Here is a 113,684-nt window from a genome sequence, read left to right as displayed (position 1 = left end):
CTCCTGTCGACCGGTCATCCGGGCGGCGGCAGGACTCGGCGTCCGCCCCGATCGCCCCGCCGCTGCGGCGGGGGCTTGTCGTCAGTCAGGGATCTTGGCGCACGGAAGAACGAAAATCCCAACGGAACCGGGGATTTGTGGTGTTACTCACCACTCACCCGTTCGGGTGGACGCTACTGCGTTCGAGGAAGTGGCCAGGTGCCCGACGAGCCCCGGACCAGCGGCGGAAGGCTCAAATCCGGCTGTGTGTCCCGCCCGTGACGCAAGCCGTACGAGCGCACGGAAGGAGTACGGAATACGCCGACGGGGGGTACGCCATTCGGTCCGTTTCGGCGTGGCGGCAGACGCGCGGCGGCGGGCCGCGGGTCCGGATCGCGGCTGTGGCGCCGTCAACTGTCGGAGCGCGGCGGCAGCGTGACGCGAGCCGTGCGGCGCTCCCCGTCCAGGACGCGCAGCGCACGCTCCAGCGTGCGGGCGTGCCGCTCCGTCTCGCCCCGACGGCGCGTCGGCGCCGGCGCGTCCCGGAGCGCGACCGCCTTGCCGACGAGCGCCCGGGCGGCGCGCAGGCCCCGGTAGATGTCGCCGTCCTTCGCCGGGTCGATACGGCCCAGCAGGTCCACGACCTCCAGGTGACGGTCGATCGGCTCCGCCTCCGCGCGCGTCGGCGCGGGAGGGGGCGGCAACTCGGGGTGGGCATCCTCCGGTCACCGCCCCTCGTCCGGGCGGTCGCGGCCGCGCGGTCCACCGGCCGGTACCACAGCGCCTCCTGGGCGTCGAAACACGGCCTCGCGCTCGGGATCGGCGGCCACCTGGGGGCGCGGCCGCGCAGGTCCGCGAGGTCGCGTCCGCTCCCCGCACACCAACGCTTCGGCCGCACGGCGGAGCACCGGGGGCCGAAGCCCACCTGAGGCCCCGGGTGGCCCCCCGGCGTGAAGGTCGGGCTGGGTCGCCCCCTGCCGCCTGTCGCGTCTCGGACGCGTCGAGGCCGTGCACCCCCGTCCGCTGCAGCGGGGGCGCACGGCCGGTTCGGTGGTTCCGCCGGCGCGGGCGGGGTCAGCCGGCGGGGGCGGGCCGGCGGGCCGGGGCAGGGCTCCTCGTGGTCGCGTTCGCCTTGAGGCGGGCGCCCAGCAGGACCGCGCCGAGGCCCAGTGCGGCCCACCAGGTCAGGGTGAGGGCGGGGCCGGCCGACGCGGCACCGTCGAAGAAGGACACCGAACGCAGCAGGGTCGTGCCCGCGCCCGGCGGCAGCCACTGGCCGATCGTCCCGACCGGCTCCGGCAGCATCCGCGGTGCCGACGACGCCCCGGAGAACGGGTTGCCGATGAGCATGACGGTGGCGGCCATCAGACCTGTGCCGGCCGGTCCGAGGAGGGCGCCGAGCCCGGCGACGGCGGCGCTGACGGCAAGGGTCATCAGGGTGAGCACCCCGCTCTCCGCCCACCAGTCACCCGTGAGGACACCCAGCCAGCTGTGCGCCAGCGTGGCCGCGAGCAGGCCGGTCAGGGCGGCCGTGCCCACGAGGGCGCCCGCGGCGCCCAGGCCGCGCAGCCCCAGCAGGGTGACCGCGGCACCCGCCGCGATGCCCGCGAGGGCGAGCGGCAGCACGCTGGAGCCCAGCGCCGCCCCGCGCGGGTCCTGATCGGGCGCCGGTACCACGTCGACGGTCTCCACCCGCGTCCCCTCGGCGGCCGCCTGCCCGGCCACCGCCTGCTGCAGCAGCTGGGCCACGGCCGGGCTCGCGGCGGACGCGGTCAGCAGTCGGGGGCCCTGGGGTGTCACGACGACCGCGCCGTACACGTCCCGGTCCTCGATGGCGTCGCGGGCGGCCGGCTCGTCGGCGTAGCGGTGCACCTCGAACGCGCCGTCGCGGGCGGACAGCTGCCGCTCCACCTGCGTCACGGCCGATGCGGGCCCTGCCACCCCGAGCGGGAGGTCGCGCGGCGCGGTGCGGGCGGCCGGCCAGGCGAACGCCCACAGGGCGAGGGCGGCCAGCACGGGGACGAGCACGACCACCGCGACCAGGCGCCGGGATGCGGCCTTCCTGGGCGGTGTGGCGGACGGCGAGGACATGGGATCTCCCGTGAATCTAAAAAGAAGGATCGTTCGTTTTTGGAGTTCCACCGTGCTCGCGGCGACCGGTGCTTGTCAAGAAGGAATGTTCGTTTTACGTTGAGGGCATGGCCCGCGTATCCCAGGAACACCTCGACGCGCGCCGCCGCCAGATCCTCGACGGCGCCGCGCTCTGCTTCGCCCGCAACGGCTTCCACGCCACCTCGATGCAGGACGTGCTCAAGGAGGTCGACCTCTCGGCGGGGGCCGTCTACCGCTACTTCACGGGCAAGGAGGAGCTGATCGGCGCGATCGTCGCCGAGGTGCTCGGCTCGGTCCGCGCGGCGTTCGAGGAGGCCGCGCGGCAGAGCCCGCCCCCACCGCCGGACGAGCTCCTCGCCCACGTCCTCGGCCGCACCCTCGCCGAGCGCGCGTCCCTGGTCGTCGACGGCAGGCCCGCCTTCCCCCGGCTCGTCATCCAGGTGTGGACGGAGACCCTGCGCAACGACGAGCTGGCCGCCGTCCTGCGGGAGGGCTACGGCTCGGTGCGCGGCGCCTGGGCGCGGATCGTCGAGGGCTACCAGGACGCCGGGATGATGCGGACGGACGTGGACCCGGACCACGTAGCCCGCACGATGATCGCCTCCGTGCTCGGCTTCATCGCCCAGCAGTCCCTGTTCGGACCCGCGCCCGTCGAGGTCCTGCAGCAGGGGCTGCGCGCCCTGATGAGCATGCGGGACGACGGCCCGGCCCCGGCCGGCCCCGCGCGGGGTTAACGCGCCCGAAACGCGGCCCAACTAGCCTGCCCACCCACGCCACCGGGCCCTCGCCCGACGGCGTCGGCAACCGGACCCCGCACGGTCCGGAGCGAGGACTGTGAGGTGGGACGCCGTGCAACTGACCCCGCACGAGCAGGAGAGGCTGCTCATCCACGTGGCGGCCGACGTCGCCGAGAGGCGCCGGGCCCGCGGGCTCCGGCTGAACCACCCCGAGGCCGTCGCCCTCATCACGGCGCACATCCTCGAGGGCGCCCGCGACGGCCGTACGGTCGCGGAGCTGATGTCCTCCGGCCGGACCCTGCTCACCAGGGACGACGTCATGGAGGGCATCGCCGAGATGATCCACGACGTCCAGGTCGAGGCGACCTTCCCCGACGGCACCAAGCTCGTCACCGTCCACGACCCGATCGTCTGAGGGCGGCCATGATTCCCGGAGAAGTCCTGTTCGCCGAGGGCCCGATCGCATACAACGAGGGCCGTGAGGTCACCCGGCTGACCGTCCTCAACGCCGCCGACCGGCCCGTCCAGGTCGGCTCCCACTACCACTTCGCCGAGGCCAATCCCGGCCTGCGCTTCGACCGTGCCGCGGCCCGCGGCAAGCGGCTGAACGTCGCGGCCGGCACCGCGGTGCGCTTCGAGCCCGGCATCCCCGTCGACGTCGAACTCGTCCCCCTCGCCGGCGCCCGTGTGGTGCCCGGCCTGCGGGGCGAGACCGGAGGTGCCCTCGATGCCTGAGATCTCCCGCGCCGCCTACGCCGACCTGTTCGGGCCGACCACCGGTGACCGCATCCGGCTCGCCGACACCGATCTGCTCGTCGAGATCGAGGAGGATCGTTCCGGCGGACCCGGACGCGCCGGTGACGAGGCCGTGTTCGGCGGCGGCAAGGTCATCCGCGAGTCCATGGGCCAGTCCCGGGCCACCCGTGCCGACGGCACCCCGGACACCGTCGTCACCGGGGTCGTGATCGTCGACCACTGGGGGATAGTCAAGGCCGACCTCGGCATCCGCGACGGCCGGATCACCGGCATCGGCAAGGCCGGCAACCCGGACACCATGGACGGGGTGCACCCGGACCTGGTCATCGGCCCGGAGACCGAGATCATCGCGGGCAACGGACGGATCCTCACCGCCGGAGCCATCGACGCCCATGTCCACTTCATCTGCCCCCAGATCGCCGACGAGGCGCTCGCCTCGGGCATCACCACGCTCGTCGGCGGCGGCACCGGCCCGGCCGAGGGCTCCAAGGCCACCACCGTCACCCCGGGCCCCTGGCATCTGGCCCGGATGCTGGAGGCGATGGAGGGACACCCCGTCAACTTCGGTCTGCTGGGCAAGGGCAACACCGTCTCGCAGGAGGCGATGCTCTCCCAGATCCGCGGCGGCGCGCTCGGTCTCAAACTGCACGAGGACTGGGGCTCCACCCCGGCCGTCATCGACGCCGCGCTGACCGTCGCCGACCGGACCGGCGTGCAGATCGCCATCCACACGGACACCCTGAACGAGGCCGGCTTCGTCGGGGACACCCTCGCGGCGATCGCGGGCCGCGGCATTCACGCGTACCACACCGAGGGCGCGGGCGGCGGGCACGCGCCGGACATCATGACCGTGGTCTCCGAACCGCACGTGCTGCCCAGCTCCACCAACCCGACCCGGCCGTTCACCGTCAACACCGCCGAGGAACACCTCGACATGCTGATGGTGTGCCACCACCTCAACGCGGCCGTGCCGGAGGACCTGGCCTTCGCCGAGTCCCGGATCCGGCCGTCCACCATCGGCGCCGAGGACATCCTCCACGACCTCGGCGCCATCTCCATCATCTCCTCGGACTCCCAGGCCATGGGCCGCGTCGGCGAGGTCGTCCTGCGCACCTGGCAGACCGCCCACGTGATGAAGCGGCGCCGCGGCCCGCTGCCCGGCGACGGACGCGCCGACAACCACCGGGTGCGCCGCTACGTGGCCAAGTACACGATCAACCCGGCGCTCGCGCAGGGCCTCGGCCGCGAGATCGGCTCCGTGGAGACCGGCAAACTCGCCGACCTGGTGCTGTGGGAGCCGGCCTTCTTCGGCGTCAAGCCGCACCTCGTCATCAAGGGCGGGCAGATCGCCTACGCGCAGATGGGCGACGCCAACGCGTCGATCCCGACACCCCAGCCGATCCTGCCCCGCCCGATGTTCGGCGCGATCGGCCGGGCGCCGGCCGCGAACTCGGTCAACTTCGTGGCGCAGCCGGCCATCGAGGACGGGCTGCCGGAACGGCTCGGGCTGGGCAAGCGGTTCGTGGCCATCGAGTCGACACGCGGGGTCACCAAGGCCGACATGCGGGAGAACGACGCGCGGCCCGAGGTGCGCGTCGACCCCGACAGCTTCGCCGTGCACATCGACGGGGAGCTGGTGGAGGCCACGCCCGCCGCCGAACTGCCCATGGCCCAGCGTTACTTCCTCTTCTGAGGGCGGCCGGAGATGACACGGGCCACGCTGCTCGTCCTGGCCGACGGCCGTTTCCCCGCCGGGGGACACGCCCACTCCGGCGGGGCCGAGGCGGCCGTCCGGGCCGGGCGGATCACCGACGCCCCGAGCCTGGAGGACTTCTGCCGGGGCCGGCTGCACACGGCCGGCCTCGTGTCCGCCGCGCTCGCGGCGGCGGCCGCGGCCGGCCTCGACCCGGCCGTCCTGGACGCCGCGGCCGACGCCCGGACGCCGTCGCCGGCGCTGCGGACGACCGCGCGCAAGCTGGGCCGGCAACTGCTGCGGGCGGCCCGCGGGACCTGGCCGTCCCCCGAACTCGACGTCCTCGCCGCCAGGTTCCCCAAGGGCGCGCACCAGCCCGTGGTCCTCGGAGCCGTCGCCCGGGTCGCCGGACTCGGACCGCTCGACGCGGCGCACTGCGCGGCGTACGAGTCGGTCAGCGGGCCCGCGACGGCGGTGGTGCGGCTGCTCGGCCTCGACCCCTTCGAGGCCACCGCCGTACTGGCACGGCTGGCCCCGGAGCTCGACCGCGTCGCCGACGGGGCGGTGGAAGCGGCCCGGCGCGCGGCCCGCGAGGGGACCGAGGCGCTGCCCGCCGCCTCCGCGCCCCTGCTGGAGATCTCGGCGCAGGCGCACGCGGGCTGGCCGGTGCGCCTCTTCGCATCCTGACCCCGTCCCTCACCGTCCACCCACAGGAGCCGTGTCCGATGCACCTCGACCACACCCACGACGGCCCCGCCGCCCTCAGCGCGGACGCCCGCCGTCCCGACGGTTCACGCCGGGCCCTGCGCATCGGTCTCGGCGGCCCTGTCGGCTCGGGCAAGACCGCCACGGTCGCCGCCCTGTGCCGCGCGCTGCGGGAGGAGCTGTCCCTCGCGGTCGTCACCAACGACATCTACACGCGCGAGGACGCCGAGTTCCTGCTGCGCGAGGCCGTGCTGCCCCCGGAGCGGATCGCGGCCGTGGAGACGGGCGCCTGCCCGCACACCGCGATCCGGGACGACATCTCCGCGAACCTCGAGGCGGTCGAGGACCTGGAGGACGGGGTCGGACCGCTCGACCTGATCCTCGTGGAGTCCGGCGGGGACAACCTCACCGCGATCTTCTCCAAGGGGCTCGTGGACGCCCAGATCTTCGTGATCGACGTGGCGGGCGGGGACGACATCCCCCGCAAGGGCGGCCCCGGGGTCACCACCGCCGACCTCCTCGTCGTCAACAAGACCGACCTCGCCCCGTACGTCGGCGCCGACCTGGCACGGATGGCGGCCGACGCCAAGGCGCAGCGGGCCGAACTGCCCGTCGTCCTGCAGTCGCTCAGGAGCGAGCCGGGCGTGGGCGACGTCGCCGACTGGGTACGGGCGCGGCTGGCCGCGTGGACGGCGTGACCTCCGGGGTCCGGGCCCGCGCCCGGATCGTCGCCCGGCCGGACGGGCGGGGCGGCACCGCGCTGCCGGTCCTCGACGGCGACGGGCCGCTCGCGCCACGGCGGACCCGCGGCACCGCGGGCGAGGCGAACGTCCTCCTCGTAGGAGCGATGAGCGGGCCGCTCGGCGGCGACCACTTCACCGTCGAGGCGGAGGTGCTCCGCGGCGCCCGGCTGCGCGCCGGATCGGCGGCGGCCACCCTCGCGCTGCCGGGGCAGGACAAGAGCCCGGCCCGCTACGACGTCCGTCTCTCGGTGGCCGACGACGCCGAACTGCACTGGCTGCCGGAGCCGTTGATCTCGGCGTGCGGCAGCGACCTGACCGTGACCACCGAGGTCGAGGCCGGCGCCGCGGGACGGCTCGTGCTGCGCGAGGAGCAGGTGCTCGGACGGGTGGGGGAGGAGCCGGGGCGGCTGGCGAGCCGGCTGCGCGTGAGGATCGCGGGGCGGCTCGTCCTCGATCAGGAACTGGTCTGCGGGCCGGGTGCGCCGGGCGGCTGGGACGGTTCCGCCGGGCTCGGCGGCCACCGTGCCGTCGGGCAGCTCCTCGTCGTGCGTCCCGAGTTCGCGAGCGCTCCGGTCGCGCCCCGGGCTCTGGGGGAGAGCGCCGCAGTGCTGCCCCTGGCGGGGCCGGCGGTGCTCGTGAGCGCGGTCGCGCCGGACGCGCGGCGGCTGCGCGCGACGCTCGACGAGGCGCTGGCGCTGCTCGGTGCGGCGGCCCCGGTCACCTGAGGGGCAGCCGGGGGAACCGGCGGCCCTGCTCCGCCTCGGCGGCGGCCTCCTCGGCCTTCGCGACGGCCGCGTACTGGTCGACGTACTCCTGCTCGGACAGCGACAGGATGGCGTACATGATCTCGTCGGTCACGGCCCGCAGGATCGTCTTCTCGTTCTCCATCCCGGCGTAGCGGGAGAAGTCCAGCGGCTCGCCGAAGCGGATGGTCACCGGGCGGATGTTCGGGATGACCTTGCCCGGCGGCTGGGCCTCGAAGGTGCCGATCATCGCGCACGGGACCACGGGCACCCCGGCCTTGAGCGCCATCACGGCGACCCCGACCTTGCCCTTGTAGAGGCGGCCGTCGTGCGAGCGGGTGCCCTCCGGGTAGATGCCGAGGAGCTCGTCCTTGCGCAGCACCCCGAGGCCCTCGCGGATCGCGGCCTGGCCGGCCTCCTTGCCCGTGCGGTCGACCGGGATCTGCCCGGCGCTGCGGAAGAACGCCGCGGTCAGCCGGCCCTTGATGCCGGGGCCGGTGAAGTACTCCTTCTTGGCGAGGAAGGTGATGCGTCGCTTGAGGATCGCGGGCATCAGGAAGTGGTCGGAGAACGACAGGTGGTTGCCGGCGACGATGGCCGCGCCCGTGGCCGGCACATGCTCCAGACCTTCGATACGGGGCCGGAAGACCAGCCTCAGGAGAGGACCCAACAACACGTATTTGAGGACGTAGTAGAACAAAGGGGGCGCTCCTCACTCGGGCGGATCAGCTCGGGCCGCCAAGTTCTGGCAGGTCAGCCAGTGTGCCGTGGGGGGGTCAGTGTAGGCGCAGGGCCCGATCGCCGGAACCGGCGCGGACCGCTGACCTCCCCCTGCCTGACGGTATGTCAGACGACGGGCGGCTGGCGGGTGTTGCGGGTGGGGAGGGCCGCCGGACCAGCCTCGTCCCCGGGGCCGGTACGCGGCAAGCCGGTCTCCGGGTTTGGCGTGATCACGGCGGCTCGGGCGGGGAGCCCGCCCGTACCGGAGCCGCACCGCCCGCATCACAGCCGCACGATGACCAGGGCCGTGTCGTCCGTCGCGCCGCCGGGAGGCAGCAGCTGCAGCAGGACGGCGTCGGCCAGCTCCTCCGGGGTGGCGGTGAGGTGCTCGACCAGCGCGTGCGCGAGCCGGCCGAGACCGACGTCGATGTCCTCCCGCCGGCGCTCGACCAGACCGTCCGTGTACAGCGCGAGCGTCGCGCCCTCCTCGTAGGCCGTGGCGGCCTGCGGCCGGCGCATCGGGTCGGGACGGGCGTCCAGCGGTGTGTCGGTGGCCTGGTCGAGGAACTCCACCCGGCCGTCGGCGTGCACCAGGACCGGCGGGGGATGGCCGGCGCTGCTGTAGGTGATCGTCCGGGCGTCGAAGTCTATGAACGTGGTGACCGCGGTGGCCGATTCGGCCCCGTCGACGACGTGCGCGTACCGCCCGAGCACGTCCAGCGCCTGCGCCGGGCCCGCGGCCACCCGCGACGAGGCGCTCAGCGCGCTGCGCAGCTGCCCCATGACGCCGGCCGCCCGCAGGCCGTGCCCGACGACGTCGCCCACGGACACCCCGATGCGGTTCCCGCCGACCAGGTCGACCAGGTCGTACCAGTCCCCGCACACGTTGAGCGCGCCGACCGCCGGCCGGTAGCGCACCGCCGTGCGGTGGTCGCCCACCTGCCGGCTCGCGGGCAGCATCGCCTCCTGCAGGGCCAGCGCCACCTCGCGCTCGCGGGCGTGGGCCAGCCGCAGCCGCTCGTTGAGCTCCTGGAGCTCCCGGGCCCGCGTGTACAGCTCCGCCTCCAGGATGTGCGCCCGGCTGTCGTGGCCCGCGCCGCCCCGTACCCGGATGAGCTCGGTGACCTCCTCCACCCGGTGCAGCACGAACGCGACCTTCCCGTCCGGACCGGTCACGGGGGCGTTGATCGGACTCCAGAAGCGCTCCTCCCAGTGACCGGGATTGCCCGTGTCCTCCACGTCGTAGCGCTGGAGCGCCATGGCGTCGCGCTCGCCGGTGGCCGCCACGCGCCGCATGGACGCGCGCACGTTGCGCGTCCCGGTGGCTGCGGGGTTGTTCGGGTTGTCCGGGAACACCTCGAAGATGTAGTGGCCGACGAGCTGTTCCCGGCTGCGCCCGGACAGCCGCTGGAAGTCCTCGTTGGCGTCGACGTAGACCAGATCGGTGTCCAGCAAGGCCACCATGCCGGGCAGCGCCTGGAAGACCGCCTCGTAGTCGACCTCGCCCATGGCACCTGCCTCACGCCGTGATCTGACCAGTTTCGCACGCTATGGGTCATCTGTACCGCTGTTCTGCGGAGAGGATGATCCGGCAGGTCAGGGCGGTGCGTCCGTCAGCGACTGCTCGGCCCAGATGATCTTCCCTTCGGGGACGAACCGGGTCCCCCACTGCTGGGTGAACTGCGACACCAGCAGCAGTCCGCGCCCCCCTTCGTCGGTGGTGCGGGGATGGCGCAGATGCGGAGCGGTCGCACCCCCGTCGTAGACCTCGCAGAACAGCGCGCGCTCCTTGATCAGACGCAGTCTGATCGGGCCCGTGGCGTACCGGATCGCATTGGTGACCAGCTCGCTGACCACGAGTTCCGTCGTGAACGCCAGCTCGTCGAGCCCCCACTCCGCCAGCTGCCGGCACGCCGTCCGGCGTGCCTCGGCCACCCCGGCCGGGTCGGCGGCCAGGTCCCACTCGGCGACCTGCGCGTCCCCGAGCACCCGGGTACGCGCGAGCAGCAGGGCCACATCGTCGTACGGCCGGTCCGGCACCAGCGCGTCCACCACCGCCCGGCACTGCGGCTCCAGGGACTCCGCCCGCTTCTCCAGGGCCTGCCGCAGCCGCTGCCGGTCGGCGTCCGCGGCCCACCGCGCCCCGGCCGTCAGCCCGTCGGTGTACAGGGCCAGCGTGCTTCCCGCCGCCAGCGCCATCTCCACCGACTCGAAGGGCGGGCCGCCCACCCCCAGCGGCGGTCCCTGCGGCAGGTCGACGAAGGCGACGTGCCCGTCCGGCATCACCACCGCGGGCGCCGGATGCCCCGCGGCCGCCATCGTGCACGTCCCGTCCACCGGGTCGTACACCACGTACACGCAGCCCGCCCCCACCCCCAGCGTGTTGTCGGCCCCCGCCGCGCCCGGGTCGACGCCCTCCTCCCGCACCGACCGCGCCACCAGGTCGTCGAGATGCGCCAGCACCTCGTCGGGCGGCAGATCCAGCACCGCCAGCGTCCGTACGGCGGTCCGCAGCCGCCCCATCGCGGCCGCCGCGTCGATGCCGTGACCCGTGGCCTCGCCCACCACCAGGGCCACCCGCGCCCCCGACAGCGGGATGACGTCGTACCAGTCGCCGCCCAGCCCGGTCAGCTCGTCGGCCGGGCGGTAGCACGCGGCCACCTCCAGGGCCTCCTGCTCGGGCAGCCGGTGCGGCAGCAGGCTGCGCTGGAGGACCAGCGCCGCGTCGCGTTCCCGGTTGTAGCGCCGGGCGTTGTCGATGCAGACCGCCGCCCGGGACACGAGGTCCTCGGCGAGACTGAGGTCCTCCGCCTCGAAGGGCTCCTGACGGTGCCGCCGGAAGAAGGTGGCCAGGCCCAGGGTGACGCCCCGCGCGCGGATCGGCACGATCATCGCGCTCTGCAGCCCCAGCTCCAGGAAGATGGCGGCCCCTCCGCCGCGCACGTGCTCCGCCCACGCCTCGCCCAGCGGGTCCAGGCGCGGCTCCCGCCAGGACCGCTCCGTCCTGAGCGTCCGGATCGGGGGCGACCCGGCCGGGTAGGTGACCACCTCGCCGATGCCGACGACCGCCTCCGGCGCCCGCCGGCTGACCGACCCGTACCCGGCGCGCCGCAGCGGCACCCGCTCCGTGCCGCTCAGCGGCTCGTCGGACGGCTCACCGCCGCTCAGCACCGACTCCAGCAGATCCACGGCGACGACGTCGGCGAGCCCCGGCACGGCCACGTCGACCAGCTCCTGCGCGGTGCGGGTGACGTCCAGCGTGCGGCCGATGTGCCCGCCGGCCCGGTCGAGCAGGGCCAGGCGCCGGCGGGTGCGGTGCCGGTCGGTGACGTCCTCGACCGTGTAGTACACCCCCATGGGGTTGCCGTGCCCGTCGTCGAGCCGGGTGAACGACATCATGTGCGCGGTCTCCCGCAGCGGAGCGGACCGGACCTGCCCGACGTGCTCGTAGCCGACGACGGGATCACCGGTCAGCAGCACCTGGCGGATCTGCGCCTCGATGTTCTCGGCGTCCAGACCGGGCTGGATGTCCGCGAGCCGCAGCCCCAGCCTGCTGCTCGGCGGTCCCCCGCCGAACTGCGTGAGCGCCGGATTGGACCAGACGAACCGCAGCTCGGTGTCGACGACGGCTATGCCGACGGGGGAGCGGGTGACCATCTGCTCCAGCACCTGCCGGCTCATGTCCCAGCCCGGCGCCCCCGCGAGCTCCGACAGGAGCAGCAGCCGCCGCGCGGGGCCGCCGTCGTCCAGGGCCGGCGTGATCCGGGCCATCAGCCGCAGCCGGGTGTCGTCGTCGCGCACCGCCGTCAGCAGCCCCGCCCAGCCGCCCTCCCCGCGGCACCGGTCCATCAGCTCCGGCACCCGGCCCGCGTCGTCCGCGGCCAGCACCTGCGCGACACCGTGCCCCACGACCCGGGCGGCGGGGTACCCCAGCAGGCGCTCGGCCTCCCGGGTCCAGCCGGTGACCACGCCTTGGGCGTCGAGCAGCACGGGCACGGCGTCCGCCACGTCGAGCCCCTGCCGGGCCACGCTCCGCTCGTCCTGTGAGCCCACGGCCGACCTCTCTGTCGCTGAGAGCGGTCTACCACCACTTGTCCCCATCTTCGCCCTTCCGGGCCCCCTTGCCTCTCCGCGGGGGCCGGGAGTGTGGGGACGACGCCGTACGGCCGCCCGGGGCGGACTCCCCGGGCGGCCGGTGCGGATCGCGGACCGAGCCGATCAGGCCAGGACCTTCTCCAGGGCGGCGAGCGCGCCCGTCAGCTCGTCCGCCGTGATCGTCAGCGGCGGCGCCAGCCGGATCGTGGAGCCGTGGGTGTCCTTGACCAGCACGCCCTCGGCCAGCAGCCGCTCGCTGATCTCCCGGCCGGTGCCGAACGCCGGGTCGATGTCGACACCCGCCCACAGCCCGCGCGCGCGGAACCCGACGACGCCCTTGCCGACGAGGGCCGCCAGACCGCCCCGCAGGACCACGCCGAGCTCGGTGGCCCGGCGCTGGAACTCACCCGTCTCCAGCAGCTCGACCACCGCCGTGCCGACGGCGGCCGCCAGCGGGTTGCCGCCGAACGTCGAGCCGTGCTCGCCCGGCCGCAGCACCCCCAGCACGTCCCGGCGCCCGACCACCGCCGAGACCGGCACGATGCCGCCGCCGAGCGCCTTGCCCAGCAGCAGCACGTCCGGTACGACCGGCTCGTGCTCCACGGCCAGTGTGCGCCCGGTTCGGCCGAGGCCCGACTGGATCTCGTCCGCGATGAACAGGCAGCCCGCCCGGCGGGTCAGCTCCCGCACCCCGGCCAGATAGCCCTGGTCCGGGATGACGACACCGGCCTCGCCCTGGATCGGCTCCAGCAGCACCGCCGCGGTCGTCTCGTCCACCGCCGCCTCCAGCGCCGGCAGGTCGTTGTAGGGCACGATCCGGAAGCCCGGCGTGAACGGCCCGAAGCCCGCCCGCGCGGACTCGTCGGTGGAGAACGACACGATCGTCGTCGTCCGGCCGTGGAAGTTGTCCGCCGCGACCACGATCGTCGCCCGGTCGGCCGGGACGCCCTTCACGTCGTACGCCCACTTGCGGGCCACCTTGATGCCGCTCTCCACGGCCTCGGCGCCCGTGTTCATCGGCAGCACCATGTCCTGGCCGGTCAGGGCCGCCAGGCGTTCGGCGAAACCGGCGAGCCGGTCGTTGTGGAAGGCGCGGGAGGTCAGCGTCAGCCGGTCCAGCTGGCGGTGCGCGGCCTCGATCAGCGCCGGGTGGCGGTGGCCGAAGTTCAGGGCCGAGTAGCCGGCCAGCATGTCGAGGTAGCGGCGGCCCTCCACGTCCTCGACCCAGCTTCCCTCGGCACGGGCGACGACCACGGGCAGCGGATGGTAGTTGTGCGCCAGGACCGGCTCCTCGGCGCGGATCAGATCGGCGGACGAACGGGTCTGCGCGGGCGCGGTCATGAGCGGATCTCCTGGGTGCAGCACTTGATGCCACCGCCGGCCTTGCGGAACTCCGACAGGTCGACGGGGACGGGGACATAGCCGCGGTCGTCCAGCCGGGCCGCCAGGGCCTCGGCCTGCGGCGCGATGAAGACGTGACGGCCGTCGGACACCGAGTTCAGCCCGAACGCGGACGCGTCCTCCCGGGAGGCGAGCACCGCGTCCGGGTAGAGCCGCGCGAGCACCTCGCGGCTGCCGGCCGAGAACGCCTCCGGGTAGTAGACGATGTTGTCGTCGTCCAGCACGAACAGCGCGGTGTCCAGGTGGTAGAAGTACGGGTCCACCAGCGTCAGGCTGATCACCGGGTGGCCGAAGAACTCCTGGACCTCGCGGTGCGCCTCCCGGGTCGTGCGGAACCCGGTCCCGGCGAGCACGTAGCGGCCCGTCCAGACCAGGTCGCCCTCGCCCTCGCACACCGACTCCGGGCGGTGGACGTCGAAGCCCGCCGCCTGGAACCACTGGGCGTAGTGGGTGGACTCCGGGCGCCGCTCGGGCGCGTGGAAGAGGGATCCGAAGACACGGCCGCCGACGACGACCGCCGAGTTCGCGGCGAAGACCATGTCGGGGAGACCGGCGACCGGCTCCACCACGTCGACCGCGTGGCCGTGCGAACGGTAGGCGCTGATCAGCGCCTGCCACTGCTCGTGCGCCAGATCGACGTCGACCCGGACGTCCGGTCGCATCCACGGGTTGATCGCGTACTGCACGGCGAAGTGTCTGGGTTCGCAGACGAGGAAGCGCCGCCGGCGCGGCACACGGGTTTCGGGCACGAAGGGGTTCCTCCGCTTCCTACTACGGTGTCGATGAGGATTGACTCAACGGTAGAAACCGACCCTGACGAGCGACAAGAAACGGGAATTGCGTGTCCATGCAGCAATGCTGCGTCTTCAGGCCGGTCCACGCAGTACTCCTGCGTCGGTCGGCGCCGGCTGGGTGGCGCCCGCCTCCGGACTCTCCGGGATGAGGTGGGACAGCACCATGACGCTGATCGTCTTGCGGATGAACGGCTCCACACGGATGCGTTCCAGGACCTCCTCGAAGTGCTCCACGTCCCGCGCCCGGACGTGCAGCAGCGCGTCCGCGCCCCCCGTCACCGTCATCGCCGCGGTGATCTCCGGATGGTTGCGGACCACCTCCGCGAGGCGCCGCGGGGGTGCCGCGCCCTCGCAGTACACCTCGACGTACGCCTCCGTGCGCCAGCCCAGCGCCGACGGCCGGACCGTGGCCGTGAACCCGGTGATCACTCCCGTCTCCCGCAGCCGGTCCACCCGCCGCTTGACGGCCGTCGCCGAGAGCCCGACGCCCAGGCCGATCTCCGCGAAACTGGTCCGGGCGTTCGCCATCAGAGCGGTGATGATCTTCCGGTCGAGTTCGTCGAAAGAAGCCGCGCCGCTGTTCATGAGGGCACTGTAAGCGCCCGGGCACCCAGCGCGAACGTCCCCTCCCGGCACGTGTACCAGCGGCGCCCGTTGCTCCTACACTCCGGTGCATGTTGCGCGCCCTGGCTGTCGACGACGAACGCCCCTCGCTGGAGGAACTGCTGTACCTCCTGAACGCGGACCCGCGGATCGGCAGCGCGGAGGGCGCCGGCGACGCCACCGAGGCGCTGCGCCGCATCAACCGCGCGCTGGAGTCCGGCCCCGGCGGAGCGGAGGCCATCGACGTCGTCTTCCTGGACATCAACATGCCCGGCCTCGACGGCCTCGACCTGGCCCGGCTGCTCACCGGCTTCGCCGAACCGCCGCTCGTCGTGTTCGTCACCGCGCACGAGGACTTCGCCGTCCAGGCCTTCGACCTCAAGGCCGTCGACTACGTGCTCAAACCCGTCCGCAAGGAACGCCTCGCGGAAGCCGTCCGCCGGGCCGCCGAGCAGCGCGGCGCCACCCCGCGGATACCGGTCAGCGAACCCGACCCCGACCACCTCCCCGTCGAACTCGGCGGCGTCACCCGCTTCGTCCCCGTCGACGACATCACCCACGTCGAGGCCCAGGGCGACTACGCCCGTCTGCACACCGGCAAGGGCAGCCACCTCGTCCGCATCCCGCTGTCCACGCTGGAGGAGCGCTGGCGCTCCCGCGGTTTCGTGCGCATCCACCGTCGCCACCTCGTCGCCCTGCGCCACATCGGCGAACTCCGCCTCGACGCGGGCAGCGTGAGCGTCGTCGTCGGCTCCGAGGAACTCCAGGTCAGCCGCCGCCACGCGCGCGAGCTGCGGGACCTGCTGATGCGGAGGCCATGACGATGCCCAGCAGCCCCGCCGACCGCCGTGTCGTCGTCACCGGCCCGCCCCGGCGCACCCGGACCCGCCGCGTCTCCGGCTACTACCGGCCCCGCACCGAGATCGACGAGCAGACCACCCTCGGCCACACCTACGTCCGCTCCCTGATGCGCACCCAACTGCGCACCGCACTCGCCGTCCTCGCCGTCCTCGGCCTGCTCGTCGGCCCGCTGCCCCTGCTCTTCGCGGCGATGCCGAACGCCCGCCAGCTGGTCTGGGCGGTCCTCGGCTTCGGCCTGTACGCGCCCCTGGTGCTGCTGGCCCGCTGGTTCGTCCGCCGCGCCGAACGCAACGAAAGGGACTTCGTCCGCCTCGTCGAGGACCGCTGAGCCGCCCCACCAGCCCGTCGCCCCCGCAGACCGAGACCAGGAACCGATCCGGCCGTGAACTCCAGCTACGCCGTCCCCGCCGTCGCCCTCGTGGCCCTGGCGACCGTGCTCGTCGGCGCGTTCGGCCTGCGCATCTCCCGCACCACCTCCGACTTCTACGTGGCCTCCCGCACCGTCGGCCCCCGCCTCAACGCCGCCGCCATCAGCGGCGAGTACCTGTCCGCCGCCTCCTTCCTCGGGATCGCCGGGCTGGTCCTCGTCCAGGGCCCCGACATGCTCTGGTACCCGGTCGGCTACACCGCCGGATACCTCGTCCTGCTGCTGTTCGTCGCCGCCCCGCTGCGCCGCTCCGGCGCCTACACGCTGCCCGACTTCGCCGAGGCACGGCTCTCCTCGCAGGCGGTGCGGCGGCTCGCCGGCGCCTTCGTCGTCGGCACCGGCTGGCTGTATCTGCTGCCCCAGCTCCAGGGCGCCGGACTCACCCTGACCGTGTTCACCGGGGCGCCCGACTGGCTCGGCGGCCTCGTCGTCGCCGTCGTGGTCGTCGCCATCGTCGCCGCCGGCGGCATGCGCAGCATCACCTTCGTGCAGGCGTTCCAGTACTGGCTCAAGCTCACCGCGCTCCTCGTCCCCGCGTTCTTCCTCGTCCTCGCCTGGCAGGGCGACGGTGCCCCCCGCCACGCCTTCGACGAGCCCGCGGCCTTCCGCGAGCAGCGCGTCGTCCGCGTCGACGACACCATCACGATCAAGCTGCGCAGCCCCCTGACGGTCACCGTGGACGGCACGGTCGACGGCCGCGCCCACGAGGACAGCCGGGTACGGCTCGACGCCGGGGCGCACCACATCGACAACGGCACCCGGCTGACCTTCGCCCGCGGCGACGAGGTCCCCGCCCGGGACCACGGCACCGGCGGCGGACTGTCCCCCTCGCAGGCCGAGAGCCGCGGCGAACGCCCGCTGTACGCCACGTACGGGCTGATCCTCGCCACCTTCCTCGGCACCATGGGGCTGCCGCACGTCGTCGTCCGCTTCTACACCAGCCCCCACGGCGTCGCCGCCCGCCGCACCACGGTCGCCGTGCTCGGCCTGATCGGCGCCTTCTACCTGCTGCCCCCCGTCTACGGCGCCCTGGGCCGGCTCTACGCCCCCGAGCTCACTCTCACCGGGGACGCGGACGCCGCCGCGCTGCTGCTGCCCGGCCGCATGATCGGCGGCGTCGGCGGGGAACTGCTGGGCGCGCTCGTCGCGGGCGGTGCCTTCGCCGCGTTCCTGTCCACCGCGTCCGGCCTGACCATGGCCGTCGCGGGCGTCCTCACCCAGGACGTCCTGCCCTCGCGGGGCGTGCGGCACTTCCGGCTCGGCACCGTGTTCGCCATGCTGGTCCCGCTGGCCGCGAGCGTCCTGGTCGGCGGTCTGCCCGTCGCCGACGCGGTGGGCCTCGCCTTCGCCGTCTCGGCGTCCTCGTTCTGCCCGCTGCTCGTCCTCGGCATCTGGTGGCACCGGCTCACCCCGCCCGGCGCGGCCGCCGGGATGCTCGTCGGCGGCGGGTCCGCCCTGCTCGCCGTCGCCGCCACCATGGCGGGCTTCCCCAAGGCCGGCGCGCTGCACGCGCTGCTCGCCTGGCCCGCTCTCTGGTCGGTGCCGCTCGGCTTCCTCACCATGATCCTGGTGTCCCTGGCCACCCCGGGCCGGGTGCCCCCCGGCACCGCGGCGGTCCTCGCCCGCTTCCATCTGCCCGAGGAACTCAGAGCGGAGGTCAAGGCATGAGCGGCTTCGTCGCGGGCCTGTGCGTGGCCATCCTGCCCCTGCTCGCCGCCGGCTTCTGGCTCGGCCGGCGCACCGTCCGCCCGCAGAGCCTCGGCGACCTCGGCACACCCGTCGAGCACGCCACCTTCGAGACCCTGCACACCGCGACCCTCGCCGCGCCCCCGCTGCGCGCCGGACTCACCGAGGAGGCCGCCCGCAAGTCCGCCCGCCGGCTGCGCTCCCTGCTCGGCACCGACGCGCTCTGCCTGACCGACCGCACCGACGTCCTGGTCTGGGACGGCGTCGGCCAGCACCACCGCACCCAGATCATGGAGCTCCTCGCCGGGTCCCTGGAGTCCGGCCGCGGCGAGGCGCTGCCGCTCAGCTGCGACAGCCCCGACTGCCCGGTGCGCTGGGCGGTCGTCGCCCCGCTCACCGTCGACGACCGGGTGCACGGCGCCCTCGTCGCCTGCGCGCCCCGCGAGTCCGCGGTGCTGGTACGGGCGGCCGGCGAGGTCGCCCGCTGGGTGTCGGTGCAACTGGAGCTGGCCGACCTCGACCGGTCCCGCACCCGGCTCATCGAGGCCGAGATCAAGGCGCTGCGCGCCCAGATATCCCCGCACTTCATCTTCAACTCGCTCGCGGTGATCGCCAGCTTCGTGCGCACCGACCCCGAGCGCGCCCGTGAGCTGCTGCTGGAGTTCGCCGATTTCACCCGGTACTCGTTCCGCCGGCACGGCGACTTCACCACCCTCGCCGACGAGCTGCACGCCATCGACCACTACCTGGCGCTGGTGCGGGCACGCTTCGGCGACCGCCTCGACGTCACCCTCCAGATCGCCCCGGAGGTCCTGCCGGTGGCCCTGCCCTTCCTGTGCCTCCAGCCGCTCGTGGAGAACGCCGTCAAGCACGGCCTGGAGGGCAAGGGGGCGTCGTCGGCGGCCGCGAAGTGCCATATCGGCATCACCGCCCAGGACGCCGGCGCCGAGGCCCTCGTCGTGATCGAGGACGACGGCGCCGGAATGGACCCCGACGCGCTGCGCCGCATCCTCGCCGGCGAGGGCAGCCCGTCCGGGGGCATCGGCCTGTCCAACGTCGACGACCGGTTGCGGCAGGTGTACGGCGACGACTACGGACTCGTCATCGAGACCGCCCCGGGCGCGGGCATGAAGATCACCGCACGGCTCCCGAAGTACCAGCCGGGGGTGCACTCCGCCGGGCGGCTCACCGCCCCCTGAGGCTCACGTGCTGCGGCTGACGACCATCGCCAGCGTGATCAGGCCCAGCACCACCCACCCGAACCACAGCCAGCCGTTGCTCCCCAGCGCCACCGTGTACGCGGTCACCATCACCAGACCGCCGACCGTGAGCGCCCCCATCGCCTTGGTGGAACCGTCCGCAGAACCGGGCATCGCGACACCCTCCTAAGGTTCGGTTCCCTCCATGGTGCCCCGACTTCAGTTCCCGCGTGCGTTCAATGACGCGAGATAGGCGTTGTACGCCTCCAGCTCCTTGTCGCCGTCCCGGTCCGCGGCGCGGTCCTTGCGGCGGGCCTGGCGCTGCTCCGAGCCGTACCACTGGAACAGCAGCGCGATCAGCACGAGCACGGACGGGATCTCGCTGAAGGCCCAGGCGATGCCGCCGGCCGCGCCCTGGTCCGAGAGCGCGTCGATGCCGAGGGAGGCGGGCGGGTCCCTGAACGTCTCCACCAGGGGAACGGACCCCATCATCAGCGCGATGCCGAAGAACGCGTGGAACGGCATGCCGGCGAACAGCTCCAGCATCCGCATCAGGTGGCCCGGCCGGTGCGGCCCGGGGTCCACGCCGATGATCGGCCAGAAGAACACCACGCCGACCGCGAGGAAGTGCACCATCATCGCGATGTGCCCGGTCTTCGAGCCCATCAGGAAGTCGAAGAGCGGCGTGAAGTACAGGGCGTAGAGACTGGCGACGAACATCGGGATGGTGAACGCCGGGTGCGTCACGATCCGCATGTACCGGCTGTGCAGCAGCGCCAGCAGCAGCTCGCGGGGCCCCTTGCGGCCCCGTGCCGCGGGCGGCAGCGCGCGCAGCGCCAGGGTGACGGGCGCCCCGAGCAGGATCAGGATGGGCGACAGCATGCTGATCACCATGTGCTGCACCATGTGCACGCTGAACATGACCATGCCGTAGTCGTTCAGCCCGGTGCACATCACCAGCAGCACGGTCAGCACGCCGGCGACGTACGACACCGTACGGGCCACGGGCCAGGCGTCGCCGCGCCGCCGCAGCCGCACGACCCCCCACGCGTACAGTCCGAGCCCCACGAGGCAGGCGATGAGGAAGAACGGGTCAGTGGACCACGCGAGCCCTCGCCCCAGCGTGAACGGCGGCAGATCCGTCATCGTGCCGTGCCCGCTGTGATCCATCCGACGGCTCCTGTTTCGTGGGGGTTGTGCATTTCTGTCCGCACACAGACTAGAACTGCCCCCGGCCGCGCTCGCGGCCGGGGGCAGACTCGTCAGATCCGCGCGGTGTCCTCTACAGGACGCACTCGGCTTCCTCGTAGCGGTCCCCGGGGACCGTCTTGAGCGTCTCCACGGCCCGCGCCAGCGGCACCATCTCGATGTCCGTGCCGCGCAGCGCCGTCATGTGCCCGAACTCGCCGCGGTGCACGGCCTCCACCGCGTGCCACCCGAACCGCGTCGCCAGCACCCGGTCGTACGCGGTGGGCGTGCCGCCGCGCTGCACATGCCCGAGGATCACCGGCCGCGCCTCCTTGCCCAGCCGGTGCTCCAGCTCGATGGACAGCTGGCGGGCGATCCCCGCGAAGCGCTCATGGCCGTAGACGTCCTTGCCGCCCTCGTCGAAGGCCATCGTGCCGGGCGCCGGCTTGGCCCCCTCCGCGGCGACGACGATCGCGAAGCGCTTGCCCGCCTCGAAGCGGGCCCCGACCCGCCGGGTCAGCTCGTCGATGTCGAAGGGCCGCTCGGGGACGACGATGGCGTGCGCGCCGGCCGCCATGCCCGAGTGCAGCGCGATCCAGCCGGTGTGGCGGCCCATGACCTCGACGACCAGGACGCGCTGGTGGGACTCGGCGGTGGTCTTCAGCCGGTCCAGAGCCTCGGTGGCCACGGTCACGGCGGTGTCGAAACCGAAGGTGACGTCGGTGACCGCGATGTCGTTGTCGATGGTCTTCGGCACCCCGACGACCGGCAGGCCGCTGTCCGACATCAGCCGGGCCGCCTTGAGCGTGCCCTCGCCGCCGATCGGGATGATCGCGTCCAGGCCCAGCTCCTCGACGTGGCCCTTGGCCCGCTCCACGCCGTCCCGCAGATGGGAGGGCTGGACACGGGAGGAACCGAGGATCGTGCCGCCGCGGGCGAGGATGCCGCCCACCGCGTCGAGGTCGAGCTTGAGGTAGTCGCACTCCAGGAGGCCCTTCCACCCGTCCCGGAAGCCGATGACCTCGTCGCCGTGGTCGACGACGGCGCGGTGCACGACGGACCGGATGACGGCGTTCAGGCCCGGGCAGTCGCCGCCGGACGTGAGGACACCAATGCGCATAGCCCGAAAACCTTCTCCACGTGGGCCGGGACCGGACCACGTTGTCCGGCTCGAATCCCCGCCACCCTAGCGGCATCGGGGGGCGGGGCCGAACCGTGCGTCCGCCTGCTGGACGGCCCCGCTCACCTGTGCGGAGACGCCGTCAGACGGGCCTTCGCGACCCGGTTCAGGCGGGCTGCTGCGCGGCCGCGATGCGCTCGTTGCGCAGAGACTCGTACCAGCGGTCGTCGGTCGGCGGCAGCGCGTTGACGTCGAGCGCCAGCTTCAGCAGCAGGTCGGCGATCTGCGGGTTGCGCGCGAGGACCGGGCCGTGCATGTACGTGCCGAAGACGGTGTCGTTGTACGCGCCCTCCGTGCCGTCGCCCGTGCCGTTGCCGTTGCCGAAGCGGACCTGGGCCAGCGGGCGGGCGGTCGGGCCGAGGTGCGTGACGCCCTGGTGGTTCTCGAAGCCGGTCAGCGGGGGCAGGCCGAGCCGCGGGTCGATGTCCGCGAGCACGTCGCCGACGCACCGCGCGCCCTCACCGCGCACGGACACCACGTCGATCAGACCGAGACCGGGCTCGCGCTGGCCGAGGTCGTTGATGAACTCGTGGCCGAGGATCTGGTAGCCCGCGCACACCGAGAACACGATGGCGCCGTTCTCCACGGCCCGCAGCAGCCCGCCGTCCCGGCGCAGCCGCTCGGCCGCGAGCCGCTGCGGCCGGTCCTCGCCGCCGCCGATGAGGTAGATGTCCCCGGAGGTCGGGATCGGCTGGTCGCTGCGCACGTCGAGGCGGGCCACGTCGAGGCCGCGCTGGCGCGCCCGGCGCTCCACCACGAGGACGTTGCCCTGGTCGCCGTAGGTGCTGAGGAGGTCCGGGTAGATCCAGACGACCCGCAGTTGGTTGTCGCTCACTTGAAGTCCCCTGAAGTCTCTTGGCTCAGTTGCCGACGCGGCGGCGCAGGTCCTGGAACGCGGTGTAGTTGGCGATGACCTCGATCCGCCCCGGAGGGCAGGCCCGCACGGCCTCGTCGAGGGTGTCGAACACCTGGAACTGCTGGTTCGCCACCTCCAGGCGCACCGCGAGGTCGAGCCGGCGGTCACCCACGACGCAGATCGGGTGGCCGGTCAGCCGCGTGTAGTCGACGTCCCACAGCCAGGAGGTGTCGGTGCCGTCGGCGCTGCGCGCGTTCACCGAGAGGATCACCGGGGTCGGCGGCGGGTCGATCAGCGAGAACGTCTCCAGCCAGCCCGCCGGGTTCTTCGCGAGCAGCAGGCGCAGGTCCCGCTCCATGAACTGCACGACGTCGTACCGGCCGGCCACGGCCTGCACGGAGTACATCCGCTCCAGGGCGACCTGCGGGGGCACGCCGAACACGGCGGCGACGGCGGCCGACGAGGCGGCGTTGGCCTTGTTGGCCCGCCCGGGCAGCTGCAGCCGGATGGGCCACGCCGACCCGTGCGGGTCGAGCACGTGGTCACCGGAGAGCGCCCAGCTCGGCGTCGGCCGGCGGAAGCCGCACTCGCCGCAGAACCAGTCCTCGCCGGGCCGCTGCATGACACCGCCGCAGGACGGGCAGGACCAGGCGTCGTCCTTCCACATCTGCCCGGCCGCGACCCAGATCACGTTCGGGGAGGAGGACGCGGCCCACACGACCAGCGGGTCGTCGGCGTTGGCCACGACCACGGCCTTGGAACCGGCCAGGCCCTCCCGCCAGTTCTCGGCGAGCATCCGGGTCTCGGCGGCCCGGTCCAGCTGGTCGCGCGAGAGGTTGAGCAGCGCGATGCACTTCGGGTCGGTGTCCCGGGCGACGCCGGCGAGGTACTTCTCGTCGACCTCGATGACGCCGTAGCGGGATTCCGTGCCGCCGGCGAGCGCCGAGGTGATGCCGGCCGGCATGTTGGCGCCGAGCGCGTTGGAGACGACCGGACCCGCGGCCCGCAGCGCCTCCGCGATCAGCCGGGTCGTCGTCGTCTTGCCGTTGGTGGCCGACACCAGGACCACGTCCAGGTTCTGCGCCAGCCGGGCGAGGAGGTCGGGGTCGAGTTTGAGCGCCACCCGGCCGCCGATCACCGAACCGCTGCCACGCCCTGCGGCGCGTGATGCAGCCGCGACCGCCTTGCCCGCGGTCACGGCGAGCTTGGCCCGCGGCGTCAGCGGGTCCGAGTTGCCTGCCATCAGATCTCGATCCTCCTTGCGTACGCGCCGCGCCTGAAGCCCTACGGCAACGTGGTGGTGGTCAGCCTATTCGAGATCCAATCGCACTCCCGAATCGCCGTACCCTTGCGGCCATGCGCAACAGCTCCATTCCGGGCACCCGAGGGCGAGTCCGGCCCCTCACCCTGCTCGGCGACCCCGTCCTGCACACCCCCTGCGCGGAGGTCACCGGCTTCGGCCCGGAACTCGCGGCCCTCGTGGAGGACTTGTTCGCCACGATGTACGCGGCGCGCGGCGTGGGCCTGGCGGCGAACCAGGTGGGGGAGTCCCTGCGGGTGTTCGTCTACGACTGCCCGGACGACGAGGACGTCCGCCATCTCGGGCACGTGGTGAACCCGCGGCTGGTCGAGGCGGACGGCGTGGTGGTCCGGGGTCCGGAGGGCTGTCTGTCGCTGCCGGGGCTGGAGGCGGGCACGGAGCGGTACGACCACGCGGTGGTCGAGGGGTTCACGATGACGGGTGAGCCGGTCACCGTGCACGGCACCGGGTTCTTCGCCCGCTGCCTCCAGCACGAGTACGACCATCTTCAGGGCCGGGTGTACGCGGACCGGCTCGGCGGCCTGCGCCGCCGGCGGCTGATGCGCCAGGTGGCACGGGCCCCCTGGCGCCGGTCCGGCTGACCGCCCGCGGAAGGCGGCCGTCAGAAGCCGGGGCCGCCCACCTTGTCGCCCGCCGCGGCGAGCCGGCCCCACAGCAGATCCGCGAGGCTGCGCACCAACTCCGCCCGCGAGCACGGCCGCTCGCCGAGCCACCAGTCCCCGGCCGCGTGCATCATGCCGACGATGCCGTGGCCCCAGACCCGGGCCAGCTGCTGGCTGCCGGGACCGAGGTCGAGGCGCTCCTCGATGACGGTGGCCAGTTCCTCGCCCATCCGCCGCAGCAGCGGGGCGGAGTGCTTGCCGACGTCGAACCCCTGGTCACCGGCGTGACCGCCCTCCGCCGGATGCATCAGGAACCGGTACACCTGGGGGCGTGCCTCGATGGCGGCCAGATAGGTGTCGAGGGTGGACTCGACGCGCTCGCGCCGGTCGGCGGGCGCGTCCAGGGCGGCCCGCAGCGAGTCCAGCAGGGCGTCCGTGTGCCGCTTGGCCAGCGCCGCGTACAGCCCGCCCTTGTCGCCGAAGTGCCGGTACAGGATGGGCTTGGTGATGCCGGCCTCGGCCGCGATGGCGTTCATCGAGGCCTGCGGGCCGTCCCGCAGCACCACTCTGTCGGCGGCCTCCAGCAGCTCGCGCCGACGGCGATCGGCGGACCGCTGCTGATCCGTCCGCTGCGTGGTGTCCATGAGCTCTCCCCACCCGTACTGGTTCGGTGACGCCTGCGCAAAGTAACACTCAACCAGGCGTGACCATCGAACGGGCTGCCGAGCGGGCATCGCGGGTTGACTTTACCTACCGACGAGTAACAAACTAGGGTTACCGCTAGTAACAAGCATGCAGCGGGCATGCGCGTACGCCGCTGGAGGGGTCATGGCCGAGTTCACCATGGAGCTCAACGACGAACAGAAGGAGGTCCGGGACTGGCTGCACGGCTTCGCGGCCGACGTGATCCGCCCCGCGGCCGCCGAATGGGACGAGCGTGAGGAGACTCCCTGGCCGGTCATCCAGGAGGCCGCGAAGGTCGGCATCTACTCGCTGGACTTCTACGCCCAGCAGTACTTCGACCAGACCGGCCTCGGCATCCCCATGACGATGGAGGAGCTGTTCTGGGGTGACGCCGGCATCGCCCTGTCCATCGTCGGCACCGGCCTCGCGGCCGTCGGCGTCCTCGCCAACGGCACCGAGGAGCAGATCGGCACCTGGGTGCCCCAGATGTACGGCGACGCCAACGACGTCAAGCTCGCGGCGTTCTGCTCCTCCGAGCCCGACGCCGGCTCGGACGTCGCCTCGATGCGCACGCGCGCGGTCTACGACGAGGCCAAGGACGAGTGGGTGATCAACGGCACCAAGACCTGGGCGACCAACGGCGGCATCGCCAACGTCCACGTCGTCGTCGCCGTCGTCGACCCCGAGCTCGGCTCCAAGGGCCACGCCTCCTTCATCGTCCCGCCGAACACGCCGGGCCTGTCCCAGGGGCAGAAGTTCAAGAAGCACGGCATCCGCGCCTCGCACACCGCCGAGGTCGTCCTGGACGACGTGCGCGTCCCCGGCTCCTGCCTGCTCGGCGGCAAGGAGAAGCTGGACGAGCGCCTCGCGCGGGCGCGTGAGCGGGCCAGGAAGGGCGGCGAGCGCGTGAAGAACGCCGCGATGGCCACCTTCGAGGCGTCCCGGCCGGCGGTCGGCGCGATGGCGGTCGGCACCGCCCGCGCCGCCTACGAGGTCGCCCTGGAGTACGCGACGACGCGTGAGCAGTTCGGGCGCCCGATCATCGACAACCAGGGCGTCGCCTTCCAGCTCGCCGACATGCGCACCCAGGTCGACGCCGCGCGGCTGCTGGTGTGGCGGGCCTCCTGGATGGCGATCAACGGCAAGCCGTTCACGGCGGCCGAGGGGTCGATGTCGAAGCTGTTCGCGAGCGAGACGGCGAAGAAGGTCACGGCGCAGGCCATCCAGATCCTGGGCGGCAACGGCTACACCCGGGAGTACCCGGTGGAGCGCATGCACCGGGACTCGGCCATCTACACGATCTTCGAAGGGACGAGCGAGATCCAGCGGCTGGTGATCGCCCGCACGCTGTCGGGCATGTCGATCCGCTAGGAGGTGTCTTGTCGATCAGGCCGGACGCCGGGAGCCCGGCGTGATCGACGAGACGACCCGTGGAGCGGTGGACGGGGCCCGCGCGGCGCGCGGGCCCCTACGGCGTGGTGCCGCTGCTGTGGGCGATGCAGGCCACGTCGATCCGGTCCGCGAGCTTGGCCAGCTCGATGGTCAGCGCCGCGACCGTGTCCTCGTCCAGTCCGTCCGCGCCTGCCTCCACCAGGTGCAGCCACCGGCCGCCCAGCGTGCGCAGCAGCTTGCTCACGTCGGCGGCGGCCACCTGCAAGGTCCCCCGGTCGTCGACGATCAGCGGCAGAGTAACTTCGCGGTTCACACCCGGGATCGTAGTCGCGCTCCGCTCACGCGCCCTGCCAAACGGTAGTGATGTTGCAGAACTCGCGGATTCCGTGCCCGGACAGCTCACGCCCGTACCCGGACCGCTTCACGCCGCCGAACGGGAACGCCGGATGCGACGCCGTCATGCCGTTGACGTACACGCTCCCGGCCTCCAGATCCCGTTCGAATCGGTCCACGTCGGCGTCGTCGCGCGTCCACACGTTCGAACTCAGCCCGAAGGGCGTGTCGTTGGCGATCAGCACCGCCTCGTCCAGGTCCGCCGCCCGGTACAGCGTGGCGACCGGCCCGAACGCCTCCTCCCGGTGGATGCGCATCTCGCGGGTGATGCCGGTCAGCACGGTCGGCGGGTAGTACCAACCCGGCAGTTCGGGCCGGCGCAGCGGGTGCCCGCCGCACAGCGCCGTCGCCCCGCTGCGGAGGGCGTCGTCGACCAGTTCCTCCAGGTCCGTGCGGCCCTGTTCGCTGGCGAGCGGGCCGACGTCGGTGCCCTCCTGCATCGGATCGCCGACCACCAGCGCCTTCATGCCCGCCACGAACCGCTCCGCGAAGGCGTCGTAGACGTCCGTGTGCACGATGAACCGCTTCGCGGCGATGCACGACTGCCCGTTGTTCTGCACCCGCGCCGTCACCGCGACCTTCGCGGCCCGGTCCAGGTCGGCCGACGGCATGACGACAAAGGGGTCGCTGCCACCCAGCTCCAGCACCGTCTTCTTGATCATCTCGCCGGCGGTGGAGGCGACCGCGCGGCCCGCGGGCTCGCTGCCGGTCAGGGTGGCCGCCCTGACCCGGCCGTCGCGCAGGATGTCGTCGACCTGCGCGGAGCCGATCAGCAGGGTCTGGAAACAGCCCTCCGGGTAGCCCGCCCGATGGAACAGGTCCTCCAGGTACAGGGCGGTCTGGGGGACGTTGGAGGCGTGCTTGAGCAGGCCCACGTTGCCCGCCATCAGCGCGGGAGCGGCGAACCGGATCACCTGCCACAGCGGGAAGTTCCACGGCATCACGGCGAGCACGGGACCCAGCGGGCGGTAGCGGACCCGCACCCGGGAGGCGCCCGAGTCCTTCACGTCGTCGTCGGAGGGCTCCTCGTCGGCCAGCAGCCCCTCGGCGCGCTCGGCGAACCAGCGCATCGCCTTGGCGCACTTGGCGGCCTCCGCGCGGGCCTGGGCGAGGGGCTTGCCCATCTCGGTGGTCATCATCCGGGCGACGTCACCCTGGTCCTCGTCGAGGAGGTCCGCGGCGCGGTTCAGCAGCCGCGCGCGGTCGGCGAAGCTTGTGGTCCGGTACGTGCGGAACGTGGCCTCGGCGAGCTGGAGCCGGCGCTCGACCTCCTCCTCGCCCATGGCCTCGAAAATCCTGAGCGTCTCGCCGTTCGCCGGGTTGACCGTCGCGATGGGCATGACCGACCTCCTGGGGAGCGACCTGTTGCTTCGACCTTCCCGCGCCGCGGTGGGTCCCGCAACGCGTGCTGCTGCTCAGGACGAGTGCTCCGCCAGCCGATCGAGAAACGCGGCCTGCGCCTTGACGATCAGCTCGCGCGCCCGGTCGAGGGAGAGCCAGGCCACCCGGTCCAGCTCCGGGAACTCCCGCGTACGACCCGAGCGCGGCGGCCACTCCATCGTGAACGTGCCGGGCACGACGGCCGCCGGGTCCAGGTCGGCCTCGACCGCCCAGACGGTGACGGTCTTGCCGCCCGCCTGCCGGACCTCGCCCAGCGCGACGGCCTCCCCGTCCGGCGGCGGCAGCCCCAGCTCCTCCTGGAACTCGCGGCGGGCCGCGTCCCACGCGGGCTCGTCCGGCGGGTACTCGCCCTTCGGGACCGTCCAGGCCCCGGCGTCCCGCCGCGCGAAGTACGGGCCACCCATGTGGCCGAGCAGCACCTCCGGGCCGGCCCCGGTACGGCGGAACAGCAGCAGGCCGGCGCTGCGCAGCTCGCGGGCCGCGCTCACGGCCGCACTCCGGGGTGCGCGGCCAGCAGCGACTCGACGGTGTCCGCCTCCTCCGGGCGCTTGTCCTCGCGGTAGCGCAGCACCCGCGCGAAGCGGAGCGTCACCCCGGCCGGGTAGCGGGAGGAGCGCTGCAGACCGTCGTACGCGATCTCGACGACCAGGTCGGGGCGCACGGTCACCCCCCAGGGGTGGTCGCGCACGGCGAGCTCCTGGAGCCGTTCGGTCTGCCAGGTCAGCAGCGCGTCCGTCATGCCCTTGAACGTCTTGCCCAGCATGGCGAACCCGCCGTCCGCGGTGCGCGCGCCCAGGTGCAGGTTGGAGAGCTTGCCGGTCCTGCGGCCGTGGCCCCACTCGGCGGCCAGGACCACCAGGTCCAGGGTGTGCACCGGTTTGACCTTCAGCCAGGACGCGCCGCGCCGGCCCGCGCTGTAGGGCGCGTCGAGCGCCTTGACGACGACGCCCTCGTGGCCCCGCTCCAGGGTCTCCGCGAGGAACTCCTCGGCGCGCGGCAGGTCGTCGGGGCCGGACACCAGGGCGCGGCGCACCCGCATCGGCTCCGGGACCAGCCGGGCCAGCTCCGCGTGCCGCTCGGTGAACGGCAGGTCGAGCAGGTCGCGGCCGTCGACGGACAGGGCGTCGAAGAAGACGGGGGAGACGGGGACCTCCCGGGCGGCCGTCGCGACGTCCACCCGGGAGCCGACGCGGCCCGCGGTCTCCTGGAAGGAGCGGGGCCGCCCGGTGGCGTCGAACGCGATGACCTCGCCGTCGAGGATGAACCGCTCACCCCGCAACTCCCGTGCCGCCGCGACGACTTCGGGGAGCCGGTCGGTGATGTCGTCCAGGGTGCGGGTGTACGCCCGCACGGTGTCGCCGTCGCGGTGGAGCTGGACGCGGATGCCGTCCAGCTTCTCCTCCACCGCGCAGGCGCCCAGCTTGCCGACCGCCTCGGACACCGAGGACGCGGTGTGCGCCAGCATCGGCAGCACCGGGCGGCCGACGGTGAGCCGGAAGCGGTCCAGCGACTCCGGGCCGTCCGCGAGCAGGGCCTGCGCGACGCTCTGGAGGGAGCCGGCGAGCATGACCGCCCGCCGTACGTCCGCGGACGGTGCGCCGGTGGCCTGCGCCAGCCCTTCCACCGCCACCGCGTCGAGCGCGCCCTGGCGTACCTCGCCGGTGATCAGACCCAGCAGGAAACGCTGCTCGTCCTCGGTCGCCGCGCCCATCAACTCGCCGACGAGGCGGGTGCGTTCGGTCTGCGAGCCGGAGCCGGACACCTTGCCGAGCGCGGTGAGCCGGGCGTCCACCTCATGGACGGTCAGGGTCGGCTCGGCGGCCGGGGGAACCGGACGGCTCAGCACCTTCCAGCCGACGCCGAGCCGTCCCTGGGGCAGCCGGCCCGCCAGGTACGGGATGACGATGGGCACGTCGTCCGCCTCGGCGTCCCGGAAGAGCTCCGCGAGCAGAGCGATCTTCCGGGACCGCGCCGACGTCGCGGCGACCTCCTGGGACACGCGGGCCAGACGGGTCAGCAGCATGCAGACCATCCTGCGACGCGCTCCGCGGGTTTACACCTGGACGTCGCGGGTGTGTGGTCCGCCGCGCCCCCGGGGGGGCGCGTGCGGTCGCGGCGTTCGACGTGACCGCTACCGCCTCGCGTCCAGGTCGGCGAAGAGGAGTTCTCCGTTGAGGGTGGCCGCTGCCCGGTAGCCGGCTGAGGCGGCGTTGACCACCTGTTCGGAGAAGCCCATCGCGTTGCCGGCCGCCCAGACGCCCGGTACCGAGGTCAGGCCGGTGGCGTCCACCACCGGGTAGGAGCCGAACGGGGTCGCGTGGAGTTCGGCGCCCAGCCTCTCCAGCAGGCCGGTCCGCGGCACCGCGCGCGGGGCGACGAACAGCACCTCGCGCGTGTGAAGGCTGCCGTCGGCCAGCCGGACGCCGGTGAGCCGGTCGTCCTCGACCACCAGCCCGGCCACCTCGCCCGGGACCACCTTCACCCCGGCCGCCGCCAGCCTGCGCACATCGTCGTCCGTGAGGTCGGACTCGGCGACCTCGTGCAGGAAGAAGGTCACGTCCTTCGACCACTGCGACACCATGATCGCCTGGTGGGCGCCGAGCGGGGTGGTCGCCAGGACGCCGAAGGCCCGGTCGCGGACCTCCCAGCCGTGGCAGTACGGGCAGTGCAGCACGTCCGCGCCGAAGCGCTCGGCGACGCCGGGGACCGCCGGCATCTCGTCCGCGAGGCCGGTGGCGACGATCAGGCGCCGGGCGCGCACGGTCCGGCCGCCCGCCAGCTCGACCGCGAAGTCGCCGGCCTCCCCGTCGCGGGAGACGTCCACCGCCCGGTCCCGGACCAGCTCCACCCCGTATCGCGCGATCTCCTCCCGGCCCACGGCCAGGAACTCGGCGGGCGGCATGCCGTCGCGGGTCAGATAGCCCTGCACATGGGCGGCGGGCGCGTTGCGCGGCTCCCCGGCGTCCACGACCAGGGTGCGGCGGCGGGCGCGGCCCAGGACGAGCGCGGCGGACAGCCCGGCCGCGCCGCCGCCGACCACGATCACTTCGTACGTTTCGGTCACGATGACCACCTCCACCTGAACCCTGCGGCGCGCCCTGCGGGATTGACAAACATGGTTGCCGAAACTGCAATGACCGCATGGCGGACGAAAGCATGAGTGACGACGACGTCCTTGCCGGTGTGGGCCCCAGGCTGCGCCGGATGCGCAAGGAGCGCGAGGTGACGCTCTCCGCGCTGTCCGAGGCCACCGGCATCTCGGTGAGCACGCTCTCCCGGCTCGAGTCCGGCCTGCGCCGGCCCAGCCTGGAACTGCTGCTGCCGATCGCCCGCGCCCACCAGGTGCCGCTGGACGAGCTGGTCGGCAACCCGGCCGTCGGCGACCCGAGGGTGCGCGCGACCGAGCCGATCGAGCGCTACGGCCGCAAGCACTGGCCGCTCACGCGCCAGCCCGGCGGCCTGCAGGCGTTCAAGGTGCTCGAACCGCAGCGCCGCTGCCCTCCGGAGCCGCGCACCCACGAGGGCTACGAGTGGCTGTACGTCCTGTCCGGCCGGCTGCGGCTCGTGCTGGGGGAGCACGACGTGGTGCTCACCGCGGGGGAGGCCGCCGAGTTCGACACGCGGGTCCCGCACTGGTTCGGCTCGACGGGGGAGGGGCCCGTGGAGTTCCTGAGCCTGTTCGGGCCGCAGGGCGAGCGGATGCACGTACGGGCACGGCCTCGGCATACGTGACGCGTTCGACGGTTCCCTGATCGGCAAGCGACCGCTTAGTATGCGAACCGACCCGGACAGACGACGCAGTCCCCCGTGGAGGCTCCGCATGCAGGCATGGCAAGTGCACAGCAACGGCGAACCGGGCGAGGTGATGCGACTCGACGAGATCGAACCGCCCACGCCCGGCGACGGCCAGGTCCTGCTGAAGGTGCGTGCCGCGAACGTCAACTTCCCCGACGCGCTGCTGTGCCGGGGCCAGTACCAGGTCCGGCCCCCGCTGCCGTTCACGCCCGGTGTGGAGATCTGCGGCGAGACCGAGGACGGCCGCCGCGTCCTGGCCACCCCCGCGCTGCCGCACGGTGGATTCGCCGAGTACACCGTCGCGGACGCCGCCGCCCTGCTGCCCGCGCCCGACGCCCTCGACGACGCCGAGGCCGCCGCCCTGCACATCGGATACCAGACCGGCTGGTTCGGCCTGCACCGCCGCGCGGGGCTCGAAGCCGGCGAGACCCTGCTGGTCCACGCGGCCGCGGGCGGGGTCGGCAGCGCCGCCGTCCAGCTCGGCAAGGCGGCCGGCGCCCGGGTCATCGGAGTGGTGGGCGGCGCCGCCAAGGCGGCCGTGGCCCGCGAGCTCGGCTGCGACGTGGTGATCGACCGGCACGCCGAGGACGTCATCGGCGCCGTCAAGGAGGCGACCGGCGGCCGGGGCGCCGACGTCGTGTACGACCCCGTCGGCGGTGCGGCCTACACCCAGTCCGCCAAGACCGTCGCCTTCGAGGGCCGGATCGTCGTCGTCGGCTTCGCGAGCGGCACCATCCCGAGCCCCGCCCTCAACCACGCCCTGGTGAAGAACTACTCGATCCTGGGCCTGCACTGGGGCCTGTACAACACCAAGAACCCCAAGCTGGTCCGGCACTGCCACGAACGGCTCACCGAGCTGGCCGCGCAGGGCGCCGTCAAACCGCTCGTCAGCGAGCGCGTCCCGCTGACCGGGGCGGCGGCCGCCGTCCAGCGGGTCGCCGACGGCGTCACCACCGGCCGTGTCGCCGTGCTCCCGGGACTCACCGAAGGAGGAGCGGCATGACCGACGCCGCCGAACTGCGCCGCCGGACCCAGGAGTTGCTGGCCGCGCACCCACCGGCCACGACCGGCCGCCTGGACTTCCTGCGCGCCCGCTTCGACGCGGGCCTGGCCTGGGTCCACTACCCCGAGGGCCTCGGCGGCCTCGGCGCGCCGCGCTCCCTCCAGGCCGTCGTGGACGCCGAACTGGACGCCGCCGAAGCCCCCGACAACGAGCCGCGGCGCATCGGCATCGGCCTCGGCATGGCCGCGCCGACCATCCTCAAGTACGGCACCGAGGAGCAGAAGCAGCGCTTCCTGCGGCCCCTGTGGACCGGCGAGGAGGTCTGGTGCCAGCTCTTCAGCGAGCCCGGCGCCGGCTCCGACCTGGCGGCGCTCGGCACCCGTGCCGTCCGGGAGGACGGGGGCACCTCCCGCCCGGGCGAAGCCGGGAGCGGGGGGGACTGGGTGGTCAACGGGCAGAAGGTGTGGACGTCCAGCGCCCACCTCGCCCGCTGGGCCATCCTCATCGCGCGCACCGACCCGGACGTGCCCAAGCACGCGGGGATCACGTACTTCCTGTGCGACATGACCGACCCCGGCGTCGAGGTCCGCCCGCTGCGCCAGATCACCGGCGAGGCCGAGTTCAACGAGGTCTTCCTGACCGACGTCCGCATCCCGGACTCCCGTCGGCTCGGCGCCGTCGGCGACGGCTGGCGGGTCGCCCAGACCACCCTGAACAACGAGCGCGTCGCCATCGGCGGCATGCGGTTGCCCCGTGAGGGCGGCATGATCGGCCCGGTCGCGAAGACCTGGCGCGAACGCCCCGAACTGCGCACCCACGACCTGCACCAGCGGCTGCTGAAACTGTGGGTGGACGCCGAGGTGTCCCGCCTCACCGCCGAGCGGCTGCGCCAGCAGCTCGTCGCCGGGCAGCCCGGCCCCGAGGGCGCCGGCATGAAGCTCGCCTTCGCCCGCCTCAACCAGGAGATCAGCGGCCTGGAGGTCGAACTCCGCGGCGAGGAGGGCCTGCTGTACGACGACTGGACCATGCGCCGGCCGGAGCTGGTGGACTTCACCGGCCGTGACGCCGGGTACCGCTACCTGCGCTCCAAGGGCAACAGCATCGAGGGCGGGACCAGCGAGGTCCTGCTGAACATCGTCGCCGAGCGCGTCCTGGGCCTGCCCCCCGAGCCGCGCACCGACAAGGACGTCGCCTGGAAGGACCTCGCCCGATGAGCACACAGCCCGATCTGCTGTACTCCGAGGAGGAAGACGCGCTGCGGGCCGCCGTACGGGACCTGCTCGCCGACCACTGCGACGCCCCCGGTGTCATCGCCCGCACCGAGTCCGGCTCGCCGCACGACATGGCGGCCTGGAAGGCGCTCGCCGGCGGCATGGGGCTCGCCGGCCTGCTCATCCCCGAGGAGCTGGGCGGACAGGGCGCCACGCACCGCGAAGCCGCCGTCGTCCTGGAGGAGCTGGGGCGGGCCGTCGCCCCGGTGCCGTATCTGACCAGCGCGGTCGTGGCCACCGAGGCCCTGCTGGAGTGCGGGGACGACGACCTGCTCGGCCGGCTGGCGTCCGCGACGACCGTGGCCGTGCTCGCGCTCCCCCTGAACACCGCCGCGGGCGGCGCCCGCCAGGTCGTCCGCCGTGAAGGCGGCGCCCTGCACGGCGAGTCGACCGGCGTCGCGGACGCCGTGATCGCCGACGTCCTGCTCGTCCCGGCCGACGACGGCGGGCTGTACGCGGTCGACGCCGACGCCGTGACCGTCACGCCGCGCCCGTCCCTGGATCTGACCCGGCCCCTCGCCACGGTCAGCCTGGACGGCGCTCCCGGCCGCCTGCTGGGCGACGCCGGGCCCGCCGTACGACGCGCGCTGCGCGCCGGCGCCGGGCTGCTCGCCTCCGAGCAACTCGGGCTCGCCGAGTGGACGCTGACCGAGACGGTGCGCTACCTGAAGGACCGCAAGCAGTTCAACCGCCCCGTCGGCGGCTTCCAGGCCCTCAAGCACCGGCTCGCCCAGCTGTGGCTGGAGGTCGTCAACCTGCGCGCCGCCGCCCGCGCGGCCGCCGACGCGCTGGCGACCGGCGAGGACACGGACGTGACGGTCGCCGTCGCGCAGTCCTACGGGTCCCCGGTGGCCGTCCACGCCGCCGAGGAGGCCCTGCAGTTGCACGGCGGGATCGGCATGACCTGGGAGCACCCGGTCCATCTCTACCTGAAGCGGGCCAAGGCCGACTCGCTCGCCTACGGCACGGCGGGCGCCCATCGCGCGGCGCTGGCCGAACTCGTCGACCTCCGCGCTCCCTGAGGCAACCGGGCAAAGCGCGGGAGAAGCCCGCCCCAGCAGGGGCGGGCTTCTCCGTGCGTCGTGCGCGGATGAGGTGAACGAGGGGCGGCGGTTCGGCCAATTCCCTTCCGGGCCCCTGCTGTTCGGGTCCGCCGGGATCGCATACTCGCTGCGGTCCCGTCCGGCACGACACGGAGGCGAAGCATGGCACCCACCACCCGTCGCAGAGCCCTCACCACCCTCGGCGCCGCCCTCGCCGGCGCGGCCGCCCTCCCCGCGGCCCGTGCCCAGGCGGGTGAACACCCGCACCGCGGCCGCCCGTTGTGGCGGGCCCACGCCCACAACGACTACGCGCACCCGCGGCCCCTCCTCGACGCCCTCGACCACCGCTTCGGCAGCGTCGAAGCGGACATCCACCTCGTCGACGGCCGGCTCCTGGTGGCGCACGACACCGAGGGCCTCGACCCCTCACGCACGCTGGAGGCCCTGTACCTCGACCCGCTCGCCGCCCGCGTCCGGGCCCATCACGGCCGGGTGCATCCCGGTGGTCACCGGTCGTTCCAGCTGCTGGTCGACATCAAGACCGAGGGCGCCTCGACCTACCTCGCACTCGACCGGCGTCTCGCCCGCTACCGGCATCTGTTCACGACCTCGGCCCACGGCCGGGTGCACCCCGGTCCGGTCACCGCCGTGGTGTCCGGCGACCGTGCGGCCCGCGCCCCGATGGAGGCCCAGCAGGTCCGCCACGCCTTCTACGACGGCCGTCTCACCGACCTCGGCAGCGCAGCGCCCGCCTCCCTCATCCCGCTGATCAGCGACAACTGGACGCTGAACTTCACCTGGCTGGGTTCAGGCCCCTTCCCGGACGCCGAGCGGAGCAGGCTGCGCACGCTCACCGGCGCGGCCCACTCGCGCGGTCAGCGGGTCCGGTTCTGGGCCACACCGGACACGCCGGGGCCCGCCCGCGACGCCCTCTGGGCCGAACTGCTCGCCGCCGGGGTCGACCACCTCAACACCGACGACCTCGCCGGCCTGGAGGCGTTCCTGGACGGCCATCGCCGCGGGTAGGGCCTTTCGTTCGGATCAGCCCGCGACGCCGGGATGATCCAAACGAAAGGCCCTGGCCGTACGACCCCGAACATCACACGTTCGGGGGACAGGTCAGCCGCCCGGACGAACCCTCCGCTACGCCACACTTGCGGCCGAACGCCGTGAACCGGGCGATGCGGCGTGGCGGAGGAGGTTGACGATGGCCATTTCCATCTCGGTGGTACTGCTGCTGTTCATTCTGGCGGTGATCTTCATCCGCAGCGGCGGACTGAAGATCACCCACGCCCTGGTCTGTCTGCTGCTCGGCTTCTACCTGGCCAGCACCAGCATGGCGCCGACCATCAGCAGCGGCCTGACCGCCACGGCGGACATCGTCAGCAGTCTGAGGCCGTGAGGCTCAGGGCGTCGAGAACACCCCGATGCCGTTGGCGACGGGCCGCTCCGTCCCGTCGGACGGATGGTTGCGCACGGAGACGGCCGGCGCGCCCGGCTCACGGGCGACCAGGGTCGAGGAGCCGCCGCCGTCCAGGCTTAAGGCATGCACCGACCCCAACTCCCGCATGACCGCCGCCACTTCCGCGACGGTCAGGCCCGTGCGGTACGCGGGTGCGCCGTCCAGCGCGAGCAGCACCACGCGCCGGCCGCCGTCCGCGACGCCGACGGCGGTGCGCACCGCCGACGTCCGGTCGTCCAGGCCGGGCAACGGCCGTCCGCCGGCCAGCACCGGATAGCCGCCGAGCGCGAAGCGGTACGGGACCCGTGACGCCGCCGCCACCAGCCGGTGCCGTACCGTCACCCGCTCGCCCACGAAGAACTTCCGCAGCCGCCGCGCGCCCTCCTCCCGGCCGACGAGGACCGTGGTGCCCGCGGCCACCGGACCGCCGCCGGGGGTGTCCGAGGCCGCCACGACCCGGCCGCGGCGGACGGTCACCTCGTAGGTGTCCGTGCTGCACGGGGCCGCCCGGTCGGTGTCGGTGCCGCAGGTGGCGCGCACCCGGGACGCGCTGCCCCAGGCAGCCGTGAACGCCCCGACCGAGCCGACCGGCAGCGCGTACTGGTTCAGGCCGCGCAGCGGCAGCACACCCCCGGGGGTGCGGACGGAGCCGGTCAAGCGCAGCCGGTCCAGCCGGGCCCGGCGGTCGGTCCCCACCCCGAAGACGTTTTCGGTGCTCGTGCCGGGCGGCAGCGGCGGGCCGAAGCGCTGGCCGTCCGGCACCGCGCCCTTCAGCACCCGGCCCCGCGCGATCGCCGGGCCCACGCTCGCACCGGTCGCCTGGACACCGGGGTGCTGGGTCTCGCTGATGTTGAAGAAGTCGCCGTTCACCCCGGCGACGGCCCCCAGCGCGGCCGCCTGCCGGGAGACCGGCGCCCGCGCGGCCACCGCCCCGGGGTGCAGCAGGCCCAGGCGGACCCGCCGTTCCCGCAGGTCGACGGTGAGGACATGGGCGTGCGCGGTGCCCTTCGCCGCCGCGATGTCGAACTCGTCGTAGACCACACCGGGCGCGACCCGGGTGCCCCGCTGCACGGCGCCGGCCGGTGCCGCCCCCGTCAGGGCCGCACCGGCCAGCGCGCCGAACGCCGTGAGCAGCGCGAGCGCCGCCCGGGCCGTGCCGAATCTCCTCCGACGAAGCGTCACGATCCCCCCTGAGGTCACGTCAAATGTGGCAGGACTCAGGGGAAGTGCACCAGACGACGGCGACCTGCGACGTCACTGAGCGCCGACGACGCGGGAACGGATGAGGAAACGCACTCCCTCGGGTGCCTCCAGGGAGAATCCGCTGCCCCGCCCCTCGACCACGTCGACGATCAGACGGGTGTGCTGCCACGCCTCGTACTGGGGGCGTGACATCCAGAACGTCACCGGCTCCGCCACCCCCTCGACCTCCAGCTCGGCGAGCAGCACGTCGGAACCGCCCGTGCGGAACTCGCCCTCCGGGTAGCACATGGGCGCGCTGCCGTCGCAGCAGCCGCCGGACTGGTGGAACATCAGCGGCCCGTGGGCGGCGTGCAGCCGCCGGAGCAGATCGGCGGCCGCGGGGGTGAGTTCGACGCGCGGGGTCTCCTCATACATGTGTCCAGCGCACCACACGCAAGGTTGCGAGGGGGTTGCAGCGCGTTCGGCCGCGCTCAGCGGTCGCGGCGCTCGCGGCGGGCCCGGGCGAGGACCGGCAGGGCGGGCAGCAGGGAGATCACCACGACGACGGCGACCAGGGGGAGCAGATAGGCGTCGATGTCGGGGACGGAGTGCCCGAGCGCGTACCCGGCCAGGACGAGGCTCTGGGACCAGAGCAGTCCGCCGACGATCTGCCAGAGCGTGAACGTCCGCGCGGGCACGCCGAGCGCGCCGGCCGCCGGGTGCAGGACCGTGCGGACCAGCGGCACGAAGCGGCCGATCACCAGCGCCTTGCCGTAGCCGTAGCGGGCGAGCAGGGTCTCCGCGCGGGCCGCCGCCTCGCGCACGCGCGGCCGGGAGGTGCGGGCGAGCAGCGCCCGGCCGCCGTGGCGCCCGATCAGATAGCCGACCTGGCCGCCGAGCAGGGCTCCGGCGGCCGCGCACAGCAGTACCTGCCAGAGGACCAGCCTCGGCCCCTGGTCGGTACCGGCGGCGCACAGCACTCCGGCCGGCAGGAGCAGGGTGTCGCCGGGCAGGAAGAGACCGAACACGAGCAGACCGGACTCGGCGAAGATCACCACCAGGACGCCGAGGGCGCCGAAGGCGGCCAGGACCGCGTCACCGTCCATCGGGTTCACGGTGAGCAACGCCCTCACCTCCCGCCCGCCCGGCGCCGCGCTCGCGGGGGTCACGCGCGGCCGTGGGCCTCCTGCGAACGGCGGGACAGCGCGTCGATGACCACCGCCGCGAACAGCACTCCTCCGGTGATCATGAACTGGACGGCCGCCGGGGTGTCCGTGATGGCCATGCCCGAGGCGATCGACTGGATGACGAGCATCCCGAGCACCGCCGACCAGGTCGAACCCCGCCCGCCGAACAGGCTGGCCCCGCCGATCACGGCCGCCGCGATCGCGTTGAGCAGCAGCACGCCCGAGCCCGAACTCTGGCTCACCGAGGTGATGCGCGAGGCCAGGAACAGCCCGCCGACGGCGGCCATGGTGCCCGATACCGCGAGCACCGCCGTCTGCACCCGGGTCACGCCGAGACTGGCCCGGCGGGCGGCCTCCACCCCGCCGCCGAGGGCGTACACCTGCCGTCCGTAGCGCGTGCGCCGGAGCACGATGTCGAGGCCGGCCACCACCACGAGGAAGATCAGCAACGCGAGCGGCAGCCCCTGGAACCGGTTGAGCAGGTACGCGGTCGTGAACGCGATGACCGCGAGCGCGCCGGCGCGCCCGACGATCACCTGCATCGACCGGTGCGGCATTCCGGCGGCCACCCGGCGCCGTCTGTCCAGCCAGGACGCCAGCAGGACGAGTCCGACCGCCAGCGTGGCCACGGCGTAGGCGACGGCGTCCTGGCCGAAGTAGTAGCTGGTCAGCTGGGCCACCAGCCCGTTCTCGTCGAGGTTGATGGTGCCGCTGGCCCCGAGGACGTACAGCATGAGGCCGTTCCAGGTGAGCAGTCCGGCGAGGGTGACGACGAACGCCGGCACCCGGGTTCTCGCGAAGGAGTAGCCCTGCACGGCGCCCGCGACGGTGCCGGCCAGGACGGCGATGACGAGGGACAGCCATTCGGGCACGCCGTTCTGCACGTTCAGTACGGCGAAGACGGCCGCCGCCAGCCCGCTGATCGAACCGGCGGACAGATCGAGTTCCCCGAGCAGCAGGACGAAGACGATACCGACGGCGATCAGGCCGGTGCCCACGATGTCCACGCTCAGGTTGGACAGGTTCCGGGGCGAGAGGAAGTTGTCGTTCAGGAACTGGAAGGTGATCCAGACGACGGCGAGCACGACCACGACGGGCAGCGAGCCGACCTCACCGGCCCGCAGCCTGCGGCGGACGACGGCCGTCCAGCGTTCCACGACGTCGGCCACGGTCCGCCCGCGGGGGCCGCGGCCGTCCCCGGCCGGGGACCCCGCGGTCCCGGTGCGCCGGTCGTCCTCCACGGTGCGGGTCCCTTTCACCACGCCGCCTCCCGGTGCGCCGGCCGGCGGGGCGTGTTCTCGGCCGCGCCGGTGACGGCCGAGATGACCTGTTCCTGGGTGACGGTGTTCACGTCGAAGAAGCCGTTGTTGCGGCCCAGCCGCAGGACGGCGGCACGGTCCGCCAGGGCCTTGACGTCACCCATGTTGTGGCTGATGAGCAGCACCCCCATGCCCCGGTCGCGCAGTTCGTCGACGAGGTCCATGACCTCGGTGCTCTGCCGGAACCCCAGCGACGCGGTGGGCTCGTCCAGCAGGATCAGCCGCGGGTCGCCGAGGAGCGACCGGGCGAGGGCGACCGTCTGGCGCTGGCCGCTGGACAGCGAGACGACGGGGGCCCGCAGATCGGGGACGCCCCGGGTCAGGCGCTCCAGCAGGTGCAGGGTGCGGCGTTCCATCTCCATCTCGTCGAGGAAGCCGTACCGGCTGATCTCGCGGCCGAGGAACAGATTGCCGACGACGTCGAGGTTTCCGCACAGGGCGAGGTCCTGGTAGACGGTCGTGATCCCCAGCGCGCGGGCGTCGGCGGGGCGCCGGATCTGGACGGCGCGCCCCTCCCACTCGATCACGCCCCGGTCGGCCGGGGACACCCCGGAGATCACCTTGACCAGCGTGGACTTGCCGGCGCCGTTGTCGCCGAGGAGCGCGACGACCTGGCCGGCCCGGATCTCCAGGTCGATGTCGGTCAGGACCTCCACGGCGCCGTAGCGTTTGCTCACGCCGTGCAGGGCCAGCAGTGGGGGAGAGGACACGGAGACGATCTCCTTCCCGTGGCGTCCGGCCGGGCCGGAGCGGTGGTCAGGTCAGTCGGGCCGTACGGCACGCGGCGGCGAGGTCGGGGACGCAGATCTGGCGGACCGTGTACACGCCGTCCTGCACCAAGGTCTCCTTGACGTTGTCGACGGTCACGGACACGGGGGCGAGCGTCACCGTCGGCACCTCGTGCCCGTCACGGGTCGTCACCTCGTCGCCGGCCACCCGGTCCAGGTTCTCGCCGCGGGCCGCCGCCACGGCCATCTCGGCGCCCGCGGTCGCCTCCGGGGGAAACGGCTTGTAGACGGTCATGTACTGCATGCCCTGCACGATGCGCCGCACGGCGCCGAGTTCGGCGTCCTGTCCGGTGACCGGGGGGAGCGGACGGACCTGGTTCGCCCGGAGCGCGGAGATGCTGCCGGCGGCCAGTCCGTCGTTGGCGGCGTACACCCCGTCGATGGCCTCGGCGCCGAGGGCCGCGATGGCGGCGGACATGTTCTGGTTGGCCGCCTCGGGCCGCCACTGCAGGGTGTCGTACGCCTTGCCGATCTTCACCTTGCCCCGCAGCACCGACAGGGCGCCGCGTTTGAACAGCACGGCGTTGGGGTCGCTGAGGTCGCCGTTCATCATGACGATCCGGCCGCCCGGCACCTCGTCGCCCATCGCCTTGAGCAGGGCCGTGCCCTGGAGCCTGCCCACCTCCTCGGCGTCGAAGGAGACGTGCCCGGCGATCGGGCCGTCGGCGAGCCGGTCGTAGGCGATGACGGGGACGCCGTCCTCCTGCGCCTTGCGGACCGCGGCGGTCATCGCCCGGGCGTCCACCGCCACCAGCACCAGGGCGTCGGCCCCGTTGGCGATCATCGAGTCCATCTGCTGCTGCTGCGCGGCCACGTCCGCCTTGGCGTTGGCGGACACCACCGTGCAGTCGCCGCAGCGCCTGTCGATCTCCTTCTCCAGCAGCGGTCTGTCCTGGGTCTCCCAGCGGGTCGTGGTGTTGTCCGGCAGCAGGATCCCGATCTTCGGTCCGCTCCCGTCGCCGGCACCGCCCCCGCCGTCCGACCCGCAGGCCCCGAGGGCGACGGCCGAGGAGGCCGCCACCAGGGCGACGGCGGTGTCCCGTACGCGAGCTCTCATACGGAAGACCTCCCGAGCGTGCCGGGGCGGCACCGCCGGGCCGGTGGTGCCGTGGCGCGTCGGCTGAGCCGGTGCGGGGCGGCGGTCGCGCCCATCCGCCGGGCGGCTCGGGCGCCACCGCCCGGCCGGGCCGTGGAAGGCCTTCCGACCGTGCGGCCGCGCGCCGGCACCCGGCTCCCGGCCGGTGCGTGCTCCGTTGGCGGCGGCCGGACGACCACCCGGTCAGTCTGACACCGGCCCGGTGGATCGGCGAGCGCAGTGACAGCGCTGCCACCAGCGGACGGGGTCGGGCGATGAAACAAATATGTCCGGGTCATCCGGATATGCGATTCTGGTGTCCCGGGTTCCCGTGCGCCTCCCGCGTGAGGGTGCCCCCGATCTCCCCCAGCACCTCCGGCAGGGACGGGAGGAAGGTTGCGGACATGCCTCATGACGGCCGTGCCCGGACCGGAGTTCCGGAGCCGGACACACCGGAGGCCGGAATCACGGGCACGGGTGCTGCGCTCACGGCGGGACAGGCCGCCTCGGGCGGCCGGGCGCTGATCTTCGCGGGGACGGCGCTGGCCGCCGTCTACGCGGCCGACCCGGACGAACCTGAGCTGCGGCTGCTCGACTCGGCCGGCCTGCACTCCGCGGAGCACCGGCTGCCGCCCGTCCTGTCCGCGACGGGCGGCTCGGCCGCCGCCCACGCCTTCCGCACCGGCCGCCCCCTGTGGCTGAACGCCGCGGCCCTGGCCTCCTATCCCGAGGGAGCGCCCACGCCGCCCCCTGCCCGGAGCAGCTCCCTCGGCGCCCTGCCCCTGCGCGGCCCGGACGGCGTGCTCGGCTGCCTCGTCGTCGTCGGCACGTCGGCGGACGGCTTCGACGCCGGACAGCAGCGCTTCCTGGAGTGTTACGCCGACAGCGTCGGTCGTCTGCTCGGCGCCGAACGGGCCGGCGCCGCGCCCCGTCATCTGCTCGCCCGCGCCCTGCAGGCCATGCGCGCCGGCTCCTTCGTCCTCGTCCCCGAGACCGGTCTGATCGACGCGGACGAGACGCTGCTCGAGCTGGTCGGCATCGCCCCGGAGGCCTTCGACGGCAAGGTGGACTCCCTGCTCGGGCACGCCGTCCCGGAGGACATGCCCGCGCTGATGCCCGTCCTCGAACCGAACTCGCAGGCCCCCGTCCGCAGGGAACTGGAGTTCCGGGTCCGCCGCCCCTCCGGCGAGCTGCGCTGGCTGAGCCTGAGCTGCCGGGTGCGGCCCGCCTCCGGCGACCGGTCCGAGGAGGTGCTGGGCGTGGTCACGGCCACCTCCTTGGAGCACGGCACCACCGACGACGTGTCCCGCATCCAGTGGCTGACCGCCGCGCTCGACGACGCCGTGACCGTCCAGGACGTCGGCCGGGTCGCCGTCACCGCGCTGCGCGAGCCGCTGGGCGCCGACCGGGTGGCACTGGCCGACATCCGTGACGACCGGCTCGTCGTGACCCTGCTCGACCCGCCCGAACCGTCGGCCTGGCCCCAGGTGTGGCGGGCGCAGTGGCGCTCGGAGTGGCCCGACGCCCCGATCGGCGCCGTGCCCACCCTGCAGCTCGCCCTGCGGGACGGCCGGATGGACCTCTGGCCCGCCGGAACCCCCCTGGAGCCCGAGCTCGCGGGCATCGGCCCCGGCGGTCTGGCCGTGCTGCCGCTGCCCGCCAAGGGCAGCGTCGCCGGGGTGTGCCTGGTCGGCTGGGAGCGGCCGCACGAGTTCACCCCCGAGGAGAGGTCCCTGCTCACCGCCACCGCCGCACTGGTGGGGCAGTCCCTCAAACGGGCGCACGCGCACGACGCCGAGCAGGAGCTGGCGACCATGCTCCAGCGCAGCCTGCTGCCGCGCCGCCTGCCCGAGCTGCCCGGCGGCACGGCCGTCGCCCGCTATCTGCCCGCCCGGCAGGGACTGCAGGTCGGCGGCGACTGGTACGACGTCATCGCGCTGTCCGACGACCGGGTCGCCCTCGTCATCGGCGATGTGCAGGGGCACAGTGCGGGAGCCGCCACGATCATGGGCCAGATGCGGACGGCGGTGCGGGCCTACGCCGTCGAGGGGCACCCTCCCGATGTCGTCGTGGCCCACGCCAACCGCCTGCTGACCGGCATGGAGACCGACCTCTTCGCCACCTGCTGCTACGTCGAACTGGACATGGAGGAGGGCAACTTCCTCTTCGTACGGGCCGGGCATCTGGCGCCCCTGCTGCGCCACCCGGACGGCACCACCGAGGAGGTGCTGGTCGAGGGCGGCCCCCCGCTCGGGGTCCTCGCGGACGCGGAGTTCCCCATGACGGCGGTCGCGCTGAGCACCGGCTCCGTGCTCGCGCTGGTCACCGACGGCCTCGTGGAGGCCGCCGACCTCCCGCTGGACGTCGGCATGGAACGCACCCGCGCCGCGCTGGCCGCCGCCGACCCGGCCGACCTGCCCCGCACCGCCGACCAGCTGCTCGGCGACGGCGGCCCGCGCGAGGACGACGTGGCGCTGCTGCTCCTGCGCTACGACGGCACGCGGACCAAGCCGATCCGGGCCGGCTGGGTGGTGTGGCGGCTGCCCGACGCCGTGATGCACGCCCGCCGGTTCACCGCGCGCACCCTGCGCCGCTGGCACGTCGAGGACGCGGCCGACGCGGTGCTGCTCGTCGTCTCCGAACTGGTCACCAACGCCCTCGTGCACACCCAGGGCTCGGTCCGGCTCGATCTGGTCCTGCGCGGCGACCGGGTGCGCGTCTGTGTCACCGACTCCTCGCCGCGCGCCCCCGCCAAACCGGTCATCGTGGACTGGGAGGCGACCGGCGGCCGGGGCCTGCTGCTGGTCGAGGCGGTGTCGGAGTCGTTCGGATCGTTCCCGGTGGCGGGCGGCAAGCAGGTGTGGAGCGAGGTCACCGTGCCGGGCCGCGCCGCCGCCGGCCGCGCGCGCTGAACGCGACGAGGGGAGCCGTGATGCGCACCCGCACGCTGCACGTCGCCGCGGCACTCGTCGCGGGACTGCTGACGCCGGCCCTGGCCGGGTGCGGCTCGGACGGCGACGCCGGCGGGGAGAGCTTCACCGTCGGCCTGCTGCTCCCGAACCGGATGACCCCGCGCTGGGAGCACGCGGACAGGCCGCTGATCGAGAAGCACGTCGAGCGGCGGTGCCCGGGCTGCCGGGTGGTGTACGCCAACGCCGAGGCCGACGCTGCCCGCCAGCGGGACCAGGTCACCTCCATGATCACCAAGGGGGTGAAGGTGCTGATCCTCGGCCCGGCCGACAGCAAGGCGCTGCGCTCCTCGATCCAGGAGGCGCGCCGCGCCGGTGTTCCCGTCGTCGCCTACGACCGCCTCGCCGAGGGACCCGTCTCGGGATTCGTCAGCTTCGACGGCGCGCGGGTCGGCAGGCTCCAGGGGGAGGCGCTGCTGAGGGCGATGAGGGCCCGCGGGGACGGCCGGACCGTCGTGATGATGAACGGCGACCCGAGCAGCGCCAACGCGGGGTGGTTCCGGCGCGGCGCGCTGTCGGTCATGGCGGGCGAGGTGACCATCGCACGCTCCTACGACACCGTGGGCTGGAGCCAGGAGAGCGCCCACGCGAACATGTCCGCCGCGATCTCGGCCCTCGGGGCGGACCGCATCAGCGGGGTCCTGGCCGCCAACGACGTCATCGCCGCCGGAGTGGTCTCCGCGTTCAAGAAGGCCGGGGTCGACAAGCCGCCGCCGGTCACCGGGCAGGACGCCGACCTGGAGGCCGTGCGCCGCGTCGTCGCCGGCGAGCAGTACATGACCGTGTACAAGCCGTTCGAGAAGGAGGCCGCCGCGGCCGCCGCCATGGCCGTGGCCCTCGGCCGGGGCGAGTCCGCCGAGAACGTGGCCACCATCACGGTGGACAGCGCCACCCGCCGGGACATCCCGGCCATCCTGCTGACCCCGGTCGAGGTGACCGCCGGGAACGTGGAGCGGACCCTGGTGCGCCCCGGCGTGTACACCGTGGGGCGGATCTGCGTCCCGGACCTGCGGGCCGCCTGCGTCCGCTTGGGGATCACCCGCTGAGCTGGTCGGCCGGCCGCACCGGGGGGAGCATGGAGACAACCGTCGAGGGAGGTCGGCCATGAAGAGCGGAGCCTCGTACTACGACCGCTGGCTGTACTCGCACACACCGTCCCAGGCCGAGGGGGAACGCGACGAACCGGCGGAGCGCACAGCGGCGGAGCAGCACCCGGACGTCCCGAGGACGGAGCCGTCCCAGGCGGAGGGCGAACGGGAGTACGTCAGGGATCCGCGGATGTTCAGGTGAATGAACATCGCCCACGTGGGTGTACAGCTCGGCACGGCTCATGCAAGGCTCGGTCAACTCCGTTCCCCCACCGAGCAGTTGGAGGAGTCCGCATGAGTGTTTCCCGGCGTACTGTGCTGGCCGCGGCGGCCGGAGCCGCGACGGCGGGTGCCTTACCGGCGCCCGCCGCGGCCGTGGAGGCGACGGCACCCGCCCCGGACCTGCGCACGCTGCGCGCGGCGGCCGACTACGCGGTCGGCAAGCTCGCCGCCGTCTCGCCCGGGGTGACCGCCTTCCCGGTCGGCACCAGATTCGAGAAGTGGGTGTTCTCGCAGGACGGCGACTGGGTCGGCGGCTTCTGGCCCGGCACGCTGTGGATGGCCTGGCTGTACAGCGGCGACGACGCGTTCCGCACCCGCGCCCTCGCCTCGGCCCGAAAGCTGGCGCCGCGTCAGGACGACACCGGCACCCACGACCTCGGCTTCCTCTTCTCCCCGTCCTGGGTCACCGCGTGGCGGCTGACCGGCGACGACGTCTGGCGGGCCGGCGCCCTGCGGGCGGCGGGCTCGCTCGTCCGCCGGTTCAACCCGCGCGGGCGCTTCATCCGGGCCTGGGGCGGCCTGAACGACCCGAACAACGCGGGCCGGGTCATCATCGACACGATGATGAACCTCGACCTGCTGGCCTTCGCGAGCGAGCAGACCGGCGACGGCCGCTACCTGGACATCGCCGTCCAGCACGCGCGGACCGCGCGGCGCGTCTTCCCCCGCCCGGACGGCTCGACCCCGCACGTGTACGACTTCGACCCGGCCGACGGCACCCCCATCGGCCCGAACACCGTGCAGGGGTACAGCCCCACCTCGTGCTGGTCGCGCGGGCAGGCGTGGGGGATCTACGGGTTCACCACCATGTACCGCAGGTCCGGCGAGGCCGATTTCCTCGCCACCGCCCGCGACCTCGCCGACTACGCGATCGGCGCCCTCACCCCGGACCACGTGCCGGTGTGGGACTTCCGCGCCCCGCAGCACCCCCACGACGTCAAGGACGCGTCCGCGGGCGCGATCATGGCCTGCGGACTGCTGGACCTGGCCGCCGTCACCGGCAGCCGGCGGTACCGCGAGGTGGCGCTGAGGATGCTCACCGCGCTGGCGCGGACGTGCCTGACGACCGGGTCGGCCCGGGCGGACGCGGTGGTGGCCCGCTGCACCCGCAACCGCCCGGCCGAGGACGGCGTCGAGATCTCCCTCCCGTACGCCGACTACTACCTGCTGGAGGGCATCCTGCGGGTGCTGCGGCCCGCCGACGTCGACCGCGCGATCGATCTCTCCACGGTCTGACGGCCGCCGGTCATCCCGCGATCGAGTCCAGTTGTTCCGCCGCCGGGCGCAGGGCCCACAGGTCGCCGCCCGGCGGCTCCTCGAGCAGGGGGACGGCCTGCCGGGCCCGGCGGTCCCCGGCGTCGGCCGCCGTGAACGCGGCCAGCGTCACCAGCAGGACACCCAGTCGGGATGTCGCTCTCATCTCCACCCTCCGCATCAGTCAACGGACAAGTATGTGAACGAAGTTCACGAGTAAGTTCATATGAGGATGGCATGCACAGACCTCCAGCGGAACGGGTCCCGCGAAGGGCGGCTCCGGAGGGGCCGCCCTCCGCCGGGCGCCGACGGCGCGTCCGACTCCGCTGTTTCCGCAGGTCGTTCGGGATCTTCAGGGAGCCGGGAGAGGGCCGGATCGGTGCCGGGTGACGCCTTGACAACGCTTCTGGGGCGCCTCCAGACTGACGTTGCGTTCGCCGCAATCCGTTTCGCTATACGCACCGAGGTGTCATGATGATTCCCGTGTGCCGTCTTGCGGACCTGCCGCGAGGCGAGGCCTTCCGGCTCGATCTCGACCCGCCGGTCTCGGTGTTCCACACCGACGACGGGGAACTCTTCGCCATCGACGACACCTGCACCCATCAGGACGCCTCGCTCGCCGACGGCTGGCTGGAGGGCCGCGCGGTCGAATGCCCGCTGCACGCCTCGTCGTTCGACCTGCGGACCGGAGCCGTCGACGCCCCGCCCGCCAAACGCCCGGTGCGGACGCACGAGATCGTCGTCGTGGAGGGCGTCATCCACGTCCGGCTCTCCACCGACACGCCCGGCCTGCCGCCCTGCGGGGCCGTCCGGACAGCCGACGGTCCCGCGTGAGGACCGTCGCCGTGATCGGCGCCCTTCTCGCCGGACCGTGGGCCGCGCGTTCTTGGCGCGGGCGCGGCTACGACGGACGGCTGGTCCTCATCGGGGACGAAGCCCACCGCCCGTACGGCAGGCCCCGGCCGCCGTGCTTCTGGTCGGACCCGTACGGCATCCGCATCCGGTTCGCGGGACACGCGGCCGGCGCCGACAGCGCGACCGTGGAGGACGGCGGCCCCGAGGCCGTGGCGTCCTCGGCGCGGACCGCCGGGCCGGACACCCCGTCGCCGTGCCCGGGATGAACCGCGCACGCCTCTCCACCCGCCGCCTGACCGCCCCGGCCGTCGCGACCCCGCGCGTGAACGCCCCCTCCCCGACGTCCCCGAGGAGCGCACCGTGACCCCGACCGGTCTGCCGGACAGCCTGATCGCCACCCTTCCCGGCTCCGCCTACACGGACCCCGGCGTCTTCGCCCAGGAGCAGGAGCGCATCTTCGAGACCATGTGGTGCTGCGTGGCACGCGCCGCCGACCTGCCGCGGCCCGGCGCCTTCCGTACCGTCGACGTGGGCCGGGAGAGCGTCCTCGTCACCCGGGCCCGGGACCACGGTGTCCGGGCCTACCTCAACGTGTGCCGGCACCGCGGGGCCCGCCTCGTCACGGAGGACCGCGGGGAGGTCAGGCGGGCCTTCCGGTGCCCGTACCACGCCTGGACGTACGGGCTCGACGGGACGCTCGTCGCGGCACCCAACCTCACCAGGATGCCCGACGTCGGGCGCACCGCGTACGGCCTGGCGGGCGTGGCCGTACGCGAGTGGCTGGGCTATGTGTGGGTGTGCCTCGCACCGGACCCGCCGTCCTTCGAGGACGACGTCGTCGGGGACGTCGTCGCGCGCCTCGGGGACCTCGATTCCCTGGAGCGCTACGGCATCGAGGACCTGTCGGTGGGCCGGCGGATCGCCTACGACGTCCGGGCTAACTGGAAGCTCCTCGTCGAGAACTTCATGGAGTGCTACCACTGCGCCACCATCCACCCCGAACTCACCGAGGTGCTGCCCGAGTTCGCGCACGGCTACGCCGCCCAGTACTACGTCGGGCACGGCGCCGAGTTCGGCGCGCACGTGGAGGGCTTCACCGTCGACGGCTCCGAGGGCCTGGACCGCCTGCCCGGCATCGCCCGGGAACAGGACCGCCGCTACTACGCGATCACGGTCAAGCCGCAGGTGTTCCTCAACCTGGTCCCCGACCATGTGATCGTCCACCGGATGTACCCGGTGGCCGTCGACCGCACCGTCGTGGAGTGCGACTGGCTGTACCTCCCGCGCGTCGTCGACGGCGGCGCGGACGTCAGCCGCTCGGTGGAGCTCTTCGACCGGGTCAACCGGCAGGACTTCGCGGCCTGTGAGCGCACCCAGCCCGGCATGAGCTCCCGTCTGTACGCCCAGGGCGGGGTGCTCGTGCCCAGCGAGCACCACATCGCCGCCTTCCACGCCTGGGTGACGGCCCGCCTGGACACCCACCAGGGGGGTGCGGTCAGCCCAGGAAACCCATCCGGTGGCTGATCTCCTCGGCGCCCTTGAGCAGCACCGGGGACATCGCGTGCATGCGCTCCTCGGTGAGCCGGTAGGCGGGGCCGGAGGCGCTGAGCGCGGCGATGACGTCGCCGTCCCGGTCGCGCACCGGCGCGGCCATGGCGTGCAGCCCGATCTCCAACTCCTCCCGGGTGGTGGAGTAACCGCGCTCCCGCACCCCGGCCAGGTCCTTCTCCAGCTTCGTCCGGGCCGTGATGGTGTGCGGGGTGACCTTCCTCAGGCCGGCCCGCGTGAGCAGCTCCGCGCGTTCCCCGGCGGGCAGATGCGCGAGCAGGACCTTGCCGCTCGACGTGGCGTGCAACGGCGTCAGCTGGCCCACCCAGTTGTGCGCGGTGATGGCACCCGGACCGCGCACCTGGTAGAGGTTGATCGCGTAATGCTCCTGCCGCACCGCGATGTTGACCGTCTCGCCCAGTTCCTCCGCGAGCCGCTCGCAGATCGGGCGGCCCTGCTGGGTGATGTCGATACGGCCCGTGACGGCGCCGGCCAGCCGGACGATGCCGAAGCCGAGCCGGTACTTGCCGCGCTCGCCGGCCTGCTCGACCAGGCCGCGGGCCTCCAGCGCGCCGAGGAGCCGGAAGGCCGTGGACTTGTGGACGTCGATCTCGGCGGCGACCTCGCTCACCCCGGCCTCGCCACGCTGCGCGAGGATCTCCATGACACTGATGGCGCGGTCCACCGACTGCACGCCGCCGGCCTGCGACGTCGGTGTCTCCGGGTCAGGGCTGTAGTTGCTCACAGTGAAACTATACGCGCGGTAAACAACACCGTTACCGGGAGGACATCCTTCCGCCGGGTCTCCAAGTTGCGCGCTTCGCAACCTGGTGCGCACTGCGCGCCAGGTCTAGCATGCCCGGCGTAGCGACGACGCGAGGAGACGAGGCAGCATGGCTCCCCAGTACGACTTCGTCATCGTCGGTGGTGGTTCGGCCGGCAGCGCGCTGGCCGACCGGCTCTCGGCCGACCCCTCCCACCGGGTCCTGGTGCTGGAGGCCGGCCGGCCCGACTACCCGTGGGACGTCCTCATCCAGATGCCCGCGGCCCTCACCTACCCGATCGGCAACCGGTTCTACGACTGGAAGTACGCCTCCGAGCCCGAACCCCACATGGGCGGCCGCCGCATCCACCACGCGCGCGGCAAGGTGCTCGGCGGCTCCAGCAGCATCAACGGCATGATCTTCCAGCGCGGCAACCCCCTCGACTACGAACGCTGGGCCGCCGATCCGGGCATGGAGACCTGGGACCACGCGCACTGCCTGCCCTACTTCAAGCGTATGGAGAACTGCCTCGCCGCCGACCTCGACGACGAGTTCCGGGGTCACGACGGCCCGCTCGTCCTCGAACGCGGACCGGCGGCCAACCCCCTGTTCGGCGCCTTCCTCGAGGCCACCCGCCAGGCCGGCCACGCCCCCACCGACGACGTCAACGGCTACCGGCAGGAGGGCTTCGCCGCCTTCGACCGCACCCTCCACCGCGGCCGCCGGCTGTCCGCCTCCAAGGCGTACCTGCGGCCCGCGATGAAACGGCCGAACCTCACCGTGCGGACCCGCGCCCTCGTCACCCGCGTCCTCTTCGAGGGCGGGCGCGCCGTCGGCGTGGAGTACCGGCGCGGCCCCGGCGCCCCGCGGCAGGTCCGCGCGGGTGAGGTCGTCCTGTGCGGCGGAGCCGTCAACTCCCCGCAACTGCTCCAGCTCTCGGGCGTGGGGAACGCCGCCGAGCTGCGGGCCCTCGGCATCGACGTGGTCCACGATCTGCCCGGCGTCGGCGAGAACCTCCAGGACCACCTGGAGGTGTACATCCAGTACGCCTGCAAGCAGCCCGTCTCCCTCCAGCCGTACCTGGCCAAGTGGCGGGCGCCCCTCATCGGGCTCCAGTGGCTGCTGCGCAGAGGGCCGGGCGCCACCAACCACTTCGAGGCCGGCGGCTTCGTACGCGGAAACGAGGACGTCGACCACCCCAACCTGATGTTCCACTTCCTGCCCGTCGCCGTCCGCTACGACGGCTCGGCGCCCGCCGGCGGCCACGGCTACCAGGTGCACGTCGGACCCATGTACTCCGACGCCCGGGGCTCGGTGAAGATCCGGAGCCGTGATCCGCGCGTCCACCCGGCCCTGCGCTTCAACTACCTCTCCACCGAACAGGACCGCCGCGAGTGGGTCGAGGCGGTCCGCGTCGCGCGCGACATCCTGGGCCGCCCGGCGCTCGACCCGTACAACGGCGGCGAGATCTCACCGGGCCCGGGGGTGGAGACCGACGAGCAGATCCTCGACTGGGTGGCCCGGGAGGGCGAGACCGCCCTGCACCCCTCCTGCACCTGCCGGATGGGCACCGACGACCTCGCCGTCGTCGACCCGGCGAGCCTGCGCGTCCACGGCCTGGACGGGCTGCGGGTCGTGGACGCCTCCGTCATGCCGTACATCACCAACGGCAACATCTACGCGCCCGTCATGATGATCGCTGAGAAGGCCGCCGACCTGATCCTCGGCAAGGAGCCCCTGGCCCCCGCGAAGGTCGCGTACCACCGTCACCGCGACGCCGGGGAGGAGGCGCGGACGTCCTGCGCGCGCCGGGCCGGCGGCGAGCGGGGGCTCGGCGAGAGTGGAGGGGCCGTGTCCGCCGACCTCCACCGGGGAGAGGAATGACCTCCGAGACCGACTGGTTGCTCGCCCGCACCTTCGCCGGCACGTCCGGCGCCGTCCGCTGGGACCGCCTCGGCCCACCCGACGGCACCCCGGTCGTGCTGCTGCACGGCACCCCGTTCTCCTCCTATGTCTGGCGGGGCGTCGCCCGCGCGCTCGCCCGGGACCACCAGGTGTTCGTCTGGGACATGCCCGGCTACGGGCGGTCCGAGAAGGCGGCCGGGCAGGACGTGTCCCTGGCCGCCCAGGGGCGCGTCCTCACCGAACTGCTCGCCCACTGGAACCTCCCCGAACCCCTGGTCGCCGCCCATGACATCGGCGGTGCCGTCGCCCTGTGCGCCCACCTCCTGCACGGCGCCCGCTACCGGGCCCTCGCCCTGGTCGACCCGGTCGCCCTTGCCCCTTGGGGCTCGCCCTTCTTCCGATTGGTCCGTGAACACGCGGAGGTGTTCGGGCAGTTGCCGCCCGCGCTGCACGGCGCGCTCGTGCGGGCGTACATCTCCTCCGCCGGCGGTCCCGGGCTGCGCCCCGACGTCCTGGAACGGCTCGTCGAGCCCTGGCTGGATGTCTCCGGGCAGGCGGCCTTCTACCGCCAGATCGCGCAGGCCGACCAGCGCCACACCGACGAGATCCAGGGCCGCTACGGCGACATCGGCATCCCCGTGCTCGTGTGCTGGGGCGAGGAGGACAGCTGGATCCCGGTCGCGAAGGGCCGTGAACTCGCCGCGCTCGTGCCCGGCGCGCGCTTCGAGCCGTTCGCGGGCGCCGGTCATCTCGTCCAGGAGGACGCCCCCGCGGAACTTGTCGGCGCCCTGCTTTCCTTTTTCGCCCAAGTCGCCTAGAGGGAAGGGGAGTTCTGGCGGCTCCAGTCCGGGGCTCGTGAGCCGCCGCGTTCGGGCGGGGCTCCTGTGGGGAAGGGATGGCATGCGCGATCGTCACCCGCCGCCCCCTTGACGCCGGTCGGCCGATTCGCAAAGGTGTTCCACCACAAGCAATCGGGTGCACATTGCGCAACGACTTCTGTCGAAAGGCTCGGCGCGTGGCAGACCTGTTCGTGGACGGCGCGTGGCGAGGCCCGGTGGCCGGAAACCACCGGGCGGTCCGGCACCCCGCCAGGCGCACCTCCGCGACGACGGTCCGGATCCCCGCGCGGCACAGCGCGAACGCCGGGGTGTGCGGCGCCTTCGCCCCGGCCGGACTCGGCGGCCGATGCCCCGGCGTGCCCCACCGTCCCCGCGTGCCGCGGGCCGAACGCCGAAACGAGGCCGACCGTGACCACTCACACCGAGGTGCCGCCCCAGCGGCCAGGCCCGTCCCCGGACCCGGACTCCACCCCGGTCGTCTCCGTGCGCGGGCTGTGGAAGGTGTTCGGGCCGAAGGCCGACCGGGTGCCGCGCTCCGAGGAACTGCGCGGCCTGACCCGCCGTGAACTCATGGACCGCACCGGCTGCACCGCCGCCGTGCGCGACGTCCACTTCGACGTCGCGCCGGGCGAGGTCTTCGTCGTCATGGGCCTGTCCGGCTCCGGCAAGTCCACCCTGGTGCGCTGTCTCACCCGGCTGATCGAACCCACGGCCGGCGAGGTCGTCCTCGAGGGCGAGGACATCAGCGGCGCCGACGCCGCCCGGCTGCGCGAACTGCGCCGCCGCAAGTTCTCCATGGTCTTCCAGCACTTCGGCCTGCTGCCCCACCGCCGTGTCGTCGACAACGTGGCGTTCGGGCTGGAGATCCGCGGCATGAGCCGCGGCGCACGCCTCCGGCGGGCCCAGGAGGTCGTCGAACTGGTCGGCCTCGCGGGCTACGAGAACTCCTACCCCGAGCAGCTCTCCGGCGGCATGCAGCAACGCGTCGGTCTGGCCCGGGCGTTGGCGGGCGACCCCGACGTCCTCTTCTTCGACGAGCCCTTCTCCGCGCTCGACCCGCTGATCCGCCGCGACATGCAGAGCGAGGTCGTCCGGCTGCACCGCGAGGTCGGCAAGACGATGGTGTTCATCACCCACGACCTGTCCGAGGCCCTCAAGCTCGGCGACCGCATCCTGATCATGCGGGACGGCGCGACGGTCCAGTGCGGCACCGGCGACGCCCTCGTGGGCGCCCCGGCGGACGACTACGTCCGCGAGTTCGTCAAGGACGTGCCGCGCGGGGACGTGCTGACCCTGCGCTGGATCATGCGCCCGTCCCGGGACGGCGACACCCTGGACGGCCCGGAACTGGGCCCGGACGTCGTGGTGCGCGAGGCCACCCGGGCGGTGCTGGCGGCCGACCGGCCCGTGAAGGTCGTCGAGGGCGGCGAACTGCTCGGCATCGTCGGCGACGAGGAGATCCTCGCCGTGGTCGCCGGACGGGACGGCGACCCGCGATGACGGTCGCCGTGGAGAGACCGGACAGGACCGGCACCGCCGCGCCCAGACCCCCGGCCCGGACCGCGCGCCGCCCCGGCCGCCCTCTCGTGGTGGCCGCGATCCTCCTCGTCTGGCTGCTGCTGTTCGCCGTCCTGCGCGGCCGGCACACGCTGCAGCTTGCGGCGGCCGACCTCACCGGTCTGCACCGGTGGTTCAACGACGTCAACGACTCGATCGGCGCCGACCGCGACTCCAACCCGGTGTTCCTGTACTTCTTCAACGAGATCCGGCTCGTCATCGACTCCCTGGTCACCTCCGTCCAGGAACTGATCTCCCAGCCGGGAGCCGGCCGGCCCCTTCCGCAGATCGGCTGGCTCGGGGTCGTCGGCATCGCCGGGTACGTCTCGTGGGCCGTGGGCAACTGGAGGGTCGCGCTGCTCGCGGTGGCCGGCTTCACCTTCCTCGGCCTCCAGGGGCTGTGGCAGGAGAGCATGGACACCCTGGCGCTGACGCTCTCCGCCGTGTTCGTCGCGCTGCTGTTCGCGATCCCGCTCGGGGTGTGGGCGGGGCTGTCGGACCGGGTCCACCGGATCACGACGCCGTTCCTGGACTTCATGCAGACGATGCCGACCTTCGTCTACCTGGCGCCGCTCACCCTGTTCTTCCTCATCGGCCCGGCCTCCGCCACCCTCGCCACCCTCGTCTACGCGGCGCCGCCCGCCATCCGCATCACCGCGCACGCCATCCGCTCCGTGCCGGCCACCACGGTCGAGGCGGCCGAATCGCTGGGCGCCACCCGGCGGCAGACCCTGACGAAGGTGCTGCTGCCGATGTCCGCGCGGACCGTGGTCATGGGCGTCAACCAGACCATCATGGCCGCCCTCGCCATGGTGACCGTCGCCGCCCTGATCGACGCGCCCGGCCTCGGCAAGACCGTCGTCCAGGCCCTCCAGTCACTGGACGTCGGCACCGCATTCAACGCGGGCCTCGCGATCGTCGTCATGGCGATCGTGCTGGACCGCGTCACGACGGCGGCCGGCGTCCGCCAGGAGACCGCCCGGCGCGCGCGGGGCCGGACGGCGGCCTGGCGCCGCCCCCTGCTAGGCGCGGGCGCGGCCGTCACCGCCGTCCTCGTGTACCTGTCCCACACCTACGTCTGGGCGGCGCAGTTCCCCGGCGAGGGCGGCGTGGGCAGTGCGGTCTCCCGCGGCGCGGACAGCGTGACCACCTGGGCACAGGACCATCTGTCCGGTCTCACCAACGCCTTCCGCGACACGCTCACCACCGGTCTGCTCAACCCGTTCCAGACGCTGCTCACGGACTCCCCGTGGTGGCTGGTCGGCGCGGCCCTGATCGCCCTCGGCGCCGTCCTCGGCGGATGGCGCGCCGGGGTCACCACCACCGTCTGCGTGGGCCTGCTCGTCGGCACCGGCCTGTGGTCCGACAGCATGACGACGCTGGCGTCGACCGTCGTCGCCACGGTCCTCGTGATGGTCCTCGGCGTCGGCTTCGGCGTGTGGATGGGCCGCAACGCCCTCGTCGACCGGCTGCTGCGGCCCACCCTCGACGCGGCCCAGGTCATGCCGCCGTTCGTCTATCTCGTGCCGTTCCTCGCGCTGTTCGGCGCGACCCGCTTCACGGCGATCGTCGCCGCCGTCGTCTACGCGGCACCCGTCGCCGTGAAGATCGTCGCGGACGGGGTGCGGAACGTGCCGCCGGCCACCGTGGAGGCGGCCGTCTCGGCCGGGTGCACCACCTGGCAGACCGTCACCAAGGTGCAGCTCCCGATGGCCAGGAGCGCCCTGACGCTCGCGACCAACCAGGGCCTGATCTACGTGCTGTCGATGGTCGTGGTGGGCGGCCTCGTCGGCGCGGGGGCCCTCGGCTACGACGTGGTGGCCGGCTTCTCCCAGGGACAGCTGTACGGAAAGGGGCTGGCGGCGGGGCTCGCCATCGTCCTGCTCGGCGTCATGTTCGACCGGATCACTCAGGCGGCGGCTCGCCGCACCAGCGCGTAAGGAGCACGACACCATGGCACGACACCGGCGGGCCGGGGCGGCCGCTACGGCCGTCCTCGCCCTCGTCCTCACCGCCTGCAGCGGCGCGAAGGTCGGCGACGACTCCGCGGGCTCCGGCGGCTCGTCCGGCTCCCGCTCCTGCGGCACCTTCGACCTCGCGGTCAACCCGTGGGTGGGCTACGAGGCGAACGCGGCCGTCGTCGCGTACGTCGCCGAGCACGACCTCGGCTGCACGGTCCGGCAGAAGGACCTCAAGGAGGAGATCGCCTGGCAGGGCTTCGGGACGGGCGAGGTCGACGCCGTCATCGAGAACTGGGGCCACGACGACCTCAAGAAGAAGTACATCACCGGCCAGAAGACCGCCGTCGACGCCGGACCCACCGGCAACAAGGGGCTCATCGGCTGGTACGTGCCGCCGTGGCTGGCGAAGGAGCACCCCGACATCACCGACTGGAGGAACCTCGACAAGTACGCCGACCGGTTCCGCACCTCCGAGTCGGGCGGCAAGGGCCAACTCCTCGACGGCGACCCGTCGTTCGTCACCAACGACGAGGCCCTGGTGAAGAACCTGAAGCTGGACTACAAAGTCGTGTACGCGGGCAGCGAGACCGCGCTCATCCAGGCCTTCCGCAAGGCGGAGAAGAAGAAGGAGTGGGTCATCGGCTACTTCTACGAGCCGCAGTGGTTCATGTCCGAGGTCCCGCTCGTCAAGGTGAAGCTGCCCGCCTACGAGGAGGGCTGCGACGCCGACGCCGAGAAGATCGCCTGCGACTACCCGGAGTACGAGCTGGACAAGATCGTCAGCGCGGAGTTCGCCGAGTCGGGCAGCCCCGCCTACGACCTGGTGAAGAACTTCACCTGGACCAACGACGACCAGAACACGGTGGCCAAGTACATCGCCGTGGACCGGATGGCCCCCGAGGCGGCGGCGAAGAAGTGGGTCGAGGCCAACCGCGACAAGGTCAAGACCTGGCTCGAGTAGACCGCTGGGCAGGCCCGGTGGCCGGAGCGCGAACCGCGCCCGGCCACCGGGCCCGCATGCTTCCCGGAGCCGTTCCACGCCGTCCCCCGGCCCCTTGACACCCCAGGACACCGCGGGCACATTGAGTTGCGCGAACCGAGGCACGTTGCGCACGAAGCAACTCGAGCGGAGGTGCGGCGCGATGGCGGGACCCCGAGTGGTCATCATCGGAGCGGGCGTCGTCGGAGCGGCCCTCGCCGACGAGATCTCCGCCCGGGGCTGGACCGAGGTCACCGTCGTCGACCAGGGCCCCGTCCCCGCCACCGGCGGCTCCTCCTCGCACGCCCCCGGCCTGGTCTTCCAGACCAACCCCTCGAAGACCATGACCCACCTGGCCCGCTACACCGTCGACAAGCTCAGCTCCCTCGACGTCGACGGCACGCCCTGCTTCCTCCAGGTCGGCGGCCTCGAAGTGGCCACCGCCCCCGAGCGGCTGGCCGAACTGCGGCGCCGGCACGGCTGGATCACCGCCTGGGGCGTCGAGGCCCGGCTGCTGGACCCCGACGCATGCGTCGCCCGGCACCCGCTGCTCGACCGCGACCGCGTCCTCGGCGGACTCCTCGTGCCCACCGACGGCCTCGCCCGGGCCGTCCTCGCCGTCGAGGCCCAGCTCCGCCGCGCCCGCGCGCGCGGCGTACGCGTCCTCGACCGGCACGAGGTCCTCGACCTCCGCATCGCCGACGGCGAGATCACCGGAGTCCGCACCGACCACGGCGACCTGGACGCCGACATCGTGGTGTGCTGCGCCGGCATCTGGGGCCCGCGCATCGCCCGCATGGTCGGGATGAACCTGCCGCTGACCCCGCTCGCCCACCAGCTCGCCTGGACGGGGCCCGTCCCCGCCCTCGCCGGCCGGACCGCGGAGGCCGTCCTCCCGATCCTGCGCCACCAGGACGCCGACCTCTACTACCGCGACCGCTTCGACCGACTCGGCATCGGCTTCTACGGGCACCGCCCGATGCCGGTCGCCGCCGACGACATCCTCCCCGTGGACGAGGCCGCCGGTGGGATGCCGTCCGTCCTGGCCTTCACCGAGGAGGACTTCGCACCGGCCTGGGCCGAGACCCGCGCCCTGCTGCCCGCCACCCGGGAGGCGAAGGTCGAGGAGGGGGTCAACGGCCTGTTCTCCTTCACCACCGACAACTTCCCGCTCCTCGGGGAGTCCCCGGACGTCAAGGGCTTCTGGGTCGCCGAGGCCGTCTGGGTCACCCACAGCGCCGGCGTCGGCCGGGCCATGGCCGAATGGCTCGTCGACGGCCACTGCTCATCCTTCGACCTGCACGAATGCGACGTCAACCGCTTCGAACCGCACCAGCTGGCACCGGAGTACGTGCTGACCCGTGACTGCCGGAACTTCGTCGAGGTGTACGACATCCTCCACCCGCGCCAGCCGTCCGGGGACCCGCGCCCGCTGCGCACCAGCCCCTTCCACGTCCGCCAGCGGGAGCACGGCGCGTTCTTCCTGGAGGCGAACGGCTGGGAACGCCCGCACTGGTACGAGTCCAACGCCCCCCTCCTCGAAGGCCGTTCGATCCCCCGGCCGAACGACTGGGCGGCCCGCCACTGGTCACCGATCGTCGGCGCCGAGGCGCAGGCCACCCGCGAGACCGTCGCCCTGTACGACATGACCGCCCTCAAACGGCTGGAGGTCGGCGGCCCCGGCGCCGCCCCCCTCCTGGAGCGCCTGTGCACCGGCCGGGTCGCCAAGTCGGTCGGCTCCGTCACCTACACCCTCCTCCTCGACCACGACGGCGGCATCCGCAGCGACATCACCGTCGCCCGCCTCGGCCGCGACCTCTTCCAGGTCGGCGTCAACGGCAACCTCGACCTCGACTGGATCACCCGCAACCTCCCCGCCGACGGCACCGCCCAGGTCCGCGACATCACACCGGGCACCTGCTGCGTCGGCCTGTGGGGCCCGCTCGCCCGGGACGTCCTCCAGCCCCTCACCGACGACGACTTCTCCGACGCCGGCCTGAAGTACTTCCGCGCCCGGCGCACCCACGTCGGCAGCGTCCCGGTGACGGCGATGCGGCTGTCGTACGTCGGCGAACTCGGCTGGGAGCTGTACACCACGGCCGACCTGGGGCTGCGCCTGTGGGACACCCTGTGGCGGGCCGCCGAACCCCTCGGCGGCGTCCTCGCGGGCCGGGGTGCCTTCGACAGCCTCCGCCTGGAGAAGGGCTACCGCTCCTTCGGCACCGACATGACCTTCGAGCACGACCCCTACGAGGCCGGTCTCGGCTTCGCCGTCAGAACCGACAAGGACGACTTCATCGGCAAGGCCGCGCTGGAGCGCCGCGGCGCCGCCGTCCGGCGCCGGCTGACCTGCCTGACCGTCGACGACCCACGGTGGGTCGTGATGGGCAAGGAACCCGTGTACGACGGCGACCGCCCCGTCGGCCACGTCACCAGCGCCGGGTACGGCTACACGGTCGGCACCGGCATCGCCTACGCGTGGCTCCCGGCCGAACTCACCGTCCCCGGCACGGCCTTGCACATCGGCTACTTCGGCCGGCGCGTCGAGGCGGTCGTGGCCGAGGAGCCGCTGTTCGACCCGGCCATGTCCCGGCTGCGGGGATGAGCGCACCCCCGCGCAGTCCCCTCCGGCGGACGGAGCACCCATGAGCAGCCCCCGCACCCCGGGCGCCGGCCTCCCCGAGCACCCCGACCGGCTCTGGCGCACCCCCGACCTGAAAAGGGCGTACGACGTGGTGATCGTCGGCGGCGGGGGGCACGGTCTGGCCACCGCCCACTACCTCGCCAGGAACCACGGCATCACCGATGTCGCCGTGCTGGAGAAGGGCTGGCTCGCGGGCGGCAACATGGCCCGCAACACCACGATCATCCGCTCCAACTACCTGTGGGACGAGAGCGCCGGCATCTACGAGCACGCGCTGAGGCTGTGGGAGGGGCTGGAGGACGAACTCGACTACCCGCTGCTGTTCTCCCAGCGGGGCGTGCTGAACCTGGCGCACAGCCTCCAGGACGTCCGCGACGGCGTGCGCCGCGTGGAGGCCAACCGCCTCAACGGCGTCGACGCGGAATGGCTCGACGCCGACGGCGTCAAGGAGGTCTGCCCGATCGTCGACACCTCACCCGACGTCCGCCACCCGGTGCTGGGGGCCACCTACCAGCCCCGCGCGGGCATCGCCAAGCACGACCATGTGGCGTGGGGCCTCGCCCGGTCGGCGGACGCGGCGGGCGTCGACATCATCCAGAACTGCCAGGTCACCGGCATCGACATCACCGGCGGCCGGGTGACCGGCGTCCGCACGAACCTCGGGCCGGTCGCGGCGGGCCGGGTCGCCCTGTGCTCGGCGGGCCACACCTCCGTCCTCGCGGCCATGGCCGGCATCGAACTCCCGCTGCAGAGCCACCCGTTGCAGGCACTCGTGTCCGAACTCCTCGAACCGGTCCACCCCACGGTCGTCATGTCCAACGCGGTCCACGTGTACGTCAGCCAGGCCCACAAGGGCGAGCTGGTCATGGGCGCCGGCATCGACGCGTACCCCTCCTACACCCAGCGGGGCGCCTTCCACATCATCGAGGAGCAGATGGCGGCGGCCCTGGAACTCTTCCCGGTGTTCGCCCGCGCCCACGTCCTGCGCACCTGGGGCGGCATCGTCGACGTCAGCCCCGACGCCTCGCCCATCGTCGGCCTCACGCCCGTCAGCGGCCTCTACCTCAACTGCGGCTGGGGCACCGGCGGGTTCAAGGCCACCCCCGGCGTCGGCTGGGTCTACGCGCACACCATCGCCCACGACCGGCCGCACGCCCTCAACGTCCCGTTCTGCCTCGACCGATTCACCACCGGCGCGCTCGTCGACGAGCACGGCGCGGCCGCCGTGGCCCACTAGGGGGAGCCGACGCATGCTGCTGATCCCCTGCCCGTGGTGCGGGCCCCGCGACGAGGCCGAGTTCCACCACGGCGGCCAGGCCCATGTGCCCTACCCCGAGGACCCGGCCGCCCTGACGGACGAGGAGTGGGCCCGCCACCTCTTCTTCCGTGACAATCCCCAAGGCCCGTCCGCCGAGCGCTGGGCGCACACGGCGGGCTGCCGGCGCTGGTTCCACGCGGTCCGGGACACGTCGACGAACGAGATCCTGGCGGTGTACCGCCCGGGGGAGGAGCGCCCGTCGGCGCTCGAACCGGCGCCGGGTGTCCCGGCCTGCCGGCCTCTCGAGGACACCCCCCTTCAGGGACCGGTCCCACGGGCACAGCCCCTTGCGGAGGCCGCCCCGGATCACTCGTCCCGCCACGCGACCCGAGGCCGGACCGACCGCGGTACCCCCCTCACCTTCACCTTCGACGGCACCGTGTACCAGGGCTTCCGAGGCGACACCCTGGCCTCCGCCCTCCTCGCCAACGGCGTCATCCGCACCGGTACCAGCATCAAGCTCGGTCGCCCCCGAGGCATCTTCTCCGCGGGAGTCGAAGAGCCCAACGCGCTCGTCCAGATCGAGGAGCCCTTCCCCGAACCGATGCTCCCCGCGACGACCGTCGAGCTGTACGACGGCCTCGTCGCGAGCAGCCTCCCCGGCCGCGGACGCCTCGCCACCACCCCCGACCCCGCCCGCTACGACGCCGTGCACGCCCACTGCGACCTGCTGATCGTCGGCGCCGGCCCGGCCGGGCTCGCGGCGGCCGCCGCCGCGGCCGACAGCGGCGCCCGGGTCGTCCTCGCGGACGACCGGCCGGAGCCCGGCGGCGGCCTCCTCGGCACCGGCGACCACCTCGACTGGGTCCACGAGGCCACCGCCCGCCTCCGACACGCCCCCGAGGTACGCGTCCTGACCCGCACCACCGTCTTCGGGTACTACGACGACAACCACCTCCTCGCCGTCGAGCGCCGCACCCACCACCTCGGCGCCGCCGCCCCCGCCCACGTCGCCCGCGAACGGGTGTGGCGCGTCCGTGCCCGCCGCGTCGTCCTCGCCACCGGCGCCCACGAACGCCCGCTCGCCTTCCCCGACAACGACCGCCCCGGCGTGATGCTGGCCGCCTCGGCCCGTACCTACGTCAACCGGTACGGCGTCCTGCCGGGCCGCGAGGCCGTCGTCCTCACCACCAACGACACCGCCTACCCGGCGGCGCTCGACCTCGCGGCGGCCGGTGTGCGCGTCGCCGCCGTCGTCGACACCCGGCCCGAGGCGGGGGAGTGGGCCGCCCGCGCCAGAGCGGCCGGCATCGAGGTGCTCACCGGGCACGCCGTCACCGGCACCGACGGCACGGCACGTCTCACCGCCGTCACCGTCGCCGCGTGCGAACGCCCAGCCGCACGACGCCGGTTCACCGCCGACCTGCTGCTCGTCTCCGGCGGCTGGAACCCGGTCGTGCACCTGTTCAGCCAGTCCGGCGGCACCCTTCGCCACGACCCGGCGCTGGGCGGCTTCGTCCCCGACCGGACACGGCAGGCCGTCGAGGTCGTGGGCGCCGCCGGCGGCGTTCTCGACCTGGCGGCGGCCCTGCGGCACGGCGCGGCGGCGGGAGCCCGGGCCGTCCGGGCCGAGGGGCACCCGCCCACGTCCCCGCGCCTGCCGAGGCCCGCCCCGCAACCGCGCCCGACGCCCCCGATGGAGGTGTACGACGTCCCCGGCGACGACCCCGGCCCGCGCTTCGTCGACCTCCAACGGGACGTCACCGTCGCCGACCTGGCACGCGCCACCGGCGCCGGGCTGCGGTCCGTCGAGCACACCAAGCGCTACACCACCGCCGGCACCGCGGGCGACCAGGGCAAGACGTCCGGCGTCCTGGCGAGCGGCGTCGTCGCCGGACTGCTCGGCGTCGACGTCGCCGACCTCGGCACGACCACGTTCCGCCCGCCCTACACCCCCGTGTCCTTCGCCGCCCTCGCCGGCCGTGACCGAGGCGCCCTGCGCGACCCGGTCCGCACCACCACCCTGCACGCCTGGCACGCCGCGCACGGCGCCCTCTTCGAGAACGTCGGCCAGTGGAAGCGGCCCTGGTACTACCCCCGCGACGGCGAGGACATGACGGCCGCCGTGCTGCGCGAGTGCCGGGCGGCCCGTGAGGGCGTGGCCTTCATGGACGCCTCCACCCTCGGCAAGATCGACGTCCAGGGCCCGGACGCCGGCGTACTCCTCGACCGGCTCTACACCAACCTGATCAGCACCCTGCGGACCGGCGTGATCCGCTACGGCGTCCTGTGCCGCCCGGACGGCATGGTCTTCGACGACGGCACGGTCACCCGCCTCGCCCCGGACCGCTTTCTCGTCACGACGACCACCGGCAACGCGGCCGCCGTCCTGGACTGGATGGAGGAGTGGCTGCAGACGGAGTGGCCGGAGCTGAAGACCCACTGCACCTCCGTGACCGAGCAGTGGGCGACGGTCGCCCTGGTCGGCCCGCAGTCCCGCGCGGTACTGGCCGCCCTCGCACCCGGCCTCGCGGTCGGCGCCGAGGACTTCCCTTTCATGACCTGGCGCGACGCGGCCGTGGCGGGCGTCGAGGCCCGGGTGTGCCGGATCAGCTTCTCCGGCGAACTCGCCTACGAGATCAACGTGCCCGCGTGGCACGCGCTCACCGTCTGGGAGGCGGTGCACCAGGCCGGCGCCTCCTACGGGATCACCCCGTACGGCACCGAGACCATGCACGTGCTGCGGGCGGAGAAGGGCTACCCGGTCATCGGGCAGGACACCGACGGCACCGTCACCCCGCAGGACCTCGGCATGCACTGGGTGGTGTCCCGCACGAAGCGCGACTTCGTCGGCAAGCGGTCCCACGCGCGCGCCGACACCGCCCGCCCCGACCGCAAGCATCTGGTGGGCGTCCTGCCCGACGACCGCGACACCCTCCTCCCCGAGGGCACCCACCTGATCGCGGACGGTGTGCTGCCGGCCCCGCCGGTCCCGACCCTCGGCCACGTCACCTCCAGCTACCGCAGCGCCGCCCTGGGCCGCACCTTCGCGCTCGCCCGGGTCAAGGGCGGCCGCGAACGCGTCGGGGAGCGGCTGTTCGCGCCCGTCGGCGACCGGCTGGTCCCGGTGACCGTCGTCCACCCCGTCCTCTACGACCCCGAGGGAGCCCGCCGCGATGGCTGACCCCGCCCCGCGTAGCCCCCTGGCTCGACACAGGCACCTCCTGGCCGCCGCCACCCGTGCCTCCCGAGGCGCGGTCCGCCTGGCCGAGATCCCCTTCCTCACCCTGCTGGACGTACGCCTCGACCCGAAGGGCGCGGCGGCCGGGGCCGTGGGACTGGCCCTGGACCTGCACCTTCCCGTCCAGCCCCACACCGTCGCCCGGTCCGGGGACCTGACCGCGCTGTGGCTGGGGCCGGACGAGTGGCTGCTGGTGGCGCCGCCCGGTGGCGAGCGGCGGCTGGAGCGCCGCATCCGGGACGCCGCCGGCGACGAGCCCGTGTCCGTGGTCGACGTCTCCGCCCAGCACACCACCCTCCTCGTCTCCGGGCCCCGCGCCCGCGACCTGCTGGCCCACGGCTGCGCCCTCGACCTGCACCCGCGCGTCTTCGGCCCCGGCCGGTGCGCCCGGACGACACTGGGCCGCACCCAGGTCGTCCTGATCGCCCGTGAGCCGCACCGGGCCGGACTCTGGGTGCTGGTCCGCTCGTCGTACGCCGGTTACCTGACGGACTGGCTGCTCGACGCGGCCACGGAATATCTCCGGGACACGGCTGCCCCCTACGGCGCTACGCCCTGATGCCCCGCAGCGCCCGCGTCAGCAGCGCGACCAGTTCGTCGGCCACCGGGGGCCGGGTGCCGGGCCGGCTCACCGCCAGCACCTCCCGGCACAGCGGCGCCGAGCCGGCCGGCAGCAGCACGCGCTGGACGCCCTCGTCGCCGCGCTCCCCGGCGATCAGGGTGGACGGGATCCAGCCCACGGCGAGGCCCGCCCGGATCATCGCCAGCATGCTGTGCAGATCCTCCGTCTCCAACGTCACCTCCGGCGAGATGCCCAGCTCACCTGCCCAGCGGTGCAGCAGCCGCCGGTCGGGACTGGTCGCCGGGCCTGACGTCCACTCCCGGTCCAGGCAGTCCTCCAGGGCGAGGGGGCGGCGACCGGGCCGCCGGCCCGCGACGAGGACGAGGGGCTCGTGGCCGAGCGAGGTGAGGGCCAGCTCGGCGGACGCGACGGGCGGGTCCTCCGGGAGGTACCGGTAGGCGATGAGCAGGTCGAGGTCGCCGGACCGGACCCTGGGCAGCCCCGCGTGCGTCTCCACGATGATCAGCCGCACTCGGGCGCCCCGCTCCCGGGGCCGCAGCGCGGACAGCACGCCGGGCAACAGATGGCTCACCGCGCTCGGGTACGCGCCGACGCGCAGCTCGGCGACTTCCCGGCGGGCGATGCCGTCGGCGGCGTCACGGAAGCGGGCTGTCGCCTCGAACAGCTCCCCGGCCGCGCGGGCCAGCGACCGGCCGGCGGCGGTGAGGATCAGCCGGCTGCCCGGCCTGCGGACCAGCAGCTCGACACCCAGGTCACGCTCCAGGGCGGCGACGTGCTGCGACACAGCGGACGGCACATAGCCGAGTGCTGCCGCCGCGGCGGCCATGGAGCCGTGCTCCACCACGGCCAGGAACGTGGACAGCAGCTTCAGATCCGGCTGGTTCTTCATGACGCGCCGCCTCGCACGAGCAACCGACCCCTCATGATTCGTGAACTCTCACTTCGTGATCCATCGCTTTACGTGTCGTGCCGCCGGGTGCCAGAGTCTAGGGGTGTCCGCGACGTCCGGGCTGCCGTGCGGGCGGACGACGCGACGTCACGGACCCCTCCGGCATCCGCCGGCAGACCGCTCCCGTCGCTCCCGAAAGCCGAGGCCATGGCCATCGACCTGACCGCTCTCCGGGCCCACTTCCCGTCCCTCCGGCAGGGGCTGGCCTTCTTCGACGGCCCGGGCGGGACCCAGACCCCGCGGTCCGTCGCCGACGCCATCGCGGCCACGCTGACCGGACCGCTGTCCAACCGGGGCGCGGTCAGCCCCTCAGAGCTGAACGCGGAGCGCGCCGTCGCGGAGTTCCGCGCCGCCTACGCGGACCTGCTCGCCGTTCCCGCGCACGGAGTCGTCCACGGGCGCAGCGCCACCCAGTTGACGTACGACTTCTCCCGGCACCTGGCCAAGGGCTGGACGGCCGGCGACGAGATCATCGTCAGCCGTCTGGACCACGACTGCAACGTCCGCCCCTGGATCCAGGCCGCCGAGCGGGCCGGGGTGACCGTGCGCTGGATCGAACTGGACGACGGCACCACGGAGCTCGACCTGGCCTCGTTCGAGCGCGCGCTGTCCTCCCGCACCCGGCTGGTCGCGGTGACGGCCGCCTCGAACGTGCTCGGCACCAAGCCTCCGGTCCGCCGGATCGCCGACCTGGCCCACGAGGCCGGCGCACTGGTCTACGTGGACGGCGTGCACTACGCCGCGCACGCCCTCGTGGACGTCCCGGCGCTGGGCGCCGACCTGTTCGTCTGCTCACCGTACAAATTCCTCGGCCCGCACTGCGGTGTACTGGCCGGCGATCCCGAACTGCTGGAGACACTGCGGCCGGACAAACTCCTGCCGTCCTCCGACGCGGTGCCGGAGCGCTTCGAGTTCGGCACCCTGCCGTACGAGACGCTGGCGGGCGCCACGGCGGCCGTGGACTTCCTCGCCGTGCTGGACCCCGCGGCCGAGGGCACGCGACGGGAGCGGCTCGCGCACTCGCTGGCCTCGCTGCACGCGCACGAGACCGTGCTGCGCGCCCGGTTGGAGGACGGGCTGCGCGGTCTCGGTGACGCGGTGACCGTCCACACGAAGGCGGCCGACCGCACTCCGACCCTGCTGATGACCCTGGAGGGACACGACGCCCGTGCGGCGCAGTCCCATCTGGCGGCGCGCGATGTGGTGGCCCCCGCCGGGTCGTTCTACGCCCATGAGCCCTTCACCGCGCTGGAACTGCCGGACCCCGCACTGCGTGTGGGTCTCGCGCCGTACAACACCGCCGAGGAGGTGGACCGTTTTCTGGAGGGGCTGGCGTCCTTCCTCTGACACGGCGCGCCAAAAGGCAATTCAGGACATTTCTCACTAATCTCCGTAAACCGTGAGGGGTCACACTCTCACTTTTCGCATCCACCTCGCTCCACCGGAGATCACATGCTCAAGCTTCGCAAGGCTGCCGTCATGGTCGCCGCTCTCGGCAGCGTCAGCTTCCTCGCTGCCGGCACCGCCCACGCCGACGGCCCGCAGGGCAGCGCCTACAAGGTCCAGCAGAGCACCGAGTGCAAGTCGCACGACCTGAACATCGACGTCCTCGGTGTCGTCGGCCTGCTCAACGGCGTCCTCGGCAACGGCCTCAACGGCGAGGGCGACTCGGGCGCGCAGAACACCCACCTCGGCTCGTCGATGGGCTGCAACAACAGCGCCTTCTGAGCGAGCCCCCGCATCGCGGCAATCAGCCAGGCGGCCGGCGTCAGCCGGCCGCCTGGCTGCCGCATTTTCCGGGGCCAGAGCAGCCGAGACCGCTGACCGGTGTCCGTCCGCCGCCGAACGGCCCTGTCTCGTGGGGCCCTTGGGAGCGGGTGATCCTGCGTCACCTGAACGCCTGGCCCAGCACACGCCCTTCGAGCTCGTGTTGCGCGAGGCGCTCCAGGAACGGGGGCTGTCGGGGGAGGTATTACAGGGCGACATGCTGCCCGGCCCCGCAGGAATGGGCCGAAGCCCGTCTCCACGTGCGGATGCTGACGGAGCACCGGGGACCGGCGCCCCTGTGACACCGCGCGCTACGCCGAGGCGGCCGGGTCCGGGGAGCGGAGCACGAGCAGGGTGATCTCGCTGGGGGCGAAGAGCCGGAAGGGCGGGCCCCAGAAGCCGGTGCCGCGACTCGTGTACAGGTGGGTGCGGGTGCCGTGCCGGCTGAGACCGGCGAGGGCGGGCTGGTCGAGCCGGACCAGGTGGTGGAAGGGCCAGATCTGACCGCCGTGCGTGTGCCCCGAGAGCTGGAGGTCGACACCGGCGGCCGCCGCCCGGTCCACGAACTTCGGCTGGTGCGCCAGCAGCAGGACGGGCAGACCGGGGTCGGCGCCCTCCAGAGCCGCGGCCACGTCGGCACGGTGGCCGGCCAGGCCGGACGACTCGGCGGTCACGTCGTCCACCCCCGCGACCACGAGGGTGTCGCCGCCGCGTTCGAGCAGCAGATGGCGGTTGCGCAGCGGCTCCCAGCCCAGCTCGTCCATCAGATCGACCCAGCCCTGGGCCTCGCTGTAGTACTCGTGGTTGCCGGTGACGTACACCTTGGCCCGGGCCGCCCGCACGGTGCCGAGCGGGGCCGCCTGGGCACGGCGGCGGGCGGCGGTGCCGTCCGCGATGTCGCCGGTGTGGCAGACCAGGTCGGCTTCGAGGCCGTTCACCGTGTCGCAGACCCGCGCGGACCAGCGGGCGCGGTCGAGGGGGCCGTAGTGGGTGTCGGTGATGAGAGCGACCCGCAGGCCGTTCAACCCGGCGCCCAGCCGGGGCAGGTGAACCTCGACCCGCCGCACGCGGGGCACGCGCCGGGCCTCGGCGTACCCCCAGGCGAGCAGGGCGGCGGTGACGCCGAGGACGGCGCAGGTGACGAGCCGGGCCCGGTCCTGTCCGTCGCCGACGCCGGTCACGGCCAGAACGATCCGCAGCGGCACGCCGAGCAGAAGCGACCAGGTGAACAGCACCCAGCTGCCGCCCAGCAGCGTGTCGCCGACGATGGCGGCGCGGTCCTGCTGACGCCGCCCGTGACCGCGCGCCATGGCGACCGGCATGGCGGCGAGACCGAGCAGGAACAGGGCGGTGCCGACGAGGGTGACGGGCAGCGACCAGTGCTGGCCGGTGTGCAGAAGCACGACGCACGGCACGGCCCACAGCAGGACGGGGGCGATCGCGGGGAGGTAGCGCAACACGCGGTGCAGCAGGCGCCTCGGCTTCGGGGCGGGCGCCTCACCGTCGGCGGATCGGGTGTTGCTGGTGTCGGTCACGCGTCCCCTCCCACCGGGCTGCCGTCCCGCGCACTGTATCCCGTGGGACGCGAGGCGGCCCTGGGCGAGCCGGGCGGTGGTCGACGGGGCCTGTCGCCGAACCGTTCGGACGCCGCGGAGGAGGAAGCAGGAGCGACAGCGAGGAGCACGGCGGTGCCCACCCCGGCGGACGACGCAGGACGCCGCAGGGGAGGAGGGTCACTAGGCGTTGCTCCACCCGGTTGTGCGGGAATACGAGTCCAGCAGGTCCACCACGAAGACCAGGGTCGAGCCCGCCGGGATCAACGGCGAAGGCGACTGATTGCCGTAGCCGAGACGCGGGGGAACGATGATCTCGCGCCGACCGCCGACCTTCATCCCCCTCACTCCCCGGTCCCAGCCCTTGATGACCTTGCCACTGCCCAGGGCGAACTTGAACGGCTCACCGCGGTCCCAGGAGGCATCGAACTCCTTCCCGGACTCGAATGTCACCCCGACGTAGTGGACTCTGACCACCATGCCCGGCTTCACCTCAGCCCCGTCCCCGACGACCAGGTCCCGGATGGTCAGCTCGGTAGGAGCGTCACCCTCCGGAACGTCGACCTCGGGCTTCGTCAGTTCACTCATCGCAGCCTCATCACCATCGACCGGAAGCCGTCGCTCGGACCAGTCGGACACCTGGACCGTCGGCGCAGCAGATGGTCACGCTACCGACGACGCCGATCCCGAAGCACACCAGATCCGGTGGCCGCACGTGATGATCTTTCGCACGACCGAAGAACGCGACCGGCACGCGCGGGTCACACGGTGATCGCCGGCACGGGGCGACGGCCGAGTCGGCGAACCTGAACAGCCACTCACCCGTGCTGACCGGCTGCCCGCGGTGGGTCACCGGTGCAGGGACTCGGCGACGGCCGGGTCCTCGAGCACGGTGACGCACCAGTCGAAGTGCTCGTCACCGCCGCCCGGCGCGAAGGCGTCGCTCGTGGCCATCGCATAGGCGGCCCGGTACAGCAGGAGGTCGTCGACCGCGTAGCCGAACTCGTCGGCGAACCGCGTGGTGAGCTGCCGGGTGATCTCCGGGGCGTGCTCGGTGCCCGCAGGGAAGATGGCCGCGGCCACGGCGGCGTCGAACCGGGGGTCCCCGCCCGTGGACAGGAAGCCGTAGTCCACGAGGGCGAGCGGCCGCAGGTCGTCGTCCACCAGCACGGTCTCCGGGAAGACGTCACCGTGGACGACCGCCTCGTCGGTACGGGGCAGCGAGCGCAGCTTCCGAAGCAGCCGGGCGCGCGTGTCGTCGAAGTCTCGGACTTGCGTGGAGAGCCGCTCCGCGCACCGGCTGACCCGCCGGTCCACCAGGTCCGCCAGGGCGGATCCGAAAGTGGTGTGGCCTTCCCACAGCGGGCGTTCCTCGTCCAGCACAGGAAGATGCTTGACCTCGTCGACGTCATGGCTGTCCGCGAGGGCGCGCAGCACGCCGACCAGGCAGTCGACCGCTTCGGGCAGCACCTCGTCCGGGTCGTCGCTGCGGATCTTGCCCGCCAAGGGCTCGCCGGTCGGCTCCCGCTCCACGGTCATCGGGACACCGTCGATGTCCTCGACGGCGAGGATCTCCGGGGCGCCGAACGGCAGGTGGGCCGACGCATCGGCGTAGAAACGCTGCATCCGTCGCAGTTCGGATCCCCGTCGGCGCTCCCACACCTTGGCCACCGTTCCGTCCCCGAGTCGGTAGACGGCTCCCTCCACCGCCTCCTCGACGGGCCCGGCGTCGGGATATCCGGCGTCGACGAAATGCCGCACACGCCGGGCCGTGGTGTCCCGTGTCGCATCGGACATCTCGTGCCTCCTTCCGCCCCCGGCGTGAACCACCGGCCGGTCGGCGGGGCCGACACCGGGACCATCTCCCACGGTAGGCCCCTCGCCCGCGCCACACCCGGTGACGGAGCGCTGCCGGGCGCCACGCACCCTTGCCCGGCTCCATGGACTCCGACGCCGTCGCGTCCGGTGGGAACGACGCGACGACATTCACGAAGCCCTCCTCGGTCCCGCGACCTGCCTCATCGCACACCGACACGTCCAAGGTCTTTGTCAGGACCTCTGACGACTCGCTGCTCAGACGTGCGCCGAAAAGGGTGCCTGCCAGGCGTCTGCCCTGATCAGGCGCCCTTTCTCTGCGTCTAGAAGAAGCCGAGCTTCTTCGGCGAGTACGACACCAGGAGGTTCTTCGTCTGCTGGTGGTACAGGGGTGGCGCCGTGCTGACCAGCGGAAACGGGGGCACTCGCGTCGCTGGTGGGCAAGGTGGTCCGGGAATGGCCCGGATCTTGGGGAGACGAGTGACCATGCTTGTTCTGGGAGCCGTAGGGCTACAGCGGTTCCGTGACTCGTCGGCGAGCCCTCGAGAAGGATCAGGCGGCCGGCTCGGATGTCCAGAGCCGGCGGATGGGCCGGATCGAGTGGATCACCGGAACGAATGACGGCGCCACGTGACTCGGATGCTGCATTGCCGACGACGTTTCGTATGCACTGTTTCTGGCAGTCTGGTCCGTTGTGGGCTTGATGTGACACGGGAACGTCCCTAAGGGGTGCGCTTGAACGCGGTGAAGCGGAGCCGGGCGACGAGGAGTGCCGCAGGAGTCTCGGTCGCAGCGCTCCTGCTGCTGACAGGGTGCGACGTGCAGGGGATCTACCGGCCGGCTCGCCCTGCGTCCGGCGGCCCGTACACCTTCTACGTGAGCCCCGACGGCGACGATGAGAACGACGGCCTCTCGCCGGAGAAGCCCTGGAGGACCCTCGACCACGCCAACGACGTGCGCTTCCGGCCGGGCGACCGGCTCCGGCTCGAGGGCGGCGAGCGGTTCCGGGGCAGCGTCACCCTGGAGGAGGGCGAGGCGGGCAGTTCGACGAAGCCGGTGGTGATCGAGTCGTACGGCACCGGCCGCGCCACGATCGCGCCGCGCGGCACGTCCGGCATCACCGTGCGCGACACCGCCGGCGTGCAGATCAGGAACCTCTCGCTGATCGGCGACCGCAGGTCGCTGCGAGAGGGGGTCGGGATCGCCTTCCGCAACAGGCTCGCGGGTACCCGGCGACTCCGCCATGTCAGGATCACGAACGTGGAGGCGAGAGGCTTCCAGAACGGGATCAGCGTCGGCGCGGAGAAGGACGCTGTCGTCGGCTACGGCGACGTGCGGATCAGCGATGTCTCCGTGCATCACAATCTTGAGAGCGGGCTCGTCTTCTATGGGCCCGAGTTCGAAGCCGACCACCCTACCTACGCGCATGCGGGGCTCCGGATCGAGCGGGTCAAGGCGTACTCCAACACCGGCGACCCGCGGAGCGACAAGCGCAACACCGGCAGCGGCGTCACACTCGGTAGCGTCCGGGACGCGAAGGTCATGCGCTCGGTGGCCCACGACAACGGCTCTACCTCCGCTGCGGTCGCCGAGGAGGGCCCCGAGGGCATCTGGGTGTACGACTCCACCCACGTGGTCCTGGAGAACAACGTGTCGTACCGCAACCGCACGGGCTCACGGGTCGACGGCGGTGGATTCGGTTTCGACAACAACGTGTCCTTCTCGGTCATGCAGTACAACTTCGCGTACGGCAACGACGGGCCTGGCTTCCTCGTCTACTCCGGCCAGCCGACCGGCGCCCACAAGAACAACATCGTCCGCTTCAACATGAGCTGGGATGACGCACGGAAACTGCCTGAGTACGGCGGCATCGTCGCCTACGGGACCCGCATGGCGAACTTGGATATTTACCACAACACCGTTGTGATGCGGACGGAGAATCTGGCCTCCGCAGAGGCCGCGGGGAGCCGGCCTCCGGCGCTCAGGCTGCACGACGGCATGCGCGGCGTGCGCGTGCACAACAACATCCTCGCCACTGACGGCGGCCCCTTGATCTCCGCGCAGTCGTCGTACCGCCCCGGCACGCTTCGGCTCCAGGGCAACGTGTACTACAGCACCGGCCGTTGGTCGGTGAAGTGGGGCGCTCAGTCCTTCACAGGGCTGGGCGGCTGGCGCACCGCCTCCCGTCAGGAGACACTCGACGGCGAGCCGGTCGGCTCGAGCGAGGACCCCTGTCTTCCTGGTCTGGAGGCCCCGATCACCGACGGGGCCGGAGCCCGGAAGCTGGTGCCGCAGTGCGAGAGCAAGGGGCTCGCCGGTCTTGGGCCGCAGGCGTTGGGCATCGGCGTGGGTCCCGTCGACTACTTCGGCGACCGGATCCCGCGGGCGCTGACGGTCGGCGCCGCGCAGAGGCGCACTGCCGACTGACTCGAGCGCGCTGACCACCGAGATTCGCAGAGGCGGCCGCCCTCCGCCTGTGGACCGCCGACGGCATCGGCGACAACTCCGCGTACCGGGGTGGCCCGACAGCCTGCGAAGAACCGGCTCACCGCGCGAACCGCGGCTCGAAACGAAGCGAACCGCCGCGGGCGTGCAGGTTGTGGCATGGTTCTGGCCTGCGCTCACGGTCGAGGACCGTGAGCGCAGGCCAGAACCGGTGTGTCCACAGGCGGGGCTACGCCCCGCTGGTCGGCTGCGCAGGGGCCATGGCGGCGGCGCGGTCCAGCTCGGCTACCGGGGACGCGATCGTGGCCCGCAGGTGCTGCCTGGCCTTGGCGTCCGACTGCCGGGCCGACGACGTGGGGCGGCCCAGCGCCCTGACGGTCCAGCCGGCAGCCCGCCACTTGTCGTGGAGGAGGGCGTTCCGCCCGTCGACGAGGACCCGCTCGCGGACTACGCGGGCCAACTTGGCCGGATCCACCTCGCAGTACTGGCCCCACTCGGTGAGGTGGAGGACGATCTCAGCACCCTCGCAAGCGGTCAGCAGGTCCGAGGTGCAGCGCAGCTCCGAGTGGGCGCGCTGTGCGTTTGCGGCGCCCTGTGGGTCGTGGACTCGGACGTCGGCGCCCTGCCGATGCAGCGCCGTGGCGACAGCCAAGGCCGGTGAGTCGCGCACGTCGTCGCTGTTCGGCTTGAACGTCGCGCCCAGGACGGTCACCCTGCGGCCGGTCAGGTCGCCGCCGGCCATCTGGCGGGCGAGCGCGACGGTCCGGGTCCGCTGGCGCTGGTTGATCTCGTCGACCTGGTCGAGGAAGTCCACCACCGGACCGACGCCGAGTTCCTGTGCGCGGGCGGAGAACGCCCGGATGTCCTTGGGCAGGCAGCCTCCGCCGAAACCCAGGCCGGCGTTCAGGAACTGGCGGCCGATCCGGGCGTCGTGGCCGAGGGCGTCGGCGAGGGTCACCACGTCCGCGCCCGCGGCGTCGCAGACCTCGGCCATGGCGTTGATGAAGGAGATCTTCGTGGCGAGGAAGGAGTTGGCCGCGACCTTCACCAACTCGGCCGTGTTCGGGTCGGTGCTGATGTACGGGACTCCCGCCTCCAGCATCGGGGCGTACACCTGGCGCAGTGTCTCGTCCGCCTCCGGGCTGGTCACGCCCACGACGAGACGGTCCGGCCGCAGCGTGTCCTCGACCGCGAAGCCCTCGCGCAGGAACTCCGGGTTCCACGCCACTTCCGCCCGCACTCCGACCGGCGCGAGTCCCGCGATGCGATTGGCAAGCCGCTCGGTCGTGCCCACCGGGACGGTGGACTTTCCGACCACCAGACACGATGCGGGCAGGTGCGGGGCGATCCCGTCGACGACGGCGTCCACGTACCGCAGGTCGGCCGCCTGGGAGCCGGCCTGCTGGGGGGTGCCCACGCAGATGAAGTGGACCTCGCCGTGCACCGCCGCGTCGCGCAGGCTGGTGCTGAAGCGCAGGCGCCCGGTGGCGAGCGCCTGGGTCAGAACATCTTCGAAACCCGGTTCGTAGAAAGGTGGTCGGCCTTTTGCGAGGGACATGACCTTCTCGGCGTCGACATCGACGCCGAGTACGTCGTGTCCGACGCCGGCCATGCACGCGGCGTGCACAGCTCCGAGGTATCCCGTACCGATGACGGTCAACCGCATGCGTTGTTCTCCTGTCTGGGGGAAGCTGGGGAGCGGGGCGGAACGTGTCAGTGGACGTAGCCGTACGGGTTGTGCTGCTGGAAGTTCCACGCGTCGCGGCACATCGCGGCCAGGTCGCGCCGCGCGCTCCAGCCCCAGGCCCCTGCAATCTTCGCCGGATCGGCGACGAGTTCCGCGACATCGCCGGGCCGGCGCTCGATGACGCGGTGCGGGATCGGCCTACCCGAGGCTTCCTCGAAGGCGCGCACGAGCTCAAGGACGGAGGCGCCGCGCCCGGTGCCGAGGTTGAAGACCCGCATACCGGGTTCGTCGTCGATGTGGTCGAGGGCCACGCGGTGTCCGTCGGCGACGTCGACGACGTGGACGTAGTCGCGCACCCCGGTGCCGTCGGGTGTCGGGTAGTCGTCGCCGAAGATGCTGAGCTCGGCGCGGCGGCCCATGGCGATCTGGGTGAGGAAAGGCATGAGGTTGTTCGGCACGCCGCGCGGGTCCTCGCCGAGCAGCCCGGTGGGGTGGGCGCCCGTCGGGTTGAAGTACCGCAGCGCCAGGACCCGTAGGTCGGGCAGATGACGGCACAGGTCCGCGAGGATTCGTTCACAGGTCCACTTCGTGGTGGCGTACGGGTTCGTCGGCGCGGTCGGGGACTCCTCGGTCAGCGGGACGATCGTCGCGTCGCCGTAGACCGAGCAGGACGACGAGAACACCAGTCGGTGCACCCCGTGGTCGTGCATCGCCGAGACCAGGGCGACGGTGCCGCCGACGTTGATGTCGTAGTAAGTGAGGGGGATCTGCACCGACTCGCCGACGGCCTTCTTGGCGGCGAAGTGAATCACCGCGTCGATCGGGTGGTGCGCGAAGACGGCGTCCAGGGAGCGTCGGTCACGCACGTCAGCGATGTGGGTACCGGCGATCGGGCGGCCCGCGATCTTCGCGACGCGTTCGAGGGCCTCGGGAGAGCTGTTGGAGTGGTCGTCGAGTACGACGACCTCGTGGCCGGAGCGGAGAAGTTCGACACAGGTGTGGCTGCCGATGAAACCGGCGCCGCCGGTGACCAGGACCGTCTGGGGCACGGGAAACCTCATTTCTCGATCGGCCGTCGCGGCGGCAGTCACCAGGTGTAGAAGCCGGTGAAGTAGACAGGGAAGACGGCGACGGCGAGCGCCAGGGGAAGCAGAGACATCAGACCGGCTACGAGCGGAAGCGCAGCCGTGCGAAGCGCGCGGAAGGCGGAGACACCGGTCGCGCGCGCCATCTCCTTGACGTGCAGCCCGCCGATCGCGAGCGTCACGGCGGTGTACGAGGCGGAGCCGAGGATGCAGAGGAAGACATAGCCGACGGCCGGGCCGGTGAACTGGCCGAGCAGAGCCGAACCTGAGAGGAACGTCGTGATCAGCAGGTACGGGGAGACGGCGCGCAGCGGGAGCGGCTCCAGGCCGTCGCGCTTCTTCGGCGTCACCTTGAACGTGATCTGACGGGGTCGCAGCTTCTGCGTCACCGCGGCCAGCACGCCCCACGCGACGTAGGGCCAGCGGGAGAGCCCGAAGAGCCAGACCTCCCAGCTGAAGATCGCGGCTTCCTTGGGGCGCAGCAGGCCACGGCGGCGGCAGAGCAGCGTCAGCAGGATCAGCCAGACCGACATGCTCCAGAAGTGCACCAGAAACTCGAAATAGTTGACGTTGATCCAGGGGGCGCCGCTGATCGCGGCGATCGGCGGCAACAGGATGCCCATGACGGTGGCCACGGCGAGGAGCGGGTAGTACATCAGCGCCGCGCAGAAGCGCATCCGCAGTGTGACGGACATCCGGCCAAGGTGCCGCGGCAGCATGGTCAGAAGCATCACGCCCAGGCTGCGGGACCACTGGAACTCCTGGGTGATCATCGCGCCGAAGGTGAGAGGCCCCTCGCCGTGAGCGTCCGCGTCGATCGCGAACGCGCCCTGCCAGCCGGCCGAGCTGAGCAGGAAGGTGGTAGAGAAGTCCTCGGCGAGCTCCGGGCCGAGACCGCCGATCTCCCGCAGCGCCTGGGTGCGGACGGCGTAGTGCGAGCCGATGCACACGGGGGCCAGGCCGGCGGAGTGGCCCAGTTGGATGGGCCCGTGGAACATTGCCTCGCGCTGCAGCCTGCCGCGGGCCGCCCATGATTCGTCGGTGTTGGAGTCGCAGATGCTGGGGGCCGCGACGTAGCCGATGGCCGGGTCGGAGAAAGGACGGACGACCTCGGCGAGGTACCGGGGGCCCGGAACGTGGTCGCAGTCGAGCTGGGCGACCACGTCGTAGTGAGCGTAGCCCCAGTGGTCGTAGAAGAATGCGAGGTTGCCCTCCTTGCAGCGCGTGCGCCGCGGCCAGTCGGCCCGGTGGTAGTCGATACGGCCCCTCCGGCAGGAGACGCTGACACCGTGTGCCCGGCACCAGTCGGCGATTTCCTTGGTGGGGTCCTCGTCGCACAGCCACACGTCGTAGGCGTGCGGGAAGTCCTGGTCGAGCATTGCCTCCAGGGTGGAGCGGGCGATGTCCCAGCCCTCGGACGGGGCGCGCGTGACCACGAACGCGGTGCGGAGCGCTGGCACCGGACGGGCCGGGTCGAAGCGGCGCATACGAATCAGCGCGATGAGGAAGTGCATCGGCAGGTAGGTGAGGTACAGCAGGAGAGCGCTGTTGATGACCACCCCCGGCCAGCCGATGCGATGGGACGGCTGGAGCCACCAGACCCAGAACCACGCCAGGCAGGCCGCCCAACCGAGGGACAGCAGCACGACAAGGAAGCGATCGAAGCGCGAGAACGCCCGCACGAAACTGGAGGGTAGGGGGGCGAGCCGGCGCGCCGGCATCGCGAGGACGGGCCCGTTCGCTCCAATGGAGGCCACTGCACCGTTCGACAGGGCTCGGATCTCATCGCCCAGCGCATGCCACGCCTCCGGTGATCCCGGAGCATGGGAGGGGAGCGGTGGGTCCTTGACGGTGGCGGTCCCAGGGGCGGGACCTTGCTCCAACGACGTCATGGCAGCAAGTTCTCCAGGTTGGGCGACATCGGGCCGTGGGGTGTGGGGGAGGGGACGGGCGGCGGCGGGGCCGGGGACCACCCGGCCGGGGCGCGGGGCTCAGGCTCTCGATGTGGACGGCTCGGGTGCGGTGGCCGCCACACCGATAGGGACGGCCACCAGGCCGGGGACCGTCCGCGACGCGTCAGCCGCGGCCGTCACTGAGGCCGACGGGACCGTCTCGCTCTGGCAGCCGCGGATCGCCGCGGCCGACGAGCCGAGCCGGTCGGGGCGGGCGCCGAAGTACGCGACGGTTCGACGCAGGCCCTCCGTGATGTCGATCTCCGGCTCCCAGCCCAGCACCTCGCGGGCTCGGGTGATCACCGGGCGGCGGCGGACCGGGTCGTCGACCGGCAGAGGGTGGAAGTCCACCTCGGAGGATGAGCCGGTCATCGCCAGTACGATCGCGGCGAGTTCGGAGACAGTGCGTTCGACCGGGTTGCCAAGGTTGAACGGGCCCATCTCGGAGGAGTCGAGGAGGGCGACGAGACCACGGATCAGGTCGTCCACGAAGCAGAAGCTGCGGGTCTGCTTGCCGTCGCCGTAGATGGTGAGCGGTGCACCGGTCAGAGCCTGGGTGATGAAGCTGGACACCACACGGCCGTCGTGCGGCCGCATCCGCGGGCCGTAGGTGTTGAAGATCCGTGCGATGCCGACGTTGAGGCAGTGCGTGCGGCGGTACGCGGCCGAGACTGCCTCGGCGTATCGTTTCGCCTCGTCGTAGACGCTGCGCGGGCCGATGGAGTTGACGTTGCCCCAGTACGTCTCCTCCTGTGGGTGAACCAGGGGATCGCCGTAGATCTCGCTCGTCGACGCGAGGATGAAGCGGGCGTCATGAAGCAGAGCCAGGCGCAGCGCGTTCTCGGTGCCACGGCTGCCGACCGTGAGGGTCTCCAGCGGATGTCGCAGGTAGTCGGGCGGGGAGGCGGGGGAGGCCAAGTGGGCGACGGCGTCGACGCGGCCGGCGACCTCCACGGACACGCTCACATCGGCGTGCTGGAAGTCGAAGGCCGGGTTGGACAGGAGATGTGCGATGTTCGCGGGGTCGCCCGACGAGAAATTGTCCAGGCACACCACGGAGTCGCCGCGCTGCAAGAGCGCCTCGCACAGGTGTGATCCAAGAAAACCACCGCCACCGGTCACGACAACGCGCATGTCTTTCTCCATGAATGAGAAGTGAAATGACCTCGTGCCCCGCTCGCTCGGACAGGCGAATGGCGGATGACCGGATGAACCGACAAACGGAGCTGCCTCGAAACGTAGGATAAGCATATCGGTATATATGCCCATACTTGCGGAGGTAGATGGGTCGCTGGGCTGTGTGGCGGGTGCCGTGCGAGGGAGCGCACGGGGTCACTGCCCGGTCCGGGATTGATCCCGCTTTCGAAGGGCGTAATTTCCCAGGGTCACACGCAGGTGTGAGTTGGGCCGCGTACGCCTGATCGGTATCCATGTGTGCGCACGAGTGTCCTGGGTGTGTCGGTTCCTGTTGCCGCGTACCAGGCCCGCAGGGCGTGGCGACGGATTGGTCGGCCGCGTCACCCTGGGGCTCGCCGCCCGTCTCGGTGGCAGCGCCGTGGGCTCCAGCGGGGCACGCCTATTCGGACCCCGACGTCATCACCCGCCCTTGGGGGCCGCCCGAGCGACTGTCCGGTGGAATGCCCGGCCGGCGGCCATTGCCCGCCTATTGCCGGCCTGACCTCGTCCAGGAATCGCGGCACCGCCCAGCGTGGTTCGCCCGGGCGGGGTCACCCGAACCACCCCAAGTAAGCGGCCCGCCCCGCGGCGAACTCCGCCAGTGTGCCGCCGCCCCAGTCGTGGTCGAAGTACGACTGGTACGCGACCTCGCCCCAGGAGAAATACTCGACCATCCGATCGACGTAGTACGGGTTGTCTCCGCCGCCCGCGAAAACGTTCCCGCGGCGATACAGACCCCATTCGGAGCACACATTGCGTTTCCCCCGCGCGCGAACGAAGGCCACGTGGGCGTCGAGGCCCAATTCCTGGGACCGCATCCACGACCAGCGGTCGTCCGGGGACACCGTTGGGTCGCCCCACTTGAGGTCGTAGGCGTTCATGCCCAGCCAGTCGACGTACCCGTCCCCCGGATAATAGTCGGCGAAGGCGCGCAGCCGCCGGCCCGTCTGCACCCCGAGTGAGCTCGACAGCTCGAACGTGAAGCACGACCCGGGCGTCGCGCGGAACACGTCGACGACGTGCCGGAACAGAGCGGCGTAGCCCGCCGGGTCGTCCGTCGCCTGCCACGGGCCGATGGCCCGGTTGTTCGGCTCCCAGCCGAGTCGGACGATCGCGTCACCGTGCCCCGACTCCACCAGTGCCCGCGCCGCCCGCCCGTACGCGGCGTCGAACTCACCCGCCACTCCCCGCGCGAACGCTCCCTCGAAACCTTCGACCAGCGGCGGAACCCCGTACACGAACGCCGAGCCCGGGCGTTCGTCCCGCCATGTGTGCCACGGATCGAGCTGATACCGGCACATCCTCACCGGATCGAACTCCGCCCAACCATTGTGCGGCAGGTAGTCGTTGCCGATTTCGACGGGCCTGCCCAGTAGATCCTCGTGCCGCACCGTCGCGGCGACGGCCTCGGCGCCGAACCCCTTGTACACACCCAACAGGGCGCAGGCGGATCCGTCGACGACACACCCCCCGGGGCGCGGAACTGGCTTCGGTCCCCGCCAGGATCCCCGAGTCCGTCCCGCCGCGCGGGCACCCCCGGAGCGCGTGTCGCCCGGCCCGAAGACGGGCAGGGCTGCCTGGGCAGGAGAGTGTTCTGCCCAGGCAGCCGGCTTCACCTTTCTAGAAGAACCCCAGCTTCTGCGGCGAATACGACACCAGCAGGTTCTTCGTCTGCTGGTAGTGCTCCAGCATCATCTTGTGCGTCTCACGGCCGATCCCGGAGCCCTTGTAGCCCCCGAATGCGGCATGTGCCGGATACGCGTGGTAGCAGTTCGTCCACACGCGGCCCGCCTGGATGGCCCGGCCCGCGCGGTACGCGGTGTTGACATCCCGGGTCCACACGCCCGCCCCGAGACCGTACAGCGTGTCGTTGGCGATCTTGATGGCGTCGTCGAAGTCGTCGAACGACGTCACCGACACGACCGGCCCGAAGATCTCCTCCTGGAAGATCCGCATGCGGTTGTCGCCCTCGAAGATGGTCGGCTGGACGTAGTAGCCGCCCTTCAACTCGCCCTCGTGCTCGAGGCGTTCACCACCCGTGAGAACCTTCGCACCCTCCTGCCGGCCGATGTCGAGATAGGAGAGGATCTTCTCCAACTGGTCGTTGGACGCCTGCGCGCCGATCATCGTGTCCGTGTCCAGCGGGTGACCGGTCTTGATCTGTTCCGTCCGCGCGACCGCGGCCTCCATGAACTCCGCGTACGCGCCGCGCTGCACCAGGGCCCGGGACGGGCAGGTGCAGACCTCGCCCTGGTTGAGGGCGAACATCGTGAAGCCCTCGAGCGCCTTGTCCCGGAAGTCGTCGGCGGCCGACCAGACGTCGTCGAAGAAGATGTTCGGGGACTTGCCGCCGAGTTCCAGGGTCACCGGCGTGATGTTCTCCGAGGCGTACTGCATGATCAGCCGGCCGGTGGTGGTCTCGCCGGTGAACGCCACCTTGGCCACCCGGGGGCTGGAGGCCAGCGGCTTGCCCGCCTCCACGCCGAAGCCGTTGACGATGTTCAGCACGCCGGGCGGCAGCAGATCGGCGACCAGGCTGAGCCAGTAGTGGATGGACGCCGGGGTCTGCTCGGCCGGCTTGAGCACCACCGCGTTGCCCGCGGCCAGCGCCGGCGCCAGCTTCCACGTGGCCATCAGGATGGGGAAGTTCCACGGGATGATCTGCGCGACCACGCCCAGCGGCTCGTGGAAGTGGTACGCCACCGTGTCGTCGTCCACTTCGCCGAGCGTCCCCTCCTGCGCCCGGATCGTGCCCGCGAAGTAGCGGAAGTGGTCGATGGCCAGCGGGATGTCGGCCGCCAGCGTCTCCCGCACCGGCTTGCCGTTCTCCCAGCTCTCGGCGACGGCCAGCCGCTCCAGGTTGGCCTCCATACGATCGGCGATCTTCAGCAGGATCCCGGCCCGCTCGGCGACCGAGGTACGGCCCCACGCCGGAGCGGCCGCGTGCGCCGCGTCGAGGGCCCGCTCCACGTCCTCCGCCGTGCCCCGCGAGATCTCGGTGAACGGCTGACCGGTCACCGGCGACGGGTTCTCGAAGTACTGCCCCCGGCTCGGCGGCACGTACTCACCGCCGATGAAGTGGTCGTAACGCGCCTGGTAGGAGACGATCGCGCCGTCGGTGCCGGGCGCCGCGTAACGGGTCATCTTGCTCTGCCTCCTGGTGAAGCGCTGCCCGCCGTCGGGCAGCTCGCACCGCGAGGCTAGGAGCGGCGAGGTTGCAACCAGGTTGCGTGCCCGGCCGCGCCCACGGCGCCGCTCACCACGGCGAACGGTGCTCCCGTGCCGGTCCGGCGGTCAGTTCGCGCTCCAGCGCGGCCAGTCGCGACCGTACGGCCGGTGTCGGCCGGACCGCCGCCAGTGCCCGCCATACGTCCAGGTCGTCCTCGCCCCACGGCGCGTGCGCCCAGTCGGCCAGCAGGTCCGGGTCGCGGCGGGCGATCAGCGCCGTCCGCAGACCGTCGGACAGGCGGCGCCTGAGCCGAACCACCGCCGGTGCCTGCGAGCCCGGCAGCAGCGGACCGGCGTACGCCGTCGCCGCGGCCGTGACCGCGCCCGCCTCCAGCCGGCGTTCGACGACCGCCACGTCCGACTCCAGCGGCACCATCAGCCGGTAGGGCCGCGAACCCAGCAGCGACGGTCCCAACGTCCGGCGCAGCCGGGCCAGTTCGGCGCGCAGGGTCACCGGCGTCACCGACTCGTCCTCGTACAGGGCGCACAGCAGCTCGTCACCGGTCAGCCCCTCCGGGTGCCGTGCCAGCAGCACCACGATCTCGCTGTGCCGCCGGCTGAGCCTGATCCTGCGACCGGCGACCAGGAGCTGCGCCTCGTCCCGCCCCAGCGCGGTCAGTTCGGGCGCGCCGACCGGGTCGTCCTGGGGGCCGAGCAGCGCCAGATGCGATTCCGCCGCCCGCGCGACCGCCTGCACGAAGCCGAGGCTGTGCGGATGCGCGAGCCCGTCCCCACCCGTGATGTCCACTGCTCCGAGGACCCGCCCGGTACGCGGATCGTGCACCGGCGCCGCCGCGCACGTCCACGGCTGCACCCGGCGGATGAAGTGCTCCGCCGCGAACACCTGCACCGGACGGCCGACGGCGACCGCCGTCCCCGGCGCGTTCGTCCCCACGGCGGTCTCCGCCCAGCGCGCACCCGGCACGAAGTTCATCCGGTCCGCCTTGCGCCGGGTCGCCGGATGCCCCTCGACCCACAGCAGCCTGCCGTGCGCGTCGCACACCGCCAGCAGATGCTCGCCGTCGGCGGCGAACGTGCCCATCAGCTCCCGGAACAACGGCATCACCCGTGCCAGCGGATGCTCCGCCCGGTAGGCGCCGAGATCGCCGTCCACCAGCTCCACGCTCGCCGTGCCGTCCGGTCCGACCCCGGCCCGCGCGGAGCGCCGCCACGAGTCCGCCACCACGGCACGCACCGGCCTGGGCACGGTGCCCACCGCGGTGAAGGTCTCATGGGCGCGACGCAGCACTCGGACATGTTCGGCGGGGTCGGTCCCCGGCTCCAGGGCCACCCACGGATCGGACACTTCGGCCTCCCGGACGGCGATGCGGCTGGGGACATCGTCACGCCGGGTAGGCGCGCCGACAACCTCTTCGACGGTGCTCACTCGATCGATGTCCCGGTGACCCGGCCGCACGAGCTCTCAGGCGGCCTTGACCAGCCGTATGTAGCGGGCCCAGTCCCAGTACGGCCCGGGGTCGGTGTGGTCGCTGCCCGGCACCTCGTGGTGCCCGATGATGTGCGTGCGGTCCCTGGGTATCCCGTGCCGGGCGCAGATCGCGGCGGTGAGCCGGGCGGAGCTCTCGTACATCACGTCGGTGAAGTAGGACGGCTCGTCCACCCACCCCTCGTGCTCGATGCCGATACTGCGCTCGTTGTACTGCCAGTTCCCCGCGTGCCAGGCGATGTCGGACTCGCGGACACACTGCGAGGTGTGCCCGTCGGCGGACCGGACGACGTAGTGCGCGGACACCTTCTTCCGCCCGGCCTCGAAGAGGAACAGAGTTTTGCGGTACATGGTCTGTGTCATGTGGATGATCACCCGGTCGATCGCGCGGGCCGTCCCCGGGTGCGCGACGGTGTAGGTGCCCCCGTCAGCCGGCCGCCACTCGGCGGACGGCTGGTCAGGTCCGGGAACACGCGCACCGGCTCGCGGCTCGGGAAGTAGGACGTAGGGGACGGCGGCGAGTGCGGTCCCCCGCAGGACGTGACGTCTGCTGAGGTGGGTGCGTAGACGCTCCACGACGTGAACCGCCTTTCAGAGAAGGAGAGGTGGACCGAGGGAGGGGCGGAGGGGACCGACGCCGGCCGGGGCCGGGGCCGGGCTGGTGCGGACGGCATGTGAATCAAGGTACGCCCCGAACCAGCAGGCAGAAGGGCCGGCCGTATTTCCGTGGACCGCCCGGGAGTTGTGGACAACTCGCTCACTCACGTGAGTGAACTCGGCCCGCCTGGGCCGGGATCAGGCCCGCTGGGCCACCGAGGCCGGGTCGTCCAGCACCGCCCGCACGACCGCGTGCGCGGCTCCCAGCAGAGGACCCTCGGGACCCAGCCGGGACACGGACACGGGACAGGCGGGGCCCGCGGTCCGCCGGTCCAGTTCTGACTCCAGTGACGGCAGGAGCCATGGCGCGAGTGCGGCCAGGGCGCCGCCGAGCACCACCGTGCGGGGGTCGAGCAGATTGACGGCGCCCGTCAGCGCGATGCCGAGCGCCGTGCCCGCCTCGCGCAGCGCGCCCCGCACGGCCTCGTCCCCGTCGGCGGCCCGTTCCGCCAGCAGCCCGACCCGGTCCTCTCCCGGCTCCAGCCCGGCCGCGCGCAGCACCGCCTCCTCACCCGCGTACTGCTCGAGGCAGCCCCGCCCACCGCAGGGGCACGCGGGTCCCTCGGGCTGGACGGGCATGTGCCCCAGCTCGCCCGCGAATCCGCGCGTCCCGTGCAGCAGTGATCCGTCCACGACGACCGCGGCGCCGATGCCGATCTCCGCCGACACGTGCAGGAAGTCCTGCGGTGTGTCGTCGCCCAGCCACAGTTCGGCGAGGGCGCCGAAGTTGGCCTCGTTGCCCACCGTGAGGGGGAGGTCGGTGGTGAGCAGGTCGCCCAGGTCGAGGTCCCGCCAGTCGAGGTTCGGGGCGCGGACGACGGTCCGGGCGTCGCGGGCCACCAGACCCGGCACGGCCACGGCCAGACCGGCCGGCCACAGCCCTTCGCGGCCCGCCTCCGCGACGACCCGGTCCACGAGTTCGCCGAGTTCGGCGAGCACCGGCTCGGCGGCCCGGCCCCGGTTCGCGGTATGGCGCACGGCCCGGGCCCGTACCTCGCCGCGCAGGTCGACGGCGCAGACGGCGAGATGGTCCACGCCGACCTCCGCGCCGATCCCGGCCGGCCCGTGGGCGCTGACCGCGAGGGCCGACCCGGGACGGCCGACCCGCCCGGGTCGCTCGGGGCCCAGCTCCTCCAGCAGACCCGAGCGGATCAGCTCGTCGACCAGTGTGGAGACCGCCGCGCGGGTCAGCCCGATCCGGGAGGCCACGGCCGCGCGCGAGAGCGGTCCGCCGGCGCTGACCGTGTGCATCACCCGGGCGAGATTGCGGCGGCGCATGCCCTGCTGGGTGTCGGGCAGCGCGCGCCCGGCGCCCGCCGGGTTGGCCTCGTGCAGCGGTGCGGTCATGCCTCCGTCTTCCTCAGTGCGCCTCGGGGCTCCGCTCCAGCAGCGGGGCCGCGTCGGAGAGTACCCCGCTGATCCGGGCCAGCGTCTCGTCGTCCCGCTCCACGGCGTCCAGCACCGGCCCGCGCGAGGTGTTCCAGCGCCGGGCGACCGCGGCCGGGTCCTCGCCGGTCAGCAGCCCGGCCGCCTGGGCGGCGGCACCCAGGGCGACCAGCTCCTTGGCCTCGGGCACCTGGACCGGGCGTCCCGAGAGCCGGCGGACGGTCTGCTGCCAGGCCGTGCCCCGGGCGCCCCCGCCGATCAGCAGCAGCGGTGCCGAACGGTCCGCGTCCTCGTCCAGCACCAGGTCCAGGGCGCCCAGCAGCGCGTGCACGGCACCGTCGTAGGCCGCCTGGAGGAGCTGGCCGCCGGTCGTGTCGTGGCGCAGGCCGTGCAGCACGCCCGACGCGTGCGGCAGGTTCGGCGTGCGTTCGCCGTCCAGGAAGGGCAGGAAGGTGAGGCCCGAGACCGGTTCCACGGCTTCCCGGTCGCGGCCCAGCAGGGCGGCGAGCCTGTCGACCGCGAGCGTGCAGTTCAGCGTGCAGGCCAGCGGCAGCCAGCCGCCGTGCGCGTCGGCGAAGCCCGCCACCGTGCCCGTGGGGTCCGCCGGACGCCGCCGCGACACGGCGTACACGGTGCCCGACGTGCCGAGGCTCAGGACGGGCGCGCCGGGGAGCAGGCCGAGTCCCAGCGCCGCCGCCGCGTTGTCACCGGTGCCGGGCGCCACCAGGGTGCCCTTGGAGAAGGGCAGGTCGTGGCTGTCGCGCACGGTGCCCGCGACCTCGCCGGGCCGCACCACGCGCGGCAGCAGCGCCGGGTCGAGCCCGACGTGCTCCAGGATCTGGGCGTCGTACGTCTCCGTCTGCGAGGCCCACCAGCCCGTGCCGGAGACGTCGCCCCGGTCGGTGGTGCCCTGGCCCGTCAGGCGTTCGGTGAGGTAGTCGTGGGGCAGGCGCACGGCCCGGGTGGCACGCACCGACTCCGGCTCGTGCTCGGCGAGCCACGCCCACTTCGTCACCGTGAACGAGGCCGCCGGGACGGAGCCGGTCCGGTCCGCCCAGAACTTCGCGCCGCCCAGTTCATTCGTCAGGCGTTCGGCCTGCGGCGCCGAGCGCACGTCGTTCCACAGCAGGGCCGGACGCACCGGCTCGCCCCGCTCGTCCAGCGTGACCAGGCCGTGCTGCTGACCGCCGATCGACACGGCGGCCGCCTCGCGCGCGGGCTCACCGCACTGACGCAGGGCCTCGCACAGCGCGTCGTACCACTGGCGGGGGTCGCTCTCCCGGCCCGCACCCGAGGTGACGGTGTGCGGCGCCTGGCCGCTCGCGACGACCCGCCCGGTCGACACGTCGACGACCAGCGCCTTGGTGGACTGGGTGGACGTGTCCACGCCGACGACGAGCGGACCCTCGGCTGCTGACATCGGGCTCTCCCTTTTCCGCGGCTCTGCGGCTCTGACCTGCTGCTTTGTGGCTGTCCGGCGTGTGGCGACCCGGATCCGGCCCTTTCGGGGACATCGTGTCCCTTCCCAGGGACGCGTTCGCATACTAATTTGTAAACCGCCATGACGAAATAGTCGTAGCGAGTCGTTCAAGCAGTCGTCTGTAAGCAAGGAGCCGCGTCATGAGCTACCAGCCCACCCCCGAGGACAGGTTCACCTTCGGTTTGTGGACCGTCGGCTGGCAGGGACGGGACCCGTTCGGCGATGCCACCCGCGGTGCCCTCGACCCCGTCGAGACGGTGCGGCGTCTGGCCGAGCTCGGCGCCCACGGCGTCACCTTCCACGACGACGACCTGATCCCCTTCGGGTCCTCGGACACCGAGCGCGAGGCGCACATCAAGCGCTTCCGCGAGGCCCTCGACGCCACCGGCATGAAGGTGCCCATGGCGACGACCAACCTCTTCACCCACCCCGTCTTCAAGGACGGCGCCTTCACGGCCAACGACCGCGACGTGCGCCGCTACGCCCTCCGCAAGACGATCCGCAACATCGACCTGGCCGTGGAGCTCGGTGCCGAGACCTACGTCGCCTGGGGCGGCCGCGAGGGCGCCGAGTCCGGTGCCGCCAAGGACGTGCGGAACGCGCTCGACCGCATGAAGGAGGCGTTCGACCTCCTCGGCGAGTACGTCACCTCCCAGGGCTACGACCTCAAGTTCGCCATCGAGCCCAAGCCGAACGAGCCGCGCGGCGACATCCTGCTGCCCACCGTCGGTCACGCGCTGGCGTTCATCGAGCGCCTGGAGCGCCCCGAGCTGTACGGCGTCAACCCCGAGGTCGGCCACGAGCAGATGGCCGGGCTCAACTTCCCGCACGGCATCGCCCAGGCGCTGTGGGCGGGCAAGCTGTTCCACATCGACCTCAACGGCCAGTCCGGCATCAAGTACGACCAGGACCTGCGCTTCGGCGCCGGCGACCTGCGCTCGGCCTTCTGGCTGGTCGACCTCCTGGAGAGCGCCGGTTACACCGGTCCCCGGCACTTCGACTTCAAACCGCCGCGCACCGAGGACCTCGACGGCGTGTGGGCGTCGGCCGCGGGCTGCATGCGCAACTACCTGATCCTCAAGGAGCGCGCCACGGCGTTCCGCGCCGACCCGGAGGTCCAGGAGGCCCTGCGCGCCGCCCGTCTGGACGAGCTCGCCCAGCCGACGGCGGCGGACGGCATCAAGGGCCTGCTCGCCGACCGTGCCGCCTTCGAGGAGTTCGACGTCGACGCGGCCGCCGCGCGCGGGATGGCCTTCGAACGCCTCGACCAGCTCGCGATGGACCATCTGCTGAGCGCCCGCGGCTGACCACGCGCACGTGTGTGCGCACCGCCGGTCCCCCGACAGGCGGTGCGCACACGATGCCGGGGTGGCCGTCCGGACGCGGCCACGCACCGAGCGGATTGTTCCGGAACCATGAGATCCGTGGCCCGGAGCGGTCCCAACTCCCTTACAGGGGTCGCGGATCAGCCGTCGCGTTGCCACCCTTGACGGTATGGCCACGCCACCCGTACCCCCTCAGCCGCCAGGACCGCCTCCCGGTCACACCCCACCGGGCGGTTTCGACCCGCCCGCCGACGGCTACGGCAGCGGCGGTCCGCCCCCGTACGGTGGCGGCGGTCCCAGGCGCCCACGCAATCCGCTCGTCGTCCTGCTCGTCGCCGTGCTCGCCGTCGCCGCCGTGGTGGGGGCCGTCCTGCTGGTCACGGGGAACGGCGACGACACACCCGATGACGGCTCGCCGTCCGGCACCAGTACCAACACCTCGCCACGGCCGTCGCTGAGCATCCCGAGCCAGTTGCCCAGCGAGCTGCCCACCTCGCTCCCGTCAGGCTTCCCGACCGATCTGCCGAGCGGCTTCCCGACCGATCTGCCGAGCGGGTTCCCGAGCGGTCTGGAATCGCTCCTGCCGTCCCTGGAGGACGCGTTGCCGTAGTCAGGTGCCCTCGCTCGCCCGGGTGCCGTCGGGCTGGTGAGCGACGCCGTCGGGTTCGGCGGCGGCCAGTGCCGTCGCCGGATCACGCGCGGGCGCTCCCGCGGGCACCCATCGGCCCGCCTCCTCCCGGTAGGGCCACCAGCGTCCGTCCCTTCCCAGGCGCAGCTGACCGTTGGAGCCGTCCACGGTCCACCGGTTCCCATCGCGCCGCAGCGGCGGCCGTTCGTCCTCGTCCCACGCGGCCTCCAGGGCGGTACACGCGCGTGCCAGTGTCTCGCCCTCCACCCGCCACTTCTCGTCGAGCACGCACAGGGCGGCCTCACCACCGAGCCGCCACGCGCGTACGGCCACGCCCAGCCCGTCGCGCCCACGCCCCGAACCGTCGGCCAGCCGCTCGGTCACGCGTGTGTCCGAGGTGCCCGCGGCCAGGCGTACCGCGTCCTGGGCGAGCGTCGATTCCGGGGCCGCGGCCGGGCTTCGCGGGGTGTCCCGAAGCGCCTCCGCGAGCAGGCGGTGCGCCTCGACGGCCGTCGCGGCGGCCAGGACCTCCAGGGCCTCGGGGTCGACGTCCGCGTCCGGCGCGGTCCCGGTGTCCAGTGAGGGCGGCACCCCCGGGTGCCCGGGCAGTCCGGGCAGGGCGGGCAGCGGCGGCAGGACGTCGCCGGTCGCGTACGCCTCGGCGGCGTCCACTCCTGGCCGCGCGCGGGAGGCGGAGGAGTCCCGCACCTCGCCGGTGGAGGCCGTGTCGCCGCGGGCCTGGAGATCGGCCAGGAGGACCCGTTGACCGCGCCCGCGCATCAGGAACAGGACGAAGGGATCCTCGTCCAGCAGCCGTGCCACCTGATAGCACAGGGCGGCCGTGTGCTCGCAGTGGTCCCAGGCGTCGCAGGCGCACTCGGGTTCCAGGTCGCCCATTCCGGGCAGCAGGTCGATCCCCGTGACCGAGGCGTCCTCCACCAGGTGCGGGGGCATCTCCCGGTCCAGCAGGGCCGCCACGTGACCCGCCCGTTCCACCGTCATGTCCAGGAAACGGCCCCACTGGCGCTCCGTCAGCGGCTCCACCAGGACGTCCGCCCGGTGCACCGCCCGGTCGCGGCCCCGCACCATGGCCGTGATGCGCCCGGGCCGAACCGACACGGCACCGACCGCGCCCGCCCGCGCGAGCCTGCGCCCCGCCTTGAGCTGCTGGAGGTCGAGTGCGGACTCCTCCAGCGCCGTCAGCCAGGCCTGCCCCCACCAGGTGACGGCGAACCCCCTCCCACGCGCGGGAGGGAACGCGGCGAAGGTGCGCTCCACGTCGGTGCCGCGCCCGGCCGTTGCGTCCTCGTGCCCGGTCATCGGATGCCCCTTCGCAGTTCCACCAGATCGGCCAGCTCCGCGTCCGTGAGCTCCGTCAGGGCCGCCTCACCCGCGCCGAGCACGGCGTCCGCCAGCGCCTGTTTGCGGCTGAGCATGCCGGCGATGCGGTCCTCGGCGGTGCCCTCCGTGATCAGCCGGTGCACCTGTACCGGCCGGGTCTGGCCGATGCGGTACGCGCGGTCGGTGGCCTGAGCCTCCACCGCCGGGTTCCACCAGCGGTCGTAGTGCACGACGTGCTCGGCGCGTGTGAGGTTCAGCCCGGTGCCGGCGGCCTTCAGCGACAGCAAGAAGACGGGCATGTCACCGTCCTGGAAGCGCCGCACCATGCGCTCGCGCTCGGCCAGAGCCGTACCGCCGTGCAGGAACTGTGAGGCGATGCCCCGAGCCGCCAGGTGCCGCTCGATCAGGCGTCCCATCCCGACGTACTGGGTGAAGACCAGCACGCTCGCCTCCTCCGCGAGGATGGTGTCCAGCAACTCGTCGAGCAGCTCCAGCTTCCCGGACCGTCCGGCGATCCGCGGCCGTTCCTCCTTGAGGTACTGCGCCGGGTGATTGCAGATCTGCTTCAGACCCGTCAGCAGCTTCACGATCGCACCGCGCCTCGCCATGTCGTCGGCACCGGCGATCGCCGCGAGGGCCTCCCGGACCACGGCCTCGTACAGGCCCGCCTGCTCCGCGGTGAGCGACACCGTGCGATCCGTCTCCGTCTTCGGCGGGAGCTCCGGCGCGATCCCCGGGTCGGACTTGCGGCGGCGCAGCAGGAAGGGCCGCACCAGGCGGCTGAGGCGTTCCCCGGCCGCCGGGTCCTGACCGCCCTCGACCGCGTCGGCGTACCGTCCGCGGAACGTGCCGAGGTGGCCCAGCAGACCCGGTGTCGTCCAGTCGAGGATCGCCCACAACTCCGAGAGATTGTTCTCGACCGGGGTGCCCGTGAGCGCCACACGCGCGCGTGCGCCGATGGAACGCAACGCCCGCGCGGTCGCCGAGTACGGGTTCTTCACGTGCTGGGCCTCGTCGGCGACGACCATGCCCCAGGGGAGCGTCGCGAGCCTGGGCGCGTCCTGACGCATCGTGCCGTACGTGGTGAGCACGAACTCGCCCTCCGTCACGGAGGCGAGGTCGCGCCGCGCACCGTGGAAGCGGCGCACGCGCGTGCCGGGCGCGAACTTCTCGATCTCGCGCTGCCAGTTGCCCATCAGGGACGCAGGGCAGACCACCAGCGTCGGTCCCGCCGACGCCGGGTCGCCCTGCCGGTGCAGATGCAGCGCGATCAATGTGATCGTCTTGCCCAGACCCATGTCGTCCGCCAGGCAGCAACCGAGTCCCAGGGACGTCATCCGGGCCAGCCAGCTCAGGCCCCGCCGCTGGTAGTCGCGCAACGTGGCGGCGAGGGCGGACGGCTGGTCCACCTGCTCCTGGCCTTCGGGGTCCGCGAGGCGTTCCCGCAGCGCGGTCAGCCAGCCTGTGGAGCGCACCTCCACCTGGCGGCCGTCGACCTCGATCGACCCGGTGAGGGCCGCGCCGAGCGCGTCGATGGGCGCCAGATCGCGGCTCTGGCGCGCGTGGGCTCGCCGCACGTCCCGAGGATCGACGAGGACCCATTGGTCGCGCAGACGCACGACGGGGCGGCTCGCCTCGGCGAGGCGGTCCAGTTCCTCGCGCGTGAGCCGCTGGTCGCCCAGGGCGAACGACCAGTCGAAGGAGAGCAGCGCGTCGGAGGACAGGAACGACGGTGCGCCGGAGGTGAGCGCGCCTGCCCGGGCCGTGCCGTCCGACGGGCCGATCACCGCGCCGGTGGTCAGCTCACGGGCGAGGCCCTTCGGCCAGTGCACCTCGACGCCGATCCCCGACAGCCGGTGGGCGCCGTCCCGCAGCAGGTCCGTCACCTCGTCGTCGGCGAGGTCGACGGCGTCCGGGACGGCCGCGGACAGCAGCGGCGACAGAGGAGCCCAGACCCGGGCGGCGCGGCGCAGTGCCAGCAGCGTGTCCATACGCGCGCGGGGCTCGAACACGGCGGACCCGTTCCACACCTCCACCGCGTCCGCGACCAGCGTCGGATCGCTCACGCCGTGCACCTGGAGCACGGCTCGGAAGGACGGCGCCGGGGGGTCCTCGGACGCGTTGTCCGTCGCGTCGGCACCGGTGAACTCCACTCGCAGGGAGAGCCGTACGCCCGCGTCGTGGCCGGCCGCGACGTCGGCGGCCCAGGCGCTGAGCCCCGGCAGGTGCTGCGGTGGCGTGTCCGCGTACGCGGGACCGCCGGTGACGAGCGGCGCCGCGGGGGAGCGCGGCAGCGCGTCGGCGACCGCGTCCAGGAAGGCCCGGACCAGGTGCTCGGGGTCCGGCAGCCTCAGCGGTTCCTGACCGGGCAGCGGCACCGCGTGCGCCTCGGGCGGCATCGCGGCCGCGAGGAGACGGACGCGTTCGACGTCCTCGGGGTGCAGCGGCCCCGCCCGCCAGGCGTCGTGGTCCTCGGCCGAGAGGCCGGGCAGCAGCAGACCGCGGGCCACGACGTGCAGAGCCAGGACGGTCGCCGTGCCCCAGAACACGCCGGCCCGGCCGGCCCGCGGTGACGTACGCGCGCGTGTGAGCACGGGCAGCGCGGCACGGACGGGAAGCAGCAGGGCCGGCACCTTCGCCGGCTCCACGCCGTCCTCACCGGGTACGACCACGGACAGCTCCTCGACGCTTCCGTGCGGGAGGCGGGGTACGGTGCCGCCGCCGGTCCGCCAGAAGGCGACGCGACCCGCGCGGGCGGGAGCGCCCGGGAGGAAGACGATGTTGCAGGACGACGGATCGGGGAGGTCGGATGACGTCGCCTTTGCCTCGGGAAGCGTCGGCACGACTGAGCAGCACTCCTCAAATTTGACTACCGGGAGAGAGTCGCCGACAGTACACCATCCGTCCGCCCAGCGGGTACGGTCATGATGTGACCCAGGTCACCGATCTGATGGGCGGTCGAGTCGAGTTCCCAGGTGCGGCGAGGAGCGTCGGAACGGCCTCGCGGCGACTGCGGACCGGCCCGGCCCTTCCCGACTCATTCCCGACCCATTCCCGACCACTAGGGGTCGCACCTCAGGGTCGTCTCAGGGGTGCGGTGTGGAACTGCCGGACGCACGGACCCGTTTTCAGGTCAGAGAGCGGCAGCGGCCGCGAAGGAGGCGACGCACATGTCGAAGAACGCGAAGATCGCCGCGGGAGGAGTGGCGGTCGGCCTCGTCCTGCTGATCTGGCTGCCCTGGTGGGCGGCACTGCTGATAGTGCTGGGAGTGCCGGCCGCCGCCTACCTCACGCTCGACCCGTCACAGCGGCGCAGGCTGCGCCGCGCCACCCGCAAGGAGCTCGGTCGCTGACCGGCCCCCTGCCGGCGGCGGACCAGGCAGTTACAGCGCGCAGGACAGGCAGTTACAGCGCGCAGGAGTTGACCACGTCGCCGTCCACAGGCTTCGCGACCGTCTGGTCCGCGGGCGGACGCACGCCTCGCTCCACCCACGAGACAAGCTTGTCGAAGGCGGACCGGTAGCAGGGCAGGATCGGGCGGAGCCGGTCCGGATAGGTGTCGTACAGGCCGTCGACATGCGTGCCGCCGGCGACGGTGACATAGCTGTGCAGCCGGCTCCGTCCGCGTCCGTCGACCATGCGCGCGTACACGTCGGAGTCGGCGGCCTTCGGCAGCAGGGTGTCCAGATCGCCGTGCAGGGTGATCAGGGGGCGGCCGATGCGTCCGCTCAGGGCGACGCGGGCCACGGCGCGATGCACGGAGGCGGGCCGGGAGGCGTAGTCGTAGGAGGCGTCGGAGGCGCAGGGTGCCAGGATCTCCTCAGCGGTGGTGCCGGCCGAGGCTCCCGGGCAGGCCGGGTCGTACGCGGGGTCGAACTCGGCGCGGTAGATCTTCTGCGTGACACCCCAGTACGCCCGCTCGTGATAGGGCCACAGGAATTCGGAGCCGCGGGCGAAGCCGGCCGCGTACAGGTCCTCGTCGCGTGCGGAGCCGAGCATGCGTGCCACGGCGGTCGGCAGGGAGGTGAGGAGACTGGGACCGTGCGCCGTCCACAGCGCGCCCTCCCAGTCGACGCCGCCGTCGTAGAGCTCGGGGTGGTTCTCCAGTTGCCAGCGGGTGAGATACCCGCCGTTTGAGATGCCGGTCATGTACGTCCGGCGGGGAGCCTGGCCGTACCGCTGGGTCACGGCCTTGCGTGCGGCCCGCGTGAGCTCGGTGGTGCGTCTGTTCCACTCGGCGATCGCGTCGCCGGGGCGCCGGCCGTCGCGGTAGAAGTCGGCGCCGCTGTTGCCCTTGTCGGTCGCCGCGTAGGCGTATCCCTGCGCCAGCACCTGGTCGGAGATCGCCGTGTCCGTCGCGTACTGCTTGCGGGTCCCCGGCGCCCCGGTCACCACGAGGCCGCCGTTCCAGCGGTCCGGCAGCCGGATCACGAACTGCGCGTCATGGTTCCAGCCATGCGTGGAGTTGAAGCGGGAGGAGTCCGGGAAGTAGCCGTCGACCTGGACCCCGGGAACCCCCGACGGTGTCCGGGTGCCGCGAGCCGTCAGCCCGGCCTGGTCGGCCATGTCGGTGTACGGCGTACCGGCGAGGCCCGTCGTGGTCAGATCCGCGAGACACGCGGCCTGCTGGAAGGCGGCACCCGGTACCCGCAGGCGGTCCTGGCGGGCGCAGTGCTGCTCGCCCCCCGTCGCGGCCGCGACGGGTCCGGGAGCACCGAGGGCCGCGGCCAGCAGGGTGGCGGCGAGAAACGGAACAGCTCTGGTCAGGCGCATGGCAGCACTCCTGGCGGAAGGGACGAGCACATGAGGGAAGCAAGCCTCGAGGGCTGCCCCATGGTGCGGTCCGGGCTCCGCCTCCTCCATGGGTTGGCACCACATGGAACGCCGCTGCCGAATGGGTCCCCACGACAGGGGGTCGGTCGTGTCCGCATGCGGCGGGCGGAAGCCACCGCTGGACGGCGCGGACGCATGACGTCCCGCCGGCGGAAGGACCGTGCGTCAGCGCGTCAGCAGGCTCAGCTGGGGCGTACCGCCATCTTGTCGAGCGCCTCCAGCAGCCCCGGCAGCTCCGGTCCGCGGCCCACCGGCAGGACCTCGCCGGGCTCGTCGTCCAGCAGCACGAACGCGATGTCGTCCGTCCGGGCGACGAGGGACCAGCCAGGGCCGTCCGCCCGCAGGGTGCGGGCGTCGCCGGAGGCGAAGGACGAGCGGACGCGGCCCAGGGGCGGCGGGGAGTCCACGTACGCGCGTGCCTCGGCCAGCACCCGCCGGATACCGCTGTGGCCTCCCTGGGCGGCAGGCTTGTCCTCGCTCCGCTCGTCCTGCTCGCCCTCCTCCGGCGCCCCGGTGGCGGCGGCAGCGCTTCCGGCCGCGGCGAAGGCGTCGTCGTCGATCTGCTCCCGCCACATCGCCCACTGGAGGGCGATCTCGTCGGCGCCGAGCCGCCGCTGGGCCGGGCCCCACACGCTCGTGTCGGGCGGTGCCAGCGGCGGGCCGTCCGCGATCTCGGGGTCCGGGTCGTGCGGTGCGGGCACGTTGGGGGCGGCCACGGCGACGGCGAGCGGCCAGCCGGGAAGGGCGGCCACGACGGTGCGCTCGTCCGGCGACAGGTCGTACTCCATCCCGCAGTCCCAGGACGCGATCGCCACGGCCACCAGGGAGACGTCGTCGATGACCACCGTCCACCGGGCACCGTCGCCGTCCTGGCCGAGCACCAGGCCGTAGCCCTCCGCGAGCGGCGCGAGTCCGAGCGCCGCGCAGGCCTCCGGATAGTCGTCGCCCAGCACGCTCGGGAACTTCGCCGGCGTCAGCAGCACCGCCGTGAGCACATAGAGCGCATCGTCCGCGGCGGCGACGGCCTCCTCGTCCGTCCCGGCCATCCCAGCCTCCCCATCGGTTCGTCCATCGGCGCGCACCCTAGTGCGCCCGCAAGCCCCTTGTCACGACTCCGAGACACCCCGGGCCTGCAGGTTTCCGGCCGCACGGGGCGAAATCGACCGCGAACGGCACCCATGGCGCGGCCTATGTCACGTGGTAGGGAGCCCCAGGAGCGCTCGCGCGACGGCCTGCGGGGACTCCTCGCGCTCGCGGGCGAGCGTGAGGACGGCCCGGCAGGCCAGCTCGCTCACTCCGAAGGACAGGGCTTCCGGTGACACCCAGCCGCTGGCCTCGTCGATCCGCTCCTGGTCGTCCGCCGCGCGCGCCGAGACGTACACGGCGGCGGCCTCGAACAGATTGTGCGTGCCGGAGTCCTTGCCGCTGTCCGGCTCCAGACGCAAGGAGCGGAAGACTCTGGCGCACGACTCGCGCAGTCTGCTCCACATGTGGGCACCTTCCCCCTGTAGGACGAATGACCGTGCAAGGCGAACGAGAGTGCGGACGAACGAACGTGACGAGGGACGCGAACGCTCGTCCAACGGTCCCAAAGTAGGAGTTGCGGTCGCCGCCGCATAAGGGGGCGTCGCCGCCGCGGCGGCCGCCGGGCGCCGCCTCAGGGCCGGCCGCCATGGGCCGGCCGCCCCCGAGAGGTCAGGACGTCCGCGTCGCCAGGGCCAGGAAGCGGTCGTCCTCGTCGACGTACGACGTCATGTGCCACCCGGAGCCGGCCAGGAGTGGCCGCAGGTTCGCCTGGGCGCGCAGGTCGTCCGGGGTGAGCCGGCGGCCGTGCCGGGCCGCCAGCGCCGCCCTGCCGATCGGATGGAAGAGGGCCAGCGTGCCGCCGGGCCGCACGACCCGGGCCAACTCGCGCAGGTTGTCCGCCGGCTGCGGCAGGTGCGCGATGAGTCCGGCCGCGAACACGGCGTCCACCGATCCCGGCCGCAACGGCAGGGCGGCCACGTCGGCGAGCAGCAACCGCCCGTCACGGTCGCGTCCGGCGCGCGCGGCGGCCTCCAGCATGGCCGGGGTGAGATCGACGCCCAGGACCACGCCCGAGGTGCCCACCGCGGCGCGCAGCGGCGGCAGCGCGCGGCCGGTGCCGCAGCCCGCGTCGAGCACACGATCGCCCTCGCCCAGTCCCAACTCGGCGACGGCCGCCGCGTAGGCGGGGCCGTCGTCCGGGAACCGGCTGTCCCACTGGGCGGCGCGGGCGGTGAAGAACTCCTGCACGTCTGCGTGGTCGTCGCTCATGCCCCGCATGATCCCTCACCAGCACGAGTGACGCCGCTGTGCACACGTTCGAGCCTCATGCGGTCGTTCCGGCGCATCTCCGGGTCATATTCCAACACCTTTCGAAATGCGCCCCCTTCGTGCTCCCGTGCCCCGGCTAGCGTCCCGGGGCCATGGGACACCTGGACCACGCCGCCCTCGGCTGGCTGACCCCCGCCTTGTCGTACGTGATGGCGTGCACGGGCGCCGCGCTGGGACTGCGCTGCACCGTGCGCGCGCTCGGCGCCACCGGCCGTTCCCGCCGGAACTGGCTCGTCACCGCGGCCTCGGCGATCGGCACCGGCATCTGGACCATGCACTTCGTGGCCATGCTCGGCTTCAGCGTCAGCGGCACCGACATCCGCTACGACGTGCCGCTCACCGTCCTGAGCCTCCTCGTCGCCATGGCCGTCGTCTGCGGCGGTGTCTTCGCCGTCGGCTACAGCAAGGACCGGACGCGCGCGCTGTTCCTCGGCGGCCTGACCACCGGGATCGGTGTGGCGAGCATGCACTACCTGGGCATGGCCGCCGTACGGCTCAACGGCGACATCACCTACGACCCCGCCCTCGTCGGGCTCTCGGTCCTGATCGCCGTCGCCGCGGCGACGGCCGCGCTGTGGGCCGCGCTCAACATCAAGTCCCCCGTCGCGGTCGCCGTCGCCTCCCTGATCATGGGCGCGGCGGTCAGCAGCATGCACTACACCGGGATGCTCGCGGTCCGTGTGGACGTCGTCCCGGCCGGCGGGGTTCTGCCCGGGGCCACGGCGATGCAGTTCATCTTCCCCCTCGCCGTCGGCCTCGGGTCCTACCTCTTCCTGACCTCCGCCTTCGTCGCGTTGTCGCCCGCCACCGGGAGACGTGAGGCGCCCGCGCCGGCCCCGCGCGCCGTGGGACGGACCACCGGCTGACCGAGCCCATGGGGCCCGCGCGGCCCACCGGAGCAGGTCCCCGAACCACTCCCGATCGAGGAGGCCATGCGTACCCCCCGTAGCAGCACCGCAGCCGACGCCGGACCCCCGTCCCCGCCTCCCGTGCGAGGACGCCGCGCACACGCCGGACCGCCGGCCGACGAAGGCCCGGAGGACTCACCGGGCGCGAGTTCCGGCACCGCGCCCCCGCGCGCCCTGCGTCCCCGCACGGTCCGCGCCAAGGTCGTCTGCCTGCTGATGGTCCCGGTCGTCTCGCTGCTGGCCCTGTGGGCCTTCGCCACGGTCACCACGGCGCAGGACGTCGCCCGGCTGCGCCAGCTCCAGCGCGTCGACGACGGGATCAGGGACCCCGTCACGGCCGCCGTGGCCGCGCTCCAGGCCGAGCGCACGGCGGCGGTGCGGTACGCGACCGATCCGTCCGAAGGCCGTGCTGCGGACTACAGGCGGCTGGCCGGGGACAGCCGCGAGGCGGTGGCGAAACTGCGGCTCGGGGAGCGCAACACGGTCGCCGACGGCGAGGAGTTCCCCACCGGGGTGGCCTCACGGCTCACGACCTTCGTGACGGGCGCGGAGCGGCTGAGCGTGGTGCGGGACGACGTCCTCGACCGCCGCTCCGGCTGGCAGGGAGCGTACGGGCAGTACACGGGGACCATCGAGAGCGCCTTCGCCGTGCTGGGCGCGCTGACCGGCGTCCAGGACGCCGACCTCGGCTCCGACGCGCGCGTGCTGCTCGAATTCGCCCGCGCGGGAGAGGCGCTCGCCCAGGAACAGGCGGTGCTGGACAGTGCCCGCCTCGCCGGACGCCTCGACGGCACGCGGCTGAGGCTGTTCACCGGCGCCGTCGGGACCCGCCGTACCCTCACCGACTCCGCCGTCGCCGATCTGCGCGGCGCCCAGCGCACGGCCTGGCGGCGGCTCGCCACCGGCGACGACTACGCGGCCGTCACCGCCCTGGAGGACACGGTCACCGCCGCCCGGCCCGGCTCACCGGCGCCGACGGCCGACGCGGGCCCGGGGGCCGGGTGGAGCACGGCACACGCACGTGTGCAGGGCGCGATGCGCACCATCCAGCAGGACGCCGGACGCGCGGTCGCGGACCGCGCCGACCCGTTCACCCGGGGGCTGCTCACCCCGGCCGGCACCGCCGTGCTCTTCGGTCTGCTCGCCGTCGCCGCCTCGCTCGTCATCTCCGTGCGCATCGGGCGCGGACTCGTCGTGGAACTGGTGACCCTGCGGGACACGGCTCTGGAGATCGCGCGGCACAAACTCCCCGAGGCCATGCGGAGACTGCGCGCCGGTGAGGAGATCGACGTCCGCAGCGAGGCGCCGCCCGGGCCGTCGGCCGAGGACGAGGCCGGACAGGTCGGCGAGGCCCTGAACACCGTGCACCGCGCGGCCCTGCGGGCGGCCGTGGAGCGCGCCGAACTCGCCAGCGGCGTCTCGGGGATCTTCGTGAACCTCGCCCGCCGCAGCCAGGTCCTCGTGCACCGCCAGCTGACCCTGCTGGACAGCATGGAGCGGCGCAGCGACGACCCGAACGAACTGGGCGACCTCTTCCGGCTCGACCACCTCACCACGCGCATGCGGCGCCACGCGGAGAGCCTGATCATCCTCTCCGGTGCGGCTCCGGGGCGAGCGTGGCGGATGCCGGTCTCCCTCACCGACGTGGTGCGTGCGGCCGTCTCGGAGGTCGAGGACTACGCGCGCGTCGAGGTACGGCAGCTCCCCGAGGCGTCCGTCCTCGGTGCGGCCGTCGCCGACCTCACCCACCTCCTGGCCGAACTCGTCGAGAACGCGGCACAGTTCTCGCCCCCGCACACGCGTGTGCGCGTCACCGGCGAACCCGTGGGCAACGGGTACGCCGTCGAGGTCGAGGACCGCGGCCTCGGGATGGGCAGGGAGGCCCTGGCCGAGGCCAACCGGCGCATCGAGCAGTCCGAGGCGCTCGACCTGTTCGACAGCGACCGGCTCGGCCTGTTCGTGGTCAGTCGGCTCGCCTCCCGGCACGGCATCAAGGTGCACCTGAGCACCTCGCCGTACGGCGGCACCACCGCCGTGGTGCTGCTGCCCACAGCCCTGCTGCACGACAGCCCGGCGGAACGTTCCAGCCACGACGCGGCCGACGCCGAGCGGCCCGACGAACACGACTACGCGCGCGTGCCCGTCACGGGACGGCGCCAGGAGTCCGTCCCCACCACCGCCGAACGCCCCGCCCTGATGGCGCCCGCGCCACCCGCGCCCGAGCCGACCCGCACCTCACCCCCCGGAGTCACGACGTTGCGAGTTCACCGGCCCCCGGACGACTCCCGCGTCACCGACGACCTGCCACGCCGGGTCCGGCAGGCGAGCCTCGCGCCTCAGCTGCGCGAACGCCACGCCGACGACCCCGCGCGGACCGCACCGGCGGACCGGCCCGACCACGGGCGCACCCCCGAAGTCGTCAGGGACCGCATGGCCGCGTACCGCGACGGGTGGGCGCGCGGCGGCGGCAGGCCGCCCGGCCGTGGTACCCCATCCGACCCCGCAGAGCGCCACGACGGCAGCGAAGGAGATTTCGCATGATCCCGGACCCGAGCATGAGGGCCGCCGGCCGGTCCGGCGAACTCGACTGGCTGCTGGACGACCTGGTGGCGCGGGTGAGCGAGGTGCGGCACGCCGTCGTGCTCTCCAACGACGGGCTCGCTGTGGGCTCGTCGTCCGATCTGCGCCGCTCCGACGCCGAGCATCTCGCCGCCGTCGCCTCCGGGTTCCACTCGCTGGCCAAGGGCACCGGCCGCCACTTCGGGGTCGGCGGAGTGCGCCAGACCATGGTCGAGATGGACGACGCCTTCCTCTTCGTGGCGGCGGCGGGCGACGGTTCCTGCCTCGCCGTCCTGACCGCGGTGACCGCCGACATCGGTCTGGTGGCCTACGAGATGGCACGCATGGTCAAGCGGGTCGGCGAGCACCTTCGCACCCCGACCCGCACCACCACCCGGCCGCCCGCCGGGGCATGAGACGGAAGGGCGGCCGGCGCAGATGAACGCGCAAGACCCCGACACCCGGCGCGAGCAGGGCAGTCAGTGGTACGACAACGAGGCCGGGCCCCTGGTCCGCCCGTACGCGATGACGGGCGGACGCACCAGACCCGGCCCCACCGGGGTGAAGTTCGACCTGATCGCCCTCGTCACCCTGTCCACCGCCGCACCCGGCACCGACGACGACAGCACCCTCGGGCCGGAACACCGTGCCCTGATCGAACTGTGCCGGCCGGAGACCCAGTCGGTCGCGGAACTGGCGGCGGGCGCCGACCTGCCCGTCGGCGTGGTCCGGGTGCTCCTGGGCGACCTGCTGGAACGCGGGCGGGTCACCGTCAGCCGTCCGGTACCCCCCGCCCACCTGCCCGACGAACGCATCCTGCGCGAGGTCATCGAGGGCCTGCGTGCGCTGTAGCCGCCGGACGGAGACGGGAGGGCGGGGCGTGAGATTTCCGAACCCAGGCGGTCCCTACGGCCCCCCGCGCGCACCCGTACGGACATCGAACAGGTACGAGACGGTCGCATCGGGCAAAAAGCGATCCAACCCCACGCAGAGGACGGGCCGTTGTCATGATGCTGACTTCGCGCAGTGACGTCGACCTATGCCGGCACTCCAGAGAGAAGTGAGCGATGGTCTCCGAGCACTCCGACGCCTCCGACGGCGACACGTCCGCCCTGGCGTTGAAGATCCTTGTCGCCGGCGGGTTCGGCGTGGGCAAGACGACCCTGGTGGGCGCGGTCAGCGAGATCAAGCCGCTGCGCACCGAGGAACTGCTCAGTGAGGTGGGGCAGTCGGTGGACGACACCGACGGCGTGGACCACAAGGTCACGACGACGGTCGCCATGGACTTCGGGCGCATCACCATCCGGTCCGGCCTGTCCCTCTACCTCTTCGGCACCCCCGGCCAGGACCGCTTCTGGTTCCTGTGGGACGAACTGTCCCAGGGCGCCCTGGGCGCCGTCGTCCTCGCGGACACCCGCCGACTCGAGGACTGCTTCCCCGCCGTCGACTTCTTCGAGCACCGGCACATCCCGTTCGTCGTGGCCGTGAACTGCTTCCCCGGGGCCCGCGCGTACGGCGTCCAGGACGTCGCCCGCGCCCTGGACCTGGACCGGGGGACACCGGTGGTGATCTGCGACGCCCGGGACCGCGACTCGGGGAAAGAGGTACTGATCCGCCTCGTCGAGTACGCCGGGCGGATGCACACCGCCCGGCTTCTCGACTCCGTCGGCTGACCGGCTCGCCCGGTCCCGGCCGCGCGCGACGCCGGATCATTCGGCGACGTCGCGCTCCGCCAGCACCTTGTCGATCGCGACGCGGACGAGGAGTTCGCCGGGCACGCCGTTGCGGGCCCCGAACTCCTCGGCGCGCTCCTCGCCCATGTAGCGCGCCCCGATCCGCCCGGCCCAGTGCCTCAACTCGTCCAGATCCTCCGACACGCGCGCGCGGCCCTGGATCACCACGAACGCGTACGGCGGACGGTCGTCGTCCACACACAGCGCCACCCGGCCGTCACGGACCACGTTGCGGCCCTTCACGCTGGACGCGGAGGTGTTGAACACCAGCTCGTCGCCGTCCAGCAGGAACCAGATCGGTGCCACGTGCGGGCTGCCGTCGGCCCGCACCGTGGAGAGCTTTCCGGTGCGGGTGCCCTGCGAGACGAACGCCCGCCATTCGTCCTCGGTCATCTTCTTCGCCATGCCCCCATCCTCCTTGCCCGCGGGCCGGATGGTCCGGAATGGTGTCGAAGAGTTCCTCCGTGCCGGAGGACTCATCTACACGGGGAGATCGGACCATGGCGCAGAACCAGAAGCTCGGGTGGCTGCTGGACGACCTGACACAACGCGTCGATCACGTGCGGCACGCGCTGGTGCTGTCGAACGACGGGCTGGTGACCGGAGCGAGCAAGGGACTGAGGCGGGAGGACGCCGAGCACCTCGCCGCCGTCTCGTCCGGACTGCACAGCCTGGCCAAGGGCTCGGGACGGCACTTCGGCGCGGGCAGAGTCCGCCAGACGATGATCGAGTTCGACGACGCCGTCCTGTTCGTGACCGCGGCCGGGTCGGGCAGCTGCCTGTGCGTGCTCAGCGGCGCGGAGGGCGACATCGGCCAGATCGCCTACGAGATGACCCTGCTCGTCAACCGGGTGGGCGAACATCTCGACGTGGACGCGCGGCTGCCCGGGACCGCCCCTTCCACAGACCTCTGACCTGCTGATTCGTCCACCCCGACGGAGTTGTCCACAGGCCCGCCACGACGGGCGGTGACCGGGCTACATTTCTGTCACGGCGCACGCACCGAGCGTGACCGATCGACTCCACGGGGGAGACACAGCATGTCTGGCGACACCATCACAACCCGACTCGAGCGTCCCTTCACACCGAGCCGCGCGGCGCGGGACCTGGGGCTCCGGCGAAGCGATCTGGACCTCGCCGTGCACCTCGGCCTGATCCGGACGGTTCCCGACGAGGGAGGGGGCGGCGGCCGCCGCGTCACCCGGTCCGAGATCGACCGGGTGCGCTCGGCGCAGGGATTCCCGGAGTCACTGCTGGCCCGGGTCGAGGTCGTGGGCACGGCTGAGGCCGCGCGGCTCCTGGACGTACCCGCCGGCCGGTTCACTCGACTCGCCCGCCTGGGCCTGGTCGTCCCCACCACGTGGTATCTCAACCGGTACCGCGCGGTCGTCTGGCTGTACCTCGCCGAAGAGCTGAGCCGGTTCGCGGCCGAGGAGGAGAACGTCCCGCTCCTGAAAGCCCGCCGGATGCCCGAGGGTCCGCGGGCCCTGCTGGCCGCAGGCGTCGACCTGCGGCCGCGCAACTGGCGGGGGCGGCACCGCGGGTTCCTGCTGCGCCAGTCCGACGGCCTGTGGGAGAGGGCCGGAGCGTTCGCCGCCTTCCTCGACCCGGCAGAGATCGCGACGGCCGTCCCCGACCCCTACGAGCGGTCCCATCTGAACCGCTTCCGGCCGGGGCCCCCGGTGACCGGTGCTCCGGGATCTCCCGCCGCGCGCATCGCCGAGCGGATCATGACGGCGGACGACGCGGACGAGGTCGGTCTCCTGAGGACCGAGCTGACCGCGCTCGTACGGGAGGCGCGGGAAGCACGGCCCGCACCGCTCCCCACGCCACCACGGACTCCTGCCCCGCCGCGGCCCCTCGCGCCCCCGCCGGGAGGACCGAAGGCACCGCGCGGGGTCCTGGGCCGATTCCGCCGCCGGCCTGCTGCGGCTAAAGCGCCCTGAACAGCCCTTCCTGGACGACCGACACCAGCAGACGGCCCTCCCGGTCGTAGATCCGGCCCCGGGCGAGTCCCCGCCCGCCGGTCGCGATCGGCGACTCCTGGTCGTAGAGGAACCACTCGTCCGCCCGGAAGGGCCGGTGGAACCACATGGCGTGATCAAGCGACGCCATGTCGAAGCCCCGCGGACCCCACAGGGGCTCGACCGGGATACGCACGGCGTCCAGAAGCGTCATGTCGCTGGCGTACGTCAGCGCGCAGGTGTGCACCAGAGGGTCGTCGCCCAGCGGTCCGACCGCGCGCATCCACACCGCGCTGCGCGGTTCGGCCCCCTTGACCTCGTCCTCGGTCCAGCGCAGCCGGTCGACGTAGCGGATGTCGAAGGGCTGGCGCCGGGCCATCCGCTCCAACTGCTCCGGCATCGCGCCGAGATGCTCACGGATCTCGTCCGCGACCGTCGGCAGCGACTCGGGCGCCGGGACCTCGCGGGCCGGCGGCAACTGATGCTCGAAGCTTCCCTCTTCGGGCTTGTGGAAGGAGGCGGTGAGATTGAAGATCGTGCGGCCCTGCTGCACGGCGGTGACCCTGCGGGTCGTGAACGACCTGCCGTCCCGTACCCGTTCGACCTGGTACACGATCGGCACACCGGGACGTCCCGGGCGCAGGAAATACGCGTGCAGCGAGTGCACGGGGCGGTCGCCCTCGGTGGTGCGTCCGGCGGCGACCAGCGCCTGGCCGGCCACCTGGCCGCCGAAGACCCGCTGCAAGGACTCCTGCGGACTGCGGCCGCGGAAGATGGTGACCTCGATCTGCTCCAGGTCGAGCAGGTCGACGAGGCTTTCGGCCGGGTTGGTCGTCATGGGTGCGTCTCTCCTGAGGTCACAGCTGGCCGACGTCGGTGACACGGACGACCGCGCGGCCCTCCGCGTCGGATGCCGTGAGGTCGACCTCCGCGCTGATGCCCCAGTCGTGGTCGCCGTTGGGGTCGTCGAAGATCTGGCGCACCCGCCACAGCCGGTTCGCCGGCTCCTCCTCGATCACCAGGAGCTTGGGTCCGCGGGCGTCCGGCCCGGTGCCGAGGTCGTCGTACTCGTCCCAGTACTTGTCCAACGCCTCGCCCCACGCGTCGGCGTCCCAGCCGGACTCCGCGTCCATCTCGCCCAGTTCCTCGACCTGGTCGAGCGCGGCGAGCTCCACGCGCCGGAACATCGCGTTGCGGACGAGGACCCGGAAGGCACGGGCGTTGGTGGTGACCGGCTTGACCTCGTCGGCCTTCTCCTGGGCCTCCTCCGCGGTCATCACCTCGGGGTTGGCGAGCTGCTCCCACTCGTCCAGCAGGCTGGAGTCGACCTGGCGCACCATCTCCCCGAGCCACTCGATCAGGTCCTGCAGGTCCTCGGACTTCAGATCGTCGGGGATGTTGTGGTCGAGGGCCTTGAAGGCGCTGGCGAGGTAGCGCAGCACGATGCCCTCGGTCCGGGCCAGCTCGTAGAACGACACCAACTCGGTGAAGGACATGGCCCGTTCGTACATGTCCCGCACGACGGACTTCGGCGACAGCGGGTGGTCGCCGACCCACGGGTGGCTCTTGCGGTACGTGTCGTACGCGTGGAAGAGCAGCTCCTCCAGGGGCTTGGGGTACGAGATGTCCTGCAGGCGCTCCATGCGCTCCTCGTACTCCACGCCGTCCGCCTTCATCGCCGCGACGGCCTCGCCCTTCGCCTTGTTCAGCTGGGCGACGAGGATCTGCCGCGGATCGTCCAGAGTGGACTCCACGACCGACACCATGTCCAGGGCGTACGACGGCGAATCCGGGTCCAGCAGCTCGAACGCGGCCAGCGCGAACGTCGACAGCGGCTGGTTGAGCGCGAAGTCCTGCTGGAGGTCGACCGTGAGCCGGACGATGCGGCCGTTGGCGTCCGGTTCGTCGAGCTTCTCGACGATGCCGCCGTCCAGCAGCGACCGGTAGATCGCGATCGCGCGCCGGATGTGCCGCAGCTGCTGCTTGCGGGGCTCGTGGTTGTCCTCCAGCAGGTGCCGCATGGCCTTGAACGCGTTGCCGGGACGGGCGATCACCGAGAGCAGCATGGTGTGCGTGACCCGGAAACGGGACGTCAGCGGCTCCGGCTCCGAGGCGATCAGCTTCTCGAAGGTGTTCTCCGTCCAGCCGACGAAGCCCTCCGGGGCCTTCTTGCGGACGACCTTGCGGCGCTTCTTCGGATCGTCGCCGGCCTTGGCGAGGGCCTTCTCGTTCTCGATGACGTGCTCGGGTGCCTGCGCCACCACGAAGCCCGCCGTGTCGAAGCCGGCCCGCCCGGCGCGCCCCGCGATCTGGTGGAACTCGCGGGCGCGCAGCGTACGGACCCGGCTGCCGTCGTACTTGGTCAGGGCCGTGAACAGCACCGTGCGGATCGGCACGTTGACGCCGACGCCGAGCGTGTCGGTGCCGCAGATCACCTTCAGCAGTCCGGCCTGCGCCAGTTTCTCCACCAGACGCCGGTACTTCGGCAGCATGCCGGCGTGATGGACGCCGATGCCGTGCCGGACGTACCGGGACAGGTTCCGGCCGAACTTGGTGGTGAACCGGAAGTTGCCGATCAGCTCGGCGATCTGGTCCTTCTCCTCGCGCGTGCACATGTTGATGCTCATCAGCGCCTGCGCCCGCTCCACGGCCTGCGCCTGCGTGAAGTGCACGATGTACACCGGAGCCTGCTTGGTCTCCAGCAGTTCCGTCAGCGTCTCGGTGAGTGGTGTGAGGCGGTACTCGTAGGACAGCGGCACCGGCCGGGTCGCCGAGCGGACCACGGCGGTCGGCCTGCCCGTGCGCCGGGTCAGGTCCTTCTCGAACATCGAGACGTCGCCGAGCGTCGCCGACATCAGGATGAACTGGGCCTGCGGCAGTTCCAGGATGGGGATCTGCCAGGCCCAGCCGCGGTCCCCCTCCGCGTAGAAGTGGAACTCGTCCATCACGACCTGGCCGACGTCGGCGTGCCTGCCGTCACGCAGCGCGATCGACGCGAGCACCTCCGCGGTGCAGCAGATGACGGGCGCGTCGGCGTTGACGGACGCGTCGCCGGTCAGCATCCCGACGTTCTCCGTGCCGAAGAGCTTGCACAGCTCGAAGAACTTCTCCGAGACCAGTGCCTTGATCGGCGCGGTGTAGAAGGTGACCTCGTCACGGGCCAGCGCCGCGAAGTGGGCGCCCGCCGCGATCATGCTCTTGCCGGAGCCGGTGGGCGTCGACACGATCACGTTCGCGCCGGAGACCACCTCGATCAGCGCCTCCTCCTGATGGGGGTAGAGCGTGAGACCACGCTCCCGGGCCCACGACTCGAAGGCTTCGTAGAGGGCGTCGGGGTCGGCGGTCTTCGGCAGCTGATCGATGAGGGTCACCCACCCATCTTGCCTGCCCGGTGCCCGCACAGGGGAATCGGCTCTGGAGACGAAGATCGCGAACGCTACGCTGTGTCGCCGACCGCAGGTCAGCGGACTCGGTCAACTGGACAGCGGCACACGAGGAATGGGGCGGGCCACGGCCATGATGGGACCAGCACACTCACTGTCGGGGGCCGCCGCCTGGCTCGGCGTCGGAGCGGCCGCCGCTGCGACGGGCCACGGGATGCCGTGGCCGGTGCTCCTCACCGGTGCGCTCATCTGCGCCGGAGCCGCGCTGGCACCCGACCTCGACCACAAGGCGGCCACCATCTCGCGGGCCTTCGGACCGCTGTCCCGCTGGCTCTGCGAGATCATCGACAAGCTGTCGTACGCCATCTACAAGGGCACGAAGAAACCGGGCGACCCCCGGCGCTCGGGCGGCCACCGCACGCTGACCCACACCTGGCTGTGGGCGGCCCTCATCGGCGGCGGCACCTCGGCCCTGGCTCTGGAGGGGGGCCGCTGGGCGGTGCTGGCGATCCTCTTCGTGCACCTGGTGCTGGCCATCGAGGGCCTGCTGTGGCGCGCGACGCGAGGCGCGAGCGCCGACGTGCTGGTGTGGCTGCTCGCCGCCACCAGCTCATGGATCCTCGCGGGTGTCCTCGGCAAGCCGGGCCACGGTTCGGACTGGCTGTTCACGGCACCGGGCCAGGAGTACCTGTGGCTGGGCCTACCCGTCGTGCTGGGTGCCCTGGTGCACGACATCGGGGACGCGCTCACCGTGTCCGGCTGCCCGATCCTGTGGCCCATCCCGGTGGGACGCAAGCGCTGGTACCCGCTCGGCCCGCCGGCGTTCATGCGCTTCCGGGCCGGCAGCTGGGTGGAGCTCAAGGTGCTGATGCCGGCGTTCATGGTCCTGGGCGGCGTGGGCGGCGCGGCGGCGCTGAACGTGATCTGACCGGGCCACGGCCCTGTTCCTCCGGTCGTGGGCCCCGCCCTCCGGACACCGGGTCAGCTGCCCTGACCGGCCCCGCCGCTTCCGTACCGCCGCTCGAACGCGGCGACGCGGCCCTCGGTGTCCACCGTGCGGGCCTTGCCCGTGTAGAAGGGGTGGCTCTCCGAGGAGATCTCGACGTCCACGACCGGGTAGGTCTCACCGTCGTCCCACTCGATGGTCTGCTCGCTGGTCGCGGTGGAACGGGTCAGGAAGGCGTAGCCGGCGGCGCGGTCACGGAAGACGACCGGGTGGTAGTCGGGGTGCTTGTCCTGCTGCATGCGTACTCCTCATGTGGCGGCGTCGGGCCGGAGGTGGAGGTCCGGGAGTCGAGGTGCGGGCCGTCCCGTGAGGGCACCGGGGGACGGGTACGGCGGGTGACCGGGCCGTGCGGACCGGGCTCGGCGTCAGGGGAACACGATGTCCTCGTCGATGGTGTGCACCGCGGCCTCCTCCGCGGACGCGGCCGCTCCGTCGATGCCGACGTCGGTGGCGACGAGCGCGCTCTCCTCGTCCTCGTGGGCACCCTCGTCCGGTGCCACGAGGCGTCCGGAGCGCCTGTACCCGACCTCCTTGTCGAGCGGTTCCCCGTCCGTGTCCTTGGCGTCCCCCACGTCGTCACCGTCCGGGGGGGTGAGGTCGGGTATCTCCTCGGCGAGCCGCTGGTCGAGGGGCTCGCCCCGACGGGCCTCGGCGGCGGTGACGCCGTAGTGGTTCACCGCCCAGGGACGTTCCGGAGGGGACCAGCCGCGGTCCAGCGGATCGTCGACGCCGTCATCCTCGAGGGTGTCCTCGACGTCGAGGACACCGGTGTCCTCACGCTGGTCGTCGTTGTCGGGCTGGTAGACGTCGTCACCCCATCCATCGGCGCTGTTCACGGGTACCTCCAGGTGGTGGGGAAGGGCCCTAGGTGTCACCGCGGTCGACGGCGTGGCGCCGCGACGCGGGGCACAGGGCGCACCCGGCGCGAGCCGCGAGGTTCACGGGTGCTCCCCGAACCGGTGCCGATATCCAGCCTTCCACCCCTTTTCGCCCCCGCGCAACGGCACGGCCCCGGGCTGTGGCCTTCCGGGCACGGGCAGCGGACGGCCATCCCGGCGCCGGGACGGCCGTGCCGACCCGGGGGAGGGCCGGCCTCCGGGCGGCCGGCGCCCCTCGCCCCCTGGAGGAGCCGACGCCGAGCGTGGTCAGCCGGGACAGCCGCGGACCACGGTTCACGGTCCCGCCGACATGCAGGCTCACAACCGAGCAGCCCGACCCACCCGAGCCACGCGAGGCCGGGCCATCCGAGCCGCCTGGGGGCGGCCCGCCCTGCGCCGGTCATCCTCCGAGCCGCCGAAGGCGGGACCACCCCCGGCCGAGCCGTGCACGGCCGGGGCGCCCGAGCCGCCCCGGGCGGGGCTGCTCGAGACACCCCCTCACCCGTGCCACGACCGCCACAGCGCCGCGTATGCGCCGTCCGCCTCCACCAGCTCGGCATGGCTGCCGAGCTCGCTGATGCGGCCGTTCTCCACGACGGCGATGAGGTCCGCGTCGTGGGCCGTGTGCAGGCGGTGGGCGATGGCGACGACCGTGCGGCCGTCGAGGACCCGGGCCAGCGAGCGCTCGAGATGGCGGGCGGCCCGAGGGTCGAGGAGCGAGGTCGCCTCGTCCAGGACCAAGGTGTGAGGGTCGGCCAGTACCAGACGGGCCAGCGCGATCTGCTGGGCCTGGGCCGGGGTGAGCGCGAACCCGCCGGAGCCGACCTCGGTGTCCAGACCCTCGTCCAGCGCGCGGGCCCAGCTGTCCGCGTCGACCGCGCGGAGCGCCTCCCACAGCTCGGCGTCGGTCGCGTCGGTGCGGGCCAGCAGCAGGTTGTCGCGCAGGGAGCCCACGAAGACGTGGTGCTCCTGGTTGACGAGCGCCACATGGGCGCGGACGCGTTCGGCGGGCATGCGGGACAGCTCCGCGCCGCCGAGGGTGACGCGGCCGTCCCGGGGCGCGTAGATGCCGGCGAGCAGCCTGCCCAGGGTGGACTTGCCGGCGCCCGAGGGGCCGACCAGGGCGAGCCGGGTGCCGGGCGCGACCTCCAGGGAGACCTTGCGCAGCACGTCTACGCCGTCCAGGTAGCCGAAGTGGACCCGGTCCGCGTGCACGTCCCGCCCGTCCGGCGTCAGCCGGGCGTCGCCGGCGTCCGGCTCGATGTCCCGTACGCCGACCAGACGGGCCAGGGACACCTGAGCCACCTGGAGCTCGTCGTACCAGCGCAGGATGAGCCCGACCGGGTCCACCAGCATCTGGGCGATCAGCGCGCCCGTGGTCAGCTGGCCGACCCCGATCCAGCCCTGGAGGACGAACACACCGCCGATGAGCAGCACGGAGGACAGGACGGTCACATGGGTGACGGTGATGACCGGGAACAGCACCGACCGCAGCCACAAGGTGTAGCGCTCCCAGGCGGTCCACTGCTTGATGCGCAGGTCGGACTGCTCGATCCGGCTTTCGCCGAGGCGGTGGGCCTCCACCGTGCGCCCGGCGTCCACGGTCTCGGTGAGCGCGGCGGCCACGGCGGCGTACCCGGCGGCCTCCGAGCGGTAGGCGGCGGGCGCCCGCCGGAAGTACCAGCGGCAGCCCGCCACCAGCAGCGGCACCGCGACGAGCACGGCGGCGGCGAGCGGCGGCGCGGTCACGACGAGCCCGCCCAGCAGCAGGGCCGCCCACACCACGCCGATCGCGAGTTGCGGCACCGCCTCGCGCATGGCGTTGCCGAGGCGGTCGATGTCGGTGGTGATCCGGGAGAGCAGATCGCCCGTCCCGGCCCGTTCCAGCACACCGGGCGGCAGCCCGACCGACCGGACGAGGAAGTCCTCGCGCAGATCGGCCAGCATCCGCTCGCCGAGCATCGCGCCGCGCAGCCGCACCTGCCGGACGAACACGGCCTGGACGGCGAGCGCGGCCACGA

The 113,684-nt window shown here is 72.7% G+C and carries 102 protein-coding genes, 1 pseudogene and 1 riboswitch (2 of these 104 running past the window's edge); of the genes and pseudogenes, 50 read left to right on the top strand and 53 right to left on the bottom strand.

Annotation, left to right across the window (positions count from 1 at the left end; translation table 11 throughout):
- Positions 1-51: riboswitch (cyclic di-AMP (ydaO/yuaA leader) on the bottom strand; it reaches 157 nt to the left of the window's first position.
- Positions 52-389: 338 nt separating this feature from the next.
- Positions 390-683, bottom strand: coding sequence for a hypothetical protein (locus ABZ899_RS16395; protein ID WP_361346085.1), 294 nt, complete (start codon positions 681-683; stop codon positions 390-392).
- A gap of 370 nt (positions 684-1,053) precedes the next feature.
- A complete protein-coding gene (locus tag ABZ899_RS16390) occupies positions 1,054-2,070 on the bottom strand; it encodes an ABC transporter permease (RefSeq protein ID WP_361346083.1) in 1,017 nt (338 codons plus the stop codon).
- Between the two features lie 107 nt (positions 2,071-2,177).
- Here ABZ899_RS16390 and ABZ899_RS16385 point away from each other — a divergent pair, with 107 nt between their 5' ends.
- From ABZ899_RS16385 to ABZ899_RS16355, 7 genes are all read left to right on the top strand, one after another.
- Positions 2,178-2,825 carry a TetR/AcrR family transcriptional regulator gene (locus ABZ899_RS16385; RefSeq protein WP_361346081.1) on the top strand — a complete coding sequence of 216 codons (648 nt, stop codon included), beginning with the start codon at positions 2,178-2,180 and terminating at the stop codon, positions 2,823-2,825.
- Positions 2,826-2,940: 115 nt separating this feature from the next.
- Complete coding sequence (locus ABZ899_RS16380; RefSeq protein ID WP_361346079.1) at positions 2,941-3,243, top strand: urease subunit gamma; 303 nt, start codon at positions 2,941-2,943, stop codon at positions 3,241-3,243.
- An 8-nt stretch (positions 3,244-3,251) separates the two neighbouring features.
- The gene (locus ABZ899_RS16375) at positions 3,252-3,563 is read left to right on the top strand and encodes an urease subunit beta (protein WP_062668074.1); all 312 of its coding nucleotides are present in this window, start codon (positions 3,252-3,254) and stop codon (positions 3,561-3,563) included.
- Complete coding sequence (locus ABZ899_RS16370; RefSeq protein WP_361346077.1) at positions 3,556-5,277, top strand: urease subunit alpha; 1,722 nt, start codon at positions 3,556-3,558, stop codon at positions 5,275-5,277. Before ABZ899_RS16375 ends, ABZ899_RS16370 begins: the two co-directional genes overlap by 8 nt.
- Positions 5,278-5,289: 12 nt before the next feature.
- Positions 5,290-5,964, top strand: a complete 675-nt coding sequence (locus tag ABZ899_RS16365) for an urease accessory UreF family protein (RefSeq protein ID WP_361346076.1) — start codon at positions 5,290-5,292, stop codon at positions 5,962-5,964.
- 38 nt (positions 5,965-6,002) lie between these two features.
- Positions 6,003-6,680 (top strand): urease accessory protein UreG, encoded by a 678-nt coding sequence (gene ureG, locus ABZ899_RS16360; RefSeq protein ID WP_361346075.1) that lies wholly within the window; start codon positions 6,003-6,005, stop codon positions 6,678-6,680.
- On the top strand, positions 6,668-7,450 hold the full coding sequence (locus ABZ899_RS16355; protein WP_361346073.1) for an urease accessory protein UreD: 783 nt from the start codon (positions 6,668-6,670) through the stop codon (positions 7,448-7,450). The genes ureG and ABZ899_RS16355 overlap by 13 nt, the downstream gene beginning before the upstream one ends.
- On the opposite strand, the gene ABZ899_RS16350 is transcribed toward ABZ899_RS16355, so the two are convergent.
- From ABZ899_RS16350 to ABZ899_RS16325, 6 genes are all read right to left on the bottom strand, one after another.
- A complete protein-coding gene (locus tag ABZ899_RS16350) occupies positions 7,443-8,168 on the bottom strand; it encodes a lysophospholipid acyltransferase family protein (protein ID WP_361346071.1) in 726 nt (241 codons plus the stop codon). The genes ABZ899_RS16355 and ABZ899_RS16350 overlap by 8 nt on opposite strands.
- Before the next feature lie 302 nt (positions 8,169-8,470).
- Entirely contained in the window at positions 8,471-9,697 is a 1,227-nt protein-coding gene (locus ABZ899_RS16345) for a SpoIIE family protein phosphatase (protein WP_361346069.1), read from the bottom strand.
- Between the two features lie 87 nt (positions 9,698-9,784).
- The gene (locus ABZ899_RS16340; protein WP_361346067.1) at positions 9,785-12,241 is read right to left on the bottom strand and encodes a SpoIIE family protein phosphatase; all 2,457 of its coding nucleotides are present in this window, start codon (positions 12,239-12,241) and stop codon (positions 9,785-9,787) included.
- 165 nt (positions 12,242-12,406) lie between these two features.
- Positions 12,407-13,624: an ornithine--oxo-acid transaminase gene (gene rocD, locus ABZ899_RS16335; protein WP_361346065.1), complete on the bottom strand. Its 1,218-nt coding sequence runs from the start codon at positions 13,622-13,624 to the stop codon at positions 12,407-12,409.
- Positions 13,621-14,433 (bottom strand): dimethylargininase, encoded by an 813-nt coding sequence (gene ddaH, locus ABZ899_RS16330; RefSeq protein ID WP_361346063.1) that lies wholly within the window; start codon positions 14,431-14,433, stop codon positions 13,621-13,623. The genes rocD and ddaH overlap by 4 nt, the downstream gene beginning before the upstream one ends.
- Positions 14,434-14,550: 117 nt before the next feature.
- The gene (locus ABZ899_RS16325; protein WP_361346061.1) at positions 14,551-15,063 is read right to left on the bottom strand and encodes an Lrp/AsnC family transcriptional regulator; all 513 of its coding nucleotides are present in this window, start codon (positions 15,061-15,063) and stop codon (positions 14,551-14,553) included.
- An 89-nt stretch (positions 15,064-15,152) separates the two neighbouring features.
- Here ABZ899_RS16325 and ABZ899_RS16320 point away from each other — a divergent pair, with 89 nt between their 5' ends.
- From ABZ899_RS16320 to ABZ899_RS16305, 4 genes are read left to right on the top strand one after another with little or no spacing between them, the layout of a single operon-like run.
- Complete coding sequence (locus tag ABZ899_RS16320; protein ID WP_361346059.1) at positions 15,153-15,902, top strand: LytTR family DNA-binding domain-containing protein; 750 nt, start codon at positions 15,153-15,155, stop codon at positions 15,900-15,902.
- 2 nt (positions 15,903-15,904) lie between these two features.
- A complete protein-coding gene (locus tag ABZ899_RS16315; protein WP_361346057.1) occupies positions 15,905-16,270 on the top strand; it encodes a hypothetical protein in 366 nt (121 codons plus the stop codon).
- A gap of 54 nt (positions 16,271-16,324) precedes the next feature.
- A complete protein-coding gene (locus tag ABZ899_RS16310; protein WP_361346055.1) occupies positions 16,325-18,037 on the top strand; it encodes a cation acetate symporter in 1,713 nt (570 codons plus the stop codon).
- The gene (locus tag ABZ899_RS16305; protein WP_361346053.1) at positions 18,034-19,254 is read left to right on the top strand and encodes a histidine kinase; all 1,221 of its coding nucleotides are present in this window, start codon (positions 18,034-18,036) and stop codon (positions 19,252-19,254) included. The genes ABZ899_RS16310 and ABZ899_RS16305 overlap by 4 nt, the downstream gene beginning before the upstream one ends.
- Positions 19,255-19,257: 3 nt before the next feature.
- Here ABZ899_RS16305 and ABZ899_RS16300 read toward each other — a convergent pair whose 3' ends face one another.
- The 5 genes from ABZ899_RS16300 to ABZ899_RS16280 form a co-directional block, all read right to left on the bottom strand.
- On the bottom strand, positions 19,258-19,428 hold the full coding sequence (locus tag ABZ899_RS16300; protein ID WP_361346051.1) for a hypothetical protein: 171 nt from the start codon (positions 19,426-19,428) through the stop codon (positions 19,258-19,260).
- Positions 19,429-19,473: 45 nt separating this feature from the next.
- Positions 19,474-20,424, bottom strand: coding sequence for a cytochrome c oxidase assembly protein (locus ABZ899_RS16295; RefSeq protein ID WP_361346049.1), 951 nt, complete (start codon positions 20,422-20,424; stop codon positions 19,474-19,476).
- 112 nt (positions 20,425-20,536) lie between these two features.
- Entirely contained in the window at positions 20,537-21,562 is a 1,026-nt protein-coding gene (locus ABZ899_RS16290) for a 6-phosphofructokinase (protein ID WP_361346047.1), read from the bottom strand.
- Positions 21,563-21,728: 166 nt separating this feature from the next.
- Positions 21,729-22,457, bottom strand: a complete 729-nt coding sequence (locus tag ABZ899_RS16285; protein ID WP_361346045.1) for a glutamine amidotransferase — start codon at positions 22,455-22,457, stop codon at positions 21,729-21,731.
- Between the two features lie 25 nt (positions 22,458-22,482).
- Positions 22,483-23,721, bottom strand: coding sequence for a MurT ligase domain-containing protein (locus tag ABZ899_RS16280; RefSeq protein ID WP_361346043.1), 1,239 nt, complete (start codon positions 23,719-23,721; stop codon positions 22,483-22,485).
- 113 nt (positions 23,722-23,834) lie between these two features.
- On the opposite strand from ABZ899_RS16280, the gene def reads away from it, so the two are divergent.
- Positions 23,835-24,380 carry a peptide deformylase gene (gene def / locus ABZ899_RS16275; RefSeq protein ID WP_361346041.1) on the top strand — a complete coding sequence of 182 codons (546 nt, stop codon included), beginning with the start codon at positions 23,835-23,837 and terminating at the stop codon, positions 24,378-24,380.
- A gap of 20 nt (positions 24,381-24,400) precedes the next feature.
- Here def and ABZ899_RS16270 read toward each other — a convergent pair whose 3' ends face one another.
- Positions 24,401-25,045, bottom strand: a complete 645-nt coding sequence (locus ABZ899_RS16270) for a TetR family transcriptional regulator (RefSeq protein ID WP_062668054.1) — start codon at positions 25,043-25,045, stop codon at positions 24,401-24,403.
- Between the two features lie 184 nt (positions 25,046-25,229).
- Here ABZ899_RS16270 and ABZ899_RS16265 point away from each other — a divergent pair, with 184 nt between their 5' ends.
- Positions 25,230-26,456: an acyl-CoA dehydrogenase family protein gene (locus ABZ899_RS16265; RefSeq protein ID WP_361346039.1), complete on the top strand. Its 1,227-nt coding sequence runs from the start codon at positions 25,230-25,232 to the stop codon at positions 26,454-26,456.
- 97 nt (positions 26,457-26,553) lie between these two features.
- Here the strand turns inward: ABZ899_RS16265 and ABZ899_RS16260 are convergent, their stop codons facing one another.
- The 5 genes from ABZ899_RS16260 to ABZ899_RS16240 all read right to left on the bottom strand — a co-directional run bounded on the left by ABZ899_RS16260 (position 26,554) and on the right by ABZ899_RS16240 (position 31,335).
- Positions 26,554-26,790, bottom strand: coding sequence for a DUF6213 family protein (locus ABZ899_RS16260; RefSeq protein ID WP_062668052.1), 237 nt, complete (start codon positions 26,788-26,790; stop codon positions 26,554-26,556).
- 25 nt (positions 26,791-26,815) lie between these two features.
- Positions 26,816-28,210, bottom strand: coding sequence for an NADP-dependent succinic semialdehyde dehydrogenase (locus tag ABZ899_RS16255; RefSeq protein ID WP_361346037.1), 1,395 nt, complete (start codon positions 28,208-28,210; stop codon positions 26,816-26,818).
- Between the two features lie 75 nt (positions 28,211-28,285).
- Entirely contained in the window at positions 28,286-28,759 is a 474-nt protein-coding gene (locus ABZ899_RS16250; RefSeq protein WP_361346035.1) for an NUDIX domain-containing protein, read from the bottom strand.
- Complete coding sequence (locus ABZ899_RS16245) at positions 28,756-30,294, bottom strand: ATP-dependent DNA ligase (protein ID WP_361346033.1); 1,539 nt, start codon at positions 30,292-30,294, stop codon at positions 28,756-28,758. Before ABZ899_RS16245 ends, ABZ899_RS16250 begins: the two co-directional genes overlap by 4 nt.
- 108 nt (positions 30,295-30,402) lie before the next feature.
- Entirely contained in the window at positions 30,403-31,335 is a 933-nt protein-coding gene (locus ABZ899_RS16240; protein WP_361346031.1) for an NAD(P)/FAD-dependent oxidoreductase, read from the bottom strand.
- Between the two features lie 92 nt (positions 31,336-31,427).
- On the opposite strand from ABZ899_RS16240, the gene ABZ899_RS16235 reads away from it, so the two are divergent.
- From ABZ899_RS16235 to ABZ899_RS16210, 6 genes are all read left to right on the top strand, one after another.
- Positions 31,428-32,003, top strand: a complete 576-nt coding sequence (locus ABZ899_RS16235; protein ID WP_361346029.1) for an XRE family transcriptional regulator — start codon at positions 31,428-31,430, stop codon at positions 32,001-32,003.
- A gap of 88 nt (positions 32,004-32,091) precedes the next feature.
- A complete protein-coding gene (locus ABZ899_RS16230) occupies positions 32,092-33,069 on the top strand; it encodes an NADPH:quinone oxidoreductase family protein (protein ID WP_361346027.1) in 978 nt (325 codons plus the stop codon).
- Positions 33,066-34,283 (top strand): acyl-CoA dehydrogenase family protein, encoded by a 1,218-nt coding sequence (locus tag ABZ899_RS16225; RefSeq protein ID WP_361346025.1) that lies wholly within the window; start codon positions 33,066-33,068, stop codon positions 34,281-34,283. The genes ABZ899_RS16230 and ABZ899_RS16225 overlap by 4 nt, the downstream gene beginning before the upstream one ends.
- Entirely contained in the window at positions 34,280-35,362 is a 1,083-nt protein-coding gene (locus ABZ899_RS16220) for an acyl-CoA dehydrogenase family protein (protein WP_361346023.1), read from the top strand. Before ABZ899_RS16225 ends, ABZ899_RS16220 begins: the two co-directional genes overlap by 4 nt.
- 183 nt (positions 35,363-35,545) lie before the next feature.
- Positions 35,546-36,409 carry a phosphatidylinositol-specific phospholipase C/glycerophosphodiester phosphodiesterase family protein gene (locus ABZ899_RS16215; RefSeq protein ID WP_361346021.1) on the top strand — a complete coding sequence of 288 codons (864 nt, stop codon included), beginning with the start codon at positions 35,546-35,548 and terminating at the stop codon, positions 36,407-36,409.
- A gap of 181 nt (positions 36,410-36,590) precedes the next feature.
- Entirely contained in the window at positions 36,591-36,785 is a 195-nt protein-coding gene (locus ABZ899_RS16210; RefSeq protein WP_361346019.1) for a hypothetical protein, read from the top strand.
- 3 nt (positions 36,786-36,788) lie between these two features.
- On the opposite strand, the gene ABZ899_RS16205 is transcribed toward ABZ899_RS16210, so the two are convergent.
- From ABZ899_RS16205 to ABZ899_RS16180, 6 genes are all read right to left on the bottom strand, one after another.
- Positions 36,789-38,027, bottom strand: a complete 1,239-nt coding sequence (locus ABZ899_RS16205; RefSeq protein ID WP_361346017.1) for a phosphodiester glycosidase family protein — start codon at positions 38,025-38,027, stop codon at positions 36,789-36,791.
- Between the two features lie 72 nt (positions 38,028-38,099).
- Positions 38,100-38,462 (bottom strand): DUF779 domain-containing protein, encoded by a 363-nt coding sequence (locus ABZ899_RS16200; protein WP_361346015.1) that lies wholly within the window; start codon positions 38,460-38,462, stop codon positions 38,100-38,102.
- 56 nt (positions 38,463-38,518) lie between these two features.
- Entirely contained in the window at positions 38,519-39,151 is a 633-nt protein-coding gene (locus tag ABZ899_RS16195) for a DedA family protein (protein WP_361346290.1), read from the bottom strand.
- 41 nt (positions 39,152-39,192) lie between these two features.
- A complete protein-coding gene (locus ABZ899_RS16190) occupies positions 39,193-40,383 on the bottom strand; it encodes a sugar ABC transporter permease (protein WP_361346289.1) in 1,191 nt (396 codons plus the stop codon).
- A gap of 86 nt (positions 40,384-40,469) precedes the next feature.
- A complete protein-coding gene (locus ABZ899_RS16185; protein ID WP_361346013.1) occupies positions 40,470-41,243 on the bottom strand; it encodes an ATP-binding cassette domain-containing protein in 774 nt (257 codons plus the stop codon).
- A gap of 46 nt (positions 41,244-41,289) precedes the next feature.
- Positions 41,290-42,378, bottom strand: coding sequence for a substrate-binding domain-containing protein (locus tag ABZ899_RS16180; protein ID WP_361346011.1), 1,089 nt, complete (start codon positions 42,376-42,378; stop codon positions 41,290-41,292).
- Between the two features lie 422 nt (positions 42,379-42,800).
- Between ABZ899_RS16180 and ABZ899_RS16175 the strand changes: the two genes are divergently transcribed.
- From ABZ899_RS16175 to ABZ899_RS16160, 4 genes are all read left to right on the top strand, one after another.
- Complete coding sequence (locus tag ABZ899_RS16175) at positions 42,801-45,308, top strand: SpoIIE family protein phosphatase (protein ID WP_361346009.1); 2,508 nt, start codon at positions 42,801-42,803, stop codon at positions 45,306-45,308.
- A gap of 20 nt (positions 45,309-45,328) precedes the next feature.
- Complete coding sequence (locus tag ABZ899_RS16170) at positions 45,329-46,411, top strand: substrate-binding domain-containing protein (RefSeq protein WP_361346007.1); 1,083 nt, start codon at positions 45,329-45,331, stop codon at positions 46,409-46,411.
- Between the two features lie 58 nt (positions 46,412-46,469).
- Positions 46,470-46,655, top strand: coding sequence for a hypothetical protein (locus ABZ899_RS16165; protein ID WP_361346006.1), 186 nt, complete (start codon positions 46,470-46,472; stop codon positions 46,653-46,655).
- Between the two features lie 92 nt (positions 46,656-46,747).
- Positions 46,748-47,971 (top strand): glucuronyl hydrolase, encoded by a 1,224-nt coding sequence (locus tag ABZ899_RS16160; protein ID WP_361346004.1) that lies wholly within the window; start codon positions 46,748-46,750, stop codon positions 47,969-47,971.
- A gap of 10 nt (positions 47,972-47,981) precedes the next feature.
- Here the strand turns inward: ABZ899_RS16160 and ABZ899_RS16155 are convergent, their stop codons facing one another.
- Positions 47,982-48,155 (bottom strand): hypothetical protein, encoded by a 174-nt coding sequence (locus tag ABZ899_RS16155; RefSeq protein WP_361346296.1) that lies wholly within the window; start codon positions 48,153-48,155, stop codon positions 47,982-47,984.
- A 305-nt stretch (positions 48,156-48,460) separates the two neighbouring features.
- Between ABZ899_RS16155 and ABZ899_RS16150 the strand changes: the two genes are divergently transcribed.
- From ABZ899_RS16150 to ABZ899_RS16140, 3 genes are all read left to right on the top strand, one after another.
- Positions 48,461-48,823, top strand: coding sequence for a bifunctional 3-phenylpropionate/cinnamic acid dioxygenase ferredoxin subunit (locus ABZ899_RS16150; protein WP_361346002.1), 363 nt, complete (start codon positions 48,461-48,463; stop codon positions 48,821-48,823).
- An 11-nt stretch (positions 48,824-48,834) separates the two neighbouring features.
- A complete protein-coding gene (locus tag ABZ899_RS16145; protein WP_361346001.1) occupies positions 48,835-49,110 on the top strand; it encodes a hypothetical protein in 276 nt (91 codons plus the stop codon).
- A gap of 94 nt (positions 49,111-49,204) precedes the next feature.
- The gene (locus tag ABZ899_RS16140) at positions 49,205-50,368 is read left to right on the top strand and encodes an aromatic ring-hydroxylating dioxygenase subunit alpha (RefSeq protein WP_361345999.1); all 1,164 of its coding nucleotides are present in this window, start codon (positions 49,205-49,207) and stop codon (positions 50,366-50,368) included.
- Here the strand turns inward: ABZ899_RS16140 and ABZ899_RS16135 are convergent.
- Entirely contained in the window at positions 50,340-51,086 is a 747-nt protein-coding gene (locus tag ABZ899_RS16135; RefSeq protein ID WP_361346287.1) for an IclR family transcriptional regulator, read from the bottom strand. The genes ABZ899_RS16140 and ABZ899_RS16135 overlap by 29 nt on opposite strands.
- Positions 51,087-51,285: 199 nt before the next feature.
- Here ABZ899_RS16135 and betA point away from each other — a divergent pair, with 199 nt between their 5' ends.
- From betA to ABZ899_RS16090, 9 genes are all read left to right on the top strand, one after another.
- Positions 51,286-53,040 carry a choline dehydrogenase gene (gene betA, locus ABZ899_RS16130; protein ID WP_361345997.1) on the top strand — a complete coding sequence of 585 codons (1,755 nt, stop codon included), beginning with the start codon at positions 51,286-51,288 and terminating at the stop codon, positions 53,038-53,040.
- On the top strand, positions 53,037-53,879 hold the full coding sequence (locus ABZ899_RS16125; RefSeq protein WP_361345995.1) for an alpha/beta fold hydrolase: 843 nt from the start codon (positions 53,037-53,039) through the stop codon (positions 53,877-53,879). Before betA ends, ABZ899_RS16125 begins: the two co-directional genes overlap by 4 nt.
- A gap of 429 nt (positions 53,880-54,308) precedes the next feature.
- Complete coding sequence (locus tag ABZ899_RS16120) at positions 54,309-55,400, top strand: glycine betaine/L-proline ABC transporter ATP-binding protein (protein ID WP_361345993.1); 1,092 nt, start codon at positions 54,309-54,311, stop codon at positions 55,398-55,400.
- The gene (locus tag ABZ899_RS16115) at positions 55,397-57,397 is read left to right on the top strand and encodes an ABC transporter permease subunit (protein WP_361345991.1); all 2,001 of its coding nucleotides are present in this window, start codon (positions 55,397-55,399) and stop codon (positions 57,395-57,397) included. The genes ABZ899_RS16120 and ABZ899_RS16115 overlap by 4 nt, the downstream gene beginning before the upstream one ends.
- A gap of 13 nt (positions 57,398-57,410) precedes the next feature.
- Positions 57,411-58,379, top strand: a complete 969-nt coding sequence (locus ABZ899_RS16110; RefSeq protein WP_361345989.1) for an ABC transporter substrate-binding protein — start codon at positions 57,411-57,413, stop codon at positions 58,377-58,379.
- A 181-nt stretch (positions 58,380-58,560) separates the two neighbouring features.
- Positions 58,561-61,002 (top strand): FAD-dependent oxidoreductase, encoded by a 2,442-nt coding sequence (locus tag ABZ899_RS16105; RefSeq protein WP_361345987.1) that lies wholly within the window; start codon positions 58,561-58,563, stop codon positions 61,000-61,002.
- 40 nt (positions 61,003-61,042) lie between these two features.
- Complete coding sequence (locus ABZ899_RS16100; RefSeq protein ID WP_361345985.1) at positions 61,043-62,278, top strand: sarcosine oxidase subunit beta family protein; 1,236 nt, start codon at positions 61,043-61,045, stop codon at positions 62,276-62,278.
- Positions 62,279-62,291: 13 nt separating this feature from the next.
- Entirely contained in the window at positions 62,292-65,483 is a 3,192-nt protein-coding gene (locus tag ABZ899_RS16095) for a sarcosine oxidase subunit delta (RefSeq protein WP_361345983.1), read from the top strand.
- A complete protein-coding gene (locus tag ABZ899_RS16090) occupies positions 65,476-66,099 on the top strand; it encodes a sarcosine oxidase subunit gamma family protein (protein ID WP_361345981.1) in 624 nt (207 codons plus the stop codon). Before ABZ899_RS16095 ends, ABZ899_RS16090 begins: the two co-directional genes overlap by 8 nt.
- Here the strand turns inward: ABZ899_RS16090 and ABZ899_RS16085 are convergent.
- Positions 66,089-67,012 (bottom strand): LysR family transcriptional regulator, encoded by a 924-nt coding sequence (locus ABZ899_RS16085; protein ID WP_361345979.1) that lies wholly within the window; start codon positions 67,010-67,012, stop codon positions 66,089-66,091. The genes ABZ899_RS16090 and ABZ899_RS16085 overlap by 11 nt on opposite strands.
- 207 nt (positions 67,013-67,219) lie before the next feature.
- On the opposite strand from ABZ899_RS16085, the gene ABZ899_RS16080 reads away from it, so the two are divergent.
- Together ABZ899_RS16080 and ABZ899_RS16075 are read left to right on the top strand one after the other, a co-directional pair.
- Positions 67,220-68,419 carry a cysteine desulfurase-like protein gene (locus ABZ899_RS16080; protein WP_361345977.1) on the top strand — a complete coding sequence of 400 codons (1,200 nt, stop codon included), beginning with the start codon at positions 67,220-67,222 and terminating at the stop codon, positions 68,417-68,419.
- Between the two features lie 105 nt (positions 68,420-68,524).
- Positions 68,525-68,800, top strand: a complete 276-nt coding sequence (locus tag ABZ899_RS16075; RefSeq protein ID WP_361345975.1) for a hypothetical protein — start codon at positions 68,525-68,527, stop codon at positions 68,798-68,800.
- 350 nt (positions 68,801-69,150) lie between these two features.
- Here ABZ899_RS16075 and ABZ899_RS16070 read toward each other — a convergent pair whose 3' ends face one another.
- The 3 genes from ABZ899_RS16070 to ABZ899_RS16060 form a co-directional block, all read right to left on the bottom strand.
- Entirely contained in the window at positions 69,151-70,374 is a 1,224-nt protein-coding gene (locus tag ABZ899_RS16070; protein WP_361345973.1) for a metallophosphoesterase, read from the bottom strand.
- 201 nt (positions 70,375-70,575) lie between these two features.
- Positions 70,576-70,980, bottom strand: a complete 405-nt coding sequence (locus ABZ899_RS16065) for an FKBP-type peptidyl-prolyl cis-trans isomerase (RefSeq protein ID WP_361345972.1) — start codon at positions 70,978-70,980, stop codon at positions 70,576-70,578.
- Between the two features lie 261 nt (positions 70,981-71,241).
- Positions 71,242-72,189, bottom strand: a complete 948-nt coding sequence (locus ABZ899_RS16060) for a phosphotransferase (RefSeq protein WP_361345970.1) — start codon at positions 72,187-72,189, stop codon at positions 71,242-71,244.
- Positions 72,190-72,313: 124 nt separating this feature from the next.
- On the opposite strand from ABZ899_RS16060, the pseudogene ABZ899_RS16055 reads away from it, so the two are divergent.
- Both ABZ899_RS16055 and ABZ899_RS16050 read left to right on the top strand, forming a co-directional pair.
- Positions 72,314-72,454, top strand: a pseudogene (locus tag ABZ899_RS16055) (IS5/IS1182 family transposase); the annotation flags it as partial.
- Between the two features lie 629 nt (positions 72,455-73,083).
- The gene (locus ABZ899_RS16050; RefSeq protein ID WP_361345968.1) at positions 73,084-74,634 is read left to right on the top strand and encodes a right-handed parallel beta-helix repeat-containing protein; all 1,551 of its coding nucleotides are present in this window, start codon (positions 73,084-73,086) and stop codon (positions 74,632-74,634) included.
- Positions 74,635-74,881: 247 nt separating this feature from the next.
- On the opposite strand, the gene ABZ899_RS16045 is transcribed toward ABZ899_RS16050, so the two are convergent.
- The 10 genes from ABZ899_RS16045 to xylB form a co-directional block, all read right to left on the bottom strand.
- A complete protein-coding gene (locus ABZ899_RS16045) occupies positions 74,882-76,318 on the bottom strand; it encodes a UDP-glucose/GDP-mannose dehydrogenase family protein (protein WP_361345966.1) in 1,437 nt (478 codons plus the stop codon).
- Between the two features lie 47 nt (positions 76,319-76,365).
- Positions 76,366-77,388, bottom strand: a complete 1,023-nt coding sequence (galE, locus tag ABZ899_RS16040) for a UDP-glucose 4-epimerase GalE (RefSeq protein WP_361345964.1) — start codon at positions 77,386-77,388, stop codon at positions 76,366-76,368.
- 38 nt (positions 77,389-77,426) lie between these two features.
- On the bottom strand, positions 77,427-79,316 hold the full coding sequence (locus ABZ899_RS16035) for a glycosyltransferase (RefSeq protein ID WP_361345962.1): 1,890 nt from the start codon (positions 79,314-79,316) through the stop codon (positions 77,427-77,429).
- A gap of 99 nt (positions 79,317-79,415) precedes the next feature.
- Positions 79,416-80,510: a UDP-glucuronic acid decarboxylase family protein gene (locus ABZ899_RS16030; protein WP_361345960.1), complete on the bottom strand. Its 1,095-nt coding sequence runs from the start codon at positions 80,508-80,510 to the stop codon at positions 79,416-79,418.
- A 593-nt stretch (positions 80,511-81,103) separates the two neighbouring features.
- Positions 81,104-81,982 (bottom strand): hypothetical protein, encoded by an 879-nt coding sequence (locus ABZ899_RS16025; protein ID WP_361345958.1) that lies wholly within the window; start codon positions 81,980-81,982, stop codon positions 81,104-81,106.
- Positions 81,983-82,172: 190 nt separating this feature from the next.
- On the bottom strand, positions 82,173-83,696 hold the full coding sequence (adh, locus tag ABZ899_RS16020) for an aldehyde dehydrogenase (RefSeq protein ID WP_361345956.1): 1,524 nt from the start codon (positions 83,694-83,696) through the stop codon (positions 82,173-82,175).
- Between the two features lie 112 nt (positions 83,697-83,808).
- Entirely contained in the window at positions 83,809-85,086 is a 1,278-nt protein-coding gene (locus ABZ899_RS16015; RefSeq protein ID WP_361345954.1) for a GAF domain-containing protein, read from the bottom strand.
- A 117-nt stretch (positions 85,087-85,203) separates the two neighbouring features.
- A complete protein-coding gene (locus ABZ899_RS16010; RefSeq protein WP_361345952.1) occupies positions 85,204-85,803 on the bottom strand; it encodes an N-acetylmuramoyl-L-alanine amidase in 600 nt (199 codons plus the stop codon).
- A 219-nt stretch (positions 85,804-86,022) separates the two neighbouring features.
- Positions 86,023-87,231 (bottom strand): ROK family transcriptional regulator, encoded by a 1,209-nt coding sequence (locus ABZ899_RS16005; protein ID WP_361345951.1) that lies wholly within the window; start codon positions 87,229-87,231, stop codon positions 86,023-86,025.
- A 13-nt stretch (positions 87,232-87,244) separates the two neighbouring features.
- A complete protein-coding gene (gene xylB / locus ABZ899_RS16000) occupies positions 87,245-88,690 on the bottom strand; it encodes a xylulokinase (protein WP_361345949.1) in 1,446 nt (481 codons plus the stop codon).
- A 200-nt stretch (positions 88,691-88,890) separates the two neighbouring features.
- On the opposite strand from xylB, the gene xylA reads away from it, so the two are divergent.
- Together xylA and ABZ899_RS15990 are read left to right on the top strand one after the other, a co-directional pair.
- Positions 88,891-90,057 carry a xylose isomerase gene (xylA, locus tag ABZ899_RS15995; protein WP_361345947.1) on the top strand — a complete coding sequence of 389 codons (1,167 nt, stop codon included), beginning with the start codon at positions 88,891-88,893 and terminating at the stop codon, positions 90,055-90,057.
- Positions 90,058-90,244: 187 nt separating this feature from the next.
- Positions 90,245-90,685 (top strand): hypothetical protein, encoded by a 441-nt coding sequence (locus ABZ899_RS15990; protein WP_361345945.1) that lies wholly within the window; start codon positions 90,245-90,247, stop codon positions 90,683-90,685.
- Here the strand turns inward: ABZ899_RS15990 and ABZ899_RS15985 are convergent, their stop codons facing one another.
- A complete protein-coding gene (locus ABZ899_RS15985) occupies positions 90,686-92,023 on the bottom strand; it encodes an SWF or SNF family helicase (RefSeq protein WP_361345943.1) in 1,338 nt (445 codons plus the stop codon).
- Positions 92,020-94,887 (bottom strand): DEAD/DEAH box helicase, encoded by a 2,868-nt coding sequence (locus tag ABZ899_RS15980; protein ID WP_361345941.1) that lies wholly within the window; start codon positions 94,885-94,887, stop codon positions 92,020-92,022. The genes ABZ899_RS15985 and ABZ899_RS15980 overlap by 4 nt, the downstream gene beginning before the upstream one ends.
- Positions 94,888-95,214: 327 nt before the next feature.
- Here ABZ899_RS15980 and ABZ899_RS15975 point away from each other — a divergent pair, with 327 nt between their 5' ends.
- The gene (locus tag ABZ899_RS15975; protein WP_361345939.1) at positions 95,215-95,397 is read left to right on the top strand and encodes a hypothetical protein; all 183 of its coding nucleotides are present in this window, start codon (positions 95,215-95,217) and stop codon (positions 95,395-95,397) included.
- 52 nt (positions 95,398-95,449) lie between these two features.
- Here the strand turns inward: ABZ899_RS15975 and ABZ899_RS15970 are convergent, their stop codons facing one another.
- The 4 genes from ABZ899_RS15970 to ABZ899_RS15955 form a co-directional block, all read right to left on the bottom strand.
- Positions 95,450-96,817, bottom strand: a complete 1,368-nt coding sequence (locus ABZ899_RS15970; protein WP_361345937.1) for a tannase/feruloyl esterase family alpha/beta hydrolase — start codon at positions 96,815-96,817, stop codon at positions 95,450-95,452.
- Between the two features lie 242 nt (positions 96,818-97,059).
- Entirely contained in the window at positions 97,060-97,923 is an 864-nt protein-coding gene (locus ABZ899_RS15965; protein WP_361345935.1) for a hypothetical protein, read from the bottom strand.
- 147 nt (positions 97,924-98,070) lie between these two features.
- Entirely contained in the window at positions 98,071-98,367 is a 297-nt protein-coding gene (locus tag ABZ899_RS15960) for a hypothetical protein (RefSeq protein WP_361345933.1), read from the bottom strand.
- 205 nt (positions 98,368-98,572) lie between these two features.
- Positions 98,573-99,172, bottom strand: a complete 600-nt coding sequence (locus ABZ899_RS15955; RefSeq protein ID WP_361345931.1) for a class I SAM-dependent methyltransferase — start codon at positions 99,170-99,172, stop codon at positions 98,573-98,575.
- A gap of 152 nt (positions 99,173-99,324) precedes the next feature.
- Between ABZ899_RS15955 and ABZ899_RS15950 the strand changes: the two genes are divergently transcribed.
- From ABZ899_RS15950 to ABZ899_RS15930, 5 genes are all read left to right on the top strand, one after another.
- Positions 99,325-100,098: an MHYT domain-containing protein gene (locus ABZ899_RS15950; RefSeq protein ID WP_361345929.1), complete on the top strand. Its 774-nt coding sequence runs from the start codon at positions 99,325-99,327 to the stop codon at positions 100,096-100,098.
- A 66-nt stretch (positions 100,099-100,164) separates the two neighbouring features.
- The gene (locus ABZ899_RS15945; RefSeq protein ID WP_361345928.1) at positions 100,165-102,681 is read left to right on the top strand and encodes a sensor histidine kinase; all 2,517 of its coding nucleotides are present in this window, start codon (positions 100,165-100,167) and stop codon (positions 102,679-102,681) included.
- Positions 102,678-103,115, top strand: coding sequence for a roadblock/LC7 domain-containing protein (locus ABZ899_RS15940; protein ID WP_361345926.1), 438 nt, complete (start codon positions 102,678-102,680; stop codon positions 103,113-103,115). Before ABZ899_RS15945 ends, ABZ899_RS15940 begins: the two co-directional genes overlap by 4 nt.
- Positions 103,116-103,137: 22 nt before the next feature.
- On the top strand, positions 103,138-103,551 hold the full coding sequence (locus ABZ899_RS15935; RefSeq protein WP_361345924.1) for a DUF742 domain-containing protein: 414 nt from the start codon (positions 103,138-103,140) through the stop codon (positions 103,549-103,551).
- Between the two features lie 215 nt (positions 103,552-103,766).
- Positions 103,767-104,372, top strand: a complete 606-nt coding sequence (locus ABZ899_RS15930) for an ATP/GTP-binding protein (protein ID WP_361345923.1) — start codon at positions 103,767-103,769, stop codon at positions 104,370-104,372.
- Positions 104,373-104,408: 36 nt separating this feature from the next.
- Here the strand turns inward: ABZ899_RS15930 and ABZ899_RS15925 are convergent, their stop codons facing one another.
- Positions 104,409-104,837, bottom strand: a complete 429-nt coding sequence (locus ABZ899_RS15925) for a PPOX class F420-dependent oxidoreductase (protein ID WP_361345921.1) — start codon at positions 104,835-104,837, stop codon at positions 104,409-104,411.
- A 95-nt stretch (positions 104,838-104,932) separates the two neighbouring features.
- Between ABZ899_RS15925 and ABZ899_RS15920 the strand changes: the two genes are divergently transcribed.
- A complete protein-coding gene (locus ABZ899_RS15920) occupies positions 104,933-105,346 on the top strand; it encodes a roadblock/LC7 domain-containing protein (RefSeq protein WP_361345919.1) in 414 nt (137 codons plus the stop codon).
- Between the two features lie 126 nt (positions 105,347-105,472).
- The gene (locus ABZ899_RS15915) at positions 105,473-106,378 is read left to right on the top strand and encodes a DUF6397 family protein (protein ID WP_361345917.1); all 906 of its coding nucleotides are present in this window, start codon (positions 105,473-105,475) and stop codon (positions 106,376-106,378) included.
- On the opposite strand, the gene ABZ899_RS15910 is transcribed toward ABZ899_RS15915, so the two are convergent.
- Together ABZ899_RS15910 and ABZ899_RS15905 are read right to left on the bottom strand one after the other, a co-directional pair.
- Positions 106,365-107,234, bottom strand: coding sequence for an acyl-CoA thioesterase II (locus ABZ899_RS15910; protein WP_361345915.1), 870 nt, complete (start codon positions 107,232-107,234; stop codon positions 106,365-106,367). The genes ABZ899_RS15915 and ABZ899_RS15910 overlap by 14 nt on opposite strands.
- Before the next feature lie 19 nt (positions 107,235-107,253).
- Positions 107,254-109,767, bottom strand: coding sequence for a DUF3516 domain-containing protein (locus ABZ899_RS15905; protein ID WP_361345914.1), 2,514 nt, complete (start codon positions 109,765-109,767; stop codon positions 107,254-107,256).
- 145 nt (positions 109,768-109,912) lie between these two features.
- Between ABZ899_RS15905 and ABZ899_RS15900 the strand changes: the two genes are divergently transcribed.
- Positions 109,913-110,707 (top strand): metal-dependent hydrolase, encoded by a 795-nt coding sequence (locus ABZ899_RS15900; RefSeq protein ID WP_361345912.1) that lies wholly within the window; start codon positions 109,913-109,915, stop codon positions 110,705-110,707.
- Positions 110,708-110,760: 53 nt separating this feature from the next.
- Here ABZ899_RS15900 and ABZ899_RS15895 read toward each other — a convergent pair whose 3' ends face one another.
- From ABZ899_RS15895 to ABZ899_RS15885, 3 genes are all read right to left on the bottom strand, one after another.
- The gene (locus ABZ899_RS15895; protein WP_361345910.1) at positions 110,761-111,024 is read right to left on the bottom strand and encodes a type B 50S ribosomal protein L31; all 264 of its coding nucleotides are present in this window, start codon (positions 111,022-111,024) and stop codon (positions 110,761-110,763) included.
- A 126-nt stretch (positions 111,025-111,150) separates the two neighbouring features.
- A complete protein-coding gene (locus ABZ899_RS15890; protein ID WP_361345909.1) occupies positions 111,151-111,621 on the bottom strand; it encodes a DUF5709 domain-containing protein in 471 nt (156 codons plus the stop codon).
- A 540-nt stretch (positions 111,622-112,161) separates the two neighbouring features.
- Positions 112,162-113,684: the 3' portion of an ABC transporter ATP-binding protein gene (locus ABZ899_RS15885; RefSeq protein WP_361345907.1), read on the bottom strand. 265 nt of this gene lie beyond the right edge of the window; 1,523 of the gene's 1,788 nt are visible here — the last part of the coding sequence; its start codon lies off the right edge, out of view; it ends in the stop codon at positions 112,162-112,164.

Origin of the sequence: Streptomyces sp. NPDC046859, assembly GCF_040645135.1 — a bacterium.
Classification (GTDB): Bacteria; Actinomycetota; Actinomycetes; order Streptomycetales; family Streptomycetaceae; genus Streptomyces.
This window is presented reverse-complemented; position numbering and strand designations above follow the sequence as displayed.

Excerpts from the sequence above, each read along its gene's own strand:
- ABZ899_RS16390 (WP_361346083.1), bottom strand. The coding sequence starts at position 2,070 with ATGTCCTCGCCGTCCGCCACACCGCCCAGGAAGGCCGCATCCCGGCGC.
- ABZ899_RS16385 (WP_361346081.1), top strand. The coding sequence starts at position 2,178 with ATGGCCCGCGTATCCCAGGAACACCTCGACGCGCGCCGCCGCCAGATC.
- ABZ899_RS16375 (WP_062668074.1), top strand. The coding sequence starts at position 3,252 with ATGATTCCCGGAGAAGTCCTGTTCGCCGAGGGCCCGATCGCATACAAC.
- ABZ899_RS16370 (WP_361346077.1), top strand. The coding sequence starts at position 3,556 with ATGCCTGAGATCTCCCGCGCCGCCTACGCCGACCTGTTCGGGCCGACC.
- ABZ899_RS16365 (WP_361346076.1), top strand. The coding sequence starts at position 5,290 with ATGACACGGGCCACGCTGCTCGTCCTGGCCGACGGCCGTTTCCCCGCC.
- ureG (WP_361346075.1), top strand. The coding sequence starts at position 6,003 with ATGCACCTCGACCACACCCACGACGGCCCCGCCGCCCTCAGCGCGGAC.
- ABZ899_RS16345 (WP_361346069.1), bottom strand. The coding sequence starts at position 9,697 with ATGGGCGAGGTCGACTACGAGGCGGTCTTCCAGGCGCTGCCCGGCATG.
- rocD (WP_361346065.1), bottom strand. The coding sequence starts at position 13,624 with ATGACCGCGCCCGCGCAGACCCGTTCGTCCGCCGATCTGATCCGCGCC.
- ABZ899_RS16325 (WP_361346061.1), bottom strand. The coding sequence starts at position 15,063 with ATGAACAGCGGCGCGGCTTCTTTCGACGAACTCGACCGGAAGATCATC.
- ABZ899_RS16320 (WP_361346059.1), top strand. The coding sequence starts at position 15,153 with ATGTTGCGCGCCCTGGCTGTCGACGACGAACGCCCCTCGCTGGAGGAA.
- ABZ899_RS16315 (WP_361346057.1), top strand. The coding sequence starts at position 15,905 with ATGCCCAGCAGCCCCGCCGACCGCCGTGTCGTCGTCACCGGCCCGCCC.
- ABZ899_RS16305 (WP_361346053.1), top strand. The coding sequence starts at position 18,034 with ATGAGCGGCTTCGTCGCGGGCCTGTGCGTGGCCATCCTGCCCCTGCTC.
- ABZ899_RS16300 (WP_361346051.1), bottom strand. The coding sequence starts at position 19,428 with ATGCCCGGTTCTGCGGACGGTTCCACCAAGGCGATGGGGGCGCTCACG.
- ABZ899_RS16295 (WP_361346049.1), bottom strand. The coding sequence starts at position 20,424 with ATGGATCACAGCGGGCACGGCACGATGACGGATCTGCCGCCGTTCACG.
- ABZ899_RS16290 (WP_361346047.1), bottom strand. The coding sequence starts at position 21,562 with ATGCGCATTGGTGTCCTCACGTCCGGCGGCGACTGCCCGGGCCTGAAC.
- ABZ899_RS16280 (WP_361346043.1), bottom strand. The coding sequence starts at position 23,721 with ATGGCAGGCAACTCGGACCCGCTGACGCCGCGGGCCAAGCTCGCCGTG.
- def (WP_361346041.1), top strand. The coding sequence starts at position 23,835 with ATGCGCAACAGCTCCATTCCGGGCACCCGAGGGCGAGTCCGGCCCCTC.
- ABZ899_RS16270 (WP_062668054.1), bottom strand. The coding sequence starts at position 25,045 with ATGGACACCACGCAGCGGACGGATCAGCAGCGGTCCGCCGATCGCCGT.
- ABZ899_RS16265 (WP_361346039.1), top strand. The coding sequence starts at position 25,230 with ATGGCCGAGTTCACCATGGAGCTCAACGACGAACAGAAGGAGGTCCGG.
- ABZ899_RS16255 (WP_361346037.1), bottom strand. The coding sequence starts at position 28,210 with ATGCCCATCGCGACGGTCAACCCGGCGAACGGCGAGACGCTCAGGATT.
- ABZ899_RS16245 (WP_361346033.1), bottom strand. The coding sequence starts at position 30,294 with ATGCTGCTGACCCGTCTGGCCCGCGTGTCCCAGGAGGTCGCCGCGACG.
- ABZ899_RS16235 (WP_361346029.1), top strand. The coding sequence starts at position 31,428 with ATGAGTGACGACGACGTCCTTGCCGGTGTGGGCCCCAGGCTGCGCCGG.
- ABZ899_RS16230 (WP_361346027.1), top strand. The coding sequence starts at position 32,092 with ATGCAGGCATGGCAAGTGCACAGCAACGGCGAACCGGGCGAGGTGATG.
- ABZ899_RS16225 (WP_361346025.1), top strand. The coding sequence starts at position 33,066 with ATGACCGACGCCGCCGAACTGCGCCGCCGGACCCAGGAGTTGCTGGCC.
- ABZ899_RS16220 (WP_361346023.1), top strand. The coding sequence starts at position 34,280 with ATGAGCACACAGCCCGATCTGCTGTACTCCGAGGAGGAAGACGCGCTG.
- ABZ899_RS16215 (WP_361346021.1), top strand. The coding sequence starts at position 35,546 with ATGGCACCCACCACCCGTCGCAGAGCCCTCACCACCCTCGGCGCCGCC.
- ABZ899_RS16210 (WP_361346019.1), top strand. The coding sequence starts at position 36,591 with ATGGCCATTTCCATCTCGGTGGTACTGCTGCTGTTCATTCTGGCGGTG.
- ABZ899_RS16200 (WP_361346015.1), bottom strand. The coding sequence starts at position 38,462 with ATGTATGAGGAGACCCCGCGCGTCGAACTCACCCCCGCGGCCGCCGAT.
- ABZ899_RS16180 (WP_361346011.1), bottom strand. The coding sequence starts at position 42,378 with ATGAGAGCTCGCGTACGGGACACCGCCGTCGCCCTGGTGGCGGCCTCC.
- ABZ899_RS16175 (WP_361346009.1), top strand. The coding sequence starts at position 42,801 with ATGCCTCATGACGGCCGTGCCCGGACCGGAGTTCCGGAGCCGGACACA.
- ABZ899_RS16170 (WP_361346007.1), top strand. The coding sequence starts at position 45,329 with ATGCGCACCCGCACGCTGCACGTCGCCGCGGCACTCGTCGCGGGACTG.
- ABZ899_RS16165 (WP_361346006.1), top strand. The coding sequence starts at position 46,470 with ATGAAGAGCGGAGCCTCGTACTACGACCGCTGGCTGTACTCGCACACA.
- ABZ899_RS16160 (WP_361346004.1), top strand. The coding sequence starts at position 46,748 with ATGAGTGTTTCCCGGCGTACTGTGCTGGCCGCGGCGGCCGGAGCCGCG.
- ABZ899_RS16155 (WP_361346296.1), bottom strand. The coding sequence starts at position 48,155 with ATGAGAGCGACATCCCGACTGGGTGTCCTGCTGGTGACGCTGGCCGCG.
- ABZ899_RS16150 (WP_361346002.1), top strand. The coding sequence starts at position 48,461 with ATGATGATTCCCGTGTGCCGTCTTGCGGACCTGCCGCGAGGCGAGGCC.
- betA (WP_361345997.1), top strand. The coding sequence starts at position 51,286 with ATGGCTCCCCAGTACGACTTCGTCATCGTCGGTGGTGGTTCGGCCGGC.
- ABZ899_RS16125 (WP_361345995.1), top strand. The coding sequence starts at position 53,037 with ATGACCTCCGAGACCGACTGGTTGCTCGCCCGCACCTTCGCCGGCACG.
- ABZ899_RS16115 (WP_361345991.1), top strand. The coding sequence starts at position 55,397 with ATGACGGTCGCCGTGGAGAGACCGGACAGGACCGGCACCGCCGCGCCC.
- ABZ899_RS16110 (WP_361345989.1), top strand. The coding sequence starts at position 57,411 with ATGGCACGACACCGGCGGGCCGGGGCGGCCGCTACGGCCGTCCTCGCC.
- ABZ899_RS16105 (WP_361345987.1), top strand. The coding sequence starts at position 58,561 with ATGGCGGGACCCCGAGTGGTCATCATCGGAGCGGGCGTCGTCGGAGCG.
- ABZ899_RS16100 (WP_361345985.1), top strand. The coding sequence starts at position 61,043 with ATGAGCAGCCCCCGCACCCCGGGCGCCGGCCTCCCCGAGCACCCCGAC.
- ABZ899_RS16095 (WP_361345983.1), top strand. The coding sequence starts at position 62,292 with ATGCTGCTGATCCCCTGCCCGTGGTGCGGGCCCCGCGACGAGGCCGAG.
- ABZ899_RS16090 (WP_361345981.1), top strand. The coding sequence starts at position 65,476 with ATGGCTGACCCCGCCCCGCGTAGCCCCCTGGCTCGACACAGGCACCTC.
- ABZ899_RS16085 (WP_361345979.1), bottom strand. The coding sequence starts at position 67,012 with ATGAAGAACCAGCCGGATCTGAAGCTGCTGTCCACGTTCCTGGCCGTG.
- ABZ899_RS16080 (WP_361345977.1), top strand. The coding sequence starts at position 67,220 with ATGGCCATCGACCTGACCGCTCTCCGGGCCCACTTCCCGTCCCTCCGG.
- ABZ899_RS16075 (WP_361345975.1), top strand. The coding sequence starts at position 68,525 with ATGCTCAAGCTTCGCAAGGCTGCCGTCATGGTCGCCGCTCTCGGCAGC.
- ABZ899_RS16065 (WP_361345972.1), bottom strand. The coding sequence starts at position 70,980 with ATGAGTGAACTGACGAAGCCCGAGGTCGACGTTCCGGAGGGTGACGCT.
- ABZ899_RS16060 (WP_361345970.1), bottom strand. The coding sequence starts at position 72,189 with ATGTCCGATGCGACACGGGACACCACGGCCCGGCGTGTGCGGCATTTC.
- ABZ899_RS16045 (WP_361345966.1), bottom strand. The coding sequence starts at position 76,318 with ATGCGGTTGACCGTCATCGGTACGGGATACCTCGGAGCTGTGCACGCC.
- ABZ899_RS16035 (WP_361345962.1), bottom strand. The coding sequence starts at position 79,316 with ATGACGTCGTTGGAGCAAGGTCCCGCCCCTGGGACCGCCACCGTCAAG.
- ABZ899_RS16030 (WP_361345960.1), bottom strand. The coding sequence starts at position 80,510 with ATGCGCGTTGTCGTGACCGGTGGCGGTGGTTTTCTTGGATCACACCTG.
- adh (WP_361345956.1), bottom strand. The coding sequence starts at position 83,696 with ATGACCCGTTACGCGGCGCCCGGCACCGACGGCGCGATCGTCTCCTAC.
- ABZ899_RS16005 (WP_361345951.1), bottom strand. The coding sequence starts at position 87,231 with ATGACCGCACCGCTGCACGAGGCCAACCCGGCGGGCGCCGGGCGCGCG.
- xylB (WP_361345949.1), bottom strand. The coding sequence starts at position 88,690 with ATGTCAGCAGCCGAGGGTCCGCTCGTCGTCGGCGTGGACACGTCCACC.
- xylA (WP_361345947.1), top strand. The coding sequence starts at position 88,891 with ATGAGCTACCAGCCCACCCCCGAGGACAGGTTCACCTTCGGTTTGTGG.
- ABZ899_RS15990 (WP_361345945.1), top strand. The coding sequence starts at position 90,245 with ATGGCCACGCCACCCGTACCCCCTCAGCCGCCAGGACCGCCTCCCGGT.
- ABZ899_RS15985 (WP_361345943.1), bottom strand. The coding sequence starts at position 92,023 with ATGACCGGGCACGAGGACGCAACGGCCGGGCGCGGCACCGACGTGGAG.
- ABZ899_RS15975 (WP_361345939.1), top strand. The coding sequence starts at position 95,215 with ATGTCGAAGAACGCGAAGATCGCCGCGGGAGGAGTGGCGGTCGGCCTC.
- ABZ899_RS15970 (WP_361345937.1), bottom strand. The coding sequence starts at position 96,817 with ATGCGCCTGACCAGAGCTGTTCCGTTTCTCGCCGCCACCCTGCTGGCC.
- ABZ899_RS15965 (WP_361345935.1), bottom strand. The coding sequence starts at position 97,923 with ATGGCCGGGACGGACGAGGAGGCCGTCGCCGCCGCGGACGATGCGCTC.
- ABZ899_RS15960 (WP_361345933.1), bottom strand. The coding sequence starts at position 98,367 with ATGTGGAGCAGACTGCGCGAGTCGTGCGCCAGAGTCTTCCGCTCCTTG.
- ABZ899_RS15955 (WP_361345931.1), bottom strand. The coding sequence starts at position 99,172 with ATGAGCGACGACCACGCAGACGTGCAGGAGTTCTTCACCGCCCGCGCC.
- ABZ899_RS15950 (WP_361345929.1), top strand. The coding sequence starts at position 99,325 with ATGGGACACCTGGACCACGCCGCCCTCGGCTGGCTGACCCCCGCCTTG.
- ABZ899_RS15945 (WP_361345928.1), top strand. The coding sequence starts at position 100,165 with ATGCGTACCCCCCGTAGCAGCACCGCAGCCGACGCCGGACCCCCGTCC.
- ABZ899_RS15940 (WP_361345926.1), top strand. The coding sequence starts at position 102,678 with ATGATCCCGGACCCGAGCATGAGGGCCGCCGGCCGGTCCGGCGAACTC.
- ABZ899_RS15935 (WP_361345924.1), top strand. The coding sequence starts at position 103,138 with ATGAACGCGCAAGACCCCGACACCCGGCGCGAGCAGGGCAGTCAGTGG.
- ABZ899_RS15930 (WP_361345923.1), top strand. The coding sequence starts at position 103,767 with ATGGTCTCCGAGCACTCCGACGCCTCCGACGGCGACACGTCCGCCCTG.
- ABZ899_RS15925 (WP_361345921.1), bottom strand. The coding sequence starts at position 104,837 with ATGGCGAAGAAGATGACCGAGGACGAATGGCGGGCGTTCGTCTCGCAG.
- ABZ899_RS15920 (WP_361345919.1), top strand. The coding sequence starts at position 104,933 with ATGGCGCAGAACCAGAAGCTCGGGTGGCTGCTGGACGACCTGACACAA.
- ABZ899_RS15915 (WP_361345917.1), top strand. The coding sequence starts at position 105,473 with ATGTCTGGCGACACCATCACAACCCGACTCGAGCGTCCCTTCACACCG.
- ABZ899_RS15910 (WP_361345915.1), bottom strand. The coding sequence starts at position 107,234 with ATGACGACCAACCCGGCCGAAAGCCTCGTCGACCTGCTCGACCTGGAG.
- ABZ899_RS15900 (WP_361345912.1), top strand. The coding sequence starts at position 109,913 with ATGATGGGACCAGCACACTCACTGTCGGGGGCCGCCGCCTGGCTCGGC.
- ABZ899_RS15895 (WP_361345910.1), bottom strand. The coding sequence starts at position 111,024 with ATGCAGCAGGACAAGCACCCCGACTACCACCCGGTCGTCTTCCGTGAC.